The following is a 113,874-nucleotide window of genomic DNA, read 5'->3' as shown; positions in this document are numbered from 1 at the left end:
AAAATCGCCAACCCGGCCCAGTGGTTGTGCAAAAACGCCTTGAAGCAACGCATCCGGTCCTTGCCGCGGGTGTACCAGAACTCCCACGCAAAACAGCCCGCCGCCGCCAGCAATCCCAAGTGAAACCAGCCACCGAGCTCGAATTTCGACCCGGCCAGCAGCAGGCAACCCAACGCCAACCCTTGCAGGGTCAGGATGATCACCCGGTCCGCTTCGCCAAACAGAATCGCCGTGGATTTCACGCCGATCTTCAGGTCGTCGTCGCGGTCGGTCATGGCGTAATAGGTGTCGTAGCCCACCGTCCACAACAGGTTGGCGATCCACAGCAACCACGCCGCCGCCGGCAGTTCCCCGGTTTCGGCAGTGAACGCCATCGGCATCCCCCAGGAGAACGCCGCGCCCAGCACCACTTGTGGGTAATAGGTGTAGCGCTTCATGAACGGGTAAGTGAAGGCCAGAGCCAAACCACCAAACGACAGCCAGACCGTCGTGGCATTGGTGCACAGCACCAGCAAAAAGCTCACGCCCATCAGCAGCGCGAAGAACACCAGGGCTTCTTTGGAGCTGATCTTGCCGCTCACCAATGGCCGCTGTTCGGTGCGTTTCACGTAGCCGTCGACTTTGCGGTCCGCCCAGTCATTGATTACGCAGCCGCCGGCGCGGGTCAGCACCACACCGAGGACGAAAATGACGATGTTGGCCAGTGACGGTGAACCTTTACCGGCAATCCACAATGCCCACAGGGTTGGCCACAGCAGCAGATAAATGCCGATCGGCTTGTCCATGCGCGTCAGCTGAATGAAATCCCAGGCCCGAGGGTTCAAGCGATTCAGGGACTTGAGCAGGCTCTGGTACATCAGCAATTCTCCGGATAGGCGCGGGCAGCGTTCCACAGGGTCGGCAAGAAAATTTCGGCCACCAGCACGCTCAAGGCGCCACGGTCGAAACGCGAGCGCCGGCCCCACAGTTCAGGTGCCCGGGACTCCATCGGCAGCCACTGTTGAGGATAATGACAAACCTCGATAGCACGGCGCTGAAACGCTTGGTCGCAAAACAGCAATTCGCCCAGGGAGCGGCTGCCCAGTTCGTCCATGTGCAAACCGTCGCCCTGCAACGCGCTGCGCGCCGCCACGCTGCGTGCAAACACCCAGGCCTCGCCGTGGCCGCGCAGATACACCTCGCGAACCCAGCCCTCGCTGCCTTCGGCCAGGTCCAGTGCGGCACATTCGTCGGCGCGCAGAGGCTGCCAGCCTTCGAAGAGTGGCGTGACGCTGAAGCCGTCGTTCGACAAACGGATCAGCCGTCGGGTCAGAGACCCTTCGTCGAACAACCAGTCGAGGGTAGACGTGTCGGGGAGGGGCGTCAGTTGGCTTTCAGGGAGCCAGAGCGGGGTCGCGGTGGGGGATTTTGAGTGCGGCACAGTGAGTCATTATTGGCAGCAAATGAGGTGGCGAGCTTACCATGTCAGCCGACGATTTTGATTGATCCGGCCAGCCGTCGCGTCGAACAGGCTTGCATCTGCCGGGCCCGATCAGTACAAAACGCCCCTGAGCCGGACGGCAGCGTTCCAACCATTGACCGTTCGCGCCGGCAAAAGCCTGAATTCTGAGGATGTATGTGAATGAAAAAGTGGCAATGTGTGGTCTGCGGCCTGATTTATAACGAAGCCGACGGCTGGCCGGATGACGGCATTTCGCCGGGCACCCTGTGGCAGGACGTGCCGGAAGACTGGCTGTGCCCGGACTGCGGCGTGGGCAAGATGGATTTCGAAATGATTGAAATCAACTAAGACATTTAGAGGAGTAGGGAATGAACGCACCTGTCGTGATCGTCGGCACCGGGCTGGCTGGCTACAACCTGGCCCGGGAGTTTCGCAAACTCGATGGCGAAACCCCGCTGCTGCTGATTACTGCCGATGACGGACGTTCCTACTCCAAGCCGATGCTTTCCACTGGTTTTGGCAAGAACAAGGACGCCGATGGCCTGAGCATGGCCGAACCGGGCGCCATGGCTGAGCAGTTGAAGGCCGAGGTGCGCACGCACACACGCATCAGCGGCATTGATCCAGGCCATAAACGCTTGTGGATCGGTGAGGAATCGGTGATTTACCGTGACCTGATCCTCGCCTGGGGCGCGGAAACCGTGCGGGTGCCGATCGAAGGCGATGCGGCTGACGCGGTTTTCCCGATCAACGACCTTGAAGATTACGCACGCTTTCGCGCCGCGGCGGCCGGCAAACGTCGGGTGTTGTTGCTCGGCGCCGGTCTGATCGGCTGCGAGTTCGCCAACGATCTGATCCTCGGCGGCTACGAGGTGCAACTGGTTGCACCGTGCGAGCAAGTCATGCCGACCTTGCTGCACCCGGCGGCGGCCGCTGCGGTCCAGGCCGGGCTGGAAAGCCTCGGCGCACGCTTCCACCTCGGGCCGGTGCTCAACCGCTTGCAGCGCGTGGCTGACGGCCTGGAAGCGCATCTCTCTGACGGTCAAGTGATTCCTTGCGACGTGGTTGTTTCGGCCATCGGTCTGCGTCCGCGCATCGACCTGGCGGCCGCAGCCGGTGTGCAGGTCAATCGCGGCGTGGTGGTCGATCGTCACCTGAAAACTTCTCACGCCAATATCTATGCCTTGGGCGACTGCGCCGAAGTCGATGGGCTGAATCTGTTGTACGTGATGCCCCTCATGAGCTGTGCGAGAGCGCTGGCTCAGACCCTCGCCGGAAATCCGACGGCGGTGAGTTATGGCCCGATGCCCATCACCGTGAAAACCCCGGTTTGCCCATTGGTGGTTTCACCGCCACCACGGGGTTTCGAAGGCGTCTGGACGGTCGAAGGGCAGGGCGCGGACATCAAGGTAGTGTGCCGCGATGCCAGCGGCAAACTGCTGGGATACGCCCTGACAGGCGCGGCGGTGATGGAAAAACTGGCGCTGAACAAAGAGCTTCCGGCACTGCTGGCGTAAATACCGGTCGTTCTGTCGGAATCACCCCTCTTTCGCCACTACAAAGGTCGCGCCGAGACTGGCGCGGGTCTTCCGTGCATGCCATTCTCACTCCCGTCTGCCGCAGAGTAGAGCACCTGCGGCGCTTTGGGCGCTGTTCCAACGAGAACAGCACGGACATAACAACAAAAAACCGTCAAAGGGGCTTCACTAACATGCGTAAACCAGACCTCGCCGCAGCAATTGCTGAAAAAGCAGACCTCACCAAAGAGCAGGCCAACCGCGTTCTCAACGCCGTTCTCGAAGAAATCACCGGCGCTCTGCACCGCAAGGACAGCGTCACGCTGGTGGGCTTCGGTACCTTCCTGCAACGCCACCGCGGTGCCCGCACCGGCAAAAACCCGCAAACCGGTGAGCCCGTTAAGATCAAGGCCAGCAACACCGTTGCCTTCAAGCCAGGCAAATCGTTGAAAGACAGCGTTAATCCGTAACACGCACCGACACCCCGCATGGCGGGTGAGCGGGATAAAAAATGGGCACGCCAACGAGGTTGGGTGCCCATTTTTTTATGGGGCGAGGGTAATGCCGATCAGTCAAGCCAAGACGCGATCCCTGTAGCAGTTGGCGAAGCCTGCGTTCGGCTGCGTAGCAGTCGTAAAATCAGAAAATGCGGTGCGTCCGGCTCACCGTGCACTCAGGGTTTACGACTGCTACGCAGCCGAACGCAGGCTTCGCCAGCTGCTACAGGATGTGTTGCTACTGAACTACTTAGCGGATCAGATAACTCGACTTTGTTGCTTGGCGAAAATCGCCGCCATCTCCGGTTCATCCAAATGATCCAGCGCACGCTCCACCAACAAATGCACCCCGTCGGCCATGCGGCCGAGCGCCAAGGCTACGGAGCGGCGTGAGCCGTCCACATCGTCGGCGAGGGCGGCGGCGATGGCGCTGATGGACAGTAGATCTTCCGAGGCGTTGGCGAGCAGGGTTTCAGTGTTGATGTCGGGGCAGACGCTGAAGAGTTGGCCGTTGAATTTCGGCGGCTTCGGTTCGGCTGGCGGGAAGTGATGGTCGAGGGCGCGTTCGGCGGCTTCGTTGAGTTTGTTTGAATCGAGGCTTTCGTAGGGGGAGATCGGGTCGGTGTCCGGCGGGTTTGGAGTTACCTTGAACATGATCTTCAATTCCATAAGTGATGCTGACAACACTTCGCCGACTAAACGAAGGGGTGGCAGCTGTACGCAGGTTAGTCGGACCGGGGAATTGAAGAAGCCGGCGCACCCGAAGGTGCCCTACGCACAGCCACCATCAAATGCAGGATAGGAAATGCCTGCTTGACGGGCGCTCGTGCTACTTCAATTCCAGCGGGCGACTAAACCCGATCACTGAGGTTCAGTGACACGAATCAAGGTACCGACCAGCCCCAAGGCGCACAAGCCGGCGGATTCTGGCGTAGCTGTAGGTAACGGCGCAAGGTGTTGTAGCTCTCAGGAAGTAACCCGGAGGGTTTTTAAACAAACGCTGGCGCGGTGTTTAATTGCCGAAAAAATCGGCATTCCGTACCAACTTCCATTTGCGGGCACATCGTCGTGCCGAGAGAGGGATGACAGGGATTCCCCTGTCGCCATAGCCTCACTAAATAATCGAATCAATATCCAAATGGAATGGCGCACCCACCGCGTGTCCGCCCGTAATTGCCGCAATGGCCGCGTCATGATCTACGGCCGCTGGCGGAATCATCGCGAGCTGTTCCTGAACGATGTTTTCCGGATGGGCTTTCCAGCGCAGCAGATTTTCCTGTACCCACTCGGGCTGGTCGGCGTAGCTGCCATATACGTCGGCCTCGGTGACTTGCTGGCCGTGCAGGGCCAGCAGGCGATCCCGGGTCATCTGAATCTTTTCCTTTTCCTCGCTGAGAGCCTCCGTCTTTTGCGCGTCTTGATGGTAATTGGCGTGTGCGCTGGGGTTCTTTGCGATGTTCCGTTTGATGTTGTCCAGTTGATCGCTGATGCGTTTCAAGCCGTCGTTGATCCAGTTGAACTCCCTCAGGGTCACCAGTGATCTCTTGCGCTCTTGCGCCTCCTGCCAGCGGCGCAGGCTGGCCCAGCAGCCGGGGATGTAGCTGCCGACCATCGAGTGATCGGAGGCCTCCGTCATCTGCCGCAGGAGTGAGCCACGTTTGGGCAGGCCGTTGATCTGATGCAACGCCTCTGCACAGCCGTGATCGTTGATCGTGCTGCAACCCGGCTCCCACAGAATCGAGGACTTGTGCTCTTTGCCAAATACCACTGGCATGAAGTGGCGCAGCTTGCCGTGGTGCCCGTAGGGCTCGCCCCCGAAGTTGATCATGTTCACAGCCAGGTATGCCAAGCCAATGGCGGGGTTCAGCACAATTATCGCTCCATGCTTGTAATACATCGGCACGGACGGCGTATTCATCCACGTAGCGGGCACGCTCGGAACGGGATCGTTGTGTTTGACGATCCGGTGATGATTCAGGGGCTGGGCGCTTTCGATGAAGGTTGCGTCGCCGGCACGGGGGGCACCGTAGGTGTAGAGCACGATATCCAGTTCATAGCGTTGATTACGCCGCAGCATTTCGGACAGTATCAGTGCCACCGCCCCGCCCAAGCTGTGCCCGGTAATCAGCAGTTTTTGTCCGCTGTAGAATTTTTCCAGATAGCTCACGACAAACGGGTAAGCCACCATGGCGGCTCCGTAGAAGCCGTTGTGAACCTTGCCTTCCCCTTCTTCAAAAGGAACCTGCTGGGCATGCGCATCACGCAGGCCGTCGGCCCACAGTTCGTTGGTTCCGCGCACGCTAACCAATATCAACTCGTCGTGGTGGGTGATGAAGGCTTGGGTGTCCGTGCTGTTTTCCTTGTTGCGATCATCGAGAAAGTGCAGTTTGGCCGGGTGTTCCTGTTCATCACCCAATTCTGGATTGTTGACCTCGGGGTAAAGCAACGGGTCGAACGGCGCCACTTCGAGCCGTTTCGAGTAAGGCACCTCTTCATACAGCGGGTAGTACTTCGTCGTCTGTGTGGCATCGACTTTCCACAGTTCATCAAACTGCGGCAGCGCATGGCCGAACCAGTTACCGCTGGTTGGCTGCAAGGGGAAGCTCACACTGTCTGTTTTGACCGGTTGTGTGTTCGGTTCCTGACCAAAATCGGTGTAACTCAGGGTTGCCATCAACGCCAATTGATAGAGGTTAAGTGCGCAAAATTCGTTGCCGGTCGACAACAAAGGGCGTAGAGCCCTCATGGGGCGCACCTCCATCACATGATGTTTGTTTGGCAGTAGGGCGATGCCCTTTGGTTTGGGTGGTGGCGGGAAAAACCCAAGCTCGACCGTCGCCATGTCCATCTGACTGAAGACCGCGCTGAGCCCCCCATCCGGGGCGCTTTTATCGACAATCGTGAAAGCTCTGGTTTTGGGAGTGGAGCGCAGCAGTTTGTGCACCACCATGTTCGGTGGATCGCGACGGAAAGCCAGTGGCGGTAAGTGCGCTACATGTTTTACCAGTTCACTGACTTCAACCTGGTAATAGTCAGTGGGGGCAGCGAGGTCTTTTGCGGGATTGACTTGGGTTCGTACGCCTGACTTGTTGAAAAAACGGGTTTTTTCGGCGCGTACTTGAAGTTCGGTGATGGGGAGTGGGTAGTGCGGTCTTCCCCGCAAAAATGTGTATGTTTTCTCACTTCCTTGATAGAGATTATTCAGTCTGAGTACCACTGGGCCGCAAAAGTGGTTGTCCAACTTCGCGGAACCGGTCGCATCAAGCTTTCCAGTGTAGATGGTGTCTTCATAATCAGTAACTTCATAGGTCAAACCGGCATACGGCTTGCCATCGCCAAACTCGTCCACCAACTGAAAACTCGTTGAATGGCCACGCAATGGGCAGGCGTGAATGTTGCCCTTCATGAATGGCACGTCACTAGCGGCTAAAGGTTCAATGCTCATGGAGTTTCGTCCTTGTTTTCCGTACAGCCTGGGTAAATGGTACAGATCCGTTCATCCACCATCTTGAATGTGCTGAAATCTTTATGATTGCCGTAACAAAAGGCGTATTGGTCTTCAAAATTGTCGCCCATACAGCGTTTCCATCCGCCAGGTACTTTGCTCCAGGTATCACCTATTGCTGGTTTTTCCTCCTCGGCCAACTTGATTTTCAGTCTTACTGTTTTCCCCGGTAACTGAGTCAGCGTGTACGCCGTGAACGGACGACGTTTGGCGACATTTCCCTGTGCATCCATTTTTTTGCAGGTGAGCAGCTTTATCAGATAACGCTTGGGGCCGACTGTGCGAAAAGCCCACTGGCATTCGCCGAAGAATTCACCTGTGCCGTCATCGCTGAACGTGCCCATGTGTCGCTCCAACAACTCTGGACGCACAGCAAATGAGGCGAAGTCATAGCTGCTGTCACTTCGTTCCGGGCCAAAAACGCCTATGACCTTGAGCTCCACAAGGTTCAACGCCATCGGGCAGTCGCTCACGGTCCTGTACAGCTCAATTTCGGCAGTGGCCTCGTATTCCATATTGGGTTTATTGAAACTGACCTGGAAATTTCGCCCTCCGGGCAAGCTGCATGTTTCCCCTTTGGCGGGGAGGTAGATGACTTTCAGCTCGTACTTGAAGTTGGGCGGGAAGTCGGGGACGAAGGTAAAAGTATTTGGCTTACCGACAGCAGAGCAACCCAGGGTCAGGGCGAGGCAACTGTTGAGTGTCAGGCTTTGAACGATTGGTTTGATGTGCGGGACATATCCCCGCGAATACAGCGCTTTCTGATGCGTCATGGCGTTACGTCCTTGTTTTCCGTACAGCCTGCGTAAATGGGGGAAGTGTGGCGACCGGCCGGCATGCGGAAGGTGCTGGTGTATCCGCCGCAGCCGATAGCAAGTTTTTCTCCGCATACACAATCAAACTCACTTCACTTCTGCGCTTACCTTTGATTATCCGGGGAATTTTCCACACAAAGCGTTCCCTTTGTAGCTATGAACTAAAGGTCCTAGAAACATAAGAGGGCCGCACGCATAAAAATCAGAGTTGAATTTTTGGTCCTTGTACATTTTGCATACAGGCAGCATTAATGGGATTGGTAAAATTAGAGCCCATAACGTAATCCCACACCACTCACGGGTTGTTTTGTCTCCGCTGCGTGTATAAGGATCAGGTGTTTTTAGGGTGTAACCAATGCAACCAGTTAAAGAGGTCGTAATCAAAATTACGATCATTCTGTTTGCTACTAATTTAATTTTTTTCATATTGTCGTTTTGAAAGTTTGCATTGATTGGGTGATTTCGTACGTTTTTAAGGTACTGACGACGCGCTTTATAAGTGTGCATCTCCCTCCCAATACAGCACTTGCTGAGACACCCGCTCAAAATGCGCTGCCGAGTCCTCGTCCGGCTTCGGTTGCCAGGTCTTGGGCGGCAGGTAACCCGGCGCCTTCAAGCACTGAGTCAGCAAAAAATGCACCTGCTCCGGTTGCTGCCAACTCCACAAACGAGCCAATTGAATCAATCCCCACAACCAGTCATCCACATCCCGCTCTCCAGCGAGGCAAGCCAGAGCTTCGGTGTGCTTACGGATCAGGTAGCGGCGCGTGTTATCGAACTGCACGTTCGCGTAGACAATCTCCGGCGTCGGGGTTTTCAGCCACGCCGGTTCGAGCGGCAGCGGGTGTTCGCCGGGGTCAGGGTTGTCTGTGACCGTCCATTGCTCGGCGTGCCAATAACAGACGCTGGCGATCGGCCCCAGATAATCGGCGTACTGCTCCGGTTGCAGATAGGCCAGGGCTCGTCCCAGTACGCGGTTATCTTGGAAGCGATACAGCGCCAGATTCGGGCGCTCGCCGACTACCAGCCGGTCGCGCCAGTGAGTGACCAAAGCATCAAGGTCCGTGAGGGCGGCGCTGGCCAGCCAGCCCCAATGACGCTCGGGCGTGGCGAGCAGCGACTGGATGACCGGATGGTTGACGGTACTCACCTGAAAAAGAACTGGGCCTACTTGCGCCATTGAGTTAGCCGCCGTCCCCACATACAGATTGCGGTACTGATCGGCGCCCAGTTCCTTGGTTAACGCGTTGCGCTCGTCGAGCTGACTGTCAGTATCGAGCATCAGGTAGAGCTCCCGTCCAGACCGGGATTGTTCGAGCAGCCATTGTTCAAGGGTATTCATGCGACTTCTCCAATGCTGCATTGGCCAGCGAAACAGGCCTCGCAAAGCGGGCAGTAGTCCGCCGCCTGCTGTCGGGCGCTGGCGACGATGGACATTGGGTTGGCGATGACGGCATCGGCAGTGCGAGCCGGAGCTTGTAGCGCCTGTAGCGGCTGAATACCCGCCAGTGGCGCACCGCCCTCGACGATGGGCACGCTGCTGAAGATCCCGCCGGCGTTGATGACGATGTGGTGACCACCCGCCGTGAGCGTCAGGCTCATGCCTGCATCGATCACCACGTTGCTGGCGGTGACGTGCGCCTGTTGACCGGCGTGAATAACCAGCGAACCGGCGGACGTTGTGCTGCTGTTGCCGCTGATCGTGATCAACTCATCACCGCCGATCACCGTGCTGCGCATGCCTTGGGTGGTGTGCAACTCCTTGCCTTTGATCAGGCTGGTGCTGTGGTTGTCCACCTGCTCGAAGCGGTCGTTGTTGATCAGACTGTGGCTGTCGTTGAGGATCAATTGCTCGATGTCGCGTTGTGCGCGCAGGTAGATTTTTTCCCGCCCGGCGCGGTCTTCAATCGACAATTCGTTGTAGCCGCCATTGCGCGGTGAGCTTTGGCTGCGTAGCACTGTTCTGGTTTTGTTCTCGGGCAGTTGATGAGCGACGGACGTGACCTTGTTGACCACGCAACCGGTGATCAACGGTTGATCCGGATCGCCCTCCTGAAACGTCACGACCACTTCCATCCCGACGCGCGGGATCGTCACTGCACCAAATCCCTCGCCCGCCCAACTGGAGGCAACCCGTAGCCAGCAGCTGCTTTTTTCGCTGTTGAGTTCTGCTCGATCCCAAGGCAGCTCGACGCGAACCCTGCCGTACGCGTCGCAAAAAATCTCCTCTCCGGGCGGCCCTGTAACACGGGCGGTCTGGCAGACCAGCACAGGCTTTCGGGGGCGCAGAGGAGGGCGGTAGAGCACGTCCGACGGAATGGCGCTGAAACTGTTGCGGTAGCCTTGAGTGAAACCGTCCGCGGGTTTGGCGTCGCTGACGAGTGCTTCTTCCAGGGATTGCGGTTCTTTCCCTTCGTGATGAAGGCTCACCAGCAACCACATGCCGTTGCAGGTTGTGCGCGGGTGTTCGGTCAGGTCGAACAAGTAACCGCTGCGCAGCGTCGGCTGATCGCTTGCTCCCTCGACCAACTGATAGTCGCTACGGTGTCGCTCCAGTGCTTGGCGGACCAGCTGTTTGCCATGTTTTTCAGTCTTCATCAGCAGCGGATAGCGATAGTCTTCAAGCGCTGGGGTGAACTCGGCCGTGAAGCGACTTTCCAGCAACAGGCTAGGGCGTTTCAGATCATAGTCGCGGCGTGTGACTGTGCTGGTGCGAGTGCTGAAACTCATGGCGAACCGGTTGACGACCGGATGCTCGGCGACCATGCCGGTGTCTTGCCGATAGGGGGTTGCGCCTAGCGTCGGGAAAAAGACCTGGTCGTCGGTGAACACCAGCAAATGACTTTCAGGCGAATGCTGGTGATGCCATGCAATACCGTCTTCGGCGCACAGGCGCTGGACGAATTCAAAGTCATTTTCCCCATATTGAGTGCAGAACTCGCGCTCGACGCTGGTGCTGACATGAAAGGTGAACACATCCGTCTGGATGCCGTGCCTTTGGAGAACCTGAGTGATGATTTGCGGCACCGTCAGATTCTGGAAAATCCGATGATCGTGGCTGAATTGCAAGTAGTGCAGCGCAGGCACCAGGGTCAAGTGATAACGGGTCAGGCGTATTCCAGATTCACTCACGACCACGTTTTCTATACGGCCATGAATACCTTCGCCGTTAAGCCCGAATTGGAGAAATGCGGGTTGGCTAAGCAGGCTCTCCAAATCGAAATCCGGGTACTCGCTGACTAGGTCGACGTGAATTGCGTACAAGGCGCTGATGGTTTCAGCTCCTTCGAAGGCCAGCACTTTAAAAACGTTGCGAACCGTTGGGATCACAAGCGTGAAGAGGGCAGCATTGGCCGGTGCGAACATGCGCTTATCCTTTTGCTTTGTTAGCTCGTCCTTAAGCTGAGAGAGAAAAATCGCGACGCCTGAACCATGCTCGGCTTGAGCAAGTCGACAAAATGCCGTGCACGCTAACAAGGCATCCAAAGGGTTGATGTAGGAGGGATCCGGAAGTGCGGTAAGAAATTTCCGCGATACTGAAAGTTCCATTTTGGAACTTTGGATTTAATGCAAAGTGCCATCACGATGATGGCACTTTTCTTATTGGCTGTTGTCACTCGTCGATTTATTCATCGATATCGGTAACATTTCGGAATGCTCCTACATTTATCTTTTTTTATTTTTGGCATGCTTCACGCCTGCCTCAGGGAGCGAACCGGCGATGCATATGGCTGAGATTATCCTGGGTCAAAAGGAAGGCTCTATCTCAATGGTTTCAGGTCGGCTGTCCAGAAAACGAGATATTAAACGGATCTCAGGGATTCCCTTGCTACATATAGGGCGATCTCCTATAGGAAATAAGCACGCTTCGTCTTATTGTTTAAAGGGATGCTTGCTAGTGGCCATCATTGTGATTACGATGCGCGCACTTGAAAGAGCACGAACTCAATTGGATGAGACTCATCGCAGCTCTTTGATTCTGTCTCGCGTCGTTGGAATTCCAATAGGCGTATGACTGTAATCCTAATTAAAGGCCATGGATGTCCTACTCAAGCAAACTTTCCGCTCATTACCTTGAACTCGCAAAAGCCTCTGTTTCCAAGGAGAATTTCGCGGGCGAGGATGTTCGCTTTTCGAGCGAATATGAGGCGCTGGAAAGCGAGCTGGGCAAAGCCCAGTCCATGCACGAAAGCGGTCAGATCGACTGGCTGAAAATCCGCGAAAACAGTGAAAACCTGCTGCGCACCCAGTCCAAGGATTTGCGAGTCGGTGCCTGGCTGACCTGGGCTCTGTACCAGCGCGAGTCCTTCCAGGGGCTGCTGGCCGGCCTTGGACTTCTGCACCACCTGTGCGAGAACCACTGGGCCGAAATTCATCCCCACAAGGCCCGCACCCGCTCCGCTGCCATCAGTTGGTTGGTGCCGCGTCTTGAGCAGGTGCTGAACGAAAACATCGCGATCAAAGAGCAGCTGCCGCTGTTCCGCCGTCTGGTGGAACATCTGGAGGGCCTCGATGCTGCCTGCACCGAACACCTGGGCGACGATGCGCCGTTGCTGCTGCCGATCTCCCGCCGCCTGAAAAACATGGTCCAGCGTGCCGCTGACAACCAGCCGGAGCCCGGTGTGGTAGGGGCCGCCGTGGCCCAGGTCAAGCAGGCCGCCACGCAGCTGTTCACTCCCGGCGCGCCGATCGACAACGAGAAAGAAGCCCACAAAGCCCTCCGCGCCCAGCAAGAAAGCGCCCGTCCGCTGTGTGCCTGGTGGCTCAAGCAGAAAGCCACCGACCTGCGCGCCCTGCGCCTCAATCGCACACTGTTGTGGCTGCCCATCGACGCGGTGCCCGAGCGCAATGCCGAGCAAATCACCGTTCTGCGTGGTTTGCCTGCCGACAAGCTCAAGGCCTACCAGGACCGTTACGACCAGGCCAAATACGCTGACCTGCTGGTGGAACTGGAGGCGAGCCTGGCGAAGGCGCCATTCTGGTTCGATGGCCAGCGCATGGTCTGGGAATGCCTTCAGGGGCTCAACGCCGAGATGGCTATGCGCGAAGTGGAAATCCACTTCGCGCTTTTGATTCAGCGCCTGCCCGGCATCGTCGAATTGCGGTTCCACGACGGCGCGCCATTTGCTGATCCCGCCACCCGCGCCTGGGTCAGTGCCCACGTCATGCCGCACCTGCAAAGCGCCAGTGCGCCGCGCAAGGTCGAAGTCGCTGACAGCCAGCCGGCCTGGGAAGTGGCCCTGGAAGAAGTCCTGCCGATCCTGCGCAAGGACGGCCTCAAGGCCGCCGTGCAGATCCTCAAGCAAGGCCTGCAAATCGCCCACGGCGGACGCGTCCGATTCTTCTGGCAGTTCGCCCTCGCGCGGCTGTGCTTCATGGCCAAGAAATACGAACTGGCCAAGACCCAGCTCGAAACCCTAGACCAAACATTACAGGACTCAGGCCTGCACGCCTGGGAGCCCGATCTTGCGCTGGAAGTGCTGCATTTACTGCATAGCTGTTGCGAGTTGTTACCGCAGAACCATGCCGTACGTGAACGCAAGGAAGAGATTTATCGCAGGCTGTGCCACCTCGATCTCGAAGTGGTACTCGAATAGGCCCCAGGGCCACAACCGCAAGGAGAAAAGCCATGGCCAAAGAAGGCTCGGTAGCCCCCAAGGAACGCATCAACGTCACTTTCAAACCTGCCACCGGTGGTGCACAGGAAGAGATTGAACTGCCGTTGAAACTACTGGCAATCGGTGACTACACCCACCGCAAGGACGAACGAAAAGTCGAAGATCGCAAGCCGATCAGCATCGACAAAATGACCTTCGACGAAGTGCTGGCCAAGCAAGAGCTGAGCCTGACGTTGAACGTGCCGAACCGCCTTCAGGAAGAGGGCAGCACTGAAGAGCTGGGCGTGCAACTGCGCGTCAACTCGATGAAGGACTTCAACCCGGCCAGCCTGGTCGAGCAAGTGCCTGAGTTGAAAAAACTGATGGAACTGCGCGACGCGCTGGTGGCCCTCAAGGGCCCGCTGGGTAACGCGCCTGCGTTCCGCAAAGCCATCGAAGGCGTTCTTGCCGACGACGAATCCCGCGGTCGCGTACTGGGTGAGCTGGGCCTGAACGCCGCAGCCCAGGACGCCTGAGTCTCCATCAGCCAAGGAAGCCAACACAATGAGCACTAGCGCAGCACAGCAAAAGAGCAAAGAGAACGGCGAATACAGCATTCTCGACAGCATCATCGCCGAGACACGCCTGACGCCGGACGACGAAGCCTACGACATCGCCAAACGTGGTGTGTCGGCCTTCATCGAAGAACTGCTCAAGCCGCAGAACAACGGTGAGCCGGTCAAGAAAGCCATGGTTGACCGCATGATCGCCGAGATCGATGCCAAGCTCAGCCGCCAGATGGACGAAATCCTGCACCACCCGGCTTTCCAGTCCCTGGAGTCGTCGTGGCGTGGTCTGCAGTTGCTGGTTGATCGCACCAATTTCCGCGAAAACATCAAGATTGAAATCCTCAACGTCTCCAAAGAAGACCTGCTGGACGATTTCGACGATTCGCCGGAAGTGATGCAGTCTGGCCTGTACAAGCACATCTACACCGCTGAATACGGCCAGTTCGGTGGTCAGCCGGTTGGCGCAATTATCGCCAACTACTTCATGTCCCCAAGCTCGCCGGACGTGAAACTGATGCAGTACGTCTCCAGCGTTGCCTGCATGTCCCACGCGCCGTTCATCGCGGCGGCCGGCCCGAAATTCTTCGGCCTGGAAAGCTTCACCGGTCTGCCGGACCTGAAGGATCTGAAAGATCACTTCGAAGGCCCGCAATTCGCCAAATGGCAGAGCTTCCGCCAGTCGGAAGACTCCCGTTACGTTGGCCTGACCGTGCCGCGTTTCCTGCTGCGTAACCCGTACGACCCGGAAGAAAACCCGGTCAAATCGTTCGTGTACAAAGAAACCGTCGCCAACAGCCACGAGCATTACCTGTGGGGCAACACCGCCTACGCGTTCGGCACCAAGCTGACCGACAGCTTCGCCAAATTCCGCTGGTGCCCGAACATCATCGGCCCGCAGAGCGGTGGCGCGGTTGAAGACCTGCCGTTGCACCACTTCGAAAGCATGGGCGAAATCGAAACCAAGATTCCTACCGAAGTCTTGGTCAGCGACCGTCGTGAATACGAACTGGCCGAGGAAGGCTTCATCTCCCTGACCATGCGCAAAGGCAGCGACAACGCGGCGTTCTTCTCCGCGAGCTCGGTGCAGAAGCCGAAATTCTTCGGCATCAGCGCTGAAGGCAAGGCAGCAGAGCTGAACTACAAGCTCGGTACGCAACTGCCGTACATGATGATCGTCAACCGCCTGGCTCACTACTTGAAAGTGCTGCAGCGCGAGCAACTCGGTTCGTGGAAAGAACGTACCGACCTCGAGCTGGAACTCAACAAGTGGATCCGCCAGTACGTGGCCGACCAGGAAAACCCAAGTGCCGAAGTTCGTGGCCGTCGTCCACTGCGCGCTGCCCAGATCATCGTCAGCGATGTTGAAGGCGAGCCTGGCTGGTACCGCGTCAGCCTGAACGTGCGCCCGCACTTCAAGTACATGGGTGCCGATTTCACCCTGTCGCTGGTTGGCAAGCTGGACAAAGAGTAAGCGGAGCGACTCATGACTGGATATGGCAGCCTTTTCGAACGCCTGGGTGGCGACGCGGACAAACGCGTCGGCTGGAGCCGCGAGGTTTCCGCCATGGCGTCGGTGGCTGCCCATCTGGCCAAGATGCTCAGCACCCGTGCGGGCAGCGTGCAAACGCTGTCCGATTACGGGCTACCCGATCTCAATGACATGCGTCTGAGCCTGCACGACTCCCTGAGTCAGGCCCGTCTGGCCATCGAAAATTTCATCGAAGCCTACGAGCCACGCCTGAGCAATGTGCGTGTCATTTCCCTGCCGCGTGACAACGATCAGCTTCGCCTGTCCTTTAGCATCGAAGGCTTGCTGGAAGTTGATGGTTTCAAGCGTCAGGTCAGTTTCGCCGCGCGCCTGGATGGCAGCGGTCAAGTCAAGGTCAACTAAGGAGATTCGTATGTCCGGCAAACCCGCAGCCCGCGTCACCGACCCCACCGCTTGCCCGCTCCCCGGCCACGGCACCAACCCGATTGCCGCCGGTTCCGGCGACGTTTTCTTCGACGGCCTCGCGGCCGCCCGCCAAGGCGATGCCTCGGCGTGTGGTGGTGCGATGTCGGGCGGGTTGGCGACGACGGTTTTGATTAACGGGAAACCGGCTGCGACGGTGGATTCCGTTGGGACGCATGGCAACAAGGTTACGGCCGGGTCCGGGACGGTGATTATCGGGAATTCGCATTCGCCGGTGCCGTTTGTGCCTCCTGTTCCAATGCCAGGTTACTTCAACGATTTTTTTGTTTTGCGGGACGATGAAGGTAACCCGATTGCAAATTATGGTTATCGAATAGAGACAGCAGACGGCGAAATCCACGAAGGCGTGACTGACGCAACGGGTCATACCAAGTGCGTTACGACAGGGAAGTCATCTCAAATGCTCAAGATTTCGTTAGTTACGCCTGGAGGTGTGGCTCATGCCTAATCAAGCGTTATTGGCCCAAGCTCCATCAACACCCTCTCATAGTAATGAAGGGCAAGTTGTAACGGTAAAGTTGGCGAAACTAGCTACTTATGAAATCAACATTCGATCTTTTCATCCAGGTAAAAATTTCGGGTTGTTTGGCGCTTTTTTTGAAGGTGACGCGAGAAGTTACTCTTTAAAGCCGAGTGGTCTGTCGGGGGTGGCAGGTACTGAAGTAACTTCGCGAATCTGGCATAAGTTTTTTATTAACTCGGCTATAAACGAAGTTCTCTTTGTTCAAACTGAGTCTAATGATTCCGGTATGGCGAATGGTGAACATGTACGTTATGACGGAGAACTAAAGCCTAGAGGGGGTGGGCCGCCATCCGCTAAAACTGAGAAAGGCGCTGTCACTACAATAGTTATTGAAGGTAACTATGCAGGGGAGAATCATGCTGTTTATGGGTCAAAAACCGCAAAAGCTCTGACTGGCAAGACTTTTGTTCCGAGTCTCGATGTCAGCTATAAGATCACGCTGACGATCGACCGCGTTTCTAAATACATTGATATTGCTACTCACATTAAAGGTGATGGTTTCCCAAACTGCGAGGCGTTCATTTCTGACGCCTTTGGCAAGGCAGTGTTTCTCGGTGTTCATGTTCGAAAAGGCGGTGCTGCTTGGTCCTTGCCCGGTGAGGGCACTTACCCAATGATTGAGTCGGCGATTCGTCTGGAGATTGACGATAGCGGTAATTTCAGCGGTAACTTAGGTAATGAACTGCGTAGAAAAAAGTTGAACAAAGACCGTTTGGACATGCGACCAATAACGGAGTGGAACGACTTTTTCTTGAAGTTGAATCCGAACGATGAACGATGGAAATACATCTATTTCGAGTCATTGCCAGATGCCCAAAACGAGCCTGCTGTAAAATGACCTATTCAAGCTATTTCAAGTGGGCAGTATGGATGCCCGCAATTTTATTGCCACTGTTATTTATTGTGGACACTCTATTGCCTCCTGTAACACCCATCGGAGGGTGGAAGCAGTTTTTTCATATGTTCATATTGGCTTTTGGCGTGGGTGCATATTTCATATTTGCATTTTGGGCATCGCGAGTCATTGATCGAAAAACCGAGCGTGAAGTCGTCCGGCTCGCGTGTTGGGCTCCGGTTATTTTTATACCCTTCTATGCCGCACCGTGGTTTTTGTACGGCGTGATTTATTTAATCAGCGGCCACTTGGCTGGTCTTAGGCTAATGGTTGAATGGTTGGCATATATACCTTATTTGTTGGTTGCGGGGTATTTCTGTTCGATTGTCACCCTAGTTATTTATCAAGTTGTCAAAAGATTTTTCCGCCAAAAACTGTAGTCAGAGATCAGCAGTAGCAGTCGGCTCACGAATTTAGCGAATTCACACGAACCCAAAATCAGGTAGCTAGAAATGTCCTTTAACCACTACTACCAAAGCGAACTCACCGCACTTCGCCAGTTAGGTCGTCGATTCGCCGAGCGTAGCCCGGCGTTGGCGCCTTTCCTCGGCCAGGCCGGGCGGGATCCGGACGTGGAGCGGTTGCTGGAAGGCTTTGCCTTCCTGACCGGGCGCCTGCGGCAGAAGCTCGACGATGAATTGCCAGAGCTCAGCCACTCGCTGATGCACCTGCTGTGGCCCAACTACATGCGGCCGCTGCCGGCGTTCAGCATTTTGCAGTTTGACCCGTTGAAGCGTTCCGGGCCTGCGTTGAGGGTCGAGCGTGATACGCCGGTTGAGAGTGTGCCGGTCGATGATGTGCGCTGCCGTTTCCGCACGTGCTACCCGACCGAGGTGTTGCCGCTGGACCTGGCCGCGCTGAATTACTCGGTGAAAGGCGACGGTTCGTTGTTGAGTCTGCGTCTGGAAATGAGCGCCGACGGTCACCTCGGCGAGCTGGAACTGAGCCGGCTGCGTCTGCACTTCGCGGGTGAGCGCTACATCAGCCAGATGCTTTACCTGAGCCTGCTGCGCAACCTGGAAGGCATCGAACTGGTCCCGCTGGACGGTGCCGGAAAACCGATTAACGGCGTGAACGGCACGCCAATGGCATTCAAGATGCCCGGCGACCGCGTGCAGCCGGTGGGTTTTGCCGAAGAAGAAGCGTTGATCCCATATCCGCTGAACACCTTCCGCGGCTATCGCTACCTCCAAGAATACTTCGCCTTCCAAGACAAATTCCTGTTCGTCGATATCAACGGTCTGGACCTGCTCAAGGCCTTACCGGAAGACACGCTCAAGCAGATGCGCGGTCTGGAATTACGCTTCGACATTCGCAAGAGCGGCATCCAGCGTCTGCGTCCGACCCTGGACAACGTGAAGCTCTACTGCACGCCGATCGTCAACCTGTTCAAACACGATGCGTTGCCGATCCGCCTCGACGGCAAACAGGACGAATACCTGCTGCTGCCGGCCGAATTCGGCCTGGAAAACTGCGGCGTGTTTTCCGTGGAAACCGTCACCGGCTGGAAGCCCGGCGGCCTTGGTTATCAAGAGTACGTGCCGTTTGAATCCTTTGAGCACGACCCGAGTTTCGACGTGCCCAACAGCCGTCCGCACTACAGCATCCGCCAGCGTTCGTCTTCGTTGCACAACGGCCTCGACACTTACTTGAGCTTCGGCATTCGCCACACCGAAGCCCACGAAACCCTGTCGATCGAGCTGATGTGCACCAACCAGAACCTGCCGCGCAAGCTCAAGCTCGGCGACATCTGCATGGCCTGTGAAGACACCCCGGAGTTCTTGAGTTTCCGCAACATCACCCCGGCCACTCCCAGTTATGCACCGCCGCTGAACCGTGACTTCCTCTGGAAGCTGATCAGCAACATGTCGCTTAACTATCTATCGCTGGCCGACGTCAATGCGTTGAAGGTGATTCTCGAAACCTACGACCTGCCGCGCTACTACGACCAACACGCGGAAAAAGTCAGTAAACGCCTCCTGGGCGGGCTCAAGTCGATCAAGCACCAACACGTCGACCGATTGCACCGAGGGTTGCCGGTACGCGGGTTGCGCACCGAGCTGACCATCGACCCGGAAGGGTATATCGGAGAGGGCGACCTGTTCGTTTTCGCTTCAGTTCTTAACGAGTTTTTCGCGCTTTACGCCAGTCTCAATTCGTACCACGAGCTGCGGGTAAAAAGCACACAGGGAGAGGTGTACCAATGGACACCACGTATGGGTCTGCAACCCCTGCTTTAAGCGGGCTGACCCGGGTAATACGCGAGTACTCGCTGTTTCAGGCCGTGTTGCTGGTGGTTGACCGGTTGCGCGAGGCGCACCCGTACCTGAGCGAAGACGATCTGTACGACCAGCTGGAATTTCAGGCCAATCCGAGCCTGGGTTTCCCCGGTAGTGATGTCGATCGCGTGGAGTTTTTCGAAGAGCACGGGCAGATGCGTGCACGTTTGCGTTTCAACCTGATCGGCCTGGTCGGTTCCGGTTCGCCGTTGCCGGCGTTCTACGGCGAACAGGCCTTGGGCGACAGCGAAGACGGCAATCCGACCCGCAACTTCCTCGACTTGTTCCACCATCGCCTGCAACGGCTGATGCTGCCGATCTGGCGCAAGTACCGTTACCGCGCGAGCTTCCAGAGCGGCGCCCTTGACCCGTTTTCTTCGCAGCTGTTTGCGTTGATCGGCCTCGGTGGCGAGGAGATCCGCAAGGCCCAGGAGCTGAACTGGAAACGCCTGCTGCCGTACCTCGGTTTGCTCAGCTTGCGGGCGCACTCGGCGGCGCTGATCGAAGCGGTGCTGCGTTACTACTTCAAACACGCCGAACTGACCATCGAGCAGTGCATCGAGCGTCGCGTCGAAATTCTCGACGAGCAACGCAATCGCTTGGGCCGCGCCAACAGCCTGCTTGGCGAAGACCTGGTGCTGGGCGAACACGTGCGCGACCGCAGCGGCAAATTCCGCATTCACATCGGTGAGCTCGACTGGCAACGCTTTCACGAGTTCCTGCCGATCGGTTTCGGCTACCAGCCGCTCTGCGCGCTGGTGCGGTTCACCCTGCGTGACCCGCTCGATTACGACATTCGCCTGGTCCTGCGCCAGGAAGAAATCCGCGAACTGCGCATCGGTGAGCAGAACGCTTGTCGCCTGGGATGGACCAGCTGGCTCGGCCGCGAAAAAGCGGACGGCGTGGTGACCCTGGGCAGCAAAATTCATTAAGGACGTGAGACCTATGATCAACGTAGACCTGCAACAACTTATCCAGGCGCTGGACGCCGAAACCCGTCGTGACCTGGAAAGTTCGGCCGAACGCTGCGTCGCCCGTGGCGGCAGCAAGATCCTCGTCGAAGACTTGTTGCTGGGCTTGCTGGAGCGCCCGCAAGGCCTGCTCGCACGCGCGCTGCAAGACGCCGACGTCGATGCCGGTGAACTGAGCGCCGCTTTGCAATCGCGGGTCGAGCACAGCGCTTCGCGTAACCCGGTGTTCGCGCCGGAACTGGTGCAGTGGCTGCAAGATGCTTTGCTGGTGGCAAACCTTGAACTGGGCCAAAGTCAGGTCGAGCAAGCCGCGTTGATCCTCGCGTTGCTGCGCAATCCGATGCGCTATGCCGGCAGCCGCTACCAGTCGTTGCTGGCCAAACTAAATATCGAGCGCCTGAAAGAATTCGCCCTGTCGCAAAAAGAGCAACCGGCGACGGGTAAAACGGCCGTGCCCGGCGAATCGCTGCTGGAGCGCTTCACCCACAACCTGACCCAACAGGCCCGCGACGGCAAACTCGACCCGGTGCTGTGCCGCGATGGCGCGATCCGCCAGATGATCGACATCCTTGCCCGTCGCCGCAAAAACAACCCGATCGTGGTCGGTGAAGCCGGCGTCGGTAAAACCGCCATCGTCGAAGGCCTGGCCTCGCGCATCGCCGCCGGTGAAGTGCCGCAAGTTTTGAAAGGCGTCGAGCTGCTGTCGCTGGACATGGGCCTGTTGCAGGCGGGCGCCAGCGTTAAAGGTGAGTTCGAGCGTCGCCTCAAAGGCGTGATCGACGAAGTCAAAGCCTCGCCGAAACCGATCATCATCTTCATCGACGAAGCCCACACGCTGATCGGCGCGGGCGGCAACGCTGGTGGCTCCGATGCAGCCAACCTGCTCAAGCCAGCCTTGGCCCGTGGCGAGTTACGCACCATCGCCGCCACCACGTGGGCGGAGTACAAGAAGTACTTCGAAAAAGACCCGGCCCTGGCCCGTCGTTTCCAACCGGTGCAACTGCACGAACCGACCGTCAGCGAAGCGGTGACCATCCTCCGTGGCCTCGCTCAGGTTTACGAGAAGAGCCACGGCATCTACTTACGCGATGACGCCGTGGTTGCGGCGGCCGAGTTGTCCGCTCGCTACCTCGCGGGCCGTCAGCTGCCGGACAAAGCCGTCGACGTGCTCGACACCGCGTGCGCCCGCGTGCGCATCAGCCTTGCCGCCGCACCGGAAAGCCTGGAGCGCCTGCGCGGTGAATTGGCCGAAGGTGGCCGTCAGCGTCAGGCTCTGCGCCGTGATGCTGAAGCAGGCTTGCTGATCGATCACGAAGCGCTGGACGCTTTAGAAGATCGCCTGGCCGTCGCTGAAGACGAAATGGTCGCGTTGGAAGCTCTCTGGACCGAACAGAAAGAACTGGCCGAGCGCCTGCTGGATCTGCGTCAGCAACTGGCCAAGGCGCGCGAAGCCGCTGCCGTCGAGCCTACCGTCACGGTTGAAGAAGACGCCGAAGGCACAGTGATCGAGACGCTGGCGGTTGATGAAGCGCAAAGCGTCGCATCCCTGGAAGCCGCGCTGAACGAAACCCACCGCGCCCTGACCGATGCCCAGCTCAAAGAGCGTCTGGTGAGCTTCGAAGTCTGCCCGCGTCTGGTGGCCGAAGTGATCAGCGCTTGGACCGGCGTGCCGCTGGCGCAACTGGCCCGCGAGCACAACGCCAAGGTCGCGAGCTTCGCCACCGACTTGCGCACGCGCATCCGTGGTCAGGAACAAGCGGTTCACGCACTGGATCGCTCGATGCGCGCTACCGCTGCCGGTCTGAACAAACCCGATGCGCCGGTGGGCGTGTTCCTGCTGGTTGGCCCGAGCGGCGTCGGCAAGACCGAAACCGCGTTGGCCCTGGCGGATTTGCTATACGGCGGTGATCGTTTCATCACCACCATCAACATGTCCGAGTTCCAGGAGAAACACACCGTCTCGCGCCTGATCGGTGCGCCGCCGGGCTACGTTGGTTACGGCGAAGGCGGCATGCTCACCGAAGCCGTGCGTCAGAAACCGTACTCGGTGGTGCTGCTCGATGAAGTCGAGAAAGCCGACCCGGACGTGCTCAACCTGTTCTACCAAATCTTCGACAAAGGTGTGGCCAACGACGGCGAAGGGCGCGAGATCGACTTCCGCAACACGCTGATCCTGATGACCTCGAACCTGGGCAGCGACCGCATCAGCGAGCTCTGCGAAAACGGCGCACGCCCATCGGCCGAAGTTCTCGAAGAAACCATTCGCCCGGTCCTCAGCAAGCACTTCAAACCGGCACTGCTGGCGCGGATGCGCGTGGTGCCTTATTTCCCGGTCGGCGGCCCGGTGCTGCGCGAACTGATCGAAATCAAACTCGATCGTTTGGGCGAGCGCCTGAATCGTCGTCAGCTGGATTTCACCTACTCGCAGGACCTCGTCGATCACTTGGCCGAACGCTGCACCCAGAGCGACAGCGGCGCGCGCCTGATCGACCATTTGCTCGACCTGCACGTGCTGCCACTGGTGGCCGACCGCTTGCTCGATGCGATGGCCACAGGCGAAAGCCTCAAGCGTGTCCACGCGACGCTCGACGGCAACGCCAGCGTGACCTGCGAGTTCGCCTGAGGTGGGTGTGATGTTCACTCAAGTGCCGCAACCGCTGGTCTATGCCGAAGCCTTGCTGGCGCAGTTCGCCAGCTTGTCGCGGGCGGCGGACGGTGCTGCGCTGCAGGGTGACTTTGTGCGCGGGTTGGCCGAGCTCAGCGGTTGTGAGCTGACTCAGTTGTACCTGTTGGACGCGACCCACACGTGCTTGGGAATGAACGCCGAGTGCCTGAACGGCATCCTGCAGCCTCGGGAAGCGGCGAGCCTGTCGGCGGATTACAACGGTGAACAACTGCTGCAATTCGCCCTGTGTCAGAACCGCGCGGTATGCCTCAGCGAACTGAGCGGCAGCCTGCACGAAACCAGTTTTCTGCCGCCTCAGGCCACGCCTTGGCAGTCGCTGTTGTGTGTGCCGCTGGTCAATCAGCAGAAGGCCGTCGAAGGCTTGCTGCTGTGTGCCAGTCGCCGGCACATCGACCTGCAAGGCTTCGCCGATTCCCTCGGTCAACTGGGCTCGTTCGTCCTTGGCCAACTGCATTTGCTGCAACGTTTGCGTCAGCCGACCGGTGATGCACGACCGGCGAAGGTCAGCGTCCCGAGTGCCAGCGGCTATGGCTTGATCGGCAAGAGTTCGGCCATGCGCCAGACCTATTCACTGATCAGCAAAGTTCTGCACAGTCCTTATACCGTGCTGCTGCGCGGCGAAACCGGCACTGGCAAGGAAGTGGTTGCGCGGGCGATACACGATTGCGGCCCGCGACGTTCTCAGGCGTTCATCGTGCAGAACTGCGCGGCGTTCCCCGAGAACCTGTTGGAAAGTGAACTGTTCGGCTACCGCAAAGGTGCGTTCACCGGCGCTGATCGTGATCGCGCCGGCCTGTTCGACGCGGCCAACGGCGGCACCTTGCTACTGGATGAAATCGGCGACATGCCGTTGTCCCTGCAAGCCAAGCTGTTGCGGGTTCTGCAGGAAGGCGAGATCCGCCCACTGGGTTCCAACGACACCCACAAGATCGACGTGCGCATCATCGCCGCGACTCACCGGGATTTATCGGTGCTGGTCAGTGAAGGCAAATTCCGCGAGGACTTGTACTACCGCCTCGCGCAATTCCCGATCGAGTTGCCGGCGCTGCGTCAGCGTGAAGGTGACATCCTCGACCTCGCCCGACACTTCGCCGACAAGGCCTGCTCGTTCTTGCAGCGCGATGTGGTGTGCTGGTCCGATGCGGCGCTGGATCACCTGTCCGGATATGCCTTCCCCGGCAACGTGCGTGAACTCAAAGGCCTGGTCGAACGCGCGGTATTGCTGTGCGAGGGCGGTGAGTTGTTGGCCGAGCATTTCTCTCTGCGCATGGAAGCCATGCCGGAAGACAGCAGCGGCCTGAACCTGCGCGAACGCCTGGAGCAGGTAGAGCGCAGTCTGTTGCTCGCTTGCCTGCGCAAAAACGACGGCAACCAGACCCTCGCGGCCCGCGAACTCGGGCTGCCACGCCGCACGCTGCTGTACCGCCTCGGGCGCCTGAATATCAATCTGGGTGACTTCGATGGCTAGGCAAAAGACCGTCGATTTCACCTCATCCGCTTCTAACAGCGCCGCCCAAACGGGTCGGCGCTTTGTACTTTGTCTACCCCTGGAGACCCTCTGATGTCTGTTCGTCACTGGCAAGCCGTCCTGCTGACCCTCGTCGTTCTATGCGGCCTCGGCGGCTGTAGCGGCAATTACAAATTCAACGACAACACCTATCGCCCATTGGGTGATCCGCAGGCGGTCAATCGCGGCAAGTGACCGCAAGGAGTATCACCATGGAACTGGTTTTCGAGATGCTGAACACCAAGCAGTTCGTGCCCACGGATTTGTGCCAGAAGACCTTCAAACAGGCCGGCGGCGTGATCGGCCGGGGCGAGGATTGCGACTGGATCATTCCGGACCGCAAGCGTCACCTGTCCAACCACCACGCGTTAATCAGCTACCGCGAAGGCACGTTTTTCCTGACCGACACCAGCAGCAACGGTATCCAGGACAGCGAAAGCGGCGCGCGCCTGCGCAAGGGCGAAGCGATGCGCATCGAGCACGGCAGCGTCTACGTGCTGGGCGACTTCGAGATCCGTGCGCGGCTGGTTCGCGACCCGGCGACCTTCGACGTTGAAGTCGGCCGTCCGCAAGCGGCAGGCAGCATCATTCCGGACGATGCGTTTCTGGACCTTGATCCGCTTAATGCCCTCGATCAGCAAGAGCGCGTGTATTCGGAAATCGACGAACTGATCTCCCCGAGCACCACCCTCGAGGACACCCGTCAGCGCGCCGACTACGCACGTATCGACATGGAAAGCCTGATGGTCCCGGAGCTGATCAACGCCCCGGCAGAGCCAGCACCGGCCCCGCCGCCAAAAGCGGTCGAGCGCCAGAGTGAAGGTTTCTGGGAGCACTTCGGCGCGGTGCTGGGCGTAGACCTCAAAGGCCTCGACCACGACGCCCGCGAAGCCCTGGCGCTGAACGCTGCACGCCTGCTCAAGCAAAGCGTCGGCGGTTTGCAGCAGAGCCTGCGCACCCGCAGCGAACTGAAAAACGAACTGCGCCTGGCCCAGACCACCGTGCAAGGCACCCACAAAAACCCGTTGAAATTCGCCGTCGATGCCGGTGAAGCGCTGGGCATTTTGTTGCAACCGAACAAGCCGGGCCAGTTGCCGGCCGAGCAAGCAATCTCCCGTGCGTTCCGCGATTTGCAGGCGCATCAGGTGGCCCTGTTGACCGCTAGCCGCGCTGCCGTTCGCGGCACGTTGGAGCACTTCTCGCCACAGCAATTGACCCTGAGATTCGAGCGCGACAACAAGCCGTTGCTCGCCACGTCCGGCAGCCGCTGGAGAGCTTACGGTCGTTATCACCAGGCCTTGCGTCAGGACGATGACTGGAGCGAGCGCCTGCTGGCCCGCGACTTTGCCCAGGCCTACGAAGAACAGATCCGCCTGATTTCCACCCTTCACACCGACCACCAAGGATGATGCGCATGTCTCGCTGCTCGACCGCTTTTTTCAAGACGCTGACTGCGCTCACCGCCCTGGTGCTACTGGCCGGCTGCTCGTCGCTGTCGCCGTATTCCCACGTCACCAAACTCAACCTGAAGCTGACCGCCAGCGATCAGCTGAACCCGGACCTCAACGGGCGTCCGTCGCCAATCGTCGTACGTCTGTTCGAGCTTAAGCACCCGGTGACGTTCGAGAACGCTGACTTCTTCAGCCTGTACGAGCGCGCCAAGGAATCCCTGGCCCCGGACCTGGTGGCCAGCGAAGAAATCGAGCTGCGCCCGGGTGAAACCGTGGAGATGAAACTCAGCGTGGAGAAGGGCAGTCGTTACGTCGGCATCCTCGCTGCCTACCGCGATCTGCCGGAAACCAAATGGCGCTACACGGTGCAAATCACTCCGGTGGAAGTCACCAACGCTGATCTGACCCTCGACCAGGCGGGTATCCGCAACAGCAACGAAACGCTCGCCAAGGCGGATGACTGATCATGAATTCCCACAAAGTCATTTGGCAGGAAGGCATGCTGCTGCGCCCGCAGCACTTCCAGCACAACGATCGCTACTACGATCACCAGATGAAGACCCGCACTCAGTTGCTGGGCAGCTACACCTGGGGCTTCCTGAACCTGGACATCGACTTGCAGTTCCTCAACATGGGCAAACTGGTGATCAGCCAGGCCTCGGGGATTCTGCCGGACGGCAGCCTGTTCGAACTCGGCGGCAACACCGAGCCGCTGGCCCTCGACGTGCCGCCGAACACCGGTAATACGCCGATCTACCTGGCACTGCCACTGGTCACCGGCAACCACATCGAGTCGCGCCGTCCAGAGCAATCCGACGTGCTGGCGCGCTATACCGCGTACGAAGCGGAAGTCGCCGACTCCAACGCCGGCGACGACTCTGCCAGCCAGGTCAGCTGCGCCCGTCCGGACTTCAAACTGTTGCTCGGCGAGCAGCAGAGCGACCAGGCCTACGTGAAACTGAAGATCTGCGAAGTGCTCGACACTACGCCCGACGGCGTGATCAGCCTCGACCCGGACTTCGTCCCGACCTTCCTTCAGGCGCATTCGTCCAGCTACCTGCTGTCGTGCCTCAAGGAAGTCATCAGCATGCTCGGCCACCGGGGCGACACCATCGCCGAGCGCATCCGTTCCAACGGCAAAGTCGGTGGCGCGGAGGTCGGCGACTTCATGATGCTGCAGCTGATCAACCGCACCGAACTGCTGCTGCGCCACTACCTCGGCCTTGAACAGGTTCACCCGGAAGAGTTGTACCGCACGCTGCTGACCATGCTCGGCGATCTGGCGACCTTCTCCAGCGACAGCAAACGCCCGCGTCTGGACAGCCGTTACCAGCACAGCGACCAGGGCGCGAGCTTCCGCAAACTGATGGAAGCGATTCGTCAGGTGCTTTCGATGGTGCTCGAGCAGCACGCCATCGAACTGGTGCTGCAAGCGCGTCAGTACGGGATCATCGTTTCGCCGTTGCACGACCACAAACTGCTGGGCTCGGCCTCGTTCGTGCTCGCCGCCAGTGCCAACTGCGACTCTGAAGAACTGCGCCAACGTTTGCCGGCGCACCTCAAGGTCGGCCCGGTGGAGCGCATCCGCCAACTGGTCAACCTGCACCTGCCTGGCATCAAGGTCAAACCGTTGCCGGTGGCCCCGAGGCAGATCGCGTTCCACTCCAACAAAACCTATTTCATTCTCGAACTCAGTTCCGAAGACCTGGCACAACTCGAGCGCTCCGGCGGCTTCGCGTTCCACGTGTCCGGCGAATTTGCCGAGCTTGAACTGAAATTCTGGGCCATCAGGAACTGACCGACATGATCAAGGACATGGAACATAACCAGGACGATAAAACCGTCCTGCTCGACCGCCAGGGCCACGGCCCGGCGCAAAGTCCGCTGACAGATTTCGCTGCACCACCGCGTTTCGAACAGCTCGAAGAACGGATGATCTACGCCGCGCGTTTGCGCCCGGCCGAAGCGTTCAACATCAGCCTCAACTCGCTGGTGGCCGCTGCCTCTGACCTGCTGTCGGAAGTGGTGCGACTCAAGCACAGCGACACCCGCGAAGACATGTACGCGCTCAACGAGCGACTGACGGCCGGGTTGAAACTGTTTGAAGTGCGTGCGCTGCACAACGGCGCCGAAAGCAGCCAGGTGATGGCCGCGCGTTACGTGCTTTGCACCGTGGTCGACGAAGCCGTCGTGACCACTCCGTGGGGCAATGAAAGCGAATGGTCGCAGATGAGTCTGCTCAGCAGCTTCCACAACGAAACCTTCGGTGGTGAGAAGTTCTTCGGCCTGCTGGATCGTCTGTCGAAAAACCCGGTCAAGCATTTGCCGATGCTGGAGCTGATGTACCTGTGCCTGTCGCTGGGCTTCGAAGGCAAGTACCGGGTGCAAGCCCGCGGCATGCTCGAACTCGAAGGCATCCGCGACGCCTTGTATCGTCAGATTCGTCAATTGCGCGGTGACGTGCCGCGCGAACTGTCGCCGCATTGGGAAGGCTTGAACGATCAGCGCCGCAGCCTGGTGCGCATCGTGCCGGCGTGGATGGTGGTGCTGTTCACCGTAGTTTGCCTGGTGGTGATGTATTCGGGCTTCGCCTGGGTATTGGGCGAGCAACGCGAAACCGTTCTGCAACCTTATCAGCAGCTAGATCCGGCCGCGGTTCAGCCGCAGTCGCAGCCGTAAACAGGGACGTGTGATGAAAAAGTTTTTCAAGAAAGTCGGCGCATTCTTGCGCCAGACCTGGGTCTGGACCTTGCTGGTGGTGCTGTTTGTCGCGCTGCTGGTGTGGTTCGTCGGGCCGCTACTGGCGGTCAATGACTACAAGTTCTGGGAAGGTTCGACCTCCCGCCTGCTGACCATCAGTGTGCTGTTCCTGATCTGGGGCCTGACCATGGTCTTCGTCAGCTGGCGCGCTGGCGTACGCAAGAAAGCCATCGAAGACACTGAAGACGGCAAGGATCGTATCCGCCGTGAAGAGCTGATCGACGACGAGCAGAAAGAGCTTCGCGTGCGCTTCAAGGATGCGTTGAAAACCCTGAAGACCTCGAGCCTGTATCGCGGTCGCAGCGAACGCTGGCGCAGTGATTTGCCCTGGTACTTGCTGATCGGTCCTCAGGGCAGCGGCAAGACCAGCCTGCTGGACTTCTCGGGCCTTGAGTTTCCGATCAACAAGATCGACCGCAAGCTGACCCGCGACACCCTCGGCACCCGTCATTGCGATTGGTACTTCGCTGACCACGGCGTACTGATCGACACCGCTGGCCGCTACCTTACCCAGTCGGATGCCGAAGTCGATGGTAGCGCCTGGAACACCTTGCTCGACCTGCTGCGCAAGCGTCGCCGCAACCGCCCGTTGAACGGCGTGCTGGTGACCATTCCAGTAGAAATGCTGCTGGGCAAAACCGAGCAAGACCTCGACACCCTGGCTCGCCAGGTGCGTGCGCGTCTGCAAGACGTGCATCAAAAACTCCACGTCGATGTGCCGGTTTATCTGGTGTTGAGCAAGGCTGACAAGCTGCTTGGTTTCGACGAGTTCTTCGATCAACTGACCCGCGAAGAAAGCGATCAGGTGCTCGGCACCAGCTTCCGCAAAGAGCAGAGCGGCACCGATGTAGCCGTGTTGCGTAGCGAGTTCGAAGAGCTGCTACGTCGCCTGAACAGCCAAGTCATCATGCGCATGCACCAGGAGCGCGACACCCAGCGCCGTGGCCGCATCCTCGACTTCCCGCATCAACTGGGGCAGATCGGCGAGCGCCTGTGCCTGTTCGTCGACATGGCGTTTACCGGCAACCGCTACCAGCGTGTCAGCCAGTTGCGCGGTTTCTACCTGACCAGCGCACCGCACCTGACTCAAGAGATGGACCAGACCACCGCCAACATTGGCGCCAATCTGGGGATGAACGCCGGCATGCTGCCGACCTTGCGCAGCGGGCGTTCGCGCTTCATTCACCACTTGCTCAGCCGGGTGATTTTCCCGGAGGCCGATCTGGCCGGTCTGGACAAGCGCGAACGCAGCCGCATCCATTGGGGCCAACGCGCCTTGTACGTCGGCGCTTTGGCGGCACTGGCGCTGTTCGGCATGCTGTGGGCGGGCGGATTCTCGGCCAACTACGAGCGTCTGGAAAACCTGCGTAACCTGGCACAAAACTGGACTCAACAGCGCTCGGCCCTGACCGCGCGTGATGACTCCATGGCGGTGCTAAAGACCCTCGACACCCGCTTCGCGGCGACTCAGGTCTTCCCGAAAAAAGGTGACGTGTCGTACCACGAGCGTGGCGGTCTGTACCAAGGTGAAGACGTCAATCCAGTGGTTAAGGACGCCTACGAGCATGAGCTTCAAGCGCAACTGCTGCCAAGGGTCGCGACGCTGCTGGAAGGGCAGATCCGCGCCAACATGAAGGACCGCGAACGCCTGCTCAACAGCCTGCGTGCGTACCTGATGCTGAACATGAAGGATCGCCGCGACGGCCCGTGGCTCAAGGATTGGGTCGCCACTGAATGGTCCCAGCGTTACGCCGGCAACACCGCCGTGCAGAACGGTTTGAACACGCACTTCGAGCGTTTACTCAAGCAGCCGTTTATCTACCCGCTGAACGACCAACTGGTGGCGCAAGCGCGTCAGGTGCTGCGCAGCGAGTCGCTGGCCAACGTGGTTTACCGGATGCTGCGCGAGCAGGCCCGCAACCTGCCGGAATACCGCTTGAGCCAACACATCGGCCCGCAAGCTTCTCTGTTTGTTGGCGCCGATTACGTGATTCCGGGGTTCTACACCCAACAGGGTTATCAGCAGTATTTCTCGATTCAGGGCAGTGCGCTGGTCACCGACATCCTGCGTGATAACTGGGTGCTGGGCGAAGGCGCGGGCATCAGCGGCATGGACCTTCGTCGCTTGATGGTCGAGCTGGAGCAACTGTACTTCCGCGACTACGCCAACTTCTGGAGTGAAGCGGTCGGCCAGGTTGCGTTGCCACCGATCAACGATGCGGGCGAGGGCGCCGAGCAATTGGCGGGCCTTACATCCGCCAATTCCCCAGTGCTGCAACTGCTGGTGGAAGTGCGTGAGAACACCCGTTTCCCGGCAGAAGCCGAACCGGTTGATCAAGCGGCTGATGCCGCTGCAGCGCTGGGAGAGCAGAAGGGCAAGTTGGGCAAGCTGGGCAAACTGGCGTCTGCCGCAGCGGACCAAGCCTCGGACATGGCCGCGACCAAGAACCTGCCGGACACCGCGAAGAAATCCCTGCAACGTCGCTTCGAACCGCTGCACCGTCTGCTGGATGACAACAATGGCCCGGCCGCTGATTTGACCCCGGCACTCGCGGCGCTCAACGACCTGCAACTGCAACTGGCGAGCCTGGCGCGTGCCAGTTCCCCGGATCAGGCCGCGTTCGAAATGGCCAAGACCCGCATGAGCGGCCAGCGTGATGCGCTGAGCGCCCTGCGCAATGCTTCGAATCGCCTGCCGCGTCCGGTCAGCGTGTGGTTCAACGTGTTGGCCGAAGACACCTGGCGTCTGGTGCTGAACGATTCCTACCAGTACCTGAACCAGCGTTATCAGAGCGAGCTGTACAGCTTCTATGGCAAGGCGATCAACAAGCGGTATCCGTTCAGCGCCCACAGCACCAGCGACGTTGCGATCAGCGACTTCCGCGAGTTCTTCAAGGCCCAGGGCATCAACGACCGTTTCTTCGAGACCTACATGCGTCCGTTCGTCAGTGGCGATCCGGGCAACTACCGCATGCGCAGCATCGACGGCCACAGCCTGCCGGTGTCCAAGGTCTACCTCGACCAGATGGCCGCGGCACAAGTGATTCGCCAGAGCTTCTTCTCGATCAATCCGGCCGAGCCACAAGTGCAATTCAAACTGGAGCCGTACACCCTCGACCCGGCGGTCAGCCGTTCCGAGTTCAAGTTTGGCGACAAGACCATCGAATACCGTCACGGCCCGATTGTGCCGGTGTCGTTCAAATGGCCGACCGATGCTGAAGACGGTCGCACCAGCCTGGTCCTCGACAAAATGGCCGGCCGCCCGATCGGCATCGAAAAGAACACCGGCCCTTGGTCGCTGTTCCGTCTGTTCGACCTGATGCAGACCGAGTACCTGAGCGGTCGCGATGTGCTGGTATTGAAAGCTGACGTAGGCGGCCTGCGCGCCAACTACTTGCTGTCGAGCCAGCGCACGCCGAACCCGTTCGACATGGGCGTGCTGCGCACCTTCCGTATGCCGGTGCAGCTCTGATGCTGGTTGCCAGTCCCTGGCGCAGCGCTGCGCGTACCGATCCGGGCAAGGTTCGGGCGCGCAACGAAGATGCTTTTCTGGACTGTCCACAGCAGGGGCTGTGGGTGGTCGCGGACGGCATGGGCGGTCATCAGGGTGGCGACATTGCCAGCCAGTTGATCGTCGCCAGCCTGGCGGAATTGCCGGTGCAGGACGATTTCGACGAACGACTCAAAGGCATACGCCAGTGCCTGCACTGGCTCAACCGCCGTTTGGGTCAGGAGTTGACCGTCACGGCCGGGCGCCACGACAGCATCATGGGCAGCACCGTGGTGGCGCTGCTGGTGGAAGGTAATCGCGCGGCCTGCATCTGGGCCGGCGACAGCCGTTGCTACCTGTGGCGTGGCCAGCGTTTGTATCAGCTGTCCAAGGACCATTCGCTGCAACAGCAACTGATAGACGAGCAGCAAATGAGCGTCGAGCAAGCCAAGGCGCATCCTTCTGCCCATGCCCTGACCCGTGCGGTCGGCGCTGCCGAGCAGTTGACGCTGGATGTGCTCGAACTCGAGGTTTACCCCGGCGATGCGTTTCTGTTGTGCAGCGACGGTTTGTACCAAGGGCTCAGCAGCGATGCCTTGGGCAACGCCCTGAGCCTGACCGCGCCGCACGTAGCGCTGGAGCGTCTGTTCGACGGCGCTCTGCGTGGCTCGGCCCGGGACAACCTGACTGCCGTGGTGATCCGAAAATGACTGAACTCATGCCGCCGCTCGACGACCTGCTGGTGACCGAAGAGGAAGCCAATAACCTGACTTACTTTGCGTTCGCCAAATCACACAAGGCTGAACCCGCGCTGGCGCCGACCAAGGCCAGCATCGGCGAAATGCCCGACGTGTTGGCAGGCCGTTACCGCATCGAGCGCCTGCTCGGTGCCGGTGGCATGGGCGCGGTTTACCGCGCACGGGACTTGCTGAGCGAGCAGTTCGGCGATCCCGACCCTTACATCGCGCTGAAAATCCTCAGCGAAGAATTTGCCGAATCGCCGGACGCCAGTGCCTTGCTCTACAGCGAGTTCGCCCTGACCCGACGCCTGCGCCACGACAACGTGCTGCGTTTGCACAGCTTTGAAGTGGACACCGACTGCCAGCGGGCCTTCATCACCATGGAACTCATGCGTGGGCTGACCCTGGACAAATTACTCTGCGAGCGGCCGCTGGGCCTGCCGTGGAAAGAACTGCGCGACATCGCGCTGCCGCTGCTCGACGCGCTGGCCTTCGCCCACGCTCGCGGCGTGCTGCACGGTGACATGAAGCCGAGCAACGTCATGCTCAGCGAAGAAGGCGTGCGCCTGTTCGACTTCGGTCTGGGCCAGGCCGAGGAGGGCATCTTGCCCGGCCTGCCACACCTGAGCCGCAACCGCTTCAACGCCTGGACCCCCGGCTACGCCGCCCCCGAACTGCTCGAAGGCCAACCGCTGTCGGCCAGTGCGGATGTCTACGGCGTGGCCTGCGTGTTGTACGAATTGGCGGGCGGCAAACACCCGTTCCGCCGCTTGCCCTCGACCGAGGCCCGCGACGGGCACCTCGAACGCGAACTGCACGCACCCAGGAATCTACCGAAACACTGCTGGCCAGCCTTGCGAACGGCGCTGGCATTCAATGCGGCAGATCGAACGATCAGCGCCGCACAACTGCGTGACGTCATGGGCGCCACTTCGTCTTGGCTGCAACGCCTGCGACTTCGGGCGTAACGGATGACTACCGAACAGGGAGCAAGCAATGTTCAACCTCGCTAACGAAACCCACTTCAGCCTGACCGTTGACGGCTCTCAAGGCGATCAGGTCGGCGACCTGCAAGTGCTGTCGTTCACTGGCACCGAAGGCATCAGCCAGCCGTATCGCTTCGACCTGGAACTGGTCAGCGAAAACCCCGATCTGGACCTGGAAAAACTCCTGCACAAACAGGCATTCCTGGCGTTCGACCCACAGGGCTCCGGCATCCACGGCCAAATCTACCGCGTCGCCCAAGGCGATGCCGGCAAACGCCTGACCCGCTACAAAGTCTCGCTGGTGCCGCAACTGCAATACCTGCATCACCGCACCAACCAGCGCATTTACCAGCAGATGTCCGCGCCGAAAATCATCGCGCTGATCCTCGATGAACACGGCATCAAAGGCAACGCCTACAGCTTCCAGCTCAGCCAGCCGTGCCCGGACCGCGACTATTGCGTGCAGTACGACGAAACCGACCTGCACTTCATCCAGCGCCTGTGCGAAGAAGAAGGCATTCACTACCACTTCCAGCACAGTTCCAAAGGTCATCTTTTGGTATTCGGTGACGACCAGACCGTGTTCCCGAAACTTGGGCAGCCCACCGCTTATGTGCAAGGCAGCGGCATGGTCGCCGATGAGCCGGTGATCAAAGGCTTCAAACTGCGCCTCGAAACCCGCACCGGCCGCGTCACCCGCCGCGACTACGACTTCGAAAAACCGCGCCTGCAACTCGAATCCGCCTACAAACCCGACGGCGAAAGCACCGAGCCAGACCTCGAAGACTACGACTACCCCGGCCGCTTCCTCGACCGCGCGCGCGGCAAATTCCTCAGCCAGCGCGCCCTCGAACGCCACCGCGCCGACTACCGCCAGGCCGAAGGCCACGGCGACCAAACAAGGTTGATCAGCGGCCACTTCCTGGAAATGTCCGACCACCCGCGCACCGAGTGGAACGACCTCTGGCTGCTCACCGAAATCGTCCACGAAGGCAAACAGCCGCAAGTCCTCGAAGAGTCGGTGACCAGCGACACCACCGCCAACAAGGACGACTTCCACCAGGGCTACCGCAACCGCTTCCTCGCCACGCCGTGGGACGTGTTCTACCGCCCGGCCCTGCAACACCCGAAACCCCGCGTCCTCGGCAGCCAGACCGCCATGGTCACCGGTCCCAAAGGTGAAGAAATCCACTGCGACCAGTACGGCCGCATCAAAGTGCAATTCCACTGGGACCGCGAAGGCCTGGCCGACGACAAAACCAGCTGCTGGATGCGCGTCTCATCGAGCTGGGCCGGCGACCGCTACGGCGCCATCGCCATTCCGCGCATCGGCATGGAAGTCCTCGTCACCTTCCTCGAAGGCGACCCCGACCAGCCCGTGGTCACCGGCTGCCTGTACCACAAGGAAAACCAGGTTCCCTACGAGTTGCCGGCCAATAAAACCCGCAGCGTGTTCAAAACCCTCAGCTCACCGGGCGGCGGCGGGTACAACGAACTGCGGATTGAAGACAAGAAAGGTGCGGAGCAGATCTACATCCATGCCCAGCGGGATTGGGATGAAAACATTGAGCATGATCAGAAGATTCGCGTGGGTAACGAACGCCACGACACGGTGGAGAAGAACACCTACACCGAGTTGAAGGCGGAAGAACACCGCACCACGATTGCTGATCGCAAGGTTGAAACGCGGATGGATGACCACCTGACGATTGGGCAGAACCAGCATGTGAAGCTGGGGACTGCGCAGCTGACTAGCGTTGGGAAAGAGATACATCTGAAGGCCGGAGCGAAAATCGTCATCGAGGCCGGGATGGAGCTTACGGTTAAGGCCGGGGGGAGCTTTATCAAGCTGGATGCCGGTGGGGTGACGGTTGTTGGGCCGGTGGTGAAGATTAATGCGGGTGGTTCGGCGGGCTCGGGGACTGGGATCGGCATCAAACCGCCGGTGCTGCCGGGGGCTGCGGATAAGGATAAGGCGGGGAGTTTGATGGATCAGGCGTTGATGAATGTGAAGCAAGAAACGAAACCAGAAGTGGATTACCCGTTCTCGCTGTGACGTCAGCGTTCGATGGATTCGAAGATAGATTGAATATGGATTACTACTATGTTGATTAGCCCACCGTTTATTCCAGCAGCTGTCGCTAACGAAACCGATCAAGACTATATCAATCGAGCGATGCTTGGCGGTGAACCAGGAAACGGCGCGTTCCCGGTCAGTCACGATATGGGCTGGCACGGCGGCATTCATCTTACTGCACCTCAAGCGGGGAATGACCACTTACCTGTTCGTGCCATCGCGGATGGTATCGTTGCTTATTTTCGCCAGCCATCGACCCCAAATACTGATCCGACTGACCCGCAAAATTATCGGAATGGATGGACTGATAATGGATGCCTGATACTGAAGCATGAGACTGATATTGGTGAAGGTGCTCAAGCCAATGTAGTTTTTTATTCGATCTACATGCACTTGTCATCGATCACCCTTGCTGGTGTTAATCAGGGGGCGCGCGTATATCGAAAGGATAAATTAGGCGTCGCTGGAAGCATTTATGGCGCAGCCCACAAAATTCATTTTGAAATTATTTGTAGCCAAGATCAAATCTCTCGGTTGGTTGGGCGAAGTACAAAAGAACTTGAAGTTACACGTAATGGGAGGATTGACAGTTGCTGGGGTGATTTGCATTTTTATATTCCTCCAGAAGTATTGTTCTATGCAGAGCGCCCTGTAAATGCTACTAGTTCCAACAATAATTCAACAATTGTGTTTCGCCCCACTGAGGCGTCTTTTGTTAGTATGAATTACAATCGGGGGCAGTGCGACTTAACATCCTTTAGTGAGGCCGGTGTTCTACTGGGCAAAAGGACTGAGGAGCAAGACTACGAATACAATCTTCATAAGCATGCTTACAAGCTTTATCCGAACAGTACAAGTGCCGGCTATGAATTGCTCAGATTTGGTCGAGTATTAGGCCCCGATAACCTTCAGCCTCTTGATGCAGCGCATTGGAGACAGGTTATATACCCAGGTGGAACCGGCTGGGTAAACCTAAACTCCCCAACTGTTACGATCTACAGTGATGCCGACTTTCCTCATTGGCAAGGCTGGACGTTAATAGACGATGATACTAATGGGGATGGCCGTTGCCAGTCACATAGTGTCATGAGTCTTTTGAATATTGCTACCGTTCCAGTTACATTGGAAGAGCGAGAGGAGTGTAAGGCGATATTAAGTCAGCCGGATATGTATGGAAAGTTGCGACGGCTAATTTGCAAGTATCCTAGCGAGTGGAAAAAAGGGAATTTTTCTGAAAGATTCAATTGGCTAATTTCTGGTGATACTCCAATTGTAACAGCGGAAGTATATGAAAAACTAAAGGCTCATTATGAGTCGCTAGCTTTTTGGGAGGATGCGGCTATAGAAGGTATTGATGCCGAGCATTGGCATCTATCGCCAAAAGAATTTATTGCTACTTTCAGGCGTTGTGGCTGGTTAAGTCTCAATGAAATGAAACAGTTAATCCCTTCAGCTCATCCAGACAGCCCAACGAATGCTATTAGCAACGCTAGTGTCACATCATGGTTGACCGTAGCTGCCAGTGGGACAATGAACGCATATCGGCCTGCTGGACTGCATTTAAGCGTAAATAAGATGATGAGGAAGTATAATTTCGCTAGCGCCCCACGTATGTCAGCTCTTTTTTCACAAATGTTGACTGAAACCGACCTTATGAAAACGACGCGTGAGTACGGTAGTGCAGACTACTTTAATCGGGCTTATGACGGGCGCTGCAACGTTACAATTCAGCGAGTAGTTGTGGAGTGGGGACCAAACCCATCTAATCTCTCACCCCTTGGGAACTGTAGTCCCGGAGATGGCGGGAAGTTTATTGGGCGTGGTGTTATCCAAATGACGGGCCGCGAATTGTACTCTAAGTATGGAGCTTACCGGGGGATGGATTTTGTAAGTGGCACAAACTACCTGAATCTATCAGATGTAGCCGATCATGCCTGTGACAGTGCCGGTTATTATTGGGTGAAAGAAGCGTTAAGGGATAAGAACGCAGCAGGTACCTGGATTCTGAGGGGAACACAAAAAAACATCCACCGAGACGCTGATGTGCTTAGCTCCACCGAGCTAAGCACGACAGCGGGTGAGGCGGCAGCAGATGCAAAAATCTTAACATTGACAAGGCAAATCAATAGGGCGGCTTTTCACATAACTTGGCGTCGATCATTTTTCAAACATTCCTACTATGTATTATCTGATCTGGTAACCACTCCGCCAAGTGCATTCCGTAAGAGGATATTATGATGAGGTCACACATTTTGTGGCAGTGGTTGATTGCCTCCACTCTGGCGTCTGGAGTTGTTCATGCAGATTCGTTAGAAGCGTGTGGGGCATTTATACCTGAAATACCTGGGTTTAAAGTGACGGTGAAATCAGAGAATAATATTTGTTATGGGGAGCTGGTGTCTCTCGTAGAGTTAAGTCCGCCAATTCTTGTTGAGGAAAACACTTTTACCATTCGGCCGATCTCTTTTCAAAATGCGCTAAAAGAGTCTGGTCGCTTTAATAGAAAGGGTGGCTATATTTATAGCTACTCGGTAGATGGAGCTATTGAACAGATTTCTGAGAAAGGAATGGTGAACATTGGACGCTCAGTTGCGTTTGGGACAGCAGAGCTACGAGTTACAATGTCCCCGTTTACTCTGTGGGATTCAGAAGAAAACATTAGGAATGCTCAGGAAAAGTTTTCAATCTTGAAGTCAGGTTTAAAGTTTAGTTGTTTTTATGGTCTCGTTGGCGTGGGTCGCTCGACAGCGACGCTGTCTGCGTGTGTACCGAAGTCTTCTAATAAAATGGATCCTACCATTGACGATATAAAAACGGCTTTTGATAAAATAAAGCCTTTACGTGGATAAAGTTGGTTGCGGTGGGGGCGTAAGGCTGGGCTTATCTAACAATAACCAAGCAAATTTTCCTTGCTAGGAAAGTGGCAGGTTTATTTATAGGCTAGGATAGCAATCGTAAATGAAATCTGTCCGATTTTTCTCGCTTTTTCTCTATGGAAAGAATGATTGCAGAGATGTCTGGATGGAGAAGCAAAGTAAGGGATCCATGAACCCCACATTCCAAGCGGATAGCTGACGGCTGATGCTGTGCTCCCGATTTCCATGAGGAGCCCATCACCATGATGCGTCCCAATGCCAGCGTTGAAAAAGTGTACCTCTATCCAAAGCCGGTAGACTTTCGAAAGTCCATCGATGGCCTGGCTGCGCTGGTCGAACTGGATATCAAGGTCGCGGTGTTTGACCCCGTGCTCTTTGTTTTCCTGAATCGCCACCGTAACCGCGTCAAAGTGTTGTACTGGGAGCGCAACGGCTTCTGCCTTTGGCTCAAGCGCCTGGAGTCCGAGCGTTTTAAAATTTCACCTGATGTGGTGGACGAGGCTATCGTGCTGACCGTTCAGGAACTGAACTGGCTACTGGATGGATTTGATCTCTGGCGCAACCGTCCTCACAAGGTTTTAACGCCAAGATTCGTCGCTTGACGGGTATAATCCGGGCATGAATTTGATGCCCGAAGACCTCCCTGATGACCCTATTCTGCTCAAGCAAATGTTGCTTGAGGCACTCAGCCGTCAGCAGGCAACGGCTGAGGCATACCAGACTCATATCGTCGATCTAAAAGAACAGATCAAGTTGCTGCGCGACCGTTTATTCGGACGTAAATCCGAGCAGACCGTTGAACCCAACACGCCTCAACTCGCGTTATTCAACGAGCCCGAAAGCGAGCCGATGCCTTCAGTCGGCGACGCTGACGAAGAAGTGGTTGCTCCGACGCCACGTCGTGGCAAACGCAAGCCACTGTCGGCTGATCTGCCGCGCATCGAAGTCATCCACGAACTGCCAGAACATGAACTGACCTGTGCCTGCGGTTGCCGCAAGCATGTGATCAGTGAAGAAACCAGCGAACAGCTGGACATCGTGCCGATGCAGATCCGAGTGATCAAACACATCCGCAAAGTCTACGGCTGCCGTGGTTGTGAAACGGCTCCGGTCACTGCTGATAAACCTGCTCAGTTGATCGAAAAGAGCATGGCCAGTCCGAGCGTACTGGCGATGCTGCTGACCACCAAGTATGTCGATGGCTTACCGCTGCATCGTTTCGAAACGGTGCTGAGCCGACACGGTATCGATATCCCGCGTCAGACTCTCGCTCGCTGGGTTATCCAGTGCGGAGAGCACTTACAACCGTTGCTGAATTTAATGCGCGACCGATTGCTGGAAAGCCCGGTCATCCACTGTGATGAAACCCGCGTCCAGGTACTTAAGGAACCGGATCGAGACCCTACCTGCCAATCCTGGATGTGGGTGCAGGCCAGCGGGCCGCCAGACCGAAAAGTCGTGCTGTTCGACTACACGTCCAGCCGTGCGCAGGACGTGCCGTTGCGCCTGCTGGAAAGTTATCGCGGCTACGTGATGACTGATGATTACGCGGGTTATAACGCATTGGCGTTGCAACCGGGTGTGGAGCGGCTGGCGTGCATGGCCCATGCACGGCGCAAGTTCGTCGATGCGCAAAAAGTGCAGCCCAAGGGCAAGACGGGACGTGCCGATATCGCGCTGACGATGATCAACAAGCTGTACGGCATCGAGCGTGAACTCAAGGATGCCAGTGATGAGCAGCGTTTTATTGGCCGTCAGGAAAAGAGCCTGCCGATCCTGGCTCAGTTGAAAAGCTGGCTGGATAAAACGCAGTCGCAGGTGACGCCGCAAAGTGCGCTTGGCAAGGCCGTTAATTATCTGGCCAGCAACTGGAGCCGTCTGGAGCGTTACGTGGAGGCCGGATTTTTACCGATCGACAACAATCCGGCGGAGCGTGCAATAAAACCGTTTGTGATCGGGCGCAAGGCATGGCTGTTCAGCGATACGCCCAAAGGCGCGACTGCCAGCGCCCAGATCTACAGCCTGGTCGAAACCGCGAAGGTCAACGGCCAAGAGCCCTATACGTGGCTGCGCCACGTACTGGAGCGGCTGCCGCATGCGGAGTCGGTGGCCGATTACGAAGCGCTACTGCCATGGAACTGCTCACCGGAAATGCCACGGTAAACGGGCAGCGCATCTGACGGTAGGTGTGGTTCATGGATCGGATACGAAGCAAACCGTGAAATGGTATTGGACTTTACCGCTCCTATGTCTCGCTGGATGCGATAGCGCCAAAAATGAAAGTGCCAAAAAAATGGAAAATGAAACGATTAACATGAGTGTCGAGTTAGGTAGCCCTGTCGAGACCCAATTGAAGAACGGCCCATTGGAATTCACCGCAGATTGTTTGGATGCGGTAAACATGTGCTGGTATGAAATCAGGCGCGGAGGTAAGGATCAATCGCTGATGAACGTAACCGTCACTCAGCCAGACAGTACTCTCGAAATAAAACAAGTGGTAGGCCTAAATGTTGTCGTAGATGGCGATGTAACTCAGGATGTTGATGAGGTTGTGATGACTCTCCGAGGATTGCCAGATAATAGTTCTCATGAAGAAAATAAGAAGCTTGTATACAAGTTGATATCTGACCTCAAAGCCGGTGGCTGGAGGAAATATTATTTTCCTTCCGATCCTCGCATTTTCAGCTCGGAGTTAAATAAATTTGACTGGAAGGATGATGTTTTTGGCGGAACGCCATTAAGCCATCCGTTGTTTGATCCTGATCAGGAAATGAGTTTGGACGACTGGCTGGCGGGTGATGGGTTTTATGATTGGTATTTGTACAGTGGTCAATACATTAGTCATATCAAAGTACAAAAGAAGAAATTCCGCCACTGATCCATCCCGGACAGGTGTATACCTTGTAAAAATCGAGTTCAAGTCTCTGGATAATTTCTGGAGGACGGACTTCGAGGAGACAGTTCGACCTAGATGGAAAGAGTTATTTCCAGCTCATTTGCAACAGCTCCTCCAACGACGTTCGGAAACAGAAAATCGAGCTCAAGCCGCTGGGGTGAAGATAGATGAAAGCTACAAAGCGCCGAGTATGGAGCAAGTCAGATAGGTGAGATAAGAGGATGGATTTATTTCGAAAGTAAATCCATCCCCTTACTGCTGTTATGTTTTAACTTGTTGCACTTTCATCTCTAACTCATCCAGACGATCCAAAGCTCGTTCCACCAAAAGTTGTACTCCATCCGCCATCCTGCTCAGCGCCAAGGCTACGGATCGCCGAGTGCCTTCCACATCGTCTGCCAGATCGGCGGCGATGGCGCTTATGGACAGCAGGTCTTCGGAGGCGTTGGCCAACAGAGCTTCAGTGTCGATATCGGGGGAGACGGTGAAGAGATTGCCTTTACGACGTTTGACTGGTTTTTCGTTGGCCGGGGGGAAGTAATGGGCGAAAGCGCGGTCAGCAGCTTCTTTATTGAGTTTTTCGGTGTCGAGGAATTCTTCAGTAGAGGTGCCAGATTTGTCTGGCGGATTGGGCGTGACCTTGAACATGTATGTATCTCCATCTGTATTTTGGGAGCCACCACCGTTCGCTTGCACGCGAATAAGGTGGCAACTGTGCGCAGGTGTGCAAGACCGGGCAGACAGACCCCGGCAGATCGCTCTCGAAAGAAAGATCTCCCACGCACAGCCGCCATAAACAGGTGCCACGAGCAGGAATCTGCTCGACCAGCGACCAATGACGTTGTGCGTCGTCTTTTACCCGGACTTGCACGTCCGTGTCACCGTTTTTTGCGGTGACAAGTAAAGGTTAGCGGTGAAAGTGAGGGGCGAATAGTTCATGAACAGCCCCACGTCTTGCAGGAAATGTCCGATAAACATGACATCCCTGTAGGGGCAAAATCAAAAGGCCGTGATTCCGTTTAAATAGTTGCGGCATGTAATAGATCGGTCTGACAGCGACGACCTATCGGCGTAACGGATGACTACCGAACAGGGAGCAAGCAATGTTCAACCTCGCTAACGAAACCCACTTCAGCCTGACCGTTGACGGCTCTCAAGGCGATCAGGTCGGCGACCTGCAAGTGCTGTCGTTCACCGGCACCGAAGGCATCAGCCAGCCGTATCGCTTCGACCTGGAACTGGTCAGCGAAAACCCCGATCTGGACCTGGAAAAGCTCCTGCACAAACAGGCATTCCTGGCGTTCGACCCACAGGGCTCCGGCATCCACGGCCAAATCTACCGCGTCGCCCAAGGCGATGCCGGCAAACGCCTGACCCGCTACAAAGTCTCGCTGGTGCCGCAACTGCAATACCTGCATCACCGCACCAACCAGCGCATTTACCAGCAGATGTCCGCGCCGAAAATCATCGCGCTGATCCTCGATGAACACGGCATCAAAGGCAACGCCTACAGCTTCCAGCTCAGCCAGCCGTGCCCGGACCGCGACTATTGCGTGCAGTACGACGAAACCGACCTGCACTTCATCCAGCGCCTGTGCGAAGAAGAAGGCATTCACTACCACTTCCAGCACAGTTCCAAAGGTCATCTTTTGGTATTCGGTGACGACCAGACCGTGTTCCCGAAACTTGGGCAGCCCACCGCTTATGTGCAAGGCAGCGGCATGGTCGCCGATGAGCCGGTGATCAAAGGCTTCAAACTGCGCCTCGAAACCCGCACCGGCCGCGTCACCCGCCGCGACTACGACTTCGAAAAACCGCGCCTGCAACTCGAATCCGCCTACAAACCCGACGGCGAAAGCACCGAGCCAGACCTCGAAGACTACGACTACCCCGGCCGCTTCCTCGACCGCGCGCGCGGCAAATTCCTCAGCCAGCGCGCCCTCGAACGCCACCGCGCCGACTACCGCCAGGCCGAAGGCCACGGCGACCAAACAAGGTTGATCAGCGGCCACTTCCTGGAAATGTCCGACCACCCGCGCACCGAGTGGAACGACCTCTGGCTGCTCACCGAAATCTTCCACGAAGGCAAACAGCCGCAAGTCCTCGAAGAGTCGGTGACCAGCGACACCACCGCCAACAAGGACGACTTCCACCAGGGCTACCGCAACCGCTTCCTCGCCACGCCGTGGGACGTGTTCTACCGCCCGGCCCTGCAACACCCGAAACCCCGCGTCCTCGGCAGCCAGACCGCCATGGTCACCGGTCCCAAAGGTGAAGAAATCCACTGCGACCAGTACGGCCGCATCAAAGTGCAATTCCACTGGGACCGCGAAGGCCTGGCCGACGACAAAACCAGCTGCTGGATGCGCGTCTCATCGAGCTGGGCCGGCGACCGCTACGGCGCCATCGCCATTCCGCGCATCGGCATGGAAGTCCTCGTCACCTTCCTCGAAGGCGACCCCGACCAGCCCGTGGTCACCGGCTGCCTGTACCACAAGGAAAACCAGGTTCCCTACGAGTTGCCGGCCAATAAAACCCGCAGCGTGTTCAAAACCCTCAGCTCACCGGGTGGTGGTGGGTACAACGAACTTCGCATTGAAGACAAGAAAGGTGCCGAGCAGATCTACATTCATGCCCAGCGGGATTGGGATGAAAACATCGAGCACGATCAGAAGATTCGCGTGGGTAACGAACGCCACGACACGGTGGAGAAGAACACCTACACCGAGCTGAAGGCCGAAGAACACCGCACCACGATTGCTGATCGCAAGGTTGAAACGCGGATGGATGACCACCTGACGATTGGGCAGAACCAGCATGTGAAGCTGGGGACTGCGCAGCTGACTAGCGTTGGGAAAGAGATTCATCTTAAGGCTGGGGACAAGATTGTCATCGAAGCCGGGATGGAGCTGACAGTAAAAGCAGGTGGCAGCTTCATAGCTTGATGCTGGCGGGATTACCGTGGTTGGGCCGGTGATCAAAATCAACGCTGGCGGTTCGGCTGGATCGGGGACCGGGATCGGGATTAAACCGCCGGTGCTGCCGGGGGCGGCGGATAAAGATAAGGCGGGGAGTTTGATGGATCAGGCGTTGATGAATGCGCAGGAAGAACAGGTCAAACGCAAACCCAAACGAATGCTCAATTTTTCTGGTTAATCGACATAGACGGCAATCCAAGCCACCAGGGATCAGGATTTAGGTAATTGGTAATGACTGAAACAACAAGCAAAGTAGAGAAATGGTCGTATCCCCTGAAAGTAGGGACAGCAGAAGCGACGGATCCACAGCAGTTCTATAAGGCGCTGGCGAAGGCAAAAGACGGCTACTACCCATTGGGGGCCAATGGTCTTTGGCATGGCGGGGTTCATTTCGACGAAGACACTGGTTTGGTGCCGGATCTGACGGAAGTCAGATGCATCGCTGACGGTGAGGTAGTGGCCTATCGCATTGATGAGAAATACCTAACATCAGATTTTGGCTCGACGCATTCAGTTTATTCAACGGGGTTTGTGTTGGTTAAGCACCGACTTGAGGTGCCCGCACCTCCTGCACCAGCCGCTGCATCGCCGGCAGCCGGACCGAGCCTGACCTTTTTTAGCTTGTATATGCACTTGATGGATTGGGAGGGTTACAAGAGGAACCCGACGCTGAGGCCTCCTGGTTTTTGGGGGAAAGGCCTTTATAAGGTTAAGGCAAGTGCGCCAGATAAAGCTTTAGGGAAGGTCTGAAGTACCCACCGATTTTTCATGCCCTCACTACTTGAGGCTCAAAAAATCATAAGTCGGCGAAAATCAGACCTTTCTTGTCCTTAATCCACGGTTCTTTCCTCTGATTGCACTGTTTCAGGGCAATTGGCCCGCATTACAGACGCACCTCGCCCATACCCATCAACCGTTTTCGCACCATCCACAAGTTCGACAAAGCGAACAACGTTGTCTGCTGCGCGATGTTTTTCGACAAACCACGAAAGCGCACTTTCGTATAACCAAACTGGCGCTTGATCACGCGAAACGGATGCTCAACCTTGGCCCGCACCTGCGCTTTCGCGTATTCGATCTTGCGTCGCATGCGCCCGATCAGACTCTTTTTTGCGTGCTTTTTATAGCTGCTTGGCCGGGCGGCAATCGACCAGATCATCTTGCGATCCTGATGCTCGGGACGTTTGTCCACGCCGGTGTAACCGGCGTCGCCACACACGTAAGTTTCCTCACCGTGCAGCAACTGATCGACCTGCGTCACGTCCGCCACATTGGCCGCCGTGCCCACCAGGCTATGCACCAAGCCGGATTCGGCATCGACGCCGATGTGCGCTTTCATACCAAAAAAGTACTGATTCCCTTTCTTGGTTTGGTGCATTTCTGGATCGCGTTTACTGTCCTTGTTCTTGGTCGAACTCGGCGCGTGAATGATCGTCGCATCGACCACCGTGCCGTGACGCAACAGCAGGCCACGGTCGCCCAGATAGCCATTGATGACCTGCAAAATCGCGCCTGCCAACTCATGTTTTTCCAACAAGCGGCGGAAGTTGAGGATCGTGGTTTCATCGGGAATCCGATCCAGATTCAAGCCCGCGAACTGGCGCAGAATCGTCGTTTCATACAGTGATTCTTCCATCGCCGGATCGCTGTAGCCGAACCAGTTCTGCATCAAATGAACGCGCAACATGGCCATCAACGGATACGCCGGACGGCCCCCTTCGCCCTTTGGATAATGCGGCTCGATCAAAGTAACCAAGCCCTTCCAGGGCACGACCTGATCCATCTCGTTCAGGAAGCGCTCGCGGCGGGTCTGCTTACGTTTGCCGGCGTACTCGGCATCGGCGAAGGACATCTGTTTCATCGGGACTCAACCGTCGTGTTCGTGTCAGGCGGGTATTTCACCAGATTTGGAAGTCTTCTTCAGAGTTTCCTTAGGCATCCGGGTTCGAAGCGGTAATTCTGGGCAGCACCCAGTTCTAGCAGTTTTGCCGCGTGGGACAACTGTGGTGACGCAGCCTGCGCCAGCCACTCAAAATTGGGTCAGAATTGTCAGCGTCACCCCTGAAGTTTCTGGCTTAACCGCTGATACGGGTTGGGTATTCAAAGGACAACTAAAAGATCTGGGAGGGGGTAAATACTTCGTAGGTAATGACGCCCCAGATCCGTTACCGGGTGGTGCGCAACACGGTGCAAACGTACGCAATGCCCAAACAAACGGGCTGCCTCTTAGCCATCTCCCACCGGGAACACAAATAAGGCTCGGTGAAGAACCGACGCCTAATCAATTTTGCAAGCTGATAGAGATCGTAAGTGGTCAGTCGAACCCTGCCCTAACACCGGATGCAGATGGAAAATTACCCGGTTTCGTTTGGTCGAATTCACTTGAGCCTATGAGTGAGCCGCATAGTCCACTGGGAAGCGTCATCTCCTTAACCCCGTCTTTCAAGATCAAAGCAGGCGAGATTCTGGGGCATGTTGGCAAGTATCAGAACCATTCGGATGCGGCCCCGAAGAATTTGCTGCATCTGGAAGTTTTCAGCTGTGAAGACGTGAAGGAATTCACCGGGCAGAGTAAACCCAAGGCTATCAGCTTGCCTGCTACCGAAAAGACGCTGGTCAAGATTCCAAAACGCTCAAGGTTGATTACTCATGCGCAAGGTATGAGCGTGACGAATCCACCGAAAGCTGCCGATCCTAGTAACGAGGTGGGGTATGACTTCTTCATTCCTGTGGGCGTACTTGAAGGGCTGCCGGCTGAGAAGAAGATCAAAGAGTCTGTTGTCATGGGGGGCACGACTACGACCACTTATTGGTGGCGTTTAGACGGCCTGCTGGGAGATGAGCACGGCAATGGCATCGACGGTTGGTTTGCGGAGCCGGATACTACTCTGTCGCGTCATTCACCATTTGAGTGGGAAGGCTTCACTTTCATCGACGAAACCGTTAGTAATGTCGATCATTTAGCCGCGTTCCTGCACGCGCAGGAAAATCTTAATGAAGAGGAACGAGCGACTTACTTGCCTAATGTTGAAAGTGCTAACGACAGCCTTACAATGCAACAGCTATACAAAATTCTAGATAAGAGTAGCGACGCAAAAATCTCACAGGTAGAAATAAAAGAGGCCCTGAATAAGCCTTGGTTCTCCCAGCCTATGTCTCAAATGGTCACTCGCTACGAAAGTGAATGGCAATATAAAAAGAGAAGTGGGACTCCCTTGACGAGCTGATGGGGCATAGTGACTCGGATCCACATAAGGAATGGGTTGAGGAAAAGTCGAGGATTGAGCGTTTGAGCTGGTGGGATAAGCTGGTTGGACAACATGGGATAACTGGCGATATTAATGTGCAGCATATTCATCCAATGGGCTTGATTGCTAACTGTAAAGTTGTTGCGGGGGGCGGTCGCAAGGTGAAGCCTTGGTCTATAAGTACTGAAGGAATAGATTTCCTGAAGCAATACGAGTCCTTTCGTGCAAATATGTATAACGACTCGGCCGGACACGCAACTGTTGGTTATGGGCATCTTATACATCATGGCCCTATTAATGGATCAGCCAGCGAGACTCCTTTTTTGCAGGGGTTAACAGTTACTCAAGCTGAGGAGCTTTTAAAGCAAGATCTGGCTGAGTACGAGACTAGAGTGAACAATGGTGTCAATGTTGAACTGGCACAACATGAATATGATGCACTGGTGATTTTTGCGTTTAATATTGGAGGTCCAGGATTTACCGCTTCGGCGGCTCGTGCCACGATCAATCAGCTTGCTTACGGAGAAGTTGGGGAGAAGATGAAAATGTGGAATAAAGTTACTGGTCCAGGTGGAACGCACGTCGTGTCAGATGGATTAGTCAACAGGCGTGCTGAAGAAGTTGAAATTTTTGAAAATGCCGACTACGTGAGAACGCGATGAAAAATATAAATGTACTATGCTTCCTAGTATTTGCAGTTGCTTTTAATTCAGCCGGTGCTACAGAGAATACACCCGTTTCCGACGTGATTTCTTCTGTGATATATCTAGGTGGAGACACATCAAAAGATACATATGGGCTAATACTCGAGGCGCAAAAAGCATGGATGGAGTCGTCTAGGAAAGACTGTGATGCACAAACCTCTGAAATTGGCTCGTCATCTTCGCGAAATGAACAATATGAAAGTTGTCTTTCCAGTCGCTATATGGAGCGCAAAAAATATCTGGCGCAGTTTTTGTGCGGTGCGAGCGTAGTGTCCGACGAGCCTTGCGATAAAGAGGGTGATTTAACCAAATTTTTGACAAGCGGCAAAGATGCTGATGCGTTTTCGAAGAGAATACGTGGATTTCTATTTGAAAATGGTCAGCTAGATAAGGCCAGAACTCTTGCAGTACTGGACTTTTTTGTAGCTGATCGTTTGGTCTCGGGGAATTACATAACAACAAGTACCGCTCCGGCATTCAATGATATTGGCTATGCGATGTCTGAGTCGGGGTCTTGGGATGGCGCTTATACTATTCTTTCAGAGGTTGAAAAAAAATCCCCTGATCGGTTGGTGTTGAAGTTGAATATTGCAGATGCGTTGTGGGAGTTGAATCAAAAAGAAAAGTCTAAAAATTATTATAAAAATTATATATTGGGTATGAGTGCAGCGGGTAAAAACAGTGCAGTCCCTGCTAGGGTTTTGCAACGTCTTGCAGATAAGTGAGCTTGGTTTTTATTAAAGGCGGACTTGCTTTAATTGATCGGGCCGAAAAGTGGGTAGATTTATTTGTGAACGAATCCAGGCCCGCACCCGAAGCCAACAATAAATAGATCTGGTTATATGGCTACACGCCCAGGGCAAATAGCACCTAAAGCTGCTGGAATGGATAATGGGGTCGCCAATTCAGCGAATGGAGGAATGGCGGGGGATGGTGACAGATTTCACGGTCGTGGCTTCCTACAAATTACGGGAAGAAAAAACTACAAAAGCTATGAGAGATATAGAGGGAAGGACTTCACAACAGATCCTCATCCAGCTCTTCTCGCGACAGATGATTACAATGCGTGTGATGCATCTGGTTTTTTTTGGGTGAGAGAGAAAATAAGTAAACATGCGGACGTAGGATCTACCTCCGCTGTAGCGACGGTAGTTGGTTCGGTAATTAATAGAGGGAGTCCCGTTAAAACTCCTGATCATAATGCTGAAAGGCAGGATGCACTTGTGCCTATATGGGATGTGCTCAATGAAAAAGTATAAAAGTATTCTTTCTGTGATTGGATTCATCTGTGCTGCTTCTCTTGTGGCGTCAGTATTTGCTGGGGAATCGCAATGCCAACTTAACCTGTCGCAGTCGAAGTTAGAAGTTTCTAGCTGCGTCCAAGATGGCGGTATAGATATATTGAAGTTGGCGCCACGTGGCCAGCCTTCTTATAAGACAAACCTCGAAAATCTTCCGACTTTTATCGTGAGTGGAAATAATTTAGATGCTGTTTTGAAGTTGCTGGGGAGTGGAGAAGAGTCTTACAATAATTTAATTAAGTTGCCAAATCCGGAACAGATTCTTAATGCTGTTGATGCGTCCAGTGCAGCCAGGTCAAAGATGATGCAAGAAAACTGGAAGCTGGTGAGTATGAAGGATGTTGTATATGAAGGTCCGGGTGGCAGCGAAGGTCCGGGAGTTGTTTGTAGTACGGTTGAAAGGAAGACAAAAGAGGGGTATGTAGTTGTCTCTCAATGCAATGGTTTTTATGAGGATGATATTTCGGAGTTTAAACGGTTGCTTGGTTTGATCGATGAAAGAAGCAAATAATCATCGGTTGGGGAAAGCAATGCGAAAGGAGATGGATTTATTTGTTAATTTAATTTTCAGTTTGTTGCTATATTTTCCTATTGCTAATGCTGCCACTGTGGATGTTTGTGATACGGAAGGAGGTGCGAAACACTTCATCTCTCGGTGGTCCGAAGACGGAGATAAAATCGACACTCTTTCAAGAGTGAGTGGCGATAAATTTTCCGTTCAGGAAGGGAAGGTAGTCGAAAACGTTGACCTGAACGGTGATGGAGTCAATGACTATATTTTCACTTCTTATGGCAGCGAGGGGTCCAGTAAAGATAAAACCTTTGGGGTTTTAGTTCAGTGCAAAGGTTATCTTAAATTCGTTGGCGGGGACTATTTCGCCAAGGTGGAGGTTTTGGATAAGGCTCCTAAAATAAATAGTGGATTTAAAGATATACAAGTGTATTCCTACCAGAGAGATGGTGATGGGAATATCCGTTACAAAGGAAAGGAAGCGCTAACCACTCCTCATGTATGGAGCTTTAATCCAGAAACTAAAAAATATGTGTCAGTACCGATGCAAAACTGACCCACCCTACCGGTTGAAAACTGACCCACTTGGGCAAAATGCAGCTTTTGCGAGCTGCCCATGCTGTCCCAGGAGCAACACGTGGAAATCAGTGTTCTTATTCGTCAGGGTTTGTCTATTCGGGCCATCGCCCGGCAGATGGGCTGCTCTCGCAATACCATTCGACGCCACCTCAAATTACAGGCCCAGCGCCAGCCCGTCGTCTATGGCCCGCGCGCGCAGCGCGTGGGCAAGCTTGTGCCTTTCGAGGCCTATCTGCGCCAGCGCGTAGAAGCCGCTCGACCACATTGGATTCCCGCCATCGTGCTGTTGAGGGAAATCCGCGAACAGGGTTACGAAGGCGGATACTCAATCCTCACCAGCTTTCTGCTGACCTTGAAATCCAAGGCAAACGAAGCCGTCGTGCGCTTTGAAACAGAGCCCGGCGAACAGATGCAGGTGGACTTCACCGTCATTCGGCGTGGCCGCGATCCGTTGTTGGCATTCGTTGCAACGTTGGGCTGGAGCCGTGCGACCTACGTCGTTTTCTCCCGTCGCGAAGACTCCGCAGCTTGGTGTTCCGGTATCGAAAAGGCGCTGCGTTTCTTCGGCGGTACGCCGCGAAAGCTACTCTTCGACAACGCCAAAACCATAATCCAGGAACGCGATGTTTATGGCCCCGGTCAGCACCGCTGGAATCCCGCGCTATTGAATTTGGCAGAGCGCTACGGCTTCACACCGAAAGTCTGCCGGCCGTATCGGGCGCAGACCAAGGGTAAGGTCGAGCGCTTCAACCACTACCTGAAAAACAGCTTCGCAGTGCCACTGGCCGCGTCACTAAACCAGGTCAACTTGCTGTTGGACGTTGAAGTCGCGAACAGCAAGATCGGCCCTTGGTTGATGGAGGTCGCCAACGCCCGAACACATGCGACGACGGGCGAAATACCGCAACACCGACTGGATACCGAAGTGCACCACTTGTTGCCCCTGCCCCAGATCCAAGGGGTTGCGAGCAGCATGATTTCGGTCGCCCAACCCATGCCGGTGGAAAGCTTGCAGCATCCGCTCTCGGTCTATCAGGCACTGCTTGAGGTACGTCCATGAACCTTCAACATCTGCGCATCGAGTCTCTTTGCCAACAGTTCAAGCTGGACACTTTTGCGACGGACTGGCCGGCACTGGCCCAGCAAGCGGCCGAAAAAGAAACGAGCTATGCCGACTTCCTGGAACAGCTTCTGCTGAGCGAGGATCGCGCTCGAAACGAGCGGCGGCGGCAAGCGCTGCTGCAACAGTCCGGGCTGCCGGCGGTAAAAACGGTTGAACAATACGACTTCAAATTCGCCAGCGGCGCGCCGCAAAGCCAGATCCTGGAACTGGCCGGGCTGGCCTTCATCGAGCGTAAGGAAAACGTCGTGCTGCTGGGGCCTTCGGGCGTTGGCAAAACACACTTGGCCAGCGCTCTGGCTTATCGGGCGATCATGGCAGGCATTTCGACCCGATTCATCTCCGCCGCCGACCTGACTTTGCAACTCGTCGCCGCGCACCATCAAGGGCGCCTGGCTCAGTATTTCAGTCGCGTTGTTCAACGCTCGAAACTGCTGGTGATTGATGAGATCGGCTATTTGCCGTTCGGCCGTGACGAAGCCAACTTGTTCTTCAACGTGATCGCCAAACGGTACGAACATGGCAGCTTGGTGCTGACCAGCAACTTGCCGTTCAGCCAGTGGGCAACGACCTTCGCGGACGACTCGACACTGACCGCTGCGCTGCTGGATCGGCTTCTGCACCATGCGCATATCGTCCAGGTCAGCGGACAGAGTTATCGACTCAAGGACAAGCTGAAATCAGGTCAGGTGGTGCCGAGAGAAACGGCCTCGCCACAGAAATAAACAGACCTCAAACACCGCCGGGGTGGGTCAGTTTTACTTCGGTAGGGTGGGTCAGTTTTCAACCGGTGTTGACAAATATGAAGGAAAATCTGAATGATTTGAGTGAAGGGGGCACCCATTAGCCATTTTTCAGTCAAAGCTAAAGTGAATCGGGCAGACTCATTTGTTTGGGTTGTTCCTTTCTTTATTACGTATAAATGGGGGCAGATATATTTAAGGTAGGTTAGCTATCGGTAAATAAATCTGTCCCCTTTTACTCTGTGAGGAAAAGGACACGAATGAGGTAAGGAAGAATTTCTTGTCGCTACTTAAACACGATCACCTGATCTATCCAAAAGATCTGGTTGAGTACGCTAGAAACTATACTGGATCGACAATCGTGCAGGTGGATCAATCCGGAAACAAAGCAATATGAGTTCAAATAGTTTTGGTGTAATGAAGGTAGATGCTGTATGTATCGGTCTTGTGTTATCTATCCTGGTTTCCGGTGCAGTTAGTGCGCAATCATTAAGCGCATGCGGTGTTTCAATCCCAGAAGTGCCAGGATTTAGTCTGGAGATCAGAGTTGAGAATAATATTTGTTATGGTGAGTTTGCGTCAAAGATAAAATCGAAACCAGATATTTTGACAGAAGAAAACGTTTTCATTATCGAGCCTGTTCCATTTGAAATACGTCTTAAAAATTCGGCACGATTTGACGGGAAGGGTAATTACATTTACAGCTACGGTGTAGATGATGTAATACAGCAGACCAGTGAAGAAGGAAAAGTTAGCCGTCAGCAATTTACTGCATCCGGAACTGCATCGATTCGAGTAGTAATGTCGCCTTTTATGCTATGGAATTCGGAAGAGGACATTAGCGCAGCCAGGGAAAAATTTTCGATTGCCAGTTCTGGATTGAGATTTGACTGCTTTTACGGTTTGGCGGGTGTAGGTAAATCAACTGTGACGTTTTCCGTTTGTGTTCCTCGATCAACTGATATTGCTGATCCTAAGCTTTCTGACATTAAAGCAGCTTTTCAGGCTATAAAGCTGGATGTGGCGAATGATTAGGTATTTATTTCTCTAGCTCGTCTGAACGAAAAGTGAAAAGATTTACTTGTGCGCTTTATCTGCAAATAAAGTATTCAATGCAACTCGGTGAGGTGATTAAGTGCGGTTTAAAAATCTTGTGATGCCATTGCTTGTGTTGTTATGGAATGCTCCAGCTTATGCCGAAGTAACGACTTTCAACCCAGTTAAAAAAGTCGAAGCAACTCTTGTGTTAGACGGTTCAGCTTTAACGATCGGCGTTAAAGGTGATACCCATGCCGAATCCAGGACAATCGATTTTGAGACGATTAAAGAACTACATGTTCAGATAGACGATTTTAATTTCGATGGTGTGAAGGATTTTGCTGTTTGGCAGATTGATGATGGGATGGGCACCTATACCATTCACCGGATTTTTGTGTATCAACCGGAAGCTGTTTTTTTCAAGGAAATACTTCCTGATTGTGGTGATGGCTTTGTCAATCTCCGTATAGAGAGCAGTCAGAAAGCTCTTATCAGCACTTACTGGGAAATGAATGAGGCTAAATCGTGTATGACCACATTTCCTCAACGTTAATGCAGGAAAGGGGACGCCAAGTCCCCTTTTTCGATTCGCGGTTTTTCTATACCTTCGCCCGATGCTCCGCCGGATTTGGCGAATCAATGTGATCCAGCGCTCGTTCCACTAACAGGTGTACGCCGTCCGCCATCCTGCTGAGTGCCAAGGCGACTGAACGTCGTGAACCTTCCACACCGTCGGCCAAGTCGGCGGCGATGGCGCTGATGGATAGCAGGTCTTCTGAGGCGTTAGCCAGGAGGGTTTCGGTGTGGAGGTCGGGAGCGACGATGAAGAGGTAGCCTTTGCGACGTTTAGGTTTTTTATCCGCAGGTGTGCCGAGGTGAAGATCGAGGGCGCGATCGGCGGCTGCGTGGAGTTTTTTCGAATCGAGGGATTCGTAGGGAGATGTGGCTTCGTTTTCGGGCGAGTTAGCTGTTGGATTGGTCATAGGTGTAAATCCTCGGAGTTAATAAATTCTCTCCCGGTTACGGACTTGCACATCCGTGTCACCGATTTTGCGGCGACAAATAGAGCTTATCGGTGAAGGCCCAAGGCGCCTAGTTCACGGACAGCCCGGCATGTTGAAGGAAATGTCCGAGAGGTTTGAGGGGATTAAGATCAAAAGATTGCAGCCTTCGGCAGTTCCTACAGGAGGATTATTTCGTCAGTGGGAGGGCGGATTTATTTCGCGCCGCCATCGTCCATTAATCAATAAACCCGCCTCCTTTTCCTTTAGACTTGCCGCCCTCAAGGAAGCGCTCAGGACACGGAATGTCAGTCCCCTCTAATACCCTTCGCTCTGCGCTGGTGGTTTGGCTGTACGCCGCCGCCCTAGTGCATCTGCTCGTCAGCCTCGCGCTGACCTGGGCCGGCCATTCTGGATTGCTCGACGGCTACCTACAAACCATCGAACAAGCCTTCTGGGCAACCGACGCCGTACCCACCGCCGCCCGTGCCCAACAAGTCTGGTGGCTCGCCTTATTCGGCGCCACGCTGCAAAGCTACTCCCTCTACATGCTCGCCCTCGTGCGCATCGGCCATCGACTGAGAAGTCCCATGGCGTGGGGCTGGTTAATCGCCGGCATCGTGCTCTGGGCGCCGCAAGACATGTGGATCTCCGCCCAGGCGCACGTCTGGTCACACCTGTGGTTCGACAGCTTCGCACTGCTCACCTTGCTGCCGCCGCTGTTCTGGCTCTACCGCCATGACCGTTGCGCAAACCCATCAAAAAACACTCCGAGTGACGCCAACCATGCCTGATTTTTCTCTCCTGGATTGGGCGATCACGCTGCTGATTGCCCAGGCCATACTCGGTGCGCTGGACACCCTCTATCACCATGAACTTACCGTCGCGTTGCCCTATCGGCACAGCGCTCGGCTGGAGTTGTCGATTCACGCGCTGCGTTCGTGTTTCTACGGGATTCTGTTTCTGGGCATGGCGCATCTGGCGTTTCAAGGCACGTGGGCGATTGTGATTGCGTTGCTGTTCGCGCTGGAGATCGGCCTGACGCTGTGGGATTTCGTGGTCGAGGATCGCAGCCGCAAATTGCCAGCCATCGAGCGGATCATGCACACCGTGTTGGCGGTGAACGGCGGGGCATTTTTCGCGTTGTACGGCACGCAACTGGCGCAGTGGGTGAGCCTGCCGACGGGTCTGACCGCGATTGATTTCGGCTGGCGCGGCTGGTTGCTGACGCTGTTCGCTGTCGGCGTGACGGCCTCGGGTATTCGCGACGGGTTGGCGGCACTGCGCATGCAGCGCGAAGGCAAACCGGCGAACCCGTTCGCGGGCGGCGCCTATAAGCGTGTGTTGGTGACCGGCGGCACCGGGTTTATCGGTGAAGTGTTGGTCAATCAGTTGCTCGACGCCGGCCACACCGTCAGCGTGCTGGCTCGCGATCCATTAAAAGCCGCGTACCTGTTTGATGGTCGCGCTCGTTGCCTGCGCTCCCTGAGCAAACTCGGCTACAACGAAACGTTTGATGTGGTGATCAACCTCGCCGGTGCACCGGTGGCCGGGCCGCGCTGGAGTGCCAAGCGTCAGGCGCAACTGATCGCCAGTCGGGTCAATACTACCGAGGCGTTGATGACTTGGCTGAAGAACGCCCGGCATAAACCGGCGTTGTGGGTTCAGGCCTCCGCCATCGGTTTTTACGGCGTGCGCGATGCCAGCGAAAGCCTTGATGAACGTGCCAGCAAGGGCGACGGATTCATGGCTGAGCTGTGCGCCAAGTGGGAAGCCGCTGCGCAACCGGCCACCGAATTGGGTGTGCGTCAGGTGGTGCTGCGTCTGGGTGTGGTGTTCGGCCCGGGCGGCGCGTTGTTGCCGTTGCTGATTCCGTTTCGCCTGGGGTTCGGCGGGCGCATGGGCGATGGCCAACAGATCATGAGTTGGGTGCACCGCGACGATGTGATTCAAGTGATCGCCCGCGCATTCGCCGACGACAATCTGTGCGGCACCTACAACCTGGTGGCGCCGGACGCGGTCAGTCAGGCGGTGTTCGCCGAGCGTGTCGGCAAAGCCTTGAAGCGCCCGGTGTGGTTCCACATCCCGGCCACGCCGGTACGCGCACTGGCCGGCGAAATGGCGCAGTTGTTCTTCGACGGTCAGCGCGTGGTGCCCAGCCGTCTGACCGAGGCGGGTTATACGTTCCGTTACCCGACCCTCGACGCTGCCCTGCGCGATCTGGCCTGAGGACTGCCCATGAGCAAGCCGCTGATGTACCTGCTGGCCGGCAACGGTGGCGCCGCCGATTGGTGGGATGACGCGTTGCCGCATTTTCAGCGCTATCAGGTGGTGCCGCTGGAACTGCCGGGCTTCGGCAACAATCCTCAAGCCCCGTGCGAAGACCTCAGCGCTTACGCCCAAGCGCTGCTGACGGCGACCGTCAAGGGCAGCGCGATCATGGCGGTCGGGGTGAATGCGTTGCTGGTGTTGCATGCGCTGCAACGCCAGCCCGGCCACTTTTGCCGCAGTGTTTTGTTGGCGCCGGTGGGGGCCTTTCTGTGGCAGCGACGGCTGCCGGCGTTGATGTCGCCGCTGCCCATTCGCAAGACCATTCACTGGCTGCTGTCGAACAAGCCCGCGCTGTTTGCGCACAAGTTTTCCAACCTGACCTGGACGCCCGCGCAGTACCAGCGCATGGGCGCCGGGTATGCCCGCTGCCGCGCGTTTGTGCCGCACTGGGACCTGGTGCGCGCCGACACCGCGTTGCCGTTGCTGGAATGGATCACCGACCCGGTCGAGTTGGTCTGGGGTGATCAGGACAACGTGCTGGGCATCGCGCAGGCTGCCGCTTGGTCGGCGATTCTGGCCCGTGCTGATCTGAGCATCTGCTTGAAAACCGGTTGGGGGCATTACCCGTGGATCGACTCGCCGGCCGAATTCGCCGGGTGGCTGGAGTCGGGCGAGCGCGGATTCGTCGCTCATACCAAGGGTGGTCGGTTGCGTCTGGCCGAGTTGGCCGGGCAAGCGGTGCCGCCAGCGCTGTCACTCAATGACTGCGATGATCCGCGTTTGCCGGCGTTCCTCGCCAGCCAACCGGACGCCACGTGGGCGGTGCGCTCCTCCAGTTATGGCGAGGATCAGGCCGATGCGGCGAATGCCGGTTTGAGCACTACGTTCCTGCGTGAACCGACCCACAACGTGCCGGCGCGTATTGCTGAGCTGAGTGCATCCGGTGTCGAGGAAGTGGTGGTGCAGCGCTTCATCACACCGCAGCTGTCCGGCATCGCTTTCGTGCGGCACCTGTCGGTGGAACTGGAATGGGTGGAAGGGCATCTCGAGTCGCTGGCTGACGGACAGGTGAGTCCCGATCGCGCGATCATTTCTCGCCTCGGCGCCTCCTGGAGCAGCGACACGTTCAAGCCTTCACACGGTTTGACCGCTGACCAGCTGTGGCGCTTTCTACAAAGCGTTTTGCGGGTTTTTCACTACGTGCCCGGCGACGTCGAATGGGCCTGGGACGGTACTCAACTGTGGCTGTTGCAATACCGGCCGATCAGCGACTACGGCTGGCGTCGTCACCTGACGGCCGCCAACATCGCCGAGATCCTGCCGCCGCAGCCGAGCCGCTTGGTGGAGTACGCCCAGCGACGCGCGGCAGCGAGTATTCCGGCGATCATGGCGCGTTGGGATTCGCGGGTGTTGCAGGATAACGAGCCGTTCACCGCGGTGTTTGGCGGCGCGTCGTACATCAACAATGATCTGTTTCTCGCCCGATTGGCCGACTGGGGAATCTCCGCCAGCAGCTACGCCGGTGAGGTCGGCGGCGCGACACCGCATCTGCCTTGGCGCCCGCTGCGTCTAATCCGTTCGCTGCCACTGTTCCTGCGTATGCAACGCATCGCGCGCGGGCATTTGCTGACGTTGGAAAAGCGTTTACGCCGCTTCGATGAAGAACTGTCCGAGCTGATCGCCCAAGGTGCCGACGGCCAGCAACTGGCCGACTGGTTCACCCGGTTCTATGTGTTCGTGGTGCAAGGCAACTTGTGTATCGCTACCTCACTGGCCAGCAGCGGCGGCGACCTGCTGGGCCGGCCGCCGACGGCTTATGACGACCTTGAAAACAGCCCGCATCGGCTGCCCTGGGAAACCGATCCGGGCACGCCACGCCCGGCCCCAACTGATCTGCCGTTACAGGCCTTTCCCCAATGGTCGGGGCTTATCCGTGTGGCCCATTCGACCGGTCTGCCGGGCCTACGCGGTTACTACCTGCAAGTACGCGAGTGGTATCGGGACAACCTGATGCGGGTGTTCTTCCGCCTGCACCACGCCATGCCGACGGCCGACCGAGCGCATTGGTTTGCACCGCATCCAGACATCCGAACCCGCGACGGTAGCTTCTGGCAGGACGGCCGCGAAGGCACCGAGCAAGCAACGGGCTTCATGATTTATCCGGGGCAGGTGCAAGGCATTCTGGGCGACGACATTTTGCTCGAAGACACTCTCGACCCAGGCCGCCACGCGCATTACCAAAGCGCCCGGGCAGTGATCGCGCGAATGGGCGGGCGCTTGTCCCACGGCTCGACCTTGTTGCGGGAATTGCGCAAACCTTCGGCGGTGTTGCCTCAAGTCGATGTAGCGTGGTTGGGGTGTGAGGTGCTGTATCGCGATGGTGAATTGACGTTGGTGAAGTAGCTTTTGATGAAAAGGAATTCTCTGGTGGCGGGTTTGAAGCGTGGGTGTCTGGCGTTGTTGGCGCTGGTAATGTCGTCCGGTGCCTTCGCGGCTGAGACGGGCGTAGTGCAGTGCCCCGGTGACAATTTTGCCGATTTCGTCAAAGCGTTCTCGGCTGATGCCACATTGCAGCCAGGTTTTATTGCCTCACCGGTGATCGAGCAGACGTTGGTGCCTACTGGGTCGATTCCGCGAACAGTCGAACGGCAATTGATGACACTGGACCCTGGTGCGTTGGCGGTGCTTGCTCCGGATTACGTCGCCAAGTCCGACCTTGATGTGCACATTCAGATGCCCGACACAGTATTCGCTCGTGATCACAAAGGCCTGGTACTCAAACTCTTCACCTTCAAACGCACCGACTGTTGGCAACTGGTTCGCGTTGAAGACTGGTCGCTGGAGAACGTAATGGCTGCCGGGCAGGGTGAATTGCGCGCCTCGCCGGGTGCGCGCGCGCTAAATAGAGGAGGGCTCTACCAGGTGCTGGGTATGAGGGCGCCGTCTCCCGCTTCATCCCAACTGTTCATCTCTGCGTTGGCCAGCTATTTGGACAGTGCTGACCAAGGTTCAGCAACGGCCGCTTTTTCGGCGGCAATGCTGAGTCTTACAGGGAAGGCCACGCGTCTGGAAAACCCCAAAATCCTTCAGCTTTTGACCTTCGCCTCGACGACATCGGCACTCGCCAGTCTGGCTCTCGCAGACTTCTACTGTGACGAAGGCCGCTACGACGAAATTCGGCCCTGCGCCGACCCGGAACGATCCCTGGCCGCGTTGGAAACGTCCGCCACCCAGCGGTCGCTGATTGCGCTCAATCGACTCGGCATCGCCTATGCAGATGGATCGTTGGGCATTCACGATCCGCAACGGGCACTGGCCTGTTATCTGACCGCGGCAAACAAGGGCCTCAAACTCTCGCGCACCAATGCCGACTTGTTGATCGCGAAAGGCATCAAGGCTGACGCCCTCAACGTGTGCTTGTCTCATGACCGTAGCGCTGAGGCCAAGCCCAAGGTGTTGTCGTGCCCATCGCCGGAATTCACCCCGTTTTTAGCCGACTACATCGAGAGCCCGGCCATTCAAAAGGCATTCACCCGCGTCCCGCTGAAAAAGCTGACCCTGGTGGACGCCGAGCCTGAGCCGGCGCAACTGACCACCCTTTTGGATATTACTGAAATGGTGTTTCCCCTTATCCCCAATGCGAATCACCGTGAACGGCAGGGGCTGACCTTGCAGGTCATGGACCAGAGCGACACGTCGGCGACGGTGAAACTGCAAAAGCCTGACACGGGCTATCAAGTCATTTACCGGTTCAGTTTTGATGGCTGCTGGGCACTGGACGAAGTGCAGGATTTCTCTATTTGAATGTCGGGCTTATTTCAAAGGATCTGAAGTGAAAAGAGTGCTGCTGTTATTGATTGGGCTGCTGCCGTTGGCGGCCCACTGTGAGGTTGTGTCGGAGAATCTTTGTTTTGAACTGGGTGAGGGGAGCCCGGTGAAATTCGAGCTTCGGACCTACTACGACACTACGAACAAGTGGCAGGGTGGCTTTGTTAAATACGCGTCATCCGGTGTGCCGACTCCTCTGGTTTTAACCGACAGCCAATCTGAAGAAGTGAGCCCGCAGAGACCATGGCAGCTCACAAGAACATGGTCTGAAGTGCTTGATGGAAAGGTGACCGGTGAATACGAAATGGTGAGCCAGGGCGGGATGATCGTTTCGATGAGCTACACGAAGAAGTCATACGGGTTTTTTAGTACAGATACCGAAGTCTCTTTGGAGAAGGGTTGCCAATGGGAATAATCGGTTTGCTCAGGAGTTACAGCATGAAAGGACTTTCGATTTTATTGGGCTGCGTCCTGGCGGGCGCGGCCTCTTTGTCTTTCGCCGCCGATCCATCCTTCACGGACTTCAACGTTACCGAAGTGTTTGCTGGTCCAAACCACGCCCTGGCGCCGCAGGAAAACAGCAACCAATGGATGGATGACGCGCGAGCGCAAGCCCTTGCTGGCAAGGTCAACTTCGCCGGGCACTATGTTCTGCATAAGGTGGGTTGTGGCGGCAGCGCGTTGTGTGTCGAGGTGCTGGACGCGCAGACGGGAGAGGTCGTGACGGGATTGCCAAATGCCTACGACGGTGACTTTCTGGACCTGTCATACCAGCCTGACAGCAACTTGATCATCGTCTCCGGCATCACGCTAGATACCGAAAAAGACCTGAAGGGCAAACGGCTGAAGAGCCGCGACCGGGTTCGCTATTACGAGTTTGTGGATAACGAGTTTCGGCTGTTGAAAATCACGGGCGAATAAACGATGAGGGTTCATCTCACAACTCTGCGATCTCCAAATCAGGGCCTGGCCAAGTGAAAACATTTTTGAAAAAGTTATTGATGCCGATGTTGCTGGCCTTCCCCACATTCGCTCACAGCGAAGTGGAAACGGAAATTTCCTGTTTTCGATCCCAGGAAGGCAAGGACATAAAGTTTGAGTTCAGGATCTACAGTGATCAGGCAGCCAAATGGAGTGGGGCGGCGGTCAAGTATGCAACGTCCAAAGAGTCGATCCCGTTGGTATACAAAAGTACCGAGCAAGAAGAAATGTCCGAGGGCCGACCTTTTCAGTTCACCACCACGTGGGTCGAAGTCGTGGGCGGCGCGGTGACGGGTGAATATGTCATGGTCCGTCAAGGTGCGCTGATTTACGGTATTTCGTACACCAATGCCAAAAGCAAGAAACGCTTTGGGTTTGAGCATTACCCGTTGATCGAGTCCTCTCCTGAGAAGGGTTGCCGGTGGTGAAGCTATTTACCTTAAAGATCTCAATTTTCTTGATGGTGCTATTGAGCTTTGGCGCTGGCGCCGCAGAGTTTGTGTTCCCACACGCAACGATCTGTGAGCCTTACGGCAAGGCCCCCGGCAGTTGTTCAGTTGCCTTGAATGAAGAGGGCTATATTTTAGATGCCAGTTCAGGAAGGCAACTGTTCGGTGCCCCGGAATACACAGGCGCGATGTTTACAAACGCGCTGTATCGATCGGGCAGCCAGTACATTCTGGATAGTGAAAATTACTCTGCCGCTACATCTCGCCGTTGGGTGGTCTTCAGCTATGACGGTAAAGAAGTCGTCCTGAATCATATTTATATTTTTTCATTAAAGATCTCTATGCAAGTGGGCCCCTACTGGCATGGCTATGACTGCCGACCTGTCAGAGCGAAGTTGGGTGCTCATGCGGGGCAGGGGCTCTTGGAATCGGCCATCGATACCCTTTGCAAGGACGTTGAAGCAAGCGCGGTAACGATTGCGGATCAAGCCCCCGCGTCTTCGTCCGCAGGTTCGTTGGCGGTCAGTGTCCCGGTGTACAGCGACGGGCAACGAAATGGCGCTGCAACTTACCTGTTTGAGGGCACTGATAAGCCTGAGTTTTTGAAGATGGCGTGTGATTCCGGCTGCGCGCTTCCCTTAAAAGAACTTGCTTCGCTGGAGGTCGCACAACAGAGTTCCAGCGCCAACCAAGTTATCAAGAATCTACAAGCCAGATTGTTGGGTGATACATCCCGTCAAAACGTGTCTGTGTTGTCCGGTGATGCTGGAGAAGCGTTTCGCCGACTGAGAATCGTGCCTGAGGGCGGGGGCAGCGATGTCATTCTGCTGGATACGTCCAAAGCATTGCCATTGATCAAGAGCCAATATTCGGCGGCCATGAGCGATGGGTTCAGCGTCAATGTGATGAACAACCCGGCAGGCGTGCTAAAGGTCGTCGATGTTCAAGGGGAGTCGGTGTCGGTCAAGCAGCCTACTGCTGAGGCCGGGGACGCTCTTGTTCTGGTGAGCAACGAAGAAGATAACGGGGTTTACAATTTCAATCTGGTGTTTCGCTACAACAAAAGCTCCAGACAGTTTGAGCTGAAAAATATATTGCAGGTAGTAAACAACGACGCCTGTGATCGCTCGGTTGTCAGTGTTGAGGATGTACCCAAAAGCATGATCGGCGAAACCTCGCTGGCGTCTTTCGATGGACGCAAGGTGCTTGAGCAGTTGTCGGACTTGCACATTAAATCTGCCGACGGCTACAAAAAACTGATGATGACTGACGTCGCGGAACAGCTCGACAAGGCACTGGCGCTGTATCGGAAAGGGCAGACCGAGGCCGTTTCGACGGTGATGGCGAATTTCCTGATGGATGGCGGTAGCGGTCACTGCTATCCACACAGCTACATCGCGCAAAAGTATGACTTCGCTCAGTTGCCCGGTTGGTCTAACGACCTGGGGTTTCTATTCGGTGAAACCGGTTATTACGACGAGTCCATTGAGCTGTTGAACGCAGTGGTTGCCAGAAATCCCACCCGAACAGTGGCCTATCTGAACCTCGCAGACAGTTACTGGGGCCTGAACAATAAAGAGCTGGCGGCGCGGGCTTACAAGCAGTACGCCTCGTTGATGTCCGGCGCGGGCAAAGCGTCGAAGATTCCCGCGCGAGTGGCTGAACGCAGCGATGGAGCGGTGGAGTGATGAACGGATGCAAGAAGAGGTTTTTGAATATCGCAGGCATGGTGCTGGCGGCTTCCATGTCTTCGGCTTTTGCTCAGTCAGCCTGCCAGCCCGACAGTTTTGAGAAGCCTGATTTGCTGGTATGCAGCCAGCAAACCTTCGATCGCCTCGACGCGGCACTGAATGACCAATACAAAAAAGCGCAGGCCAGTTTGCCCCAGGACGACAAGAAGTTGTTGGTTGATGTTCAGCGCAGCTGGGTGAAATTCAAGGAAGAGTACTGCGAAGCGCTCTTTCAAAAAGCCGGGGTCGGCGAGGATCCGGCACTCAAAAAATGGTCCTGTTTACTCCATACCACCAATGGTCGATTGAGCGAGCTGATGTATTTTCAAACGGGGATGACCAACGATGGTTTCTACAACGCGGCGTTGGCGATGGTGGGCAAGGATCAGGCTATGACGTTGGGAGTGGCGGCGGATCGCTTGGGGGGCGAAGCGTTGGTTGATCCGATTTGGCAGCACTACGTGGATGGCCACTGCGAAATGGCCTTCAGTTTATTCCGGGAAGACCTGGAGTACTGCGGGCAGCGAATGCGTTTTCAGTTGCCCATCAATCGTTGATCGTGGCCGTGGAGATGCTGATTGTCAGTTGCAAAGTGTGACTTGGCAGTCATTGACGCCAAAAACAGCACCATCTTCTTCAAATACGACTCAATAGTGTCGTTATCGTCCGAAGCCGCTACACTGCGCCGGCCGTTCATTTTCCTTTTGAGGCTGTGCGCATGAAATTTCGTTTTCTTCTGTGGATGCTGGGTTTGTTGATGGGTAAGGCCAGTCGGACTAATCCTGCGTTTCAGCAGCAGTTGGGTGACAAGGAGTTGGTGTTTCAACTACAGACCCTGGACGGGAAAGTGGCGCGGCATTTCTTTGTGAAGGATCAGCGCATTACCAGCAAGTCGGGCGTGTATGCCGAGCCGGCGTTTGCGATTGCCTTTAAAGATGCGGCGTATGGCTTTGCCACGATGCAGGCGAAGAACAAGCAGTTGGCGTTTATGACGGGGATTCAGGACAAGTCGATTCAGATCAAGGGCAACCCGGCGCTGGTGATCTGGTTTCAGGGGTTGACCAAGTATTTGAAACCGAGGAAGGCGAAGCCGAAGGCATAGGTCCTTCAGGTAGCTCGCCGGGATTCTTAGCCTCTTCAGCCATCCGACTTAGGAGGCTCGCGGGCATCGAGTGGCTGGGCGGTCTCTAAGTCGCTGAGCGGATTAAAACTCATGCGCTACGTTTCTGCGCACGTCTCTCCTGAAGGTAGCGCCCTTGCAGCGCCAGGATCTCAGACTTGCTTAGAACACCTTTTCTCTTGAGATTGACGAGCAACTGTTCGATGCCATCCAACTCAACGACATCGCCAGTCATACGGGTAATGATCACGGCCATACGGCTCGTGCCATCAGGATCAGCGGTAACCTTGTGATCTTTAGCAAGTTTGCGGATTTGACTTGCAACACTGACAGCCGCTGTTTGGGTCATCGGAAGCGCTCTACTTGCAGTCGAATCATAGCGGGGCGCAGGTTTGAGGTGATCAGATAAACCGCGGTGGATTCTTCGCGAGCAGGCTCGCTCCCACAGGATTGAGGTGATCTCTGTGGGAGCGGGCTTGCTCGCGAATGCTGCTAGGGTTGAGTGAATTGCGAAGCCAGTTCGCGCAGCAACACTTCAGCCTCAAGCACTTTGCTGACGACGTCGTTGGCTTTGTCGCGGGTCAGGCCTACGCGCTCCAGCAGGGCGTCAGGGATGTCTTCGTCGGGCCCGGAGCCGACGCCACGGCTACGCAGCAAACGCACCGCCAGGCACACGAGGTTCGGGTACTCGGCGTAATCGCCGTCGTAGCTCGGGTCGTGCTGGAAGCGCAGGGCGGTGGCCAGTTCATCCGGCATGTCCCAGTAGCGCATCAGCCACGAGCCGATCTGTTCGCGGCTGATGCCCAGCAAGTGTTGCTCGACGTAGCTGTGGCACAGGTGCGGGTTGACCTCAAGGTGGCGGCAGATCAGCGAGAAGTGCGGCGGGAACACATGGGCCAGCAGCAAGTAGCCGAAGTTGTGCAGCAGGCCGGCGAGGTAGGTCAGGCCGGCTTCCGGGCGCTGGGCGCGCGGCATGGCGCGGGTCAGGCCTTCGATGACGGCGGCGGTGTAAATCGATTGCTGCCAGTACGGCGTGGTGTGTTGCGGATGGTCCTTGGGCAGGCTCAGGGTTTTGCCCAGGGCCAGGCCCAGCGCCAGGTTGATCACCAGGTCGAAACCCAGCACCCGGACGATCGCGTCTTCCACTGAACGAATCTTGCCCGGCGAGGCGTAGTACGGCGACGCCGCCCAGCTCACAACCTGTGCGGCCAGGGCCGGGTCGGTTTCGACGACGCCGGTGATGTCGTCGATGGTGGCGTTGGGATCGACACGCAGTTTGATGATTTTCTGCGCGGTCTCGGCCAGGGGCGGAATTTCGATGGTCTCTTCCAGACGCTGCTGGATACGCCGCGCGGTGAACGCTTGAACGGCCTGGGTGATTTCCTCGCGGTCATCGTGAGGGCGGTCGAGGTTCGGGCGAATGCTGGTCAGGGCTTCGCCGAAGTTGGCGGCGCTGGCCTTGGTCAGCATGGTCTTGAAGTCTTCGCTGGTGATCTCCAGCAACACGCCCGGCTCGCCCGAGTTGATCAGCAACTTCGGTTCGCGCAGCAGGCTTTCGTCATACAGACACGGTGAACTGGTGAGCGCCGGCATGCCGGGCAGCAGGCTCAGGTTGTGTTTGCCGAGCATTTTTACCAAGCGTTCGGTGGACACGGCGGTGAGGCGGCGGCCGGTCAATTCGGCGAGGCTATTGAGGTCCAGCAATTGGCTCTGCGGGAACAGCACCATGAGCGTGCCCACGGCGTCATCAAGCAGAACTGCCTGCACTTTGCGTGCGGCGTTCAGGCCGTGGTGGTCGAGGACTTCTTCGTAGGCGATACCCAGTTTGCCCAGCATCAGCCGAATAACCGACGGAGCGTGCGGGGTGGCGGGTGCGAGGGCAACTTCGGTCATGGTCTGTATCCGTTTTAAAACAATGGCAGGAGTATAACCAGCTTGCTCAGAACGAGGGTTCAGAAACTGCGACGGTGCTCACACTTGGCCGTATTGCTGCCCATGACGTAGCCAGCGGTCGAGCAGCGGGCTGACGTGATCCGGCCATCGCTCCAGCAGCGCCTGGGCGGCGTCGCGCACGGCGGGCAACAGATCGGCGTCGCGCATCAGGTCGGCGACCTTGAATTGCAGCAGGCCGGTCTGACGCGTACCGAGCATTTCGCCGGGGCCGCGCAGCTCGAGGTCTTTTTCGGCGATGACAAAACCGTCGTTGGTTTCGCGCATGATGCCCAGTCGCTGACGACCGATCTGTGACAGCGGCGGATGGTAAAGCAGCACGCAATGGCTGGCGGCGCTGCCTCGACCGACTCGACCGCGTAACTGGTGTAGCTGCGCGAGGCCGAGGCGTTCGGGGTTTTCGATGATCATCAGGCTGGCGTTGGGCACGTCGACGCCGACTTCGATCACCGTGGTTGCGACCAACAGTTGCAGGTTGCCGGCCTTGAATTCGGCCATGACGGCGGCTTTCTCGACGGGCTTCATGCGACCGTGGATGAGCCCGACCTTCAGCTCGCCGAGGGCGGCGGTGAGGTCTTCGTAAGTGGTTTCGGCGGCTTGGCAGGTCAGCTCTTCCGACTCTTCGATCAGCGTGCACACCCAATAGGCCTGACGTCCTTCGGCACAGGCACCGCGCACCCGCTCGATGACTTCGACGCGCCGGGTATCGGTGATCAGCACGGTGTTCACCGGGGTTCGACCGGGCGGCAGTTCGTCGAGGATCGAGGTGTCGAGGTCGGCGTAGGCGCTCATGGCCAGCGTCCGCGGAATCGGTGTGGCGGTCATGATCAGCTGGTGCGGACACATCCGCCCACCGACGCCTTTCTGCCGCAATGCCAGGCGCTGTTGCACGCCGAAGCGGTGTTGTTCGTCGATGATCACCAAGGCCAGGTTCTTGAATTTCACCTCGTCCTGGAACAGCGCGTGGGTGCCAACCACCATCGGCGTGCCGCTGGCGATTTGCTCCAGTGCGGCCACGCGGTTCTTGCCTTTGAGCTTGCCGGCCAGCCACGCGACTTCAATGCCCAGCGGTTCGAGCCAGCGTTTGAAGGTGATGAAATGCTGCTCGGCGAGGATTTCGGTGGGCGCCATCAGTGCCACTTGATAGCCGGCCTCCAGGGCCTGGAGTGCGGCGAGGGCAGCGACCACGGTTTTACCGGCGCCAACGTCGCCCTGAATCAGCCGCAACATGGGTTCGTGCTGATTGAGGTCGTAAGCGATTTCGTTGCCGACCCGTTGCTGAGCGCCGGTCGGCTTGAAGCCTAGATTGGCCAGATACTGGGCCGGCAGCCGGGTGGCATTTGGCATCGCCGGCGCGCGCAGGGAACGCATGCTCTCGCGCAGGCGTTGCTGGGACAGTTGATGCGTCAGCAGTTCTTCGAAGGCTAGACGGTGCTGGGCCCAGTGATGACCGAGGGCGAGTTCGTCGACGTCGGCATCGGCGGGTGGGTGATGCAGGTAACGGATCGCATCGGCCAGCGGTGCCAATTGATAGTCACGGGCCAGTTCGGTCGGCAGCCAGTCGGGCAGGCTGGTCGGGCCGAGCATCGTCAGAGTCTGCATGCACAACTGGCGCAAGCGCTGTTGGGTCAGGCCTTCGGTGAGCGGGTAAACGGGGGTCAGGGTTTCATCCACCGGCGGCGGCTCGTCGCCGGTGATGGCGCGGTATTCCGGGTGATAGATTTCCAGCCCCGATGCACCGGGCCGCGCTTCGCCGTAGCAGCGAATGCGCGTGCCGCGTTTGAGGCCTTCTTTCTGGGCGTTGCTGAAATGGTAGAAACGCAGGCTGAGCCCGCCGGTGCCGTCCTGCAGGCGCACCACCAAGCTTCGGCGGCGGCCCATGACCACGTCGGCGCCGCTGACGGTGCCTTCGATCACGGCGTCCTGGCCCGGCCGCAAATGGCCGATCGGGACCACGCGAGTGCGGTCCTGATAGCGCAGCGGCAGGTGGAATAGCACGTCCTGGAGATTCTCCAGGCCGACCTTGGCCAATTTCTCGGCCATGGCTTCGCCGACACCCTTGAGTGCCGTCACCGACACTTGCGACAACTCGGTCATGGCAGCGACTTAGGCCGCAACTACCGGTGCTTGCGGCTTGGCCACCGAGCACAGGCGAATGGAGTCAGCGAGGATTTCAATCGCCTTCGGCCGCGGGAAGCTCGCGCGCCAGGCGATGGCCACGGTGCGGAACGGCACCGGCGGTGACAGCGGGCGCACTTCGATGATGCCGGGGGCGTAGTGATGGCTGTCGACAGCCGACAGCGGCAGGATCGAAATGCCAAGGCCGGACGCGACCATGTGGCGGATGGTTTCCAGGGAGCTGGATTCCACCGTCGTGTGCTTGGCGCCGTCGTTGCCTTTGGCCAGGGTCGGGCACGCTTCCAGCACTTGATCGCGGAAGCAGTGGCCTTCGCCGAGCAGCAGCAGGCTCTTGTCGTTGAGCAGGCTGGCGTCGATGGATTCTTTTTGGGTCCACGGGTGCTGGGCCGGCATCAGGACGTAGAACGGCTCGTCGTAGAGCTGCAGGGTCAGCACGTCGGCTTCGTTGAACGGCAGGGCGATGATGATCGCGTCGAGCTCGCCGTTGCGCAGTTTGTCGCGCAGCACGTGGGTGAAGTTTTCTTCGATGTACAACGGCATCTGCGGGGCGACCCGGTGCAGTTGTGGAATCAGGTGCGGAAACAGGTACGGGCCGACGGTGTAGATGGCGCCGACTTTCAGCGGGGCAGTCAGCTGGTTCTTGCCGGCCTGGGCCAGTTCGCGGATGCCTTGGGCCTGCTCCAGGACTTTCTGCGCCTGGGCGACAATGCCTTCGCCGACCGGGGTCAGGCGCACGGCACTCTTGCTGCGCTCGAAAATCAGCACACCGAGTTCGTCTTCAAGCTTTTTCACGCCCACCGACAGGGTCGGCTGGCTGACATGGCAACGCTCGGCCGCGTGGCCGAAGTGCTGCTCTTGGGCGAGGGTAACGATGTAGCGTAATTCTGTAAGAGTCATAGCAAGCGTCCATGAAGTTGCGGGCCAAGCATACCGGCTGCAATCGATAGACGCACGTTATCAGACTGAGTGTGTTAAGTGACACCGGGCAATGCGGGTTTGCCGCTGGCAGATAGGCAAAAGGCACCTTTCAGTACCTTTTTCGAGCTATACGCATATCCCTGTAGCAGCTGGCGCAGCCTGCGTTCGGCTGCGCCAGCTGCTACAAAGGTTGTTTTATCGTCGGCGTTTTTCCAGCGAGTAAACAAACGGTGCAACGATTTCGATCGAGCCGTTGTTCAGCATGTCGGCTGGTGGCTTGGGCAGCGGCTGGGCGCGGCGGATCATTTCCAGGGTGGCCCGGTCCAGATCAGCGTTGCCGGAGTGGCCCACCAGTTCGAACGACAACACATTACCTTCAGCATCCACCACAAAGCGCAGACGGTTCAAACCTTCCTTGCCCCGCGCCTGTGCACTGGCCGGATACTTTTTGTACTTGGCCAAGTGAGCGAGCAGAGTGCCTTGCCAACTGGCCTTGGCCGCTTGCTGCGCTGGTGATGGGCCCGGTGCCGGTTGTGCGGATTTCTCCGTTGGCGCCTGAGTCGGTTGCGCGTCGCTCGGTTTTTCCTCGGACGGCTTCTCTTTTGGCGGTTCCGGCTTTTTCTCCACAGGCTTGGGCGGTTGAGGCTTGGGCTTGGGTTTGACCGGTTTCGGCACGGCAATCTCGGCCTTCGGTACTTCAGCCAGTTTCGGAATTGGCAGTTCTTCCACCGGGGCGGGTGGCTGTGGCGGCGTTATGACCTTCGGCGGTGCCGGCGGTGGCGGGGCCGGAACCGGCGCCAACTCGACCATCATCGCCTGCGGCGGCAGCTCGATCGGTGGGCGTGACGTCCAGTTCAGCGCCAGTGCAATGGCCAGCGCATGGACGCCCAGCACCACGGCCAGGCTCGCGCTGTAACGCGTCAGCTTTTGGCGCGTCGTGATCATTTCTTGACTGCCGTCTCGAGTCCGACCAGGCCCACCTTCAGGTACCCGGCGGAGCGCAGGTTGTCCATCACGCTCATCAGGTCGCCATAGTCCACGCCTTTATCGGCCTGGAAGAAGATCGTCGTGTCTTTCTTGCCCTTGGTCTTCGCGTCCAGAGTGGCGCCGAGTGCTTCGGCCTTCACTTCGTCTTCGCCGAGGAACAGGCGTTGGTCAGCCTTGACGCTGAGGAACACCGGTTTTTCTGGCCGTGGCGCCGGTTTGGCGCTGGAGGCGGGCAGGTCGACCTTGATGTCCACGGTGGCGAGCGGGGCCGCCACCATAAAGATGATCAACAGCACCAACATCACGTCGATAAACGGCGTGACGTTGATTTCGTGGTTCTCGGCCAGATCGTCGTCTGCGCCTTCTTTCAAATGCAGGCCCATGGCCGATTACCCCACTTTCACCATGTGCGGTTGCGAGCTGCGCTCGGGCGGCAGGTGGTCGAGGTCGCGGCTGACCAGCAGCAGGACTTCCGCCGAAGCGTCGGACACCTGCGCCTTGTAACCGGCGATGGAGCGGGCAAAGACGTTGTAGATCACAACGGCCGGAATCGCGGCAACCAGGCCCAGTGCAGTCGCCAGCAGGGCTTCGGCGATGCCGGGAGCCACGACGGCGAGGTTGGTGGTCTGGGTTTTGGCGATGCCGATGAAGCTGTTCATGATGCCCCACACGGTACCGAACAGACCCACGAACGGCGCGGTGGAGCCGATGGTGGCGAGCACGCCGGTGCCGCTGCTCATGTTGCGACCGCAGGCTGCAACGAGACGCTCGAGGCGGAAGCTGACGCGTTCCTTGATGCCTTCTTTCTCGCGGCTGTTGGCCGACAGCTTCATTTCTTCCAGTGCATCGTGCACCAGCAGGTTGGCGAGGGTGCCGGCCTTGGTTGCCGAAGCGCTGGCTTCTTTAAGGGTGGTGGCTTTTTTCAGGTGGGCGATTTCAGTGCGCAGACGACGCTTGGCGCCCATCAGCTCGAAACCCTTGGCGATCCAGATGGTCCAGGTGATGATCGACGCGATGGCCAGACCGATCATCACGATTTTCACGATGATGTCGGCGTTCTGGTACATGCCCCACGGCGACAGGTCGTGGGCCATGCCCAGGGAGTTGTCGGCTTCGAGGACTTCAGGAACGTCTTCGGCGGTGGTGTCTACGGCTTGGGCCGGGGTAACGGCCGGAGCGGCGTGATCCGCTGGCGCTTGAGCAGCAGTGGCGGCCGGAGCGGCTGGCGCTTGTGCGTCAGCGAACGCGGCGGTCGGCGCCAGCATCAGGCTGAGCAGCAGGGCAGCCACTGCGCTCCAGGCGCGAGGTCGTTTGGTTGGCGAAGCGGGGAATTGATTGCGTGTCATGCTGGCCGGACCTGAGAGAAAAAGACGGTAAATGTTCTTCCAGGCCTCGTGAGGCCGAGAACAAAAGTGGCAGGCATTATTGCAAGTAATTCTTGTTAACAAAAGTAATAGAGTATCTTTTTTTCCTTCATTGCTAGCCGCTCGTCCATTGCCGGCGCTAGTCTGTGCCTTTCTGACGGGAGTTTTCTGATGTCCGTGCCATCTGTTTTGATCGCCGGCTGTGGTGATGTCGGCAGTCGCCTTGCCACGCAATTGCTGGCTTCTGGGTGGGAGGTTCATGGCCTGAGGCGTGACGTCTCGCGCCTGCCCGAGGGAGTCATTGGTGTTGCCGGCGACTTGTTCAATGAAGACTGCCCGGCGACCTGGCCAGTCGGTGCGGTGGATTATCTGGTGTATTGTGCCGCCGCTACCGATCACGATGAGGCCGGTTACCGTGCCGCTTATGTGCAGGGCTTGCAGCATGTGCTGGACTGGTTGAACGACTACGGTCAGGTACCCAATCGCCTGCTGTTTGTTTCCAGCAGCAGTGTGTATGGCCAGCAGGATGGCGAGTGGGTCGACGAGGCTTCGCCGACCATTGCAGCAGGCTATTCAGGTCGATTGATGCTGGAGGCTGAGCAAGTGGCACTCCAAAGCGGCATCCCGACCAGCATCGTGCGCTTGACCGGCATTTACGGCCCGGGCCGCGAATGGCTGCTGACGCAGGTTCGCAGGGGTTATCGCGTGGCGATTGATCCACCGTTGTACGGTAACCGCATTCACGCCGATGACGCGGCGGGGTTGATGGCGTTTCTGCTTGAGGCGGATCGGCGTGGGGTGGCGTTGGATGACTTCTATATAGGCGTCGACGATGCGCCGGCACCGCTGGCGGAAGTGGTGGGCTGGTTGCGTGAGTACCTGGGCGTGACCGAATGGGCGGAGGATGCGAGCGTGCGGCGCACAGGCAGCAAGCAGTGCAGTAATGCTCGGGCGAAGGCCTTGGGCTGGACGCCAAAGTATCCAAGCTATCGCGAAGGCTATGCCGCAATTCTCGAAGGCCGCTGCTGACTTCCATACACCCCAAAACAACTGTAGGAGCGAGGCTTGCCCGCGAAGGCGTCATAACTTCCAACATCTATGTCGGTTGTTACATCGCCTTCGCGGGCAAGCCTCGCTCCTACAGTTGGATTTCTGTGGGCCTTTAGATCCGGGTTACTGCTTTTCCAGTAACCACTTGCGCTCACCCGGTGTGAACGAAGGCATCTCGTCTGCCTGAGCCGTGTTTACGGCCTGGAGGATCTCCAGTTCTTTGCCCTTGCGCGCAAAGATCCAGGTGTTGCCCTGGCCATTCACTTGCAGCCACATGTTGTCGTTACCGCTGCTCATCGAAGCGCAATCACCGGCCAGACACAAGGCATAGCGATCCGCACCCGGCAAGCCGGCAACCTGGCCGTCAGCCTGGAATTGCACGGTATTGCCTTCACCGGGACCGCTGACGACTTTCCAGCTGCCGCCCATGTACGCCGAATACAGCGCGCGCTCGAAGCTGGCGCCGATTGGTGCGCCGTCTGGTACCTGAACCTGAGCGCGGTCGAAGACTTGCTCCGGCTCATTGTCGTTGGCGGCTTGGCTCAGTTGCTTGCCGTCACGCTTCAGCTCGCTGGCGGAGCTGCCATAAAAGTCGATCTTCCAGGCCCCGGACTCTTCGCCCAGCAGCTTGCCGTCGACGTTTTCAAAACCATTGGTGTAGCGGGCCTGACTGGCCTTGGTGTTGACGTCCCATTCCAGGTTCGGGCCATAGGCCTGGAGCGCTTCACGCAGGGGGCCGCCTTTGGATGCAGCATCGATCGCCACCTGATTGATCCAGGTACCGCTGATATCACGGTCGGCGGGGTTGCTGGCACAACCGCCCAGGAATAGGGCGAGCAGCGAGAGAACAAGCGCTTGGCGCATGGTGGAATCCTTTCAAAACGCTTTTTATACATACGGCAGCGGCGCAGCCTTAAAGGGCTGCGCCGGGCGCATTACTCGATGACCAGAATGGCATCCATTTCAACCTGCGAACCCTTTGGCAGGGCTGCTACGCCAATGGCGGCGCGGGCAGGATAAGGCTGGTCAAAGTACTTGCCCATGATCTCGTTGACCTTGGCGAAGTGGCTCAGGTCGGTGAGGAAGATGTTCAGTTTGACGATGTCCTTGAACGAACCACCAGCGGCTTCGGCGACGGCTTTGAGGTTCTCGAACACCTGGACGGTCTGGGCTTCGAAGCCTTCAACCAGCTCCATGGTTTTTGGGTCCAGAGGAATTTGACCCGACATGTAAACGGTGTTGCCAGCCTTGATCGCCTGGGAGTAAGTACCGATGGCAGCCGGGGCCTTGTCGCTGGTGATAACTGTTTTGGTCATGAATGACTCCTTGTAATGAGTGGTGGTTTACGCACGCATGCGGGTGATGCGAATCACCCCGGTCAGGGCACGCAGTTTCTTGATCACGCGGGCCAGGTGCACGCGGTCGTGCACGCTGACCACCAGTTGGACCACGCTGATGCGACCATCGCGCTCGTCCATGCTGATTTTTTCAATATTGCCGTCGGCCGCGTTGACGCTGCTGGCCAGCAGAGCGATCAGGCCGCGCTGGTGTTCCAGTTCGACGCGCAGCTCGACATTGAATTCGCCGGTGACATCCTTGGCCCACGAGAGCTGGATGCATTTTTCCGGGTTGTGGCGGATTTCGCTGATGTTGCGGCAGTTGTCCAGGTGCACGACCATGCCTTTGCCCGCGGACAGGTGGCCCACAATCGGGTCGCCCGGGATCGGTGTGCAGCACTTGGCGTAACTGAGCACCAGGCCTTCGGTGCCACGAATCGCCAGCGGACCTTCTGCGCTTGGCAGCTGTTCGCCTTCGCCAAGCAGTCGGCGAGCCACCACATAAGCCATGCGATTGCCCAGGCCGATGTCTTCGAGCAAGTCTTCGATCAGTTCGAGACGGTACTCGGTGAGCATCGCTTTGACGCGCTCGGCCGCGACTTTCTCCAGCGAGCTGTCGAAGCCATTCAGCACTTTGTTCAGCAGGCGTTCGCCGAGGCTGATGGATTCGGAGCGGCGTTGCAGTTTCAGTGCATGGCGGATGTGGGTCCGTGCCTTGCCGGTGACCACGAAGTTGAGCCACGCCGGGTTCGGCCGCGCGCCGGGGGCGCTGACGATCTCGACCGTGGAGCCGCTTTGCAACGGTTCGGACAGCGGTGCGAGACGACGATTGATCCGACAGGCAATGCAGCTGTTGCCCACGTCGGTGTGCACCGCGTAAGCGAAGTCGACCGCCGTGGAGCCTTTGGGCAGCTCCATGATCCGGCCTTTGGGCGTGAACACATAGACCTCGTCCGGGAACAGGTCAATCTTCACGCTCTCGATGAATTCCAGCGAGTTGCCGGCCCGTTGCTGCATCTCCAGCACGCCTTTGACCCACTGGCGGGCGCGGGCGTGAGTGCCTTTTGGCTGCTCGTCGCCGCTGGATTTGTACAGCCAATGCGCGGCGATGCCGTTGTTGGCCATCTCTTCCATTTCACGGGTGCGGATCTGGATCTCGATCGGAACACCGTGCATGCCAAACAATGTGGTGTGCAGCGACTGGTAGCCGTTCGCTTTGGGGATTGCGATGTAATCCTTGAAGCGCCCCGGCAGTGGTTTATATAAGTTATGCACAGCACCCAGCACGCGGTAGCAGGTATCGACCTTGTCGACGATGATCCGGAACGCGTAGACGTCCATGATCTCGTTAAAGGCCCGACGCTTGCCGCGCATTTTCTTGTAGATGCCGTAGAGGTGTTTCTGACGACCGCTGACTTCGCCCTGGATTTCATCAATAGCCAGGCAGTGGCTGAGTGATTCTTCGATCTTGTTGACGATTTCCTTGCGGTTGCCCCGGGCGCGTTTGACCGCCTGGTTGATCCGTGCGGAACGCATCGGGTGCATCGCCTTGAAGCCGAGGTCTTCGAATTCTATGCGGATGGCGTGCATGCCCAGCCGGTTGGCAATGGGCGCATAGATTTCCAGGGTTTCCTTGGCAATTCGCCGACGCTTTTCGCCGGACAGGACTTCCAGCGTCCGCATGTTGTGCAGGCGGTCAGCGAGCTTGACCAGGATCACGCGAATGTCGCGGGCCATGGCCATGGCCATTTTCTGGAAGTTTTCGGCCTGGGCTTCGGCTTTGGTCTCGAAGTTCATCTGGGTCAGTTTGCTGACCCCGTCAACCAGTTCGGCCACGGTTTCGCCGAACTGCGCTTGCAGCGCTTCCTTGGCAATACCGGTGTCTTCGATCACGTCATGCAGCATCGCAGCCATCAGGCTCTGATGGTCCATGTGCATTTCGGCAAGAATATTCGCAACCGCGAGTGGGTGCGTGACGTACGCCTCGCCGCTACGGCGGCGTTGGCCATCGTGGGCTTGTTCGGCGTAGAAGTACGCTCGGCGGACCAGGTTGACCTGGTCCTTGCCGAGGTAGGTCGATAAGCGATCGGCGAGGGCGTCTATGCTCGGCATGATGAATCCTGCCGTTCGCTGTGACCCCGCGCCGTGCTACGTCGACCAGGCATGGCTTACACGGCCTCGTTGGACTCGTCCTCGAACGCTGCGAACAGCGGTTCGTCTTCGACGATTTCAGCATTGGCGATGAACTCGTAGCTCATCAGGCCTTCAGCGATTTCACGCAAGGCTACAACGGTAGGCTTGTCGTTTTCCCACTGGACCAATGGCTCTTTGCCGCCGGTGGCCAGTTGACGGGCACGCTTGGTAGACAGCATGACCAGCTCAAAGCGGTTTTCCACGTGGTTTAGGCAATCTTCAACGGTTACGCGGGCCATGGTATTCCTCGGAGCGAATGCAATATGCGCGCTGCCCGGTTGGGCGAGCGGACTCGACAGTTTAAAAAATCACCAGCGATTAGGGAAGCGCTGTTTTTTTGACCAAGCTCTTCGACGCGCTGCAAGTGCCAATGTAAAGCCCTTGCAGCGGTTTTGGGAAGTGCTGTTTAGCCGAGCAATTCGGCCAAAAGTTTTCCGTTACGCTGCTGCTGGCGCTTCTGATGCAGCTGATTTACGCGGAAAATCGCCTGCAAATCCTTCAGTGCGTGGGCGAAATCGTCGTTGATGATCAGGTAGTCGTAATCGACGTAGTGGCTCATCTCGCTGACGGCTTCGCGCATCCGGCCTTCGATGACCTCGTCGCTGTCCTGGCCGCGATTGGTCAGGCGCTGGTGCAAGGCCTGCAGGGACGGCGGCAGAATGAAGATCGAGCGGGCCTGGGGCATCAACTTGCGCACTTGCTCTGCACCCTGCCAGTCGATTTCCAGAATCAGGTCGTGGCCTTCGTCCAGGGTCTGCTGCAGGTGGCTTTGCGAAGTGCCGTAGAGATTGCCGAACACTTCGGCGCGCTCGAGGAAATCCCCGTGTTCGATCATCTTCACGAACTCTTCGCGCGACACGAAGTTGTAGTTCACACCGTTCACTTCACCGGGGCGCATGGCGCGGGTGGTGTGGGAAACGGAGACGCGGATCTCCTGATTAGCGTCGGTCAGGGCCTTGACCAGGCTGCTCTTGCCCGCGCCCGAGGGTGCGGAAATGATGTACAGGGTGCCGGTGCTGTGGGTCATGTGGGGTTTGCCTTACTCAATATTCTGCACTTGTTCGCGCATCTGCTCGATCAACACCTTGAGGTTGACCGCCGCCTGGGTGCTGCGCGGGTCGAAGGCTTTGGAGCCCAGTGTGTTGGCTTCGCGGTTGAGCTCCTGCATCAGGAAGTCCAGGCGCCGACCGGCAGCGCCACCGGATTTGAGCACCCGGCGAACTTCGATGATGTGAGTGCTCAGGCGATCCAGTTCTTCGGCGACGTCGCTCTTTTGCGCGAGCATGACCATTTCCTGCTCCAGTCGCTGCGGGTCCATCTCGGCCTTCATGTCGGCAAAGCGGTCGAGCACTTTCTGGCGCTGGGTGGCGAGCATCTGCGGGACCAGTTCACGCAGGGTCACCACGTCTTCTTCAATGGAGGTCAGGCGATCATTGATCAACCGTGCCAGCTCCGCGCCTTCGCGCTCGCGGCCGGCCTTAAGTTCTTTCAGACCTTCGTTGAACAGCGCCAGTGCTTCGGCATTCAAGGCTTGCGGGTCAGTTGCATCGCCCACCAGCACGCCGGGCCAGGCCAGAACTTCCAGCGGGTTCAGTGCGGCCGGATTCTTGATCAGGCCGGCGATGGTCTCGGCGGCAGCGACCAGTTGTGCGGCGCGCTCGCGGTCCACCTGCAGTGGTTTGTCGGTGTTTTCTTCGGTGAAGCGCAGGGTGCATTCGAGCTTGCCCCGGGAAATTCCCTGGCGCAGCGCCTCGCGGACCGCGCCTTCGAGGTCGCGAAAGGACTCCGGCAGACGCAAGTGCGGCTCCAGGTAGCGGCTGTTGACCGAGCGCAGTTCCCAGCTAAGGGTGCCTTGGGCGCCGGCTTTTTCGACGCGGGCGAAGGCGGTCATGCTGTGCACCATGGAGTTACCTCGCAATGCAGGTTCATGCGTTACCAAAGGTTTCGCAGGCCTGATCTATATGAATTTAAGCCGAGAGGCAGCAAAGGCGCAGGATTGTAGCGCAATGGGGCGAATGCGCCCAAACACACGGCGTGACAAAGGGCTGCAGGCCGTCGGTAAAGCGCTATTCAGGGCCTTCAGTCGTCGGGGGATTTTTTAGAAGTGCCCACTCACGGCCCTGCGGCTCTATAATGCTCCGCAGTTTTCCGTCCCCCGTACAGGTACTCCCTATGAAACGTCCAAGTGGTCGCGCTGCCGATCAGCTCCGCTCGATCCGCATTACCCGCAACTACACCAAACACGCCGAGGGATCTGTACTGGTCGAGTTCGGTGATACCAAAGTCATCTGCACCGTCAGCGTCGAGAACGGCGTGCCGCGATTCCTCAAAGGTCAGGGCCAAGGCTGGTTGACCGCTGAATACGGCATGCTGCCGCGCGCCACTGGCGAGCGTAACCAGCGTGAAGCGAGCCGCGGCAAGCAAGGCGGCCGTACCCTGGAAATCCAGCGTCTGATCGGCCGTTCCCTGCGTGCTTCGCTGGACATGTCCAAGCTGGGCGACGTCACCTTGTACGTCGACTGCGACGTGATCCAGGCTGACGGCGGCACCCGCACTGCGTCCATCACCGGTGCGATGGTTGCACTGGTCGACGCGTTGAAAGTGATCAAGAAGCGCGGCGGCCTGAAAGGCGGCGACCCGTTGAAGCAAATGATCGCAGCCGTTTCGGTGGGCATGTATCAGGGCGAGCCTGTGCTCGACCTCGACTATCTGGAAGACTCGGCTGCCGAGACTGACCTGAACGTGGTGATGACCAGCACTGGCGGCTTCATCGAAGTTCAGGGCACTGCCGAAGGCGCACCGTTCCAGCCGGAAGAGCTGAACGCGATGCTGGAACTGGCGAAGAAAGGCATGACCGAAATCTTCGAACTGCAAAAGGCTGCACTGGCCGACTGATCGGACCGCTCCAGGCAAGGAGGACGTTATGAGTGACGAGCAACAGCTGCTTCCCATCCCGAGCAAAGAGGTTCGGCAATGGGCGATGTTTTGTCACCTCTCGGCGTTTCTCGGTGTCTGGTTGCCGTTTGGTCACCTGATTGGGCCGTTGATACTCTGGCAGTGGAAGCGTGAAACCGATCCTTTCATCGACGCCCAAGGCAAGGAAGCGCTGAACTTTCAGATCACCGTGGCCCTGGTCTCGGGTATCTGTTACCTGCTTATGCTGGTGTTGATCGGTTTTGCGCTGCTGCCGTTGGTACTGATCGGGGCGATGGTGCTGGCCATCATTGCCGGTCTCAAGTCCAATGAAGGGGTGCCTTATCGCTATCCCTTCACTTGGCGGTTGGTGAAATAAGCAGCATCACCAATCCCCACAGGTTTTTCAGCGCGCACAAAAAAGCCGACACTGATGTCGGCTTTTTTGTGTCTGCGAAAAAACGCTTGGTTAGATAGTCAGCGTCCAGTCGTAGTCCACGATCAGCGGCGCGTGCTGCGAGAACCGTGGCTGGCGAGGCAAACGCGCGCTACGTACGAAGCGGCGCAGACCCGGTGTCAGCAACTGATAGTCGAAACGCCAACCGAGGTTGAGCATTTCAGCCTGTTCGTTGTCCGGCCACCAGCTGTACTGGTCACCTTCACGGCTGACTTCGCGCAGGGCATCGACATAACCCATGTTGCCGACAATCTCGTCCATCCAGGCACGTTCAGGTGCCAGGAAACCCGGGGATTGCTGGCTGTCGCGCCAGTTCTTGATATCCAGCTTCTGTTGCGCCACGTACAGCGAGCCACAGTAAATGTACTCGCGACGTTTGCGTCGCTGTTTATCCAGATAACGGGCGAAATCGTCCATTAGCTTGAACTTCTGGTTCAAGTCTTCATCGCCATTCTGCCCCGAAGGGAGCAGCAAGGTCGCGATGCTGACCTTGTCGAAATCGGCTTGCAGGTAGCGCCCGTAGCGGTCGGCCGTCTCGAACCCGAGACCGCTGATGACTGCCTTCGGTTGCAGCCGCGAATACAAAGCCACGCCACCTTGGGCGGGAACTTCGGCTTCGCAGGCATAAAGGAAGTAGCCATCCAGTTGGAAGGCTGGATCGTCCAGTTCAAAGGCGGAGGCGCGGGTGTCCTGCAGGCAGATGACGTCGGCATTCTGTGCTTGCAGCCAACTGAGCAAACCTCGCTCCACTGCAGCCTGAATACCATTGACGTTCACACTGATGATCCGCATAAATGGCCCCAAAAATCGCGTGCGTGTATGATACACGGCGTCAACCTAATTAGCTAAATCCGTGGTATTTGGGGTTTTTTTCATGCAAGCGTATCAGCGCGATTTCATTCGTTTTGCCATCGATCGCGGCGTTTTGCGCTTCGGCGAGTTCACCCTGAAGTCCGGGCGCACCAGTCCTTACTTCTTTAATGCCGGCCTGTTCAACTCGGGATCGGCCCTTGCGCAGTTGGGTCGTTTCTACGCGGCAGCCATCGTCGAGAGCGGTATTTCGTTCGACGTCCTCTTCGGTCCAGCCTACAAAGGCATCCCTTTGGCGGCGACCACGGCAGTGGCCTTGGCCGAACATCATGGTCGTGATCTGCCATGGTGCTTCAACCGCAAGGAAGCCAAGGCCCACGGCGAAGGCGGCAGCCTGGTCGGCGCACCGTTGACCGGCGACGTACTGATCATCGACGACGTCATTACCGCTGGCACTGCAATCCGTGAGGTGATGCAGATCATCGCTTCCCAGGACGGCGCCAAGGCTGCGGGCGTGCTCATCGCGCTGAACCGGCAGGAGCGTGGCAACGGCGAGTTGTCGGCAATCCAGGAAGTGGAGCGTGACTTCGGCATTCCGGTGATCAGCATTGTTTCGCTGAACCAGGTGCTGGAATTCCTGGCGGACGATCCGCAGCTCAAGCAGCATTTGCCGGCGGTTGAAGCCTATCGGGCTCAGTTTGGCGTCTGACGTAAAGGCCCTGTTTTTACAGGGCCTTTTTTTCATCTGGCGATTAACGCAGGCTGCACCATTTCGCACACAGGCGCAGGGTTAACCGGGCGTTGAACAGCGCAAACACCATCAGTGCAAACACAACCATCACGTAAAGTGTGCGATCCACGTCAAAGTCCCAAAGATCCAGCGTGCTGCTGCCCATGATTCTCACGGCGGCAGGGAAGTTGACGTAAAACAGCGCCATGAAGGCTGTCGTCAGTGGAAGGGCGCAGCCGAACAAAACGTTCACTACGGTTTTCCGGCTACGTTTTCTGGCGAGCGGACCTGGCTGGTTTTCATCCAGCTCCAGTGCTTTATGCAACTTGGGCCACGCCAGGTTGAACATGAAGGTGGTCAGGGTCAGCAGCAAGCCGCTGACCGCGACGATGTCACTGAACGGCATTGGTCCCCAGCGTTGTGCGCAACAGATCGTGAGAGTCTTCGCTGATCTCGAACTGCCCGGCGCTGCCCTTGCGTTTGGTGATGGGTTTGAATGTTGGCTCGTTTTGAGTGATCAGCATGTTCAACTCATCACGGATGACGTCAGAGCTGATTACCACCAGATACACGGTCTGAGCATGCTCCGCAGACTCAATCACAGCTCGCATGCTGTGTTGCAAGATATCGTCCAGCTGATTGCGAAACCGTGAAACCGTGTTTTTCAGCAGGGTTTTGCTCTGGCTCTGAGTGAGCTGGAAAATCGTCGATATTTGCGATTCGGTCGGCAAGGTCTGCCCGAAGTAGCTTTGAATCAGATACAGCAAGCGGTCCTGTTTCGCTTCATCGGCCCGACTCGGCATGCCGCCTTCTACCAGCATTTTCAAGTATTCGGTCAGACTCGCCTTGGCGATTCGCTGTAGCGCGTGGGCGATTTCGTTGTCGGAAATCCTCAACGTCTTTTTGACCGGCTCCTTTTGCTCCTGCTCGAAAGCCTGGGCGTCGATCGTGAACGAGATCTGCATGGCTCAGTGCCTCCGACGCTATTTTTTGCTGGCAGGGTTGGAGGTTTCGACCTGTTTGATCCCGACGGGTTTGTCGGTTTTTTCCGGATATGGATCAATCACGGCGTCGCCCTGGCCGGTCAGCACTTTCCAGCCTTTGCGCGTATGAGTGTCTTCTTCGAAATAGGGGCAGGGCGGCATCGACTTCTTTGACGAGCCCGAGTATTCATGGCCGCAGTCCGCGCAAGCGTAACGGCCTGCTGAAATGTCGCTGCCGTAAGGAACGTTATCTTTTTGCATGGTGAGATCTCCTGTGGATACAGGGAAGATCCTATGCGGACTATTGCTGACGGGATGTCAGACGTTTCGCTGATTCAGGTCGGACGTTTCCTGCGCGCATAAAAAAGATCGCAGACTTCGTCAGCTCCTACGGAATATTCGTACATCCGTGGGTGCTGCCGAAGGCTGCGATCTTTTGATGTACTTGATTCAGTCACGCTTGCGATTGCTGATCAAGGTGCCCACACCGGTATCGGTGAAGATCTCAAGCAGAATTGCATTCGGAACCCGACCATCGATGATCAGCGAGCTGCCGACGCCGCCCTGTACCGCTTCCAGCGCGCAACGGATCTTCGGCAGCATGCCGCCGTAGATGGTGCCGTCGGCGATCAAGTCGTCGACCTGTTGGGTGGTCAGGCCGGTCAGGACCGTGCCCGACTTGTCCATCAGGCCGGCGATGTTGGTCAGCAGCATCAGCTTTTCAGCTTTCAGCGCTTCGGCGACTTTACCGGCCACCAGGTCGGCGTTGATGTTGTACGACTCGCCGTTGGCGCCGACGCCGATTGGCGCGATCACCGGAATGAAATCGCCTTTGACCAGCAAGTTCAGCAGGTCGGTGTTGATCCCGACTACTTCGCCGACCTGGCCGATGTCGATGATTTCCGGTTGGGTCATCTCCGGCGTCTGGCGGGTCACGGTGAGCTTCTTCGCACGAATCAGCTCGGCGTCTTTACCGGTCAGGCCGATGGCGCTGCCGCCGTGACGATTGATCAGGTTGACGATGTCCTTGTTCACCTGGCCGCCGAGGACCATTTCCACCACGTCCATGGTTTGTGCGTCAGTCACACGCATGCCATCGATGAAGTGGCTCTCGATCGACAGACGCTTGAGCAGGTCGCCGATTTGCGGGCCGCCGCCGTGAACCACCACCGGGTTAATGCCGACAGCTTTCATCAGCACGATGTCGCGGGCGAAGCCGGTTTTCAGCTCCTCGCTTTCCATCGCGTTGCCGCCGTACTTGATCACCAGCGTCTTGCCGACATAGCGGCGAATGTAAGGCAGCGCTTCGGACAGGACCTTGGCGGTGTTGGCGGCGGCTTCGCGTTCGAGGGTCATTCAGGGCTCCGGCACTTCAAATAAGGGCGCTTCAGAAGGTCAAAACGGTAGTTGGAGATCAGGTGCAACACGCTTCAACTGGACTTTGAAAACATCCTTGATGCGCTGCAATTCAGCCTCGTCATCGGCCTCGAAGCGCAGCACCAGCACCGGTGTGGTGTTGGACGCGCGCACCAGGCCCCAGCCTTTGGCGTAGTCGACTCGCACGCCGTCAATGGTGGTCAGGTTGGCGCCTTCGCCCCATTTCGCGTCGTGCAGTGCATCAATGATGCTGAATTTGCTCTCTTCGGTCACATGGATATTGATTTCCGGCGTAGAAATATCGTTCGGGAAGGTCGCAAACAGCTCTTCCGCAGTGGATTTTTCTTTGCTGAGGATCTCCAGCAGACGCGCGGCGCTGTAAATGCCGTCGTCGAAACCGAACCAGCGTTCCTTGAAGAAGATGTGCCCGCTCATTTCGCCGGCCAACAGGGCGCCAGTTTGTTTCATTTTCTTTTTGATCAACGAGTGGCCAGTCTTCCACATTAGCGGACGGCCGCCGTATTCCTTGATCAGCGGCGTCAGGCGACGGGTGCATTTGACGTCGAAAATGATTTCCGCGTCAGCGTTGCGCGCCAGTACGTCACGGGCGAACAGCATCAGCAGGCGGTCCGGGAAGACGATGCTGCCGGTGTTCGTCACCACGCCGACGCGGTCGCCATCGCCGTCGAAAGCCAGGCCGAGGTCAGCGTTGGTTTCCTTGACCTTGGCGATCAGGTCCACGAGATTTTCAGGCTTGCCTGGGTCCGGGTGGTGGTTCGGGAAGTTGCCGTCGACATCGCAGAACAGCGGGATGACTTCGCAGTTCAGGGCTTCGATCAGTTGCGGGGCGATCACGCCGGCGGCGCCGTTACCGCAATCGACCACAACCTTCAGGCGGCGAGCCAGTTTGATGTCCTGGACGATTTCGGTGTTGTAGCGATCGAGGATCTCGACCTGGGTGATGCTGCCCTTGCCGCTGCTCAGGTTGTTGGTCTTGAGGCGTTCGTGCAGGGCCTGGATCTGTTCGTTGGCCAGGGTGTCGCCAGCGATGACGATTTTGAAACCGTTGTAGTTCGACGGGTTGTGGCTGCCGGTGAGCATGACGCCGGATTTGCCTTCCAGCACGTTGGCGGCGTAGTACAGCGCAGGCGTTGGCACCAGGCCGACGTCGCTGACGTGGCAACCGGCATCGGCCAGGCCTTTGATCAGTTGCTCGACCAGTTCCGGGCCGGACAGACGACCGTCACGGCCAACGGAAACGTTCGGTTCGTCCTGGGCCAGGCTCTGGGAGCCGATGGCGCGACCTAGCCAATAAGCGGTTTCAGCGTTCAAAAATTCCGGGACGGTGCCGCGAATGTCGTAGGCGCGGAAGATGCTGTCGGGGAACTTGGGTGCGACTTGGGCTGGGCTGCTCATTACTGGAAATGCTCCATCTCGAAGGGTGGCTGGACCTGCTGCGAAGAACTCGTCGGCAGGTTCAAACTGAAGGGTATGACGGCGTTTTCCACTGAGAGTTCGTGGTGTGCAAAGGCCATGCCCCCAACATTAGCCAGCGATTGGCCGGCAAATGCCTTGATTTTGGGCGGTAAACCTTCCAGATGAGGCTAGTGCAATTTTCGTCCTGGAATGCAAAAAACTGGCGTCAGGCCGGGCAGACTGCCCAGCCTACGACCCTGTGATCAATGGCTGCCGGAATGCCCGAAACCACCAGCGCCGCGCTCGGTTTCAACGAACTCTTCGACCATCTCGAAGTGCGCTTGAACGACCGGCACCAAAACCAGCTGGGCCAAACGCTCGCCCACCACCATGTTGAAGTCGGTCTGGCCACGGTTCCAGCACGACACCATCAGCGGACCCTGGTAATCGGAATCGATCAGGCCGACGAGGTTGCCCAGCACGATTCCGTGCTTATGGCCCAGGCCGGAGCGCGGCAAAATCAGCGCCGCCAAGCCCGGATCGCCGATGTACACCGACAGGCCGGTTGGAATCAGCAGGGTTTCGCCCGGCTTGATGACGGTGTCTTTTTCCAGCATGGCGCGCAGGTCGAGGCCGGCGGAGCCTGGTGTGGCGTACTGCGGCAGCGGGAAGTCGGTACCGATGCGGGGGTCGAGGATCTTGGCTTGCAAAGCGTGCATGTAAATTAAACCTGGTTCAGACGTTCGGAGATAAAAGTGATCAGCTGGCGGGCAATCTTGCTCTTGCTGGTCTGGGCGAAAAGTGTGGCGTGTAGCTGGCGGTCGATCACGCTGCAGGCGTTTTCTTCACTGTTGAAGCCAATGCTCGGGTTGGCGACGTCGTTGGCGACGATCAAGTCGAGGTTCTTGTCTTTCAACTTGCGTGCAGCGTAGTCGAGCAGGTGTTCGGTTTCAGCGGCGAAACCGACACTGAACGGACGGTCAGGGCGCGTGGCGATGGTGGCCAGAATGTCTGGGTTGCGCACCATCTGTAGCAACAAGCCGTCGCCGTTCGTAGGGTCTTTCTTGAGTTTCTGTGGGGCGACGACTTCCGGGCGGTAGTCCGCGACTGCCGCAGAAGCAATGAACAGATCGCAAGGGATCGCGGCTTCACAGGCGGCGAGCATGTCGCGGGCGCTGACCACGTCGATGCGGGTAACGCGATCTGGCGTTGGCAGGTGCACCGGACCGGTGATCAGCGTCACGCGGGCACCGGCTTCCACCGCGGCTTCGGCCAAGGCAAAGCCCATTTTTCCGGAGCTGTGGTTGGTGATGTAACGTACCGGGTCGATGTTTTCCTGGGTTGGGCCGGCGGTGATCAGCACGTGTTTGCCGGTCAGCGCCTGACGCTGGAAGCAGCCCGCCGCGCATTGGGCAAGGTCGGTGGCTTCGAGCATGCGGCCCATGCCGACGTCGCCACAGGCCTGGCTGCCGGAGGCCGGGCCGAAGACTTTCAAGTGGCGGCTTTCGAGCAGTTGCAGGTTGGCCTGGGTCGCTGGGTCGCGCCACATGGCCTGGTTCATCGCCGGGGCAACGGCGACCACGGCGTCGGTGGCCAGCACCAGCGTGGTCAGCAGGTCATTGGCAATGCCTTGGGCCAGACGGGCGATAAGGTCCGCAGTGGCGGGGGCGATCAATACCAAGTCGGCCCATTTGGCCAGTTCGATGTGGCCCATGGCAGCTTCGGCCGCCGGGTCCAGCAGATCGAGGTGGACCGGGTGCCCGGACAAGGCCTGCATGGTCAGCGGGGTGATGAACTCGCTGCCGCCACGGGTCATGACCACGCGCACTTCGGCACCCTGGTCGATCAGTCGGCGAACCAGGTCGGCGCTTTTGTAGGCAGCGATACCGCCGCCGACGCCCAGAACGATGCGTTTCCGATACAGCCGCTGCATAGGTCTGCCTTTCAATTCGATAGTGACTGCATGGCGATACCCCCTCCCCAGGGATGAAATCGCCAGCAAAAAAGATGGGCTACGATATCACAGCGACCGCTACGGAACAGCGGCGCCCACACACAGGGAGGTGCTATGAGTATTCGTGATTGGCCGGCGGCCGAGCGGCCGCGGGAGAGGTTACTTGAGTTGGGCTCTGGGAGTCTTTCGGACGCCGAACTGCTGGCGATTTTTTTACGAACCGGCGTGTCGGGTAAAAGCGCGGTAGATCTGGCGAGACATCTGTTGAATCAGTTTGGCAGCCTGCGTGCACTACTCGAGGCTGATCAGGAAGCATTCAGCAGGCAATTGGGGCTCGGACCCGCGAAATTCGCTCAGTTGCAAGCGGTACAGGAAATGGGCAGACGGCATTTAGCCGAACGTGCGCGCCAAAAGTCGGCACTGGAAAATCCGCAGGCAGTTCGTGATTACCTGAAGTCGATGCTGCGACACGAGCCTCACGAGGTGTTCGGGTGCCTGTTTTTGGATTCCAAGCATCAAGTGCTGGCCTTTGAAGCGTTGTTTCGCGGCTCAATCGACAGCACAAGTGTCCATCCAAGACAGGTGGTCAAGCGTGCCCTTGCCCACAACGCTGCAGCGGTGATCCTCTGCCACAACCATCCGTCGGGCAACACCAACCCCAGTCAAGCCGACCGAAAGCTGACCAAGCGCCTGCAAGAGGCGCTGGACCTGATCGATGTTCGGGTGCTCGACCATTTCATCATCGGTGACGGCGATCCGTTGTCCATGGCCGAGTACGGGTGGATGTAGTCCAGCGCTATTTCAGGTGAACCTTCGAGTAATCCTGGCGGCCGAACGGGCTGACTGCATAACCCTCGACGTCTTTGCGCGTCAGCGCGAAGGCGGTCGGGTGGGCCAGCGGCAGCCACAGTGCCTGCTGCTGGATCTGCTCCTGAGCCTGTTCGTAGAGCTTGGTACGCACGCCTTGCTCGCCGGTGGTCTTGCCGGCGCTGATCAGCTTGTCCAGATCCTGGTTGCAGTAGCGAGCGAAGTTGGTACCGGACTTGACCGCGGCGCAGGAAAACTGCGGCGTGAGGAAGTTGTCCGGGTCACCGTTGTCGCCGGCCCAGCCCATGAACAGCAGGTCGTGTTCGCCGGCCTTGGCGCGGCGAATCAGTTCGCCCCATTCGATCACCCGAATCTCGGCCTGAATACCGATCTCCGCGAGGTCGGATTGGAGCATTTGAGCACTGAGGCTTGGGTTCGGGTTGAGCAGGCTGCCGGATGGTCGGGTCCAGATGGTGGTCTGGAAACCGTCCTTGAGTCCGGCCTTGGCCATCAATGCCCGAGCCTTTTCGACATCATGCGGGTAGCCCGGCAAGCCTTTGGCGTAGCTCCAGGTGTTAGGCGGGTAGGGGCCATTGGCGGGTTCGGCGGTGTCTTCGAACACGGCTTTGACGTAGTTGGCCTTGTCGAACGCGAGGTTGATCGCCTGGCGCACTTCAGGCTTGTCCAGCGGTGGGTGCTGACTGTTGATGCCGACGAACGCGGTCATGAAGGCGTCAGTCTTTTCGACTTTCAGCGTCGGTTCTTTCAGCGCTGCCTGCACGTCCAGAGGCTTGGGCGACAGGGCGATCTGGCACTCGTTGCGGCGCAATTTCTGCAACCGTACGTTGGCATCCGGGGTGATGGCGAAGATCAACGGGTCCACCGACGGCTTGCCGCGGAAGTGATCCGGGTTGGCCTTGTAGCGAATCGAGGCATCTTTCTGGAAGCGCGTGAAGATGAAAGGACCGCTGCCGATCGGCTGGCTGTTGAGCTTCTCCGGGGTGCCGGCCTTCATCAATTTATCCGCGTATTCAGCGGAATAGATCGAGGCGAAGCCCATGCTCAGGGTCGCGAGGAAGGTCGAGTCCGGGTGGTCGAGAGTGAAGCGCACGGTCAGCGGGTCCAGGGCGTCGATCTTCTTGATCAGTGCAGGCAACTGCATCGACTGGGCGTGCGGATAGCCGCTCTGGGCGACTTTGTGCCATGGGTTTGCCGGGTCGAGCATGCGGTCGAAGCTGAACTTCACGTCTTCGGCGGTCAGTTCGCGTGTCGGGCTGAAATACTCGGTGCGGTGGAATTTCACCTGCGGATGCAATTTGAAGACATAGGTCAGGCCGTCTGGCGTGATTTCCCAGCTGTCCGCGAGGCTGGCGACCACTTTGCCGCTGGCGGTTTCGAAGTCCACCAGACGGTTCATCAGCACGTCAGCGGAGGCGTTGGTGGTGGTCAGCGAGTTGTATTGCACCACGTCGAACCCTTCCGGGCTTGCCTCAGTGCAGACGCTCAGCGCGGCGGCATGGGCCAACGGGCTTAGCAGAAGAGGAGCGAGCAACAGCGATAGGGCAGCGAGGCGCATGGTCGGATTCCTTTACAGATCGAAGGCCCATCTGCAAGTGCAGTCTGGAAAAGGCTTACCCTAGTGGGCTCTTTTGCAAATGACTATCCCCTTTTTCATTTTAAGGGGAGTATGTGCGATTGTTTTCGGTGTGTGCTGCCCGAGGAAAACCCCGGATTGGCCTGTTGGCCGATTCTCAGCGACGAGCGGTCTTTATCGACGATAGCCTTTATCCAAGGCGCTCTGAGCTCGAAAAATGGGGTTTTTATCAAGTCCGTGCACACGGAATGTTGTTGCTCTCTAGTCTTTCTGGTATAAAGCAGCGCTCTTTTCTAGGGGCCCGGTTCCTTCACTTGTAGGTGTAGCCGGTAAGACCTCTAAAGAAACGCGGCGCCTAGCGCCAAATGACTGAGAGATTAAGCGGCCAACCCATGCCGGGTTGGGCATGTGGTTTTAGAGGGCTGAGGCATGTCGAGAGTATGTCAAGTTACCGGTAAGGGTCCGGTGACTGGGAATAACATTTCCCACGCAAACAACAAAACCCGTCGTCGTTTCCTGCCGAACCTGCAGCATCACCGCTTCTGGGTTGAAGAAGAGAAACGTTTCGTGCGTCTGCGCGTATCTGCCAAAGGCATGCGTATCATCGACAAGCGTGGCATCACTGTCGTGCTGGCCGAAATCCGCAAAGCTGGCAAGATCTAAGGGAGCTAATCATGCGTGAATTGATTCGTTTGATTTCGAGCGCCGGTACTGGTCACTTCTACACTACCGACAAGAACAAGCGCACTACTCCGGACAAAATCGAGATCAAGAAATTTGATCCGGTTGTTCGTAAGCACGTGATCTACAAAGAAGGCAAAATCAAGTAATTGATTTTTCCCTCTTACGAAAAAGGCCCGTATCTCACGATACGGGCCTTTTTTGTGGCTTGAAGAAAGGCTTCAGGCCTTCTGTTCAAACGCCACATAGATTTTGCGGCACGGTTCCAGCACCTCCCAGGTGCCGCGGAACCCGGCCGGAATCACGAAGCGATCACCCGCACGCAGCGTCTTGCCGTTGCCTTCGTTGTCGCGCAGCACTGAAACGCCCTGAATGATTTCGCAGTATTCATGCTCAGTGAAGTTCACATGCCACTGGCCGACGGCGCCTTCCCACATCCCCGCGTTCAACTGGCCGCAGGGGCTGTTGTAGTGGTTGTAAACCACTTGTTCGGGGTCACCTTTCAGGATCTTGGCCTGGTCCGGTCTATAGCGCTCAGGCTCAGTGGTGGCCTGGCTGAAGTCGACGATGTCATGGATGCTCATTGTTGTATTCCCCCGTGATTGCGACGCAAGTGACTGGAAAGCCCAAAGTCTATGTTTATTAAAATGAACACCGCAAGGCCGTTTGCCGACCTTGTGTCAAATATATTGAAACAACCCCGGCCACTGGTTTAGGGTGGCAGTTGCCTTGGGCCGAAAAAGCAGGCTGGCCGGGCGGAATTCCTGAGGACGTCCGCGAAGAACGCGGGGCGCTCGTATTTTCAACTAGAGGAGGACACTCATATGACCACCCTGACTCGTGCCGATTGGGAACAACGGGCTCGCGATCTGAAGATCGAAGGCCGTGCTTACATCAATGGCGAATACACCGATGCTGTCTCCGCCGAGACCTTTGAGTGCATCAGCCCGGTCGATGGCCGTCTGCTGGGCAAGATTGCCAGCTGTGACGCCGCCGATGCCCAGCGCGCTGTTGAAAATGCTCGCGCCACCTTCAATTCCGGCGTCTGGTCGCGTCTGGCGCCGACCAAACGCAAAGCCACCATGATTCGTTTCGCCGGCCTGCTGAAACAGCACGCCGAAGAGCTGGCCCTGCTTGAAACCCTGGACATGGGCAAGCCGATCAGCGATTCCCTGTACATCGACGTTCCAGGCGCGGCGCAAGCCCTGAGCTGGAGCGGTGAAGCCATCGACAAGATCTACGACGAAGTGGCCGCGACTCCCCATGACCAACTGGGTCTGGTGACTCGCGAACCCATCGGCGTCGTCGGCGCCATCGTGCCGTGGAACTTCCCGCTGATGATGGCCTGCTGGAAACTCGGTCCGGCGCTGTCCACCGGTAACTCGGTGATCCTCAAGCCGTCCGAAAAATCGCCGCTGACGGCTATTCGCATTGCTGCGCTGGCCGTTGAAGCCGGTATCCCGAAAGGCGTGCTGAACGTCCTGCCAGGTTACGGTCACACCGTCGGCAAGGCCTTGGCCCTGCACAACGACGTGGACACCCTGGTGTTCACCGGTTCGACCAAGATCGCCAAGCAATTGCTGATCTACTCCGGCGAATCGAACATGAAACGCGTCTGGCTCGAAGCCGGCGGCAAGAGCCCGAACATCGTGTTCGCCGATGCTCCGGACCTGCAAGCGGCCGCTGAATCGGCTGCCGGCGCCATCGCCTTCAACCAGGGCGAAGTTTGCACCGCCGGCTCGCGTCTGCTGGTGGAGCGTTCGATCAAGGATAAATTCCTGCCGCTGGTGATCGAGGCCCTCAAAACCTGGAAACCGGGCAACCCGCTGGACCCGGCGACCAACGTCGGCGCGCTGGTGGATACGCAGCAGATGAACACCGTGCTGTCCTATATCGAATCCGGCCACGCCGACGGCGCCAAACTGGTGGCGGGCGGCAAGCGCATTCTTCAGGAAACCGGTGGCACCTACGTTGAGCCGACGATTTTCGACGGCGTCAGCAATGCGATGAAAATCGCTCAGGAAGAAATTTTCGGCCCAGTGCTGTCGGTGATCACTTTCGATACCGCCGAAGAAGCCATCCAGATCGCCAACGACACGCCTTACGGTTTGGCTGCAGCAGTGTGGACCAAGGATATTTCCAAGGCTCACCTGACCGCCAAAGCGCTGCGCGCCGGTAGCGTGTGGGTCAACCAGTACGACGGCGGCGACATGACGGCCCCGTTCGGTGGCTTCAAGCAGTCCGGCAACGGTCGCGACAAGTCGCTGCACGCGTTCGACAAGTACACCGAGCTGAAGGCGACCTGGATCAAGTTGTAAAACCTGTGGGGGTACGTCTGCTCCCACTGTAGATCCATCTCGCAGCCGGACTTTCCGCAAGGAAGGTCCGGCTGTGTTGTCTCTGCGACTGAAAAATAATATCCACAGGAGCGTGGAAAATGCGTTGGGCGACTTATTTCGCCGTGTTGGCGTCTGTCTTGAGTGTCGGCCTGGCCCTGGGCGTCAGCATGCCGCTGGTGTCGTTTCGCCTGGAAAGCTGGGGCTACGGCTCCTTCGCCATCGGCGTGATGGCGGCGATGCCCGCCATTGGCGTATTGCTGGGGGCCAAGATCTCCAGCCATCTGGCCGCGCGTCTGGGCACGGCCAACCTCATGCGCCTGTGCCTGTGGGCCGGGGCGTTGTCCATCGGTTTGCTGGCGCTGTTGCCGAGCTATCCGATTTGGCTGGTATTGCGGCTGATGATCGGGGTGATCCTGACGCTGGTCTTCATCCTCGGTGAAAGCTGGATCAACCAACTGGTGGTCGAGCAATGGCGCGGGCGATTGGTGGCGCTGTATGGCAGCAGCTATGCACTGAGTCAGCTGGCCGGGCCGTTGCTGCTGGGCGTTGTGGGCACCGAACACGATTACGGGTTCTGGGTCGGCGTCGGCTTGCTGACGGCGGCACCGTTCCTGTTGCTGGGCCGCAGCGGCGCGCCCTCCAGCGAAGCCAGCAGCGTGACCTTCGGTGACTTGCTGGCCTTCTGCCGGGGCCTGCCGGCGATTGCCTGGGCGGTGTCGCTGTTCGCGGCGTTCGAAGCGATGATCCTGACCTTGTTGCCGGTCTATTGCCTGCGTCAGGGCTTTACGACGGAAATCGCTTTGGCGATGGTCAGCACGGTGGTGGTGGGTGATGCCTTGCTGCAATTGCCGATTGGCGCGCTGGCGGATCGCTTGTCACGTCGTACGTTGTTCACCGGGTGTGCGGTGGTCCTGCTGATTTCGAGCCTGGCCATCCCGTTGTTGATCGACACGTTGCTGATCTGGCCGTTGTGGGTGATGTTCGGTGCCAGTGCCGGCGGTTTGTTCACCTTGTCACTGATCCTGATCGGCGAGCGCTATCGCGACGATGCACTGGTGCGCGCCAATGCGCATATCGCGCAGCTGTGGGGCATCGGTTGCCTGATCGGGCCGCTGGCGGCCGGTGCTGGCAGTCAGTGGATCAGCGGGCATGCGTTGCCGCTGCTGATGGCGGCAGGAGCGCTGGGGTTGGTGATTCTGCTGTCGCGCCAAGGCGCGTTTGGCACGGTGGCCGAACCGGCCTAGAGCATCCGTTCCAAGCCGACGGTGGTGCTCAACCACGCATTGAAGTGCCGCCACCAGCTTCCGGGTTCCTTGGTCAGGGTGTGCAGTTTGCCGTCATCTTCAGTGACCCAGACAATCTGGCCATTCTCAAGCGTGGCCTGATAACTCAGGGGTGGCGCCATGCCTTGCATCGCTAATTCGCGAACGCGCGCGGCGAATTCCGGGCTGTCTACCAGCACCCCGACTTCGGTATTCCACAGCACCGAGCGCGGGTCGAAATTGAACGAGCCGATGAAAGACTTCTGCTGGTCGAAGATGATTGCCTTGCTGTGCAGGCTGGAGTCGGAGCCGCCGTAGGACTTGCTGTAAAAAATATGCGGACCGCTGCCGCCGCCTTCGCCGGGCTGGCGACGCAATTCGAACAGCTGCACGCCATGCTCCAGCAGTGCCTTGCGATACGGCGCGTATCCGCCATGCACCGCCGGCACGTCAGTGGCTTCCAGTGAGTTGGTCAGCAATTTCACCGACACCCCGGCATCGGCGCGGCCCGTCAGGTACACCAGCCCCGGCTGACCGGGTACAAAGTAGGCCGAAACCATGATCAGCTCTTTGCTGACGCCATTGAGCTCGGGCGCCAGCTGCGTGGTCAGCAGCAACTGCGGGTCGGGCTCGCCGTCGGCCAGCACCTTGCTTGGCGCATCCCACAGCGCTTGGTTCCAGGCCCAGATCAACTCCCGACGCCAGATGTCCAGGCGCGGATGGGTGGTAAAGGTCATCAACTGCAGGTAGAGCGCGTGATTCTGTTTGCGCGTTTCCTCAAGTGATTCTTGCAGTCGGGTCCGGGTGTTTTCCAGGTCCGTTTGCGTCGGTTTGCTGGACAGAAATTCTTCAATCGGCTTGCTCAGCGCACTGTTCCAGTATTGGTCGAAACTGTGCCCCAGCTGTTCGGCGACCGGGCCGACGCTGAGCATGTCGATGTCAGTGAAATTCAGGTTGGGTTCGGCATCGAAATACTCGTCTCCCAGATTGCGGCCGCCGACGATGGCCATGCTGTTGTCGGCCAGCCAGAGCTTGTTGTGCATGCGTCGGTGTTGCTGTGAGAGGTTGAGCAACCGTCCCACCGTTCGTGTCACGCCGGTGCTGCGGCCCAGGTGCAATGGGTTGAACACACGGATCTGGATCTGCGGATGCGCCGCCAGAGTGGCAATAATCCTGTCCAGGCCATCGCTGGTGGTGTCGTCGAGCAGAATCCGTACGCGCACACCGCGATCGGCCGCCTTGAGCAGTTCGTCCACCAGCATCCGTGTGCTGATGCCGTCGTGGACGATGTAGTACTGCAAATCGAGGCTGCTTTGGGCGTTGCGAATCAGCTCGGCGCGAGCGGTGAAGGCTTCGGTGCTGTCGGACAGCAGGCGAAAGCCGGATTTCCCCTCATGGGGCGCAGCCTGCGCCTGGATCGAACGGCCGAACGCCGAATTTGCCGCCGGCAATGCCTGGCTGGGCTCGCGGGAGATGCCGACGCTCGCACAGCCGTTGAGCAGCAAGGCGAGCAGCAGAACGAAGGGCAGGACCGGTCTGACTCTCAAATCGGATCGTCTCAGGTGATTGCAAAGACCGAAGTATGGCACGTCATTGTGATTCATCGCTTTTGCAAGAGTGAGGTCTCTGGTTGTCGGAAGTTCTCCGTTGGCTTTCAGAACCTACAGAGCCTGTAGATAAAACCGCGTTGATTTGCCTTTGTTTCCTACATAAACGTCCTACAAAACCCGGAATGATGACTGGGCATCGGATGCGGTAGCAGGCAGCGGCTTTTTTCGTGCGCGGCCCGTGCGTCCATGTTTTCCAGCTATCTCACAGGTAATTGATTATGAAGAAGTTTTATTGGGTAAGCGTTTTGGCCGCTGCACTGGCGCCTTTGGCGGTGCAGGCAGCCAGCGTTGATCTGACGGTCTCGGGCACGGTCATCCCGACATCGTGCATTCCGGCCTTTGCCGGCGGTAGCAATGTCGATCTGGGTCGAATCTTTTCCGCCACCTTGAGCCCTAACGCACAAAACAATCTGCCGCCACGGGATATCACCCTGAAGATCGCTTGCGATGCGGCGGCTGCGGTGGAAATCGCCGTCACCGATAACCGTGGCGCCACCAAGGTTCCGGGTCTGACGTTCAATGGCCGGACCAGCGACGCTCTTTACTACGGCTTGGGCAGTACTCAGGGCGTCGGTATCGGTGGTTTCGGTCTGTTGACTGGACAGCCTTTGACCGACGGCAATCCGCAGACTTTCCTGGTGCGTTCGCCGGCCAACCCGGTGTGGCGAGTTCCGGTCAGTGGATTGATGTCCAATGCACCGACCTCCTATTCCTGGGGGCCGAGTGCGATGGCAGGTCCGGCCGCAGCCCGTCTGCACACCTTCCCGATGAAAGTGGCAGCGGCCATTCGCGCCACCTCCGAGCTGCCGCCGACCACCGACGAGTTCCTGCTCGACGGTTCGGTCACCTTTGACGTGTATTACCTCTGAGCCGACGCAGCCACTGCGTCACTGTGCTCTGAACCTGCCTGATTGACGGGGTTTGCCTGGTGCGAACCTGGGCGGCGGCTTGCCCAAAAAACCGTCATCGACAGACGTCATTGCATCACCGGGTATCGGCTGGCGCTGTGTTTAACAGCGTCGGTCGATGCCTTCTGGAGACTTTCATGTACCCCTTTAAATCCTTCAAGGTGCTCGGCGCCGTCGCAGCTGTGTGCCTGTCGTTCACCAATCCGAGTACGCATGCCGCCGGAATGATCCCGGAAACGCCAGTGGTGGTGGTCGACCAGGCGTTGGGCGAGGCAACCCTGAACGTCAGGAACTCCGATGACCAACCGGCGTTGCTGTACAGCTCCATCGAGCATATCGCCGAGGACAACGAGCCTCTGTTGTTGCTGAACCCGCCAGTGGCACGCGTCGAACCGGGTCAGAGCCAGCAAGTGCGATTCATCCTGCATAGTGCCAAACCCCTGGAAACCGAACGGCTCAAGCGTGTGGTGCTGGAAGGCATCAAACCTCGGCAGAATGCGAGTGATGCACACCTCAGCTTGGGGATTCGGCAGAACATCCCGGTCATCCTGCGTCCGGCCAATCTCCCGATAGAGCGAATGCCCTGGAAACGGTTGGTCTGGACGGGCGCCGGCAATCAAGTGCGGGTCAGCAATCCCAGTCCCTATGTGGTACGGCTGGCCAGGTCAGTGAACCTGATTCCCGGTGGCGCGACGCTGGATCTGGGGCGCACCTATATCCTGCCGGGAGAGGTATTGAGCCTCAGTGCGCCGTCGATCCTGGGCACTCATGTACGGCTGTTTCCCGCGACAACCTATGGGTTTGCCGTCGGCAACTACGATGCGCCGCTGAGTTTGCAGTAGTGAGTCATGGCAGCGGTTGGAGTCTGGTTGGTGGCTTTGCCCTGGTCATGTTGGCGATGGAAAACGCCTGGGGTGAGGCACTCACCGAGTTCGACCAGTCAGTGCTCAAGGCGCGTGGAATTGATCCGAAAATCGCGGAGCACTTTGGTCGCGCGCCACGCTTTACGGCAGGGCGCAATCGAGTGGCACTGCAGGTCAATGGCACCCCTTCGGGACACGTCGTGGCGACCTTCGATGCGGACGGGCAGTTGTGCCTCGATTCGAATCTGCTTGAACTGGCCGGGATTGCCGCGCCATCGGATCTGCCCTCAAGCGCTGACAGTGCGCAGTGTTTACGGAGCATCGATGGTCTGACGGGTGTGCAGGTACAACTCGACCCGGGCAAGCAACAAGTGCAGCTGTTGGTGCCAACCGACCTGCTGCTCCCATCAGCGCCGCGCCCGCGAACCTGGGCCTCGGGCGGTATGGCCGGGTTGCTCAACTACGATGCGCTGATGCACACCAGTTCTGCCTCCGGGCAATCCAGCCAGTTTCGCAGTCTTGGCACCGAATTGGGCTTCAACGCCGGCGATTGGGTGGTGCGCAGTCGGCAAAACTACACCTCGTTTCAGGGCGTAGAGCGTTTTGAAACGCTTTACACCCAGGCCTCGCGTACCTGGGAGCGTTTTCAGGCCAACGTGCAACTGGGCCAGCTCAACATGCGTTCGGCGCTGTTTGCCGGGGAAGCGTTCACCGGCCTCCAGATCCTCCCGGAAACGGCCCTCGCGTCCCAAAATGGCGATGGCCTGGGGGCCGGGACGGCGGTGCAAGGGCTGGCTTATTCGCCGGCGCGGGTCGAGGTGCGCCAAAGTGGCGTGGTGATCTACACCACCCTCGTTCCCAGCGGGCCGTTCACCCTGCGCGACTTGCCGTTGCTCAGCCATCGACTGGACCTTGAGGTCAGCGTCTTCGAAGAGAGCGGCGAACAGCGCGACTTCCGCGTACCGGCTGCCAACGTACGCCCCGTCAGCGTCGGGACGTTGCCGGGCTATGGCATAGCGGCAGGCAAGGTCCGACGGTTTGACGGGGATGAGCGCGATGCGCCGTCATTCTTTGCCGTGAGCAAGGACTGGCAGTGGGGGCCTGCGACTCAGTTAAGTGGCGGGTTGATGGGCGCTGGTCAATACCAATCCTTGGGTTGGGGCGTGCAGCAAGCGCTGACGCGAAGGTCAGTGGTGAGTTTCCAGCAGCTGAGTTCGCGTACGCCACAAAGCGGTCAGGGCCGAGAACTGCAAGCCACGTTCAGCACGGCATTGGGTCCCGGGTTGTCTGCCAGCCTGGCGGCGAGTCAGCGCAGTCAAGGGTTTCGACACCTGGCCGACACCGAACTGGCGTCTGTTGCCGATGACTTCGATAGTCGCTCTGAGCGCCAGTGGGGTGCGTCGTTAAGCCATTCCGACCCGCTATGGGGAGCGTTTTCCGGATCATTGACGCGGTATGCCGTGGGAGGCGGGCAGGACCGTTCGCGCATCAGTACCTCGTGGTCACGGGCGTTCAGTGGTGCAAACCTATCGTTGAGTGTGCAGCGCGACAGCGGTGACGACGCCCGTGGCACGGGCCTCTATGCCAGCCTCAGTCTGCCACTTGGGCGCAACCGCAGTCTCAATACCTACGGGCGCCATGATGAGCGAAGCGGACTGCGCACCGGCGCCCGTTATACCGAACAGATCAGCGATACCCTGGGCTACAGCCTTGGTGCGGACCGTTCTGACAATGGTCAGACGGATTTCAACGGGCGCCTCAATGCCTTACCCCGTTACACCAGCGTTGACCTCGGCTATTCGCGCAGTGGCGTTGGCGCCAGCAGTTACGACCTCACCCTACGCGGCGGCCTGGCGATCCATGAAGAAGGGCTGACGCCGTCACCCTATCCGTTGCGTGACACCTTCGGCCTGCTCAAAGTTGGCGATGCTGCCGGGGTCAGGTCAGCACGCCCCAAGGCCCGGTCTGGACCGATGGCGGCGGGCGGGCGGTGGCTGCGAGCCTGCCGGCCTACCAGACCAGTCGTATCGAAATCGACACCGTCAGCCTGCCGCGTCACCTGGACGTGCTCAACGGCTATCAAGAAGTCGACGCCGGACGTGGCGCAGTACCGCGACTGGACTTCAGCGTGAGTTCGGTGCGTCGTTTGATGCTGAACGTGCGTACGGCCGAGGGTGACTGGGTACCCAAAGGCGCATCGGTTCATAGCAACCAGGGCGAGTACCTGACCAGCGTGGTGGACGCCGGCCTGGTGTACCTGGCCGATGCGCCTGACGAAGTTCGACTGCAAGTGATGCTGCCTGATAATCGACCCTGTCATCTTGAACTCGACACCGCCGGGCTTCCCGAATCGTCTTTGCCTTACGCAACCGTCGAGGTGGTTTGCCGGGCGGGGTAGGACTTCCTCAGTCCGTGGGAGTCTCGGCCACCAGTTTGATCGCCGCAGCGCCAACCTTGCGCACCGCATCTTCGATCTGTGGCGTCGGTTTGGCCGCGTAGTTCATGCGCAGGCAATTGCGGTATTTGCCCGAGGCGGAAAAGATGCTGCCGACGGCAATCTGTACGCCTTGATCGTGCAGTGCACGATTCAGTTTCAGGGTGTCGAAGCCCTCCGGCAGCTCAACCCAGAGCATGAAGCTGCCCTGGGGACGGCTGGCGCGGGTACCGGGCGGAAAATAGCGGCTGACCCAATCGATCATGACGTCGCGATTGCGCTGGTATTGGGTGCGCATCCGCCGCAAATGCGGTTCGAAGTGCCCGGCCTTGAGAAATTCGGAAATCGCGATCTGCGGTTGCGGCGCCGTAGAGCCAGTGCTGATGTATTTCATGTGCAGCACCCGTTCCAGATACCGTCCCGGTGCCACCCAACCAATACGCAGCCCTGGCGCCAGGGTCTTGGAAAAGGAACTGCACAGCAGGACGCGGCCGTCTTCGTCGAAGGATTTGATCGTGCGCGGACGTGGGTACGTGTAGGCCAGTTCGCCATACACATCGTCCTCGATGATCGCCACGTCGAAGCGCTGAGCGAGCGTCAGCAACGCGCGTTTGCGCGTCTCCGGCATGATGTAGCCCAATGGGTTATTGCAGTTGGGAGTCAACTGTATGACCTTGATCGGCCATTGTTCCAAGGCCAGCTCGAGCGCATCGAGACTGATGCCGGTGAGCGGGTCGGTGGGAATTTCCAGGGCTTTCATGCCCAGGCCCTTGAGGGTCTGCATCGCACCGTGAAAGCTTGGTGAATCCACCGCGACGATGTCGCCGGGTTCGCAGATGGAGCGGATGCTGGTGGAGAGCGCTTCGTGGCAACCGGTGGTCACCACCAAGTCTGCGGCGCTCAACTGGCAACCGGAGTCGAGCATCAGGCGGGCGATCTGTTCGCGCAGTTCGAGGTTGCCATGGATGTTGTCGTAATACAGGCCGGGCATATCCTGACGCCGACTGATCTGCGCCAACCCGCGCAGCAGCGGCTTCATGGTCGGCGAGGTGATGTCCGGCATGCCGCGGCCCAGCTGCACCACGTCTTTGCGTGGCACTGCGCGAATCAACTCCAGCACCTGATCCCACTGGGAAATGTCCACCGGGCGTTGAGCCGGACGGCCAACGGCGGGCAGTTCCGGCAGCTCACGGCTGACCGGCACGAAGTACCCGGATTTCGGTTTCGGTGTCGCCAGCCCGCTGTCTTCCAACACCCGATAAGCCTGCTGCACGGTGCTCAGGCTGACCCCGTGTTCGACACTCAACGCCCGCACCGACGGCAGCCGGTCGCCGGGGCGATAGAAGCCTTGTTCGATACGCGTGCCGAGCAATTCGGCGAGATTGACGTAAAGGGTCATGGCGCAGTCTCGGTGCAGGTGATTCGGTTGACCAGTACAGATTGGGCAAAAATACAGGGTTCAGAGCTTTAAACAGCCAATCTGTATGGTAATAATACAGATGTTTTGAATCTGTAATGCTTTTCGTCGTCCACGCATCATGAAAGCTCTGGCTACCCAAGTAAACAGGAGCAATCAAAATGAACGGCTTGAGCGATGTGCGGCTGACGCTACACAGTCAGGAACTGGCGGCAGGGCAATACAACGGCGCATGCGAGGCGGTCATGCGCAACGCACCGTCCGGCCTGAGTCACTGGGGTCTGTTCTGGCATCGTCTGCACACGCGCAAGGCGTTGCTCGAGCTGACGCCCGAGCAACTCAGGGATGTCGGGCTGAGTCCTGAGCAGGCGCGGGAGGAGGGGCTTAAACCCTTTTGGCGGATCTAGTAATGATCGTTCCCTCGCAGGAGCGTGGGAACGATCATCTCCTTCAGACCAACTCTTTAAGCCGATGCCACAACATCCCCAACGCCAGCAACGGCGAGCGCAAATGTTTGCCGCCAGGGAAGGTGATATGCGGCACCTTGGCAAACAGATCAAAGCCTCCACTGTGCTGACCACTGATAGCTTCAGCCAACAGTTTCCCCGCGAGGTGTGTGGCATTCACGCCATGACCGGAATATGCCTGGGCGTAATACACGTTCGGCTGATCCTTTAGCCGCCCGATCTGCGGCAGGCGATTGGCGCCGATGCCGATCATCCCGCCCCATTGAAAATCGATCTTCACGCCGGCCAGTTGCGGGAAAACCTCCAGCATCTTCGGCCGCATGTACGCAGCGATGTCCTTCGGGTCGCGACCTGAATAATGACAGGCGCCGCCAAACAGCAAACGCCGATCCGCCGAGAGTCGGTAGTAATCCAGCGCCACCCGTTGATCGCAGACCGCCATATTCTGCGGCAGTAGCGAGTGAGCGAGCTCTTCACTCAAGGGTTCGGTGGCGATGATGTAGCTGCCGGCAGGCAGCACTTTGCCGCTGAGCTCGGGATTGAGTTCATTGAGGTAGGCGTTGCAGCCCAGCACCAGCGTCTTGGCGCGAACCGAGCCCTGGGCGGTATGGACCTTAACCTCAGGGCCATATTCGATGCGGGTGACCGCCGATTGCTCGAACAGCTTCACCCCCAACTGCTGGGCGGCAGCCGCTTCGCCCAGAGCCAGGTTCAGCGGATGCAGATGCCCCGAGCCCATGTCGATCAAACCGCCGACGTAGCGGTCGGACCCCACCACGGAGTGCATGTCGTTGGCTTGCAGCAGACGGGTTTCGTAGCGATAACCGAGGCCGCGCAGCGCTTCGGCGTCTTCGGCAAAGCCTTCGAGATCACGGGGCTTGTTGGCCAGGTCGCAGTAGCCCCAAGTCAGGTCGCAAGCGATCTGAAAACGCTCGACCCGCTGTCGGACGATTTCCACCGCTTCCAGGCCCATGAGTTTCATCTGACGCACGCCGTCCGCACCGACCACGTTAGCGAACTGATCGAGGCCATGACCGACGCCACGAATCAACTGCCCGCCGTTGCGTCCGCTGGCGCCCCAACCGATTTTGTGGGCCTCGAGCAGGATCACGCTGAGGCCGCGTTCGGCCAGCTCGAGCGCCGTGTTCAACCCGGAGAACCCGCCACCAACCACGCACACGTCCGCCACCAGATCGCTTGTGAGCACCTGATGATCGGGCTGCGGCAGGCTGTTGGCGGCGTAATAAGAGGCAGTGTGTGGGTGGGTCGGGGCAGGTTGCTGAGCACGGGCATTCATGTGCGTGTTCCTGATTCTTGTGTTTGGAAAATTTGACGGAGCATAAGCCGGACCTTTGGACACGGGCAACACTGGTCGGTCGGTGCTGTCTAGATCAGTGCTTTTGCGTCAGAATCGCGCTCTATTCCGCTTTTGGTCACCGCTTCGATGAGCTGCAACAGTCAGAAAATTCGCACGCTACGGCAGCAGATTCCCTCGTTCGAGTGCGTGCCCGGCTGCCATGACTGCTGTGGGCCGGTGACCACCTCACCGGAAGAAATGTCTCGCCTGCCGCGCAAGACCCGGGCAGAGCAGGACGCCGCGATGGATGAACTCAATTGCGTCCACTTGGGGCCCAACGGCTGCACCGTGTATGACGAGCGACCGCTGATCTGTCGGCTGTTCGGCACCACGAAGACCTTACCGTGCCCCAATGGGCGCGGGCCGGTGGAGCTGATTCATCCGCGGGTCGAGAAGCAGATTCATGAATACATGGCCAGCACTCGACAAGTCCTCGTTTGATCGTGGGCTCAATCCGGAATCGGCAGATTCAGGCTTTCTTTCACCTCTTCCATCACGATGTAGCTCTTGGATTCGCGCACATGCGGCAACTTGAGCAGGATGTCGCCCAGCAGTTTGCGGTACGAGGCCATCTCGGAAATCCGCGCCTTCACCAGATAGTCGAAATCCCCTGACACCAAATGGCACTCCAGCACGTGGGGGAGCTTCAGGACTGCGCGTCGGAACTCTTCGAAAGTATCACCGGATTTGTAGTCGAGGCTGATCTCGACGAACACCAGAAGACTGCCCTTGAGGTGCTGCGGATTGAGCCGGGCGTTGTAGCCCATGATGATCCCTTCGCGCTCCAGCCGCCGGACCCGCTCGGTACACGGCGTGGTCGAGAGCCCGACCTTTTCCCCCAGCTCGGTGAAGGAGATGCGCCCGTCCGTTTGCAGGATCCGCAGGATGTTGCGGTCGATCTTGTCCAGCTCACGTTTCGTTTGAGTGTTGGTACGCATAGGGGATGCGCCTCCGTGAAAAGGGATTTTGCCGAGAATTCTCGCCAAATATAGGCACTTATATAGTGAAAAGCACTGCCTAATCTTTTTTACACTGCGCACATCAATGCTCGACAACTACGAACGTCAGCGGCAAGCCGCGATGAGGGATATGAAAATGCGCGTTATGGTCTTGGGTAGCGGCGTCATCGGTACCGCCAGTGCTTATTATCTGGCTCGAGCCGGGTTTGAAGTGGTGGTCGTGGACCGTCAGCCCGCCCCTGCCATGGAGACCAGTTTCGCCAACGCCGGCCAGGTGTCGCCGGGTTATGCCTCGCCATGGGCCGCGCCGGGTGTTCCGCTCAAGGCCATCAAGTGGCTGTTGCAGCGCCACGCACCGCTGGCGATCAAGGCCACCGCCGACATCGACCAGTACCTGTGGATGGCGCAAATGTTGCGCAACTGCACTGCCAACCGTTATGCGGTGAACAAGGAACGCATGGTCCGTCTGTCCGAGTACAGCCGTGACTGCCTCGACGAATTGCGCGCCGAAACCGGCATTGCCTACGAAGGCCGCAGCCTCGGTACAACACAACTGTTCCGCACCCAGGCTCAACTCGACGGCGCCTGGAAAGATATCGCCGTGCTGAAAGAATCCGGTGTGCCGTTCGAACTGCTCGATCGTGCTGGCATTGCTCGGGTTGAACCGGCGCTGGCCGGCGTCACCAACATCCTCGCCGGTGCCTTACGCCTGCCGAACGATCAAACTGGCGATTGCCAGATCTTCACCACCCGCCTGGCCGAAATGGCCGTGAAACTCGGTGTGGAATTCCGCTTCGACCAGGACATTCAGCGCCTCGACTACGCCGGTGATCGCATCAACGGCGTATGGATCGACGGCAAGCTGGAAATCGCTGACCGCTACGTGCTGGCGCTGGGCAGCTATTCGCCGCAGTTGCTCAAGCCGCTGGGCATCCGGGCTCCGGTGTATCCGCTCAAGGGTTACTCCCTGACCGTGCCGATCACCAACCCGGCGATGGCCCCGACTTCGACTATCCTCGATGAGACCTACAAGGTCGCGATCACCCGTTTTGACAACCGCATCCGCGTCGGCGGCATGGCTGAAATAGCCGGTTTTGACCTGTCGCTGAACCCGCGTCGGCGCGAAACCCTGGAGATGATCGTCAACGATCTTTATCCTCAGGGCGGCGATCTGGCCCAGGCAAGTTTCTGGACCGGTCTGCGTCCGACCACCCCGGACGGCACGCCGATCGTGGGTGCAACACCGTTCAGCAATCTGTTTTTGAACACGGGTCACGGCACGCTTGGTTGGACCATGGCGTGCGGTTCCGGTCGCTTGCTGGCCGATCTGATGGCGAAGAAAACGCCGCAAATCAGCGCCGAAGGCCTCGATATTTCCCGTTACGGCAAAAAAATTCAGGAGTCAGCAAAACATGTCAATCCAGCGCCAGCTCACCAATGAGCGCATGAGCCAGATCGTAGTCCACAGCGGTACCGTGTATCTGGCGGGGCAGGTCGGCGACGATATGAACGCCGGGATTGAACAGCAGACCCGTGAAACGCTTGCCAACATCGAGCGTTTGCTGGATCTGGCCGGTACCGACAAGAGCCTTCTGCTGTCGGTGACGATTTACTTGAAAGACATCGATGCGCACTTTGAAGGCATGAACGCGGTCTGGGACAAGTGGCTGCCAAAAGGCGTCGCACCGGCCCGTGCCACGGTTGAATCGAAGTTGTGCGAACCGGAAATACTGGTTGAGCTGTCGGTTGTCGCTGCTCTGCCATAAAGCAGCCAGAAAGATCCCTCTCCGGTGCTACTCGCGGTTCACGCCGTCAGCCAGCGCCGGTTTTTCTTCCTCAATGACCCGACCAGAAGTCTGCCGCCATGCGTCCTGCCCGTGCCCTGATCGACCTTCAAGCCCTGCGTCACAACTACCAAATCGCCCGTGAAGTCACGGGGGCCAAGGCCCTCGCGGTGATCAAGGCCGATGCTTATGGCCATGGCGCGGTGCGTTGCGCCCAGGCACTGGAAGCCTGCGCGGACGGATTTGCCGTGGCTTGCATTGAAGAGGCCCTGGAGCTGCGAGCTGCGGGCATTCGTGCGCCGGTGTTATTGCTGGAAGGGTTTTTCGAAGCCGATGAGCTGTCGCTGATTGTTGAGCATGACTTCTGGTGCGTGGTGCATTCGCTGTGGCAGCTCGAAGCCATCGAGAACGCGGCACTGAGCAAGCCGATCACGGTCTGGCTCAAGCTCGATTCGGGTATGCATCGGGTTGGCTTGCATCCAAAGGATTATCAGGCGGCCTATCAACGGCTGCTGGCCAGTGGCAAGGTTGCGAAGATTGTTTTGATGAGCCACTTCGCCCGGGCCGATGAGCTGCACAGTCAGGCCAGTGCCGAACAGGTCGCCGTGTTCGAAGCGGCGCGTCAGGGTTTGTCGGCTGAGGTCAGTCTACGCAACTCGCCGGCAGTGCTCGGTTGGCCACAGATTCCCAGTGATTGGGTTCGCCCGGGCATCATGCTCTACGGCGCTACCCCATTCGAAGAAGCCAATGCCGTGGCGTCGCGCCTGCAACCGGTGATGACCCTCGAATCGAAAGTGATTTGCGTGCGTGAACTGCCGGCCGGCGAGCCGATCGGTTACGGCGCCCAATTCATCACTCAGAAACCGATGCGCGTGGGCGTGGTCGCCATGGGTTACGCCGACGGCTACCCACGTCAGGCACCGACCGGTACGCCAGTGATGGTGGCCGGGCAGCGCAGCCAGTTGATTGGCCGGGTGTCGATGGACATGCTCTGCATTGACCTGACCGATGTGCCGCAAGCCGGTCTCGGTTCGACCGTCGAGTTGTGGGGCAAAAATATCCTCGCCAGTGACGTGGCTGCGGCCGCGGGCACGATTCCTTACCAGATCTTCTGCAACCTGCGCCGGGTGCCAATGCTCTATTCCGGGGCTTGACGCAAAGCGCGCCAACCGAAAGTCGCTTAGCCGAACAGGATTCAGGTCCAAGTGTTGTAAATACTGAACGCTGTCGCCATGATAACGCTCAATATTCCAACAACCTGAATCTTGGAGGCGCAAGCTTGGACGTCGGTGAACGACTGCAATCCATCCGTAAGCTCAAAGGACTTTCCCAGCGTGAACTCGCCAAACGCGCGGGCGTCACCAACAGCACCATTTCGATGATCGAGAAGAACAGCGTCAGTCCCTCGATCAGTTCGCTGAGGAAGGTACTGGGCGGGATTCCCATGTCCATGGTCGAGTTCTTTTCCGAAGAAATCCTGCAGGAAAAACCGACGCAGATCGTCTACAAAGCCAACGAGCTGATCGATATTTCCGATGGCGCAGTGACCATGAAGCTGGTCGGCAGGGCTCATCCGAGCCGGGCCATTGCGTTCCTCAACGAAATCTACCCGCCAGGCGCCGACACCGGTGATGAGATGCTCACCCATGAGGGCGAGGAAACCGGGATTCTGCTCGAAGGTCGACTTGAACTGGTGGTGGGGCTTGAAACGTTTGTCCTCGAAGCCGGTGACAGCTACTACTTTGAAAGTACTAAACCGCACCGTTTCCGTAATCCGTTCGATGCGCCGGCGCGACTAATCAGCGCAGCTACGCCAGCGAATTTCTGAGAAAAGAGGCGTCCCGCCAGCATTGCGCAGGTGCCCGAGTTGTTTTTCCGCCACGCATAAGACCCCTTCGACTTTGGGGTTGTTTCAGTGTGGCGGGCTTACCGTTATACTTGCGCCCGCCTGCGAACCGTGGCCGTGGGCGTGACTAGCCACCATTGAGGGTGAACGCGTGAATCTAATTATGAAAATGCTGGCCGTACCAGCAACCGTACTGGCCCTATGGGCAGTCAGCGCACAAGCTGCGACCAACGACAATATTGCTAAACGCCTTGAGCCAGTTGGCCAGGTTTGCGTTCAGGGTAAAGAGTGCAAGGGGATGGAAGTCGCTGCTTCGGCGGGTGGTGGTGATGCCAAAACCCCTGATTCCGTGATTGCAAAACATTGCAACGCATGCCACAGCTCCGGCCTGTTGGGCGCGCCGAAAGTCGGTGATGCGACAGCCTGGGGCGACCGCGCCAAGAAAGAAGGCGGCCTTGACGGCTTGCTGGCGAAGGCGATCTCCGGCTTCAACGCGATGCCGCCTAAAGGCACCTGCGCCGACTGCTCTGATGCAGATCTCAAGGGCGCCATCCAGAAGATGTCCGGCTTGAAATAAGCCGCCATCGTCAGCGAAAGAGCCGCTTGCGAGCGGCTTTTTTGTGCCCGCGATTTGCACCTGGGACTATTCTTTGCAGCAAAGGCCCGGCAAGCTCGGTCCAATCCCCAATTCACGGAATATAAGGGAGGATCAGATGGTGCAGCTGTGTTCTATCGAGCAGGCGGTCGATGACGTATTGGCACGGTTGCCAGCGCATATCCACATGGGCCTGCCCCTCGGTCTGGGCAAACCCAACCACTTCGTCAACGCGCTGTTCCAGCGCATTGCGCAGTTGCCCGAACGGCAACTGACGATCTACACCGCCCTGTGCCTGGGCCGTCCTTCCTTGGGTGACGGTTTGCAAAAGCGCTTTCTCGAACCCTTCATCGAACGGGTTTTCGGCGACTATCCGGAACTGGATTTCCTGGCCGACCTGCACCGCGACAGCCTGCCGTCCAACATCCATGTTCAGCAGTTCTTCATGCTGCCCGGCAGCCTGCTACACAGCACACAAGCCCAGCAGGATTACGTCAGCAGTAACTACAGCCACGCCGCTCGAGACATCAACGCCGCCGGTTTGAACCTGGTGGCGCAATTGGTGGCCAGCCACAGCGAACATCCCGACCGCCTGAGCCTGAGCTGCAATCCGGACATCACCCTCGACCTGTTCCCCATGATCGCCAAGCGTCGGACGGCGGGGGAGACGATCCTGCTGGTGGGTCAGGTGCACAACGATTTGCCCTACATGCCGGGGGACGCGGAAGTCGGCATGGACGCTTTCGACCTGCTGATCGACGAGAAGGACAGCACCACGCTGTTCTCCACGCCGAACATGCCGGTGGGTTTCCAGGATCACTTCATCGGGCTGCACGCCAGCACGCTGGTGCGCGACGGCGGCACCTTGCAGATCGGCATCGGTGCCATGGGTGATGCCCTGACCGCGGCACTGCTGGCGCGGCAGGCTGACAATGACGGTTACAAGGCGTTGCTGGCGGACGTGAATCTCAGCCAGTGGGCGCAGCTCATCGACCGCGAAGGCGGCGTCGAACCCTTCGCCAAAGGCCTTTACGGTTGCAGCGAAATGTTCGTCAACGGTTTGCTGGTGCTGGCCGACGCCGGGGTTGTGCGGCGCAAGGTCTACCCCGATGTGCCGACCCAGCAACAAGCCAATGCCGGCACGCTGGATGAAGCCGCGCAGACTGACGGCATCTTGGTGCATGGCGGGTTTTTCCTCGGGCCGCGCAGTTTCTATGAGCGCCTGCGTGAGCTGCCGCAAAGCAAGCGGCTCGAATTCAACATGACCCGCATCAGCTACATCAACGAGCTCTATGGTCAGGAAGAACTCAAACGCTTGCAGCGTCTCGATGCGCGCTTCATCAACACCGTGTTCACCATGACCTTGCTGGGCGCAGGCGTGGCCGATCAGCTCGAAGACGGGCGAGTGCTCAGCGGTGTCGGCGGGCAATACAACTTCGTCGCCCAGGGCCATGCGCTGGAAGGGGCACGTTCGGTGTTGCTGCTGCGCAGCTGGCGCGAATCGGGCGGAGAGGTGAGTTCAAACATCGTCTGGGAGTACGGCCATTGCACGATTCCGCGACACCTGCGAGACATCGTGGTCACCGAGTACGGCATCGCCGATCTGCGGGGCAAGACCGATGCGGCCGTGATCGAGGCGTTGCTGAACATCAGCGATTCACGTTTCCAGCCGGGGTTGATCGAGCAGGCGCAGAACGTTGGTAAATTGCCGAAGAACTTCCGCATTGATCCACGGTTCGCCGATAACAGCCCGCAGCGTTTGCAGGCGATTCAGGCGCTGCATCCGAATTTGTTTCCGGAGTATCCGCTGGGGTGTGATTTCACCGCTGAAGAGCGAGACCTGTTGCGGGCGCTGAACTGGTTGAAGAGCAAGTTCAAGCTCACGGAGATTCTGGAACTGGGCAAGGCTGCACTGGATGCGCCGCAGGCGTCGGAGTTTCCCGTACATCTGGAGCGGATGCAGCTGACTAACACTGAAGGGCTGAAGGAGGATTTGTTTCAGCGACTATTGCTCACCGGCCTTAAAGCCACCGCGCAATAACCGCCAACACAAAACCCTGTGGTGTGCTTGCGGCTGCGATCAGTCGATGAAAGTCACAACACCGCCAGCCAGGGACTGCACGCGAGCCAACGATTCAACCCGATAACCCTGCGCATCCAGTTCTGCACGGCCGCCCTGGAACGACTTCTCGATCACGATACCCAAACCAGCCACCGTAGCGCCGGCCTGTTTGATGATCGAGATCAGCGCTTGCGACGCCTTACCGTTGGCCAAAAAGTCATCGATGATCAGCACGCGATCGCTGCTGGTCAGGTGGCGGGGGGAGATCGCCACGGTGCTTTCGGTCTGCTTGGTGAACGAGTAAACGGTCGCCGACAGCAGGTTTTCGGTCAGGGTCAGGGACTGATGCTTGCGCGCAAAAATCACCGGCACGCCGAGATTCAGACCGGTCATGATCGCCGGGGCAATGCCCGAGGCTTCGATGGTGACGATCTTGGTGATGCCCGAATCCTTAAACAGCGTGGCGAATTCGTCGCCGATCAGCTTCATCAGGGCCGGGTCGATCTGGTGGTTCAGAAAGGCGTCGACTTTCAGGACCTGGTCGGAAAGCACGATGCCTTCTTCGCGAATTTTCTTGTGCAGTGCTTCCATGAAGCTTTCCTCTTTTGGCGCCTTGTGCGCCTAAGGTTCGGTTAGAAAGTAGTCGATTCTAGCGCTTTAACATCGCGCGTATATCTGCCAATGCGGTATTACCGCGAACAGCTTTGACTTCAACCGGTGTGTCGTCGTTGCCTTCCCAGGCCAGGTCGTCTGGCGGCAGTTCATCGAGGAAGCGGCTCGGTGCGCAATCGATGATCTCGCCGTATTGCTTACGCTTGGCGGCGAAGGTGAAGGCCAGCGTCTGACGCGCTCGGGTAATTCCGACGTAGGCCAGCCGGCGTTCTTCTTCGATGGTGTCGGCTTCGATACTGGAGCGGTGCGGGAGGATTTCCTCTTCCATGCCCATGATGAATACGTAAGGAAATTCCAGACCCTTGGAGGCGTGCAGGGTCATCATCTGCACACCGTCGGCGCCGTCTTCCTCTTCCTGCTGACGTTCCAGCATGTCGCGCAGGACCAGTTTGCCGATGGCGTCTTCGACGGTCATCTCGCCTTCTTCGTCTTTTTCGAGGGTGTTCTTCAACGCCTCGATCAAGAACCAGACGTTACCCATGCGGTAATCGGCGGCCTTGTCGCTGGAGCTGTTGGTGCGCAGCCAGTTCTCGTAGTCGATGTCCATGACCATGCTGCGCAGCGCCGAGATCGGGTCTTCGCCGGCGCACTGCTCGCGGACCTTGTCCATGAAACGCTTGAAGCGCGACAGGCGATCAGTGAAGCGCGCATCCAGATGTTCGCCCAGACCGATTTCGTCGGTGGCGGCGTACATCGAGATTTTTCGCCCGGTGGCGTAGTTGCCAAGCTTTTCCAGTGTGGTCGAACCGATCTCCCTGCGTGGGACGTTGATCACCCGCAGGAAGGCGTTGTCGTCGTCCGGGTTCACGATCAGGCGAAAGTAGGCCATCAGGTCTTTTACTTCCTGACGTCCGAAAAAGCTGTTGCCTCCGGACAGGCGATACGGAATCTGGTGATGTTGCAGCTTCAGCTCGATCAGCTTGGCCTGGTAGTTACCGCGATACAGAATCGCGAAATCGCTGTACGGCCGATCCGTGCGCAAGTGCAGGGTCAGCAGTTCCACCGCCACCCGTTCGGCTTCGGCGTCTTCGTTGCGGCAGCGGATCACACGGATCTCGTCGCCGTGGCCCATCTCGCTCCACAACTGCTTCTCGAATTCGTGCGGGTTGTTCGAGATCAGCACGTTGGCGCACCGCAGGATGCGACTGGTGGAGCGATAGTTTTGCTCCAGCATCACCACTTTCAGGGACGGGTAATCGTCCTTGAGCAACATCAGGTTTTCCGGCCGTGCGCCGCGCCAGGCATAAATCGACTGGTCGTCGTCACCGACCACGGTGAACTGGTTGCGCGTGCCAATCAGCAACTTCACCAGCAAATACTGGCTGGCGTTGGTGTCTTGGTATTCGTCCACCAGCAGGTAGCGGACTTTGTTCTGCCATTTTTCGAGGATGTCGGGGTGTTCCTGGAACAGCTTCACCGGCTGCAGGATCAGGTCGTCGAAGTCCACCGCGTTGAACGCCTTGAGCGTGCGCTGATAGTGGGTGTAGACGATGGCGGCAGTCTGTTCCTTGGGGTTGCGTGCGTTTTCCAGGGCTTCGGGCGGTAGGATCAGGTCATTCTTCCACGAGCCGATCATGTTCTTGATCTCGTCGACGCCGTCGTCGCCCGAGTATTCCTTCTGCATGATGTCGGTCATCAGGGCTTTGGCATCGGTTTCGTCGAAGATCGAGAAACCCGGTTTGTAGCCCAGTCGTACATGTTCCTTGCGGATGATGTTCAGGCCCAGGTTGTGGAAGGTGCAGACCGTCAGGCCGCGGCCTTCGCCACCCTTGAGCAGGGTGCCGACCCGCTCCTTCATCTCGCGCGCCGCCTTGTTGGTAAATGTCATCGCGACGATGTACTGCGCGCGGATGCCGCAGTTCTGGATCAGATGCGCAATTTTGCGGGTGATCACGCTGGTCTTGCCGGAGCCTGCGCCGGCGAGCACCAAAAGAGGGCCGCCGACGTAGCTCACGGCTTCTTGCTGCCGGGGATTGAGTCGGGACAT

General features: G+C 57.8%; 106 protein-coding genes and 5 pseudogenes (1 of these 111 only partly in view). 72 read left to right on the top strand and 39 right to left on the bottom strand.

Annotation, left to right across the window (positions count from 1 at the left end; translation table 11 throughout):
- Together ubiA and ACYZTU_RS00550 are read right to left on the bottom strand one after the other, a co-directional pair.
- Window positions 1–857, bottom strand: partial view of a 4-hydroxybenzoate octaprenyltransferase gene (ubiA, locus tag ACYZTU_RS00555; RefSeq protein ID WP_461967270.1) — the 5' portion only. Its footprint begins 34 nt before the window's first position; only the first 857 of its 891 coding nucleotides appear in the window; it begins with the start codon at window positions 855–857; its stop codon lies off the left edge, out of view.
- Window positions 857–1,420, bottom strand: coding sequence for a chorismate--pyruvate lyase family protein (locus ACYZTU_RS00550; protein ID WP_461967268.1), 564 nt, complete (start codon window positions 1,418–1,420; stop codon window positions 857–859). The genes ubiA and ACYZTU_RS00550 overlap by 1 nt, the downstream gene beginning before the upstream one ends.
- Window positions 1,421–1,621: 201 nt before the next feature.
- On the opposite strand from ACYZTU_RS00550, the gene ACYZTU_RS00545 reads away from it, so the two are divergent.
- The 3 genes from ACYZTU_RS00545 (at window position 1,622) to ACYZTU_RS00535 (ending at window position 3,428) form a co-directional block, all read left to right on the top strand.
- Window positions 1,622–1,789 (top strand): rubredoxin, encoded by a 168-nt coding sequence (locus ACYZTU_RS00545; RefSeq protein WP_282376312.1) that lies wholly within the window; start codon window positions 1,622–1,624, stop codon window positions 1,787–1,789.
- 20 nt (window positions 1,790–1,809) lie between these two features.
- Entirely contained in the window at window positions 1,810–2,958 is a 1,149-nt protein-coding gene (locus tag ACYZTU_RS00540) for an NAD(P)/FAD-dependent oxidoreductase (protein WP_461967266.1), read from the top strand.
- 194 nt (window positions 2,959–3,152) lie between these two features.
- Window positions 3,153–3,428, top strand: coding sequence for an HU family DNA-binding protein (locus ACYZTU_RS00535; protein ID WP_003195589.1), 276 nt, complete (start codon window positions 3,153–3,155; stop codon window positions 3,426–3,428).
- Window positions 3,429–3,713: 285 nt separating this feature from the next.
- On the opposite strand, the gene ACYZTU_RS00530 is transcribed toward ACYZTU_RS00535, so the two are convergent.
- From ACYZTU_RS00530 to ACYZTU_RS00510, 5 genes are all read right to left on the bottom strand, one after another.
- Window positions 3,714–4,109 carry a DUF6124 family protein gene (locus ACYZTU_RS00530; RefSeq protein ID WP_461967264.1) on the bottom strand — a complete coding sequence of 132 codons (396 nt, stop codon included), beginning with the start codon at window positions 4,107–4,109 and terminating at the stop codon, window positions 3,714–3,716.
- Between the two features lie 460 nt (window positions 4,110–4,569).
- Window positions 4,570–6,900 carry a lipase family protein gene (locus tag ACYZTU_RS00525; protein ID WP_461967263.1) on the bottom strand — a complete coding sequence of 777 codons (2,331 nt, stop codon included), beginning with the start codon at window positions 6,898–6,900 and terminating at the stop codon, window positions 4,570–4,572.
- Window positions 6,897–7,688, bottom strand: coding sequence for a hypothetical protein (locus ACYZTU_RS00520; RefSeq protein WP_461971190.1), 792 nt, complete (start codon window positions 7,686–7,688; stop codon window positions 6,897–6,899). The genes ACYZTU_RS00525 and ACYZTU_RS00520 overlap by 4 nt, the downstream gene beginning before the upstream one ends.
- A gap of 580 nt (window positions 7,689–8,268) precedes the next feature.
- Window positions 8,269–9,117: a DUF4123 domain-containing protein gene (locus tag ACYZTU_RS00515; RefSeq protein WP_461967261.1), complete on the bottom strand. Its 849-nt coding sequence runs from the start codon at window positions 9,115–9,117 to the stop codon at window positions 8,269–8,271.
- Window positions 9,114–11,141 carry a type VI secretion system Vgr family protein gene (locus ACYZTU_RS00510; RefSeq protein ID WP_461967259.1) on the bottom strand — a complete coding sequence of 676 codons (2,028 nt, stop codon included), beginning with the start codon at window positions 11,139–11,141 and terminating at the stop codon, window positions 9,114–9,116. Before ACYZTU_RS00510 ends, ACYZTU_RS00515 begins: the two co-directional genes overlap by 4 nt.
- A gap of 674 nt (window positions 11,142–11,815) precedes the next feature.
- Between ACYZTU_RS00510 and tssA the strand changes: the two genes are divergently transcribed.
- The 25 genes from tssA (at window position 11,816) to ACYZTU_RS00385 (ending at window position 42,032) form a co-directional block, all read left to right on the top strand.
- Complete coding sequence (gene tssA / locus ACYZTU_RS00505) at window positions 11,816–13,372, top strand: type VI secretion system protein TssA (protein ID WP_461967257.1); 1,557 nt, start codon at window positions 11,816–11,818, stop codon at window positions 13,370–13,372.
- Between the two features lie 32 nt (window positions 13,373–13,404).
- Window positions 13,405–13,908, top strand: a complete 504-nt coding sequence (tssB, locus tag ACYZTU_RS00500; RefSeq protein WP_282376254.1) for a type VI secretion system contractile sheath small subunit — start codon at window positions 13,405–13,407, stop codon at window positions 13,906–13,908.
- 28 nt (window positions 13,909–13,936) lie between these two features.
- Window positions 13,937–15,412, top strand: a complete 1,476-nt coding sequence (tssC, locus tag ACYZTU_RS00495) for a type VI secretion system contractile sheath large subunit (protein ID WP_094469955.1) — start codon at window positions 13,937–13,939, stop codon at window positions 15,410–15,412.
- 12 nt (window positions 15,413–15,424) lie between these two features.
- The gene (tssE, locus tag ACYZTU_RS00490) at window positions 15,425–15,832 is read left to right on the top strand and encodes a type VI secretion system baseplate subunit TssE (protein WP_007894554.1); all 408 of its coding nucleotides are present in this window, start codon (window positions 15,425–15,427) and stop codon (window positions 15,830–15,832) included.
- 10 nt (window positions 15,833–15,842) lie between these two features.
- Window positions 15,843–16,361 carry a PAAR domain-containing protein gene (locus tag ACYZTU_RS00485; protein ID WP_461967255.1) on the top strand — a complete coding sequence of 173 codons (519 nt, stop codon included), beginning with the start codon at window positions 15,843–15,845 and terminating at the stop codon, window positions 16,359–16,361.
- Window positions 16,354–17,274 (top strand): hypothetical protein, encoded by a 921-nt coding sequence (locus tag ACYZTU_RS00480; protein WP_461967253.1) that lies wholly within the window; start codon window positions 16,354–16,356, stop codon window positions 17,272–17,274. The genes ACYZTU_RS00485 and ACYZTU_RS00480 overlap by 8 nt, the downstream gene beginning before the upstream one ends.
- On the top strand, window positions 17,271–17,711 hold the full coding sequence (locus tag ACYZTU_RS00475; RefSeq protein ID WP_461967251.1) for a hypothetical protein: 441 nt from the start codon (window positions 17,271–17,273) through the stop codon (window positions 17,709–17,711). The genes ACYZTU_RS00480 and ACYZTU_RS00475 overlap by 4 nt, the downstream gene beginning before the upstream one ends.
- Window positions 17,712–17,783: 72 nt before the next feature.
- Window positions 17,784–19,571, top strand: a complete 1,788-nt coding sequence (tssF, locus tag ACYZTU_RS00470; RefSeq protein WP_461967249.1) for a type VI secretion system baseplate subunit TssF — start codon at window positions 17,784–17,786, stop codon at window positions 19,569–19,571.
- On the top strand, window positions 19,535–20,542 hold the full coding sequence (tssG, locus tag ACYZTU_RS00465; RefSeq protein WP_449645082.1) for a type VI secretion system baseplate subunit TssG: 1,008 nt from the start codon (window positions 19,535–19,537) through the stop codon (window positions 20,540–20,542). The genes tssF and tssG overlap by 37 nt, the downstream gene beginning before the upstream one ends.
- Window positions 20,543–20,555: 13 nt before the next feature.
- The gene (gene tssH / locus ACYZTU_RS00460) at window positions 20,556–23,204 is read left to right on the top strand and encodes a type VI secretion system ATPase TssH (protein WP_461967247.1); all 2,649 of its coding nucleotides are present in this window, start codon (window positions 20,556–20,558) and stop codon (window positions 23,202–23,204) included.
- Between the two features lie 10 nt (window positions 23,205–23,214).
- On the top strand, window positions 23,215–24,735 hold the full coding sequence (locus ACYZTU_RS00455; RefSeq protein WP_461967245.1) for a sigma-54 interaction domain-containing protein: 1,521 nt from the start codon (window positions 23,215–23,217) through the stop codon (window positions 24,733–24,735).
- A gap of 93 nt (window positions 24,736–24,828) precedes the next feature.
- Window positions 24,829–24,969 carry a hypothetical protein gene (locus ACYZTU_RS00450; protein WP_008030659.1) on the top strand — a complete coding sequence of 47 codons (141 nt, stop codon included), beginning with the start codon at window positions 24,829–24,831 and terminating at the stop codon, window positions 24,967–24,969.
- A 17-nt stretch (window positions 24,970–24,986) separates the two neighbouring features.
- On the top strand, window positions 24,987–26,183 hold the full coding sequence (gene tagH, locus ACYZTU_RS00445; RefSeq protein ID WP_461967243.1) for a type VI secretion system-associated FHA domain protein TagH: 1,197 nt from the start codon (window positions 24,987–24,989) through the stop codon (window positions 26,181–26,183).
- A gap of 5 nt (window positions 26,184–26,188) precedes the next feature.
- The gene (gene tssJ, locus ACYZTU_RS00440) at window positions 26,189–26,689 is read left to right on the top strand and encodes a type VI secretion system lipoprotein TssJ (RefSeq protein ID WP_461967241.1); all 501 of its coding nucleotides are present in this window, start codon (window positions 26,189–26,191) and stop codon (window positions 26,687–26,689) included.
- Window positions 26,690–26,691: 2 nt separating this feature from the next.
- Complete coding sequence (tssK, locus tag ACYZTU_RS00435; RefSeq protein WP_449645078.1) at window positions 26,692–28,023, top strand: type VI secretion system baseplate subunit TssK; 1,332 nt, start codon at window positions 26,692–26,694, stop codon at window positions 28,021–28,023.
- A 5-nt stretch (window positions 28,024–28,028) separates the two neighbouring features.
- On the top strand, window positions 28,029–28,904 hold the full coding sequence (gene icmH / locus ACYZTU_RS00430) for a type IVB secretion system protein IcmH/DotU (RefSeq protein WP_461967239.1): 876 nt from the start codon (window positions 28,029–28,031) through the stop codon (window positions 28,902–28,904).
- Window positions 28,905–28,917: 13 nt separating this feature from the next.
- Window positions 28,918–32,457, top strand: a complete 3,540-nt coding sequence (gene tssM / locus ACYZTU_RS00425; protein WP_461967237.1) for a type VI secretion system membrane subunit TssM — start codon at window positions 28,918–28,920, stop codon at window positions 32,455–32,457.
- Window positions 32,457–33,185 carry a PP2C family protein-serine/threonine phosphatase gene (locus tag ACYZTU_RS00420; RefSeq protein WP_461967235.1) on the top strand — a complete coding sequence of 243 codons (729 nt, stop codon included), beginning with the start codon at window positions 32,457–32,459 and terminating at the stop codon, window positions 33,183–33,185. Before tssM ends, ACYZTU_RS00420 begins: the two co-directional genes overlap by 1 nt.
- Window positions 33,182–34,183 (top strand): serine/threonine-protein kinase, encoded by a 1,002-nt coding sequence (locus ACYZTU_RS00415; RefSeq protein ID WP_461967233.1) that lies wholly within the window; start codon window positions 33,182–33,184, stop codon window positions 34,181–34,183. Before ACYZTU_RS00420 ends, ACYZTU_RS00415 begins: the two co-directional genes overlap by 4 nt.
- Before the next feature lie 28 nt (window positions 34,184–34,211).
- Window positions 34,212–36,257 carry a type VI secretion system Vgr family protein gene (locus ACYZTU_RS00410; protein ID WP_461967231.1) on the top strand — a complete coding sequence of 682 codons (2,046 nt, stop codon included), beginning with the start codon at window positions 34,212–34,214 and terminating at the stop codon, window positions 36,255–36,257.
- A 48-nt stretch (window positions 36,258–36,305) separates the two neighbouring features.
- Window positions 36,306–38,516, top strand: a complete 2,211-nt coding sequence (locus tag ACYZTU_RS00405) for a hypothetical protein (protein ID WP_461967229.1) — start codon at window positions 36,306–36,308, stop codon at window positions 38,514–38,516.
- Window positions 38,513–39,127, top strand: a complete 615-nt coding sequence (locus ACYZTU_RS00400) for a hypothetical protein (RefSeq protein WP_461967228.1) — start codon at window positions 38,513–38,515, stop codon at window positions 39,125–39,127. Before ACYZTU_RS00405 ends, ACYZTU_RS00400 begins: the two co-directional genes overlap by 4 nt.
- A gap of 269 nt (window positions 39,128–39,396) precedes the next feature.
- Window positions 39,397–39,756, top strand: a complete 360-nt coding sequence (tnpB, locus tag ACYZTU_RS00395; protein WP_461964126.1) for an IS66 family insertion sequence element accessory protein TnpB — start codon at window positions 39,397–39,399, stop codon at window positions 39,754–39,756.
- 16 nt (window positions 39,757–39,772) lie between these two features.
- A complete protein-coding gene (tnpC, locus tag ACYZTU_RS00390) occupies window positions 39,773–41,317 on the top strand; it encodes an IS66 family transposase (RefSeq protein WP_461964128.1) in 1,545 nt (514 codons plus the stop codon).
- A gap of 130 nt (window positions 41,318–41,447) precedes the next feature.
- Window positions 41,448–42,032, top strand: coding sequence for a hypothetical protein (locus ACYZTU_RS00385; protein WP_461967226.1), 585 nt, complete (start codon window positions 41,448–41,450; stop codon window positions 42,030–42,032).
- Window positions 42,033–42,311: 279 nt separating this feature from the next.
- Here the strand turns inward: ACYZTU_RS00385 and ACYZTU_RS00380 are convergent, their stop codons facing one another.
- Window positions 42,312–42,698: a DUF6124 family protein gene (locus tag ACYZTU_RS00380; protein WP_461967224.1), complete on the bottom strand. Its 387-nt coding sequence runs from the start codon at window positions 42,696–42,698 to the stop codon at window positions 42,312–42,314.
- A gap of 455 nt (window positions 42,699–43,153) precedes the next feature.
- Here ACYZTU_RS00380 and ACYZTU_RS00375 point away from each other — a divergent pair.
- Both ACYZTU_RS00375 and ACYZTU_RS00370 read left to right on the top strand, forming a co-directional pair.
- Window positions 43,154–45,206 (top strand): annotated as a pseudogene (locus ACYZTU_RS00375) (type VI secretion system Vgr family protein).
- 53 nt (window positions 45,207–45,259) lie between these two features.
- Window positions 45,260–45,769: pseudogene (locus tag ACYZTU_RS00370) on the top strand (hypothetical protein); the annotation flags it as partial.
- Between the two features lie 142 nt (window positions 45,770–45,911).
- On the opposite strand, the gene ACYZTU_RS00365 reads toward ACYZTU_RS00370, so the two are convergent.
- Complete coding sequence (locus tag ACYZTU_RS00365; protein ID WP_461964282.1) at window positions 45,912–46,889, bottom strand: IS5 family transposase; 978 nt, start codon at window positions 46,887–46,889, stop codon at window positions 45,912–45,914.
- Window positions 46,890–47,034: 145 nt separating this feature from the next.
- On the opposite strand from ACYZTU_RS00365, the gene ACYZTU_RS00360 reads away from it, so the two are divergent.
- The 10 genes from ACYZTU_RS00360 to ACYZTU_RS00315 all read left to right on the top strand — a co-directional run bounded on the left by ACYZTU_RS00360 (window position 47,035) and on the right by ACYZTU_RS00315 (window position 54,825).
- The gene (locus ACYZTU_RS00360; RefSeq protein WP_461967222.1) at window positions 47,035–48,255 is read left to right on the top strand and encodes a hypothetical protein; all 1,221 of its coding nucleotides are present in this window, start codon (window positions 47,035–47,037) and stop codon (window positions 48,253–48,255) included.
- A gap of 62 nt (window positions 48,256–48,317) precedes the next feature.
- The gene (locus ACYZTU_RS00355; RefSeq protein WP_461967220.1) at window positions 48,318–48,938 is read left to right on the top strand and encodes a lysozyme; all 621 of its coding nucleotides are present in this window, start codon (window positions 48,318–48,320) and stop codon (window positions 48,936–48,938) included.
- Window positions 48,935–49,705 (top strand): hypothetical protein, encoded by a 771-nt coding sequence (locus ACYZTU_RS00350; RefSeq protein ID WP_461967218.1) that lies wholly within the window; start codon window positions 48,935–48,937, stop codon window positions 49,703–49,705. The genes ACYZTU_RS00355 and ACYZTU_RS00350 overlap by 4 nt, the downstream gene beginning before the upstream one ends.
- A 117-nt stretch (window positions 49,706–49,822) precedes the next feature.
- Window positions 49,823–50,239, top strand: a complete 417-nt coding sequence (locus ACYZTU_RS00345; protein ID WP_461967216.1) for a glycoside hydrolase family 19 protein — start codon at window positions 49,823–49,825, stop codon at window positions 50,237–50,239.
- Entirely contained in the window at window positions 50,226–50,792 is a 567-nt protein-coding gene (locus ACYZTU_RS00340; protein WP_461967214.1) for a hypothetical protein, read from the top strand. Before ACYZTU_RS00345 ends, ACYZTU_RS00340 begins: the two co-directional genes overlap by 14 nt.
- Window positions 50,776–51,348 (top strand): hypothetical protein, encoded by a 573-nt coding sequence (locus ACYZTU_RS00335; protein ID WP_461967212.1) that lies wholly within the window; start codon window positions 50,776–50,778, stop codon window positions 51,346–51,348. Before ACYZTU_RS00340 ends, ACYZTU_RS00335 begins: the two co-directional genes overlap by 17 nt.
- 60 nt (window positions 51,349–51,408) lie before the next feature.
- Complete coding sequence (istA, locus tag ACYZTU_RS00330) at window positions 51,409–52,431, top strand: IS21 family transposase (protein ID WP_461964101.1); 1,023 nt, start codon at window positions 51,409–51,411, stop codon at window positions 52,429–52,431.
- Window positions 52,428–53,216: an IS21-like element helper ATPase IstB gene (gene istB / locus ACYZTU_RS00325; protein WP_131061594.1), complete on the top strand. Its 789-nt coding sequence runs from the start codon at window positions 52,428–52,430 to the stop codon at window positions 53,214–53,216. The genes istA and istB overlap by 4 nt, the downstream gene beginning before the upstream one ends.
- Window positions 53,217–53,627: 411 nt before the next feature.
- Window positions 53,628–54,269, top strand: a complete 642-nt coding sequence (locus ACYZTU_RS00320; protein ID WP_461967210.1) for a hypothetical protein — start codon at window positions 53,628–53,630, stop codon at window positions 54,267–54,269.
- A gap of 100 nt (window positions 54,270–54,369) precedes the next feature.
- Window positions 54,370–54,825: an XAC2610-related protein gene (locus tag ACYZTU_RS00315; protein ID WP_461967208.1), complete on the top strand. Its 456-nt coding sequence runs from the start codon at window positions 54,370–54,372 to the stop codon at window positions 54,823–54,825.
- Between the two features lie 46 nt (window positions 54,826–54,871).
- On the opposite strand, the gene ACYZTU_RS00310 is transcribed toward ACYZTU_RS00315, so the two are convergent.
- A complete protein-coding gene (locus ACYZTU_RS00310; RefSeq protein ID WP_461967206.1) occupies window positions 54,872–55,255 on the bottom strand; it encodes a DUF6124 family protein in 384 nt (127 codons plus the stop codon).
- 323 nt (window positions 55,256–55,578) lie between these two features.
- Here ACYZTU_RS00310 and ACYZTU_RS00305 point away from each other — a divergent pair, with 323 nt between their 5' ends.
- From ACYZTU_RS00305 to ACYZTU_RS00260, 10 genes are all read left to right on the top strand, one after another.
- Window positions 55,579–56,067 (top strand): cell division protein, encoded by a 489-nt coding sequence (locus ACYZTU_RS00305; protein WP_461967204.1) that lies wholly within the window; start codon window positions 55,579–55,581, stop codon window positions 56,065–56,067.
- Window positions 56,060–57,502, top strand: coding sequence for a TIGR01777 family oxidoreductase (locus ACYZTU_RS00300; protein WP_461967202.1), 1,443 nt, complete (start codon window positions 56,060–56,062; stop codon window positions 57,500–57,502). Before ACYZTU_RS00305 ends, ACYZTU_RS00300 begins: the two co-directional genes overlap by 8 nt.
- A 9-nt stretch (window positions 57,503–57,511) precedes the next feature.
- A complete protein-coding gene (locus ACYZTU_RS00295; protein WP_461967200.1) occupies window positions 57,512–59,947 on the top strand; it encodes an alpha/beta hydrolase in 2,436 nt (811 codons plus the stop codon).
- A 6-nt stretch (window positions 59,948–59,953) separates the two neighbouring features.
- On the top strand, window positions 59,954–61,348 hold the full coding sequence (locus ACYZTU_RS00290; RefSeq protein WP_461967198.1) for an SEL1-like repeat protein: 1,395 nt from the start codon (window positions 59,954–59,956) through the stop codon (window positions 61,346–61,348).
- A 28-nt stretch (window positions 61,349–61,376) separates the two neighbouring features.
- Entirely contained in the window at window positions 61,377–61,787 is a 411-nt protein-coding gene (locus ACYZTU_RS00285; protein WP_461967196.1) for a hypothetical protein, read from the top strand.
- A gap of 23 nt (window positions 61,788–61,810) precedes the next feature.
- On the top strand, window positions 61,811–62,293 hold the full coding sequence (locus ACYZTU_RS00280) for a hypothetical protein (protein ID WP_461967194.1): 483 nt from the start codon (window positions 61,811–61,813) through the stop codon (window positions 62,291–62,293).
- Between the two features lie 53 nt (window positions 62,294–62,346).
- Window positions 62,347–62,781 (top strand): hypothetical protein, encoded by a 435-nt coding sequence (locus tag ACYZTU_RS00275; protein ID WP_461967192.1) that lies wholly within the window; start codon window positions 62,347–62,349, stop codon window positions 62,779–62,781.
- Complete coding sequence (locus ACYZTU_RS00270; protein ID WP_461967190.1) at window positions 62,778–64,490, top strand: hypothetical protein; 1,713 nt, start codon at window positions 62,778–62,780, stop codon at window positions 64,488–64,490. Before ACYZTU_RS00275 ends, ACYZTU_RS00270 begins: the two co-directional genes overlap by 4 nt.
- Window positions 64,491–64,513: 23 nt before the next feature.
- Window positions 64,514–65,089 (top strand): lysozyme inhibitor LprI family protein, encoded by a 576-nt coding sequence (locus ACYZTU_RS00265; protein WP_461967188.1) that lies wholly within the window; start codon window positions 64,514–64,516, stop codon window positions 65,087–65,089.
- A gap of 161 nt (window positions 65,090–65,250) precedes the next feature.
- Window positions 65,251–65,634, top strand: a complete 384-nt coding sequence (locus tag ACYZTU_RS00260) for a helicase (RefSeq protein ID WP_123408677.1) — start codon at window positions 65,251–65,253, stop codon at window positions 65,632–65,634.
- Between the two features lie 109 nt (window positions 65,635–65,743).
- Here ACYZTU_RS00260 and ACYZTU_RS00255 read toward each other — a convergent pair whose 3' ends face one another.
- The 7 genes from ACYZTU_RS00255 to exbB form a co-directional block, all read right to left on the bottom strand.
- Complete coding sequence (locus ACYZTU_RS00255; protein WP_461967186.1) at window positions 65,744–66,001, bottom strand: hypothetical protein; 258 nt, start codon at window positions 65,999–66,001, stop codon at window positions 65,744–65,746.
- Between the two features lie 143 nt (window positions 66,002–66,144).
- Window positions 66,145–67,545, bottom strand: a complete 1,401-nt coding sequence (locus ACYZTU_RS00250) for an aminoacyl-tRNA deacylase and HDOD domain-containing protein (protein ID WP_461967184.1) — start codon at window positions 67,543–67,545, stop codon at window positions 66,145–66,147.
- A 78-nt stretch (window positions 67,546–67,623) separates the two neighbouring features.
- Window positions 67,624–69,699 carry an ATP-dependent DNA helicase RecG gene (gene recG / locus ACYZTU_RS00245; protein WP_461967182.1) on the bottom strand — a complete coding sequence of 692 codons (2,076 nt, stop codon included), beginning with the start codon at window positions 69,697–69,699 and terminating at the stop codon, window positions 67,624–67,626.
- Window positions 69,700–69,708: 9 nt separating this feature from the next.
- Window positions 69,709–70,638 carry a hydrogen peroxide-inducible genes activator gene (locus ACYZTU_RS00240; RefSeq protein ID WP_131060676.1) on the bottom strand — a complete coding sequence of 310 codons (930 nt, stop codon included), beginning with the start codon at window positions 70,636–70,638 and terminating at the stop codon, window positions 69,709–69,711.
- 216 nt (window positions 70,639–70,854) lie between these two features.
- Window positions 70,855–71,604 (bottom strand): energy transducer TonB family protein, encoded by a 750-nt coding sequence (locus ACYZTU_RS00235; protein ID WP_461967180.1) that lies wholly within the window; start codon window positions 71,602–71,604, stop codon window positions 70,855–70,857.
- Entirely contained in the window at window positions 71,601–72,029 is a 429-nt protein-coding gene (gene exbD / locus ACYZTU_RS00230) for a TonB system transport protein ExbD (protein WP_129439980.1), read from the bottom strand. Before exbD ends, ACYZTU_RS00235 begins: the two co-directional genes overlap by 4 nt.
- Before the next feature lie 6 nt (window positions 72,030–72,035).
- Window positions 72,036–72,992, bottom strand: coding sequence for a tonB-system energizer ExbB (exbB, locus tag ACYZTU_RS00225; RefSeq protein WP_461967178.1), 957 nt, complete (start codon window positions 72,990–72,992; stop codon window positions 72,036–72,038).
- Window positions 72,993–73,181: 189 nt separating this feature from the next.
- Here exbB and ACYZTU_RS00220 point away from each other — a divergent pair, with 189 nt between their 5' ends.
- The gene (locus ACYZTU_RS00220) at window positions 73,182–74,039 is read left to right on the top strand and encodes an SDR family oxidoreductase (protein ID WP_461967176.1); all 858 of its coding nucleotides are present in this window, start codon (window positions 73,182–73,184) and stop codon (window positions 74,037–74,039) included.
- A gap of 144 nt (window positions 74,040–74,183) precedes the next feature.
- On the opposite strand, the gene ACYZTU_RS00215 is transcribed toward ACYZTU_RS00220, so the two are convergent.
- The 6 genes from ACYZTU_RS00215 to ACYZTU_RS00190 form a co-directional block, all read right to left on the bottom strand.
- Entirely contained in the window at window positions 74,184–74,924 is a 741-nt protein-coding gene (locus ACYZTU_RS00215) for a hypothetical protein (protein ID WP_461967174.1), read from the bottom strand.
- 71 nt (window positions 74,925–74,995) lie between these two features.
- Window positions 74,996–75,376 carry a RidA family protein gene (locus ACYZTU_RS00210; protein ID WP_003229509.1) on the bottom strand — a complete coding sequence of 127 codons (381 nt, stop codon included), beginning with the start codon at window positions 75,374–75,376 and terminating at the stop codon, window positions 74,996–74,998.
- A 27-nt stretch (window positions 75,377–75,403) separates the two neighbouring features.
- Entirely contained in the window at window positions 75,404–77,509 is a 2,106-nt protein-coding gene (gene spoT, locus ACYZTU_RS00205; protein ID WP_461967172.1) for a bifunctional GTP diphosphokinase/guanosine-3',5'-bis pyrophosphate 3'-pyrophosphohydrolase, read from the bottom strand.
- Between the two features lie 56 nt (window positions 77,510–77,565).
- A complete protein-coding gene (rpoZ, locus tag ACYZTU_RS00200; RefSeq protein WP_007894670.1) occupies window positions 77,566–77,829 on the bottom strand; it encodes a DNA-directed RNA polymerase subunit omega in 264 nt (87 codons plus the stop codon).
- 167 nt (window positions 77,830–77,996) lie between these two features.
- Window positions 77,997–78,617, bottom strand: coding sequence for a guanylate kinase (gene gmk, locus ACYZTU_RS00195; RefSeq protein WP_461967170.1), 621 nt, complete (start codon window positions 78,615–78,617; stop codon window positions 77,997–77,999).
- A 12-nt stretch (window positions 78,618–78,629) separates the two neighbouring features.
- Window positions 78,630–79,493 (bottom strand): YicC/YloC family endoribonuclease, encoded by an 864-nt coding sequence (locus tag ACYZTU_RS00190; RefSeq protein ID WP_008150145.1) that lies wholly within the window; start codon window positions 79,491–79,493, stop codon window positions 78,630–78,632.
- A gap of 269 nt (window positions 79,494–79,762) precedes the next feature.
- On the opposite strand from ACYZTU_RS00190, the gene rph reads away from it, so the two are divergent.
- Both rph and ACYZTU_RS00180 read left to right on the top strand, forming a co-directional pair.
- The gene (rph, locus tag ACYZTU_RS00185; protein ID WP_010465211.1) at window positions 79,763–80,485 is read left to right on the top strand and encodes a ribonuclease PH; all 723 of its coding nucleotides are present in this window, start codon (window positions 79,763–79,765) and stop codon (window positions 80,483–80,485) included.
- A gap of 28 nt (window positions 80,486–80,513) precedes the next feature.
- Entirely contained in the window at window positions 80,514–80,882 is a 369-nt protein-coding gene (locus ACYZTU_RS00180) for a DUF4870 domain-containing protein (RefSeq protein WP_461967168.1), read from the top strand.
- Window positions 80,883–80,972: 90 nt separating this feature from the next.
- Here the strand turns inward: ACYZTU_RS00180 and ACYZTU_RS00175 are convergent, their stop codons facing one another.
- The gene (locus tag ACYZTU_RS00175; RefSeq protein ID WP_007934608.1) at window positions 80,973–81,752 is read right to left on the bottom strand and encodes an exodeoxyribonuclease III; all 780 of its coding nucleotides are present in this window, start codon (window positions 81,750–81,752) and stop codon (window positions 80,973–80,975) included.
- Between the two features lie 82 nt (window positions 81,753–81,834).
- Between ACYZTU_RS00175 and pyrE the strand changes: the two genes are divergently transcribed.
- The gene (gene pyrE, locus ACYZTU_RS00170) at window positions 81,835–82,479 is read left to right on the top strand and encodes an orotate phosphoribosyltransferase (protein WP_007894680.1); all 645 of its coding nucleotides are present in this window, start codon (window positions 81,835–81,837) and stop codon (window positions 82,477–82,479) included.
- 43 nt (window positions 82,480–82,522) lie between these two features.
- Here the strand turns inward: pyrE and ACYZTU_RS00165 are convergent, their stop codons facing one another.
- The 7 genes and pseudogenes from ACYZTU_RS00165 to coaBC all read right to left on the bottom strand — a co-directional run bounded on the left by ACYZTU_RS00165 (window position 82,523) and on the right by coaBC (window position 88,209).
- Window positions 82,523–82,906 (bottom strand): hypothetical protein, encoded by a 384-nt coding sequence (locus ACYZTU_RS00165; protein WP_461967167.1) that lies wholly within the window; start codon window positions 82,904–82,906, stop codon window positions 82,523–82,525.
- Window positions 82,893–83,465, bottom strand: a complete 573-nt coding sequence (locus ACYZTU_RS00160; RefSeq protein WP_461967165.1) for a hypothetical protein — start codon at window positions 83,463–83,465, stop codon at window positions 82,893–82,895. Before ACYZTU_RS00160 ends, ACYZTU_RS00165 begins: the two co-directional genes overlap by 14 nt.
- Window positions 83,466–83,483: 18 nt before the next feature.
- Window positions 83,484–83,744: a hypothetical protein gene (locus ACYZTU_RS00155; RefSeq protein ID WP_131060688.1), complete on the bottom strand. Its 261-nt coding sequence runs from the start codon at window positions 83,742–83,744 to the stop codon at window positions 83,484–83,486.
- 189 nt (window positions 83,745–83,933) lie between these two features.
- Entirely contained in the window at window positions 83,934–84,839 is a 906-nt protein-coding gene (gene argB, locus ACYZTU_RS00150) for an acetylglutamate kinase (RefSeq protein WP_131060689.1), read from the bottom strand.
- Window positions 84,840–84,878: 39 nt separating this feature from the next.
- Window positions 84,879–86,282, bottom strand: a pseudogene (locus ACYZTU_RS00145) (phosphomannomutase/phosphoglucomutase); the annotation flags it as partial.
- Window positions 86,283–86,539: 257 nt separating this feature from the next.
- Window positions 86,540–86,995, bottom strand: coding sequence for a dUTP diphosphatase (gene dut / locus ACYZTU_RS00140; RefSeq protein WP_134420907.1), 456 nt, complete (start codon window positions 86,993–86,995; stop codon window positions 86,540–86,542).
- Between the two features lie 5 nt (window positions 86,996–87,000).
- Window positions 87,001–88,209, bottom strand: coding sequence for a bifunctional phosphopantothenoylcysteine decarboxylase/phosphopantothenate--cysteine ligase CoaBC (gene coaBC / locus ACYZTU_RS00135; RefSeq protein WP_461967163.1), 1,209 nt, complete (start codon window positions 88,207–88,209; stop codon window positions 87,001–87,003).
- Window positions 88,210–88,344: 135 nt separating this feature from the next.
- Between coaBC and radC the strand changes: the two genes are divergently transcribed.
- Complete coding sequence (gene radC, locus ACYZTU_RS00130; protein ID WP_449645052.1) at window positions 88,345–89,019, top strand: RadC family protein; 675 nt, start codon at window positions 88,345–88,347, stop codon at window positions 89,017–89,019.
- A 7-nt stretch (window positions 89,020–89,026) separates the two neighbouring features.
- Here the strand turns inward: radC and ACYZTU_RS00125 are convergent, their stop codons facing one another.
- Window positions 89,027–90,613, bottom strand: a complete 1,587-nt coding sequence (locus tag ACYZTU_RS00125) for an ABC transporter substrate-binding protein (RefSeq protein WP_461967161.1) — start codon at window positions 90,611–90,613, stop codon at window positions 89,027–89,029.
- A 447-nt stretch (window positions 90,614–91,060) separates the two neighbouring features.
- On the opposite strand from ACYZTU_RS00125, the gene rpmB reads away from it, so the two are divergent.
- Together rpmB and rpmG are read left to right on the top strand one after the other, a co-directional pair.
- On the top strand, window positions 91,061–91,294 hold the full coding sequence (rpmB, locus tag ACYZTU_RS00120) for a 50S ribosomal protein L28 (protein ID WP_007894701.1): 234 nt from the start codon (window positions 91,061–91,063) through the stop codon (window positions 91,292–91,294).
- Between the two features lie 11 nt (window positions 91,295–91,305).
- Window positions 91,306–91,461: a 50S ribosomal protein L33 gene (gene rpmG, locus ACYZTU_RS00115; protein ID WP_007894709.1), complete on the top strand. Its 156-nt coding sequence runs from the start codon at window positions 91,306–91,308 to the stop codon at window positions 91,459–91,461.
- Between the two features lie 72 nt (window positions 91,462–91,533).
- On the opposite strand, the gene ACYZTU_RS00110 is transcribed toward rpmG, so the two are convergent.
- Window positions 91,534–91,896: a cupin domain-containing protein gene (locus tag ACYZTU_RS00110; protein WP_461967159.1), complete on the bottom strand. Its 363-nt coding sequence runs from the start codon at window positions 91,894–91,896 to the stop codon at window positions 91,534–91,536.
- Between the two features lie 240 nt (window positions 91,897–92,136).
- Between ACYZTU_RS00110 and ACYZTU_RS00105 the strand changes: the two genes are divergently transcribed.
- The gene (locus ACYZTU_RS00105; RefSeq protein ID WP_449645049.1) at window positions 92,137–93,630 is read left to right on the top strand and encodes an aldehyde dehydrogenase; all 1,494 of its coding nucleotides are present in this window, start codon (window positions 92,137–92,139) and stop codon (window positions 93,628–93,630) included.
- 119 nt (window positions 93,631–93,749) lie between these two features.
- A complete protein-coding gene (locus ACYZTU_RS00100) occupies window positions 93,750–94,895 on the top strand; it encodes an MFS transporter (protein ID WP_461967157.1) in 1,146 nt (381 codons plus the stop codon).
- On the opposite strand, the gene ACYZTU_RS00095 is transcribed toward ACYZTU_RS00100, so the two are convergent.
- Window positions 94,892–96,460, bottom strand: coding sequence for a phospholipase D family protein (locus ACYZTU_RS00095; RefSeq protein ID WP_461967155.1), 1,569 nt, complete (start codon window positions 96,458–96,460; stop codon window positions 94,892–94,894). The genes ACYZTU_RS00100 and ACYZTU_RS00095 overlap by 4 nt on opposite strands.
- A 281-nt stretch (window positions 96,461–96,741) precedes the next feature.
- Between ACYZTU_RS00095 and ACYZTU_RS00090 the strand changes: the two genes are divergently transcribed.
- The 5 genes and pseudogenes from ACYZTU_RS00090 to ACYZTU_RS00070 all read left to right on the top strand — a co-directional run bounded on the left by ACYZTU_RS00090 (window position 96,742) and on the right by ACYZTU_RS00070 (window position 100,692).
- The gene (locus ACYZTU_RS00090; protein ID WP_461967153.1) at window positions 96,742–97,392 is read left to right on the top strand and encodes a DUF1120 domain-containing protein; all 651 of its coding nucleotides are present in this window, start codon (window positions 96,742–96,744) and stop codon (window positions 97,390–97,392) included.
- A 176-nt stretch (window positions 97,393–97,568) separates the two neighbouring features.
- A complete protein-coding gene (locus tag ACYZTU_RS00085; RefSeq protein ID WP_461967151.1) occupies window positions 97,569–98,273 on the top strand; it encodes a fimbria/pilus chaperone family protein in 705 nt (234 codons plus the stop codon).
- Between the two features lie 47 nt (window positions 98,274–98,320).
- Window positions 98,321–100,177: pseudogene (locus ACYZTU_RS00080) on the top strand (fimbria/pilus outer membrane usher protein); the annotation flags it as partial.
- Window positions 100,178–100,284: 107 nt separating this feature from the next.
- Window positions 100,285–100,359, top strand: a pseudogene (locus tag ACYZTU_RS00075) (hypothetical protein); the annotation flags it as partial.
- Between the two features lie 63 nt (window positions 100,360–100,422).
- On the top strand, window positions 100,423–100,692 hold the full coding sequence (locus ACYZTU_RS00070; protein ID WP_461971188.1) for a FimD/PapC C-terminal domain-containing protein: 270 nt from the start codon (window positions 100,423–100,425) through the stop codon (window positions 100,690–100,692).
- A 7-nt stretch (window positions 100,693–100,699) separates the two neighbouring features.
- On the opposite strand, the gene ACYZTU_RS00065 is transcribed toward ACYZTU_RS00070, so the two are convergent.
- Window positions 100,700–102,127, bottom strand: a complete 1,428-nt coding sequence (locus ACYZTU_RS00065) for an aminotransferase-like domain-containing protein (protein WP_461967149.1) — start codon at window positions 102,125–102,127, stop codon at window positions 100,700–100,702.
- Between the two features lie 179 nt (window positions 102,128–102,306).
- On the opposite strand from ACYZTU_RS00065, the gene ACYZTU_RS00060 reads away from it, so the two are divergent.
- Window positions 102,307–102,552 carry a DUF1127 domain-containing protein gene (locus ACYZTU_RS00060; RefSeq protein WP_461967147.1) on the top strand — a complete coding sequence of 82 codons (246 nt, stop codon included), beginning with the start codon at window positions 102,307–102,309 and terminating at the stop codon, window positions 102,550–102,552.
- A gap of 43 nt (window positions 102,553–102,595) precedes the next feature.
- On the opposite strand, the gene ACYZTU_RS00055 is transcribed toward ACYZTU_RS00060, so the two are convergent.
- Window positions 102,596–103,909, bottom strand: a complete 1,314-nt coding sequence (locus tag ACYZTU_RS00055) for an NAD(P)/FAD-dependent oxidoreductase (RefSeq protein ID WP_461967145.1) — start codon at window positions 103,907–103,909, stop codon at window positions 102,596–102,598.
- 147 nt (window positions 103,910–104,056) lie between these two features.
- On the opposite strand from ACYZTU_RS00055, the gene ACYZTU_RS00050 reads away from it, so the two are divergent.
- A complete protein-coding gene (locus ACYZTU_RS00050; RefSeq protein ID WP_007947437.1) occupies window positions 104,057–104,410 on the top strand; it encodes a YkgJ family cysteine cluster protein in 354 nt (117 codons plus the stop codon).
- A gap of 8 nt (window positions 104,411–104,418) precedes the next feature.
- Here the strand turns inward: ACYZTU_RS00050 and ACYZTU_RS00045 are convergent, their stop codons facing one another.
- Window positions 104,419–104,907, bottom strand: coding sequence for an Lrp/AsnC ligand binding domain-containing protein (locus tag ACYZTU_RS00045; protein ID WP_003176896.1), 489 nt, complete (start codon window positions 104,905–104,907; stop codon window positions 104,419–104,421).
- Window positions 104,908–105,064: 157 nt separating this feature from the next.
- On the opposite strand from ACYZTU_RS00045, the gene dadA reads away from it, so the two are divergent.
- From dadA to ACYZTU_RS00015, 6 genes are all read left to right on the top strand, one after another.
- Window positions 105,065–106,369: a D-amino acid dehydrogenase gene (gene dadA, locus ACYZTU_RS00040; RefSeq protein ID WP_461967143.1), complete on the top strand. Its 1,305-nt coding sequence runs from the start codon at window positions 105,065–105,067 to the stop codon at window positions 106,367–106,369.
- Window positions 106,341–106,694, top strand: a complete 354-nt coding sequence (locus tag ACYZTU_RS00035; RefSeq protein WP_461967141.1) for a RidA family protein — start codon at window positions 106,341–106,343, stop codon at window positions 106,692–106,694. Before dadA ends, ACYZTU_RS00035 begins: the two co-directional genes overlap by 29 nt.
- Window positions 106,695–106,792: 98 nt before the next feature.
- Complete coding sequence (gene alr, locus ACYZTU_RS00030) at window positions 106,793–107,866, top strand: alanine racemase (RefSeq protein ID WP_461967139.1); 1,074 nt, start codon at window positions 106,793–106,795, stop codon at window positions 107,864–107,866.
- 125 nt (window positions 107,867–107,991) lie between these two features.
- Window positions 107,992–108,540: a cupin domain-containing protein gene (locus tag ACYZTU_RS00025; RefSeq protein ID WP_008150195.1), complete on the top strand. Its 549-nt coding sequence runs from the start codon at window positions 107,992–107,994 to the stop codon at window positions 108,538–108,540.
- 181 nt (window positions 108,541–108,721) lie between these two features.
- Window positions 108,722–109,135 (top strand): c-type cytochrome, encoded by a 414-nt coding sequence (locus ACYZTU_RS00020; protein ID WP_461967137.1) that lies wholly within the window; start codon window positions 108,722–108,724, stop codon window positions 109,133–109,135.
- 136 nt (window positions 109,136–109,271) lie between these two features.
- Entirely contained in the window at window positions 109,272–111,194 is a 1,923-nt protein-coding gene (locus ACYZTU_RS00015) for an acetyl-CoA hydrolase/transferase C-terminal domain-containing protein (RefSeq protein WP_461967135.1), read from the top strand.
- A 39-nt stretch (window positions 111,195–111,233) separates the two neighbouring features.
- Here the strand turns inward: ACYZTU_RS00015 and ACYZTU_RS00010 are convergent, their stop codons facing one another.
- On the bottom strand, window positions 111,234–111,806 hold the full coding sequence (locus ACYZTU_RS00010) for a xanthine phosphoribosyltransferase (RefSeq protein ID WP_223490427.1): 573 nt from the start codon (window positions 111,804–111,806) through the stop codon (window positions 111,234–111,236).
- Between the two features lie 58 nt (window positions 111,807–111,864).
- Complete coding sequence (rep, locus tag ACYZTU_RS00005) at window positions 111,865–113,874, bottom strand: DNA helicase Rep (RefSeq protein ID WP_461967133.1); 2,010 nt, start codon at window positions 113,872–113,874, stop codon at window positions 111,865–111,867.

This window comes from Pseudomonas sp. HLT2-19-2, assembly GCF_054898005.1.
Note: the sequence above shows the minus strand (reverse complement) of the source record. Positions and strands in the feature narration are given on the sequence as shown.

Bases quoted from the DNA above. Each gene is read 5' to 3' on its own strand.
- ACYZTU_RS00545 (WP_282376312.1), top strand. From the start codon at position 1,622: ATGAAAAAGTGGCAATGTGTGGTCTGCGGCCTGATTTATAACGAAGCC.
- ACYZTU_RS00540 (WP_461967266.1), top strand. From the start codon at position 1,810: ATGAACGCACCTGTCGTGATCGTCGGCACCGGGCTGGCTGGCTACAAC.
- ACYZTU_RS00535 (WP_003195589.1), top strand. From the start codon at position 3,153: ATGCGTAAACCAGACCTCGCCGCAGCAATTGCTGAAAAAGCAGACCTC.
- ACYZTU_RS00530 (WP_461967264.1), bottom strand. From the start codon at position 4,109: ATGTTCAAGGTAACTCCAAACCCGCCGGACACCGACCCGATCTCCCCC.
- ACYZTU_RS00525 (WP_461967263.1), bottom strand. From the start codon at position 6,900: ATGAGCATTGAACCTTTAGCCGCTAGTGACGTGCCATTCATGAAGGGC.
- ACYZTU_RS00515 (WP_461967261.1), bottom strand. From the start codon at position 9,117: ATGAATACCCTTGAACAATGGCTGCTCGAACAATCCCGGTCTGGACGG.
- ACYZTU_RS00510 (WP_461967259.1), bottom strand. From the start codon at position 11,141: ATGTTCGCACCGGCCAATGCTGCCCTCTTCACGCTTGTGATCCCAACG.
- tssA (WP_461967257.1), top strand. From the start codon at position 11,816: ATGTCCTACTCAAGCAAACTTTCCGCTCATTACCTTGAACTCGCAAAA.
- tssB (WP_282376254.1), top strand. From the start codon at position 13,405: ATGGCCAAAGAAGGCTCGGTAGCCCCCAAGGAACGCATCAACGTCACT.
- tssC (WP_094469955.1), top strand. From the start codon at position 13,937: ATGAGCACTAGCGCAGCACAGCAAAAGAGCAAAGAGAACGGCGAATAC.
- tssE (WP_007894554.1), top strand. From the start codon at position 15,425: ATGACTGGATATGGCAGCCTTTTCGAACGCCTGGGTGGCGACGCGGAC.
- ACYZTU_RS00485 (WP_461967255.1), top strand. From the start codon at position 15,843: ATGTCCGGCAAACCCGCAGCCCGCGTCACCGACCCCACCGCTTGCCCG.
- ACYZTU_RS00480 (WP_461967253.1), top strand. From the start codon at position 16,354: ATGCCTAATCAAGCGTTATTGGCCCAAGCTCCATCAACACCCTCTCAT.
- ACYZTU_RS00475 (WP_461967251.1), top strand. From the start codon at position 17,271: ATGACCTATTCAAGCTATTTCAAGTGGGCAGTATGGATGCCCGCAATT.
- tssF (WP_461967249.1), top strand. From the start codon at position 17,784: ATGTCCTTTAACCACTACTACCAAAGCGAACTCACCGCACTTCGCCAG.
- tssG (WP_449645082.1), top strand. From the start codon at position 19,535: ATGGACACCACGTATGGGTCTGCAACCCCTGCTTTAAGCGGGCTGACC.
- tssH (WP_461967247.1), top strand. From the start codon at position 20,556: ATGATCAACGTAGACCTGCAACAACTTATCCAGGCGCTGGACGCCGAA.
- ACYZTU_RS00455 (WP_461967245.1), top strand. From the start codon at position 23,215: ATGTTCACTCAAGTGCCGCAACCGCTGGTCTATGCCGAAGCCTTGCTG.
- ACYZTU_RS00450 (WP_008030659.1), top strand. From the start codon at position 24,829: ATGTCTGTTCGTCACTGGCAAGCCGTCCTGCTGACCCTCGTCGTTCTA.
- tagH (WP_461967243.1), top strand. From the start codon at position 24,987: ATGGAACTGGTTTTCGAGATGCTGAACACCAAGCAGTTCGTGCCCACG.
- tssJ (WP_461967241.1), top strand. From the start codon at position 26,189: ATGTCTCGCTGCTCGACCGCTTTTTTCAAGACGCTGACTGCGCTCACC.
- tssK (WP_449645078.1), top strand. From the start codon at position 26,692: ATGAATTCCCACAAAGTCATTTGGCAGGAAGGCATGCTGCTGCGCCCG.
- icmH (WP_461967239.1), top strand. From the start codon at position 28,029: ATGATCAAGGACATGGAACATAACCAGGACGATAAAACCGTCCTGCTC.
- tssM (WP_461967237.1), top strand. From the start codon at position 28,918: ATGAAAAAGTTTTTCAAGAAAGTCGGCGCATTCTTGCGCCAGACCTGG.
- ACYZTU_RS00420 (WP_461967235.1), top strand. From the start codon at position 32,457: ATGCTGGTTGCCAGTCCCTGGCGCAGCGCTGCGCGTACCGATCCGGGC.
- ACYZTU_RS00415 (WP_461967233.1), top strand. From the start codon at position 33,182: ATGACTGAACTCATGCCGCCGCTCGACGACCTGCTGGTGACCGAAGAG.
- ACYZTU_RS00410 (WP_461967231.1), top strand. From the start codon at position 34,212: ATGTTCAACCTCGCTAACGAAACCCACTTCAGCCTGACCGTTGACGGC.
- ACYZTU_RS00405 (WP_461967229.1), top strand. From the start codon at position 36,306: ATGTTGATTAGCCCACCGTTTATTCCAGCAGCTGTCGCTAACGAAACC.
- ACYZTU_RS00400 (WP_461967228.1), top strand. From the start codon at position 38,513: ATGATGAGGTCACACATTTTGTGGCAGTGGTTGATTGCCTCCACTCTG.
- tnpB (WP_461964126.1), top strand. From the start codon at position 39,397: ATGATGCGTCCCAATGCCAGCGTTGAAAAAGTGTACCTCTATCCAAAG.
- tnpC (WP_461964128.1), top strand. From the start codon at position 39,773: ATGAATTTGATGCCCGAAGACCTCCCTGATGACCCTATTCTGCTCAAG.
- ACYZTU_RS00385 (WP_461967226.1), top strand. From the start codon at position 41,448: ATGGAAAATGAAACGATTAACATGAGTGTCGAGTTAGGTAGCCCTGTC.
- ACYZTU_RS00380 (WP_461967224.1), bottom strand. From the start codon at position 42,698: ATGTTCAAGGTCACGCCCAATCCGCCAGACAAATCTGGCACCTCTACT.
- ACYZTU_RS00365 (WP_461964282.1), bottom strand. From the start codon at position 46,889: ATGAAACAGATGTCCTTCGCCGATGCCGAGTACGCCGGCAAACGTAAG.
- ACYZTU_RS00350 (WP_461967218.1), top strand. From the start codon at position 48,935: ATGAAAAATATAAATGTACTATGCTTCCTAGTATTTGCAGTTGCTTTT.
- ACYZTU_RS00345 (WP_461967216.1), top strand. From the start codon at position 49,823: ATGGCTACACGCCCAGGGCAAATAGCACCTAAAGCTGCTGGAATGGAT.
- ACYZTU_RS00340 (WP_461967214.1), top strand. From the start codon at position 50,226: ATGAAAAAGTATAAAAGTATTCTTTCTGTGATTGGATTCATCTGTGCT.
- ACYZTU_RS00335 (WP_461967212.1), top strand. From the start codon at position 50,776: ATGAAAGAAGCAAATAATCATCGGTTGGGGAAAGCAATGCGAAAGGAG.
- istA (WP_461964101.1), top strand. From the start codon at position 51,409: ATGCTGTCCCAGGAGCAACACGTGGAAATCAGTGTTCTTATTCGTCAG.
- istB (WP_131061594.1), top strand. From the start codon at position 52,428: ATGAACCTTCAACATCTGCGCATCGAGTCTCTTTGCCAACAGTTCAAG.
- ACYZTU_RS00320 (WP_461967210.1), top strand. From the start codon at position 53,628: ATGAGTTCAAATAGTTTTGGTGTAATGAAGGTAGATGCTGTATGTATC.
- ACYZTU_RS00310 (WP_461967206.1), bottom strand. From the start codon at position 55,255: ATGACCAATCCAACAGCTAACTCGCCCGAAAACGAAGCCACATCTCCC.
- ACYZTU_RS00305 (WP_461967204.1), top strand. From the start codon at position 55,579: ATGTCAGTCCCCTCTAATACCCTTCGCTCTGCGCTGGTGGTTTGGCTG.
- ACYZTU_RS00300 (WP_461967202.1), top strand. From the start codon at position 56,060: ATGCCTGATTTTTCTCTCCTGGATTGGGCGATCACGCTGCTGATTGCC.
- ACYZTU_RS00295 (WP_461967200.1), top strand. From the start codon at position 57,512: ATGAGCAAGCCGCTGATGTACCTGCTGGCCGGCAACGGTGGCGCCGCC.
- ACYZTU_RS00290 (WP_461967198.1), top strand. From the start codon at position 59,954: ATGAAAAGGAATTCTCTGGTGGCGGGTTTGAAGCGTGGGTGTCTGGCG.
- ACYZTU_RS00280 (WP_461967194.1), top strand. From the start codon at position 61,811: ATGAAAGGACTTTCGATTTTATTGGGCTGCGTCCTGGCGGGCGCGGCC.
- ACYZTU_RS00260 (WP_123408677.1), top strand. From the start codon at position 65,251: ATGAAATTTCGTTTTCTTCTGTGGATGCTGGGTTTGTTGATGGGTAAG.
- ACYZTU_RS00255 (WP_461967186.1), bottom strand. From the start codon at position 66,001: ATGACCCAAACAGCGGCTGTCAGTGTTGCAAGTCAAATCCGCAAACTT.
- ACYZTU_RS00250 (WP_461967184.1), bottom strand. From the start codon at position 67,545: ATGACCGAAGTTGCCCTCGCACCCGCCACCCCGCACGCTCCGTCGGTT.
- recG (WP_461967182.1), bottom strand. From the start codon at position 69,699: ATGACCGAGTTGTCGCAAGTGTCGGTGACGGCACTCAAGGGTGTCGGC.
- ACYZTU_RS00240 (WP_131060676.1), bottom strand. From the start codon at position 70,638: ATGACTCTTACAGAATTACGCTACATCGTTACCCTCGCCCAAGAGCAG.
- ACYZTU_RS00235 (WP_461967180.1), bottom strand. From the start codon at position 71,604: ATGATCACGACGCGCCAAAAGCTGACGCGTTACAGCGCGAGCCTGGCC.
- exbD (WP_129439980.1), bottom strand. From the start codon at position 72,029: ATGGGCCTGCATTTGAAAGAAGGCGCAGACGACGATCTGGCCGAGAAC.
- exbB (WP_461967178.1), bottom strand. From the start codon at position 72,992: ATGACACGCAATCAATTCCCCGCTTCGCCAACCAAACGACCTCGCGCC.
- ACYZTU_RS00220 (WP_461967176.1), top strand. From the start codon at position 73,182: ATGTCCGTGCCATCTGTTTTGATCGCCGGCTGTGGTGATGTCGGCAGT.
- ACYZTU_RS00215 (WP_461967174.1), bottom strand. From the start codon at position 74,924: ATGCGCCAAGCGCTTGTTCTCTCGCTGCTCGCCCTATTCCTGGGCGGT.
- ACYZTU_RS00210 (WP_003229509.1), bottom strand. From the start codon at position 75,376: ATGACCAAAACAGTTATCACCAGCGACAAGGCCCCGGCTGCCATCGGT.
- spoT (WP_461967172.1), bottom strand. From the start codon at position 77,509: ATGCCGAGCATAGACGCCCTCGCCGATCGCTTATCGACCTACCTCGGC.
- rpoZ (WP_007894670.1), bottom strand. From the start codon at position 77,829: ATGGCCCGCGTAACCGTTGAAGATTGCCTAAACCACGTGGAAAACCGC.
- gmk (WP_461967170.1), bottom strand. From the start codon at position 78,617: ATGACCCACAGCACCGGCACCCTGTACATCATTTCCGCACCCTCGGGC.
- ACYZTU_RS00190 (WP_008150145.1), bottom strand. From the start codon at position 79,493: ATGGTGCACAGCATGACCGCCTTCGCCCGCGTCGAAAAAGCCGGCGCC.
- rph (WP_010465211.1), top strand. From the start codon at position 79,763: ATGAAACGTCCAAGTGGTCGCGCTGCCGATCAGCTCCGCTCGATCCGC.
- ACYZTU_RS00180 (WP_461967168.1), top strand. From the start codon at position 80,514: ATGAGTGACGAGCAACAGCTGCTTCCCATCCCGAGCAAAGAGGTTCGG.
- ACYZTU_RS00175 (WP_007934608.1), bottom strand. From the start codon at position 81,752: ATGCGGATCATCAGTGTGAACGTCAATGGTATTCAGGCTGCAGTGGAG.
- pyrE (WP_007894680.1), top strand. From the start codon at position 81,835: ATGCAAGCGTATCAGCGCGATTTCATTCGTTTTGCCATCGATCGCGGC.
- ACYZTU_RS00165 (WP_461967167.1), bottom strand. From the start codon at position 82,906: ATGCCGTTCAGTGACATCGTCGCGGTCAGCGGCTTGCTGCTGACCCTG.
- ACYZTU_RS00160 (WP_461967165.1), bottom strand. From the start codon at position 83,465: ATGCAGATCTCGTTCACGATCGACGCCCAGGCTTTCGAGCAGGAGCAA.
- ACYZTU_RS00155 (WP_131060688.1), bottom strand. From the start codon at position 83,744: ATGCAAAAAGATAACGTTCCTTACGGCAGCGACATTTCAGCAGGCCGT.
- argB (WP_131060689.1), bottom strand. From the start codon at position 84,839: ATGACCCTCGAACGCGAAGCCGCCGCCAACACCGCCAAGGTCCTGTCC.
- dut (WP_134420907.1), bottom strand. From the start codon at position 86,995: ATGCACGCTTTGCAAGCCAAGATCCTCGACCCCCGCATCGGTACCGAC.
- coaBC (WP_461967163.1), bottom strand. From the start codon at position 88,209: ATGCAGCGGCTGTATCGGAAACGCATCGTTCTGGGCGTCGGCGGCGGT.
- radC (WP_449645052.1), top strand. From the start codon at position 88,345: ATGAGTATTCGTGATTGGCCGGCGGCCGAGCGGCCGCGGGAGAGGTTA.
- ACYZTU_RS00125 (WP_461967161.1), bottom strand. From the start codon at position 90,613: ATGCGCCTCGCTGCCCTATCGCTGTTGCTCGCTCCTCTTCTGCTAAGC.
- rpmB (WP_007894701.1), top strand. From the start codon at position 91,061: ATGTCGAGAGTATGTCAAGTTACCGGTAAGGGTCCGGTGACTGGGAAT.
- rpmG (WP_007894709.1), top strand. From the start codon at position 91,306: ATGCGTGAATTGATTCGTTTGATTTCGAGCGCCGGTACTGGTCACTTC.
- ACYZTU_RS00110 (WP_461967159.1), bottom strand. From the start codon at position 91,896: ATGAGCATCCATGACATCGTCGACTTCAGCCAGGCCACCACTGAGCCT.
- ACYZTU_RS00105 (WP_449645049.1), top strand. From the start codon at position 92,137: ATGACCACCCTGACTCGTGCCGATTGGGAACAACGGGCTCGCGATCTG.
- ACYZTU_RS00100 (WP_461967157.1), top strand. From the start codon at position 93,750: ATGCGTTGGGCGACTTATTTCGCCGTGTTGGCGTCTGTCTTGAGTGTC.
- ACYZTU_RS00090 (WP_461967153.1), top strand. From the start codon at position 96,742: ATGAAGAAGTTTTATTGGGTAAGCGTTTTGGCCGCTGCACTGGCGCCT.
- ACYZTU_RS00085 (WP_461967151.1), top strand. From the start codon at position 97,569: ATGTACCCCTTTAAATCCTTCAAGGTGCTCGGCGCCGTCGCAGCTGTG.
- ACYZTU_RS00065 (WP_461967149.1), bottom strand. From the start codon at position 102,127: ATGACCCTTTACGTCAATCTCGCCGAATTGCTCGGCACGCGTATCGAA.
- ACYZTU_RS00060 (WP_461967147.1), top strand. From the start codon at position 102,307: ATGAACGGCTTGAGCGATGTGCGGCTGACGCTACACAGTCAGGAACTG.
- ACYZTU_RS00055 (WP_461967145.1), bottom strand. From the start codon at position 103,909: ATGAATGCCCGTGCTCAGCAACCTGCCCCGACCCACCCACACACTGCC.
- ACYZTU_RS00050 (WP_007947437.1), top strand. From the start codon at position 104,057: ATGAGCTGCAACAGTCAGAAAATTCGCACGCTACGGCAGCAGATTCCC.
- ACYZTU_RS00045 (WP_003176896.1), bottom strand. From the start codon at position 104,907: ATGCGTACCAACACTCAAACGAAACGTGAGCTGGACAAGATCGACCGC.
- dadA (WP_461967143.1), top strand. From the start codon at position 105,065: ATGCGCGTTATGGTCTTGGGTAGCGGCGTCATCGGTACCGCCAGTGCT.
- ACYZTU_RS00035 (WP_461967141.1), top strand. From the start codon at position 106,341: ATGTCAATCCAGCGCCAGCTCACCAATGAGCGCATGAGCCAGATCGTA.
- alr (WP_461967139.1), top strand. From the start codon at position 106,793: ATGCGTCCTGCCCGTGCCCTGATCGACCTTCAAGCCCTGCGTCACAAC.
- ACYZTU_RS00020 (WP_461967137.1), top strand. From the start codon at position 108,722: ATGAAAATGCTGGCCGTACCAGCAACCGTACTGGCCCTATGGGCAGTC.
- ACYZTU_RS00015 (WP_461967135.1), top strand. From the start codon at position 109,272: ATGGTGCAGCTGTGTTCTATCGAGCAGGCGGTCGATGACGTATTGGCA.
- ACYZTU_RS00010 (WP_223490427.1), bottom strand. From the start codon at position 111,806: ATGGAAGCACTGCACAAGAAAATTCGCGAAGAAGGCATCGTGCTTTCC.
- rep (WP_461967133.1), bottom strand. From the start codon at position 113,874: ATGTCCCGACTCAATCCCCGGCAGCAAGAAGCCGTGAGCTACGTCGGC.